General features: G+C 67.7%; 114 protein-coding genes and 3 tRNA genes (1 of these 117 running past the window's edge). 45 read left to right on the forward strand and 72 right to left on the reverse strand.

Annotated elements, in window-relative coordinates:
• Positions 1-163: 163 nt before the first annotated feature.
• A complete protein-coding gene (locus tag ABIC25_RS14695) occupies positions 164-1051 on the forward strand; it encodes a DUF559 domain-containing protein (protein ID WP_354562043.1) in 888 nt (295 codons plus the stop codon).
• 63 nt (positions 1052-1114) lie between these two features.
• Here the strand turns inward: ABIC25_RS14695 and ABIC25_RS14700 are convergent, their stop codons facing one another.
• A complete protein-coding gene (locus tag ABIC25_RS14700; protein ID WP_354562045.1) occupies positions 1115-1939 on the reverse strand; it encodes a maleylpyruvate isomerase family mycothiol-dependent enzyme in 825 nt (274 codons plus the stop codon).
• A gap of 107 nt (positions 1940-2046) precedes the next feature.
• Between ABIC25_RS14700 and ABIC25_RS14705 the strand changes: the two genes are divergently transcribed.
• From ABIC25_RS14705 to ABIC25_RS14725, 5 genes are all read left to right on the forward strand, one after another.
• Positions 2047-3651: a serine/threonine-protein kinase gene (locus tag ABIC25_RS14705; protein WP_354562047.1), complete on the forward strand. Its 1605-nt coding sequence runs from the start codon at positions 2047-2049 to the stop codon at positions 3649-3651.
• 74 nt (positions 3652-3725) lie between these two features.
• Positions 3726-4709, forward strand: coding sequence for a helix-turn-helix transcriptional regulator (locus tag ABIC25_RS14710; RefSeq protein ID WP_004022961.1), 984 nt, complete (start codon positions 3726-3728; stop codon positions 4707-4709).
• Between the two features lie 102 nt (positions 4710-4811).
• Complete coding sequence (locus tag ABIC25_RS14715; RefSeq protein WP_354562048.1) at positions 4812-5903, forward strand: NAD(P)H-binding protein; 1092 nt, start codon at positions 4812-4814, stop codon at positions 5901-5903.
• A 50-nt stretch (positions 5904-5953) separates the two neighbouring features.
• Complete coding sequence (locus ABIC25_RS14720; RefSeq protein WP_004022963.1) at positions 5954-6661, forward strand: CPBP family intramembrane glutamic endopeptidase; 708 nt, start codon at positions 5954-5956, stop codon at positions 6659-6661.
• Between the two features lie 354 nt (positions 6662-7015).
• Positions 7016-7090 (forward strand) — tRNA-Val (locus ABIC25_RS14725).
• A 53-nt stretch (positions 7091-7143) separates the two neighbouring features.
• Here ABIC25_RS14725 and ABIC25_RS14730 read toward each other — a convergent pair.
• Both ABIC25_RS14730 and ABIC25_RS14735 read right to left on the reverse strand, forming a co-directional pair.
• The gene (locus ABIC25_RS14730) at positions 7144-7620 is read right to left on the reverse strand and encodes a hypothetical protein (protein ID WP_354562050.1); all 477 of its coding nucleotides are present in this window, start codon (positions 7618-7620) and stop codon (positions 7144-7146) included.
• Positions 7613-8266, reverse strand: coding sequence for an RNA polymerase sigma factor (locus tag ABIC25_RS14735; protein ID WP_239401142.1), 654 nt, complete (start codon positions 8264-8266; stop codon positions 7613-7615). The genes ABIC25_RS14730 and ABIC25_RS14735 overlap by 8 nt, the downstream gene beginning before the upstream one ends.
• Positions 8267-8390: 124 nt before the next feature.
• Here ABIC25_RS14735 and ABIC25_RS14740 point away from each other — a divergent pair, with 124 nt between their 5' ends.
• The 7 genes from ABIC25_RS14740 to ABIC25_RS14770 all read left to right on the forward strand — a co-directional run bounded on the left by ABIC25_RS14740 (position 8391) and on the right by ABIC25_RS14770 (position 11359).
• Positions 8391-8888, forward strand: coding sequence for an Asp23/Gls24 family envelope stress response protein (locus tag ABIC25_RS14740; RefSeq protein ID WP_004022966.1), 498 nt, complete (start codon positions 8391-8393; stop codon positions 8886-8888).
• Positions 8888-9226, forward strand: coding sequence for a hypothetical protein (locus ABIC25_RS14745; RefSeq protein ID WP_354562052.1), 339 nt, complete (start codon positions 8888-8890; stop codon positions 9224-9226). The genes ABIC25_RS14740 and ABIC25_RS14745 overlap by 1 nt, the downstream gene beginning before the upstream one ends.
• Positions 9223-9402, forward strand: coding sequence for a hypothetical protein (locus ABIC25_RS14750; RefSeq protein WP_004022968.1), 180 nt, complete (start codon positions 9223-9225; stop codon positions 9400-9402). The genes ABIC25_RS14745 and ABIC25_RS14750 overlap by 4 nt, the downstream gene beginning before the upstream one ends.
• Entirely contained in the window at positions 9395-9949 is a 555-nt protein-coding gene (locus ABIC25_RS14755) for an Asp23/Gls24 family envelope stress response protein (RefSeq protein ID WP_354562053.1), read from the forward strand. Before ABIC25_RS14750 ends, ABIC25_RS14755 begins: the two co-directional genes overlap by 8 nt.
• Complete coding sequence (locus tag ABIC25_RS14760) at positions 9946-10545, forward strand: Asp23/Gls24 family envelope stress response protein (protein ID WP_354562054.1); 600 nt, start codon at positions 9946-9948, stop codon at positions 10543-10545. The genes ABIC25_RS14755 and ABIC25_RS14760 overlap by 4 nt, the downstream gene beginning before the upstream one ends.
• Positions 10542-11090 (forward strand): Asp23/Gls24 family envelope stress response protein, encoded by a 549-nt coding sequence (locus ABIC25_RS14765; RefSeq protein ID WP_354562056.1) that lies wholly within the window; start codon positions 10542-10544, stop codon positions 11088-11090. The genes ABIC25_RS14760 and ABIC25_RS14765 overlap by 4 nt, the downstream gene beginning before the upstream one ends.
• 71 nt (positions 11091-11161) lie before the next feature.
• Positions 11162-11359 (forward strand): CsbD family protein, encoded by a 198-nt coding sequence (locus ABIC25_RS14770; protein WP_058252045.1) that lies wholly within the window; start codon positions 11162-11164, stop codon positions 11357-11359.
• Between the two features lie 105 nt (positions 11360-11464).
• On the opposite strand, the gene ABIC25_RS14775 is transcribed toward ABIC25_RS14770, so the two are convergent.
• Positions 11465-12670, reverse strand: a complete 1206-nt coding sequence (locus ABIC25_RS14775; protein ID WP_354562058.1) for an RtcB family protein — start codon at positions 12668-12670, stop codon at positions 11465-11467.
• A 127-nt stretch (positions 12671-12797) separates the two neighbouring features.
• Here ABIC25_RS14775 and ABIC25_RS14780 point away from each other — a divergent pair, with 127 nt between their 5' ends.
• The gene (locus ABIC25_RS14780) at positions 12798-13661 is read left to right on the forward strand and encodes a serine/threonine-protein kinase (protein WP_354562060.1); all 864 of its coding nucleotides are present in this window, start codon (positions 12798-12800) and stop codon (positions 13659-13661) included.
• Here the strand turns inward: ABIC25_RS14780 and ABIC25_RS14785 are convergent.
• The 3 genes from ABIC25_RS14785 to ABIC25_RS14795 form a co-directional block, all read right to left on the reverse strand.
• Entirely contained in the window at positions 13651-14133 is a 483-nt protein-coding gene (locus ABIC25_RS14785; protein ID WP_248643003.1) for a peroxiredoxin, read from the reverse strand. The two genes, ABIC25_RS14780 and ABIC25_RS14785, sit on opposite strands and share 11 nt — an antisense overlap.
• Complete coding sequence (locus ABIC25_RS14790; RefSeq protein WP_004022979.1) at positions 14130-14552, reverse strand: DUF3052 domain-containing protein; 423 nt, start codon at positions 14550-14552, stop codon at positions 14130-14132. The genes ABIC25_RS14785 and ABIC25_RS14790 overlap by 4 nt, the downstream gene beginning before the upstream one ends.
• Positions 14553-14739: 187 nt before the next feature.
• On the reverse strand, positions 14740-15357 hold the full coding sequence (locus tag ABIC25_RS14795) for an Rv2240c family protein (protein WP_354562061.1): 618 nt from the start codon (positions 15355-15357) through the stop codon (positions 14740-14742).
• Between the two features lie 152 nt (positions 15358-15509).
• Here ABIC25_RS14795 and aceE point away from each other — a divergent pair, with 152 nt between their 5' ends.
• The 6 genes from aceE (at position 15510) to ABIC25_RS14825 (ending at position 24037) form a co-directional block, all read left to right on the forward strand.
• Positions 15510-18392, forward strand: coding sequence for a pyruvate dehydrogenase (acetyl-transferring), homodimeric type (gene aceE / locus ABIC25_RS14800; RefSeq protein WP_435529091.1), 2883 nt, complete (start codon positions 15510-15512; stop codon positions 18390-18392).
• Between the two features lie 77 nt (positions 18393-18469).
• Positions 18470-19741 (forward strand): PucR family transcriptional regulator, encoded by a 1272-nt coding sequence (locus ABIC25_RS14805; RefSeq protein WP_101819394.1) that lies wholly within the window; start codon positions 18470-18472, stop codon positions 19739-19741.
• Positions 19742-19936: 195 nt separating this feature from the next.
• A complete protein-coding gene (locus tag ABIC25_RS14810; protein ID WP_239401158.1) occupies positions 19937-20845 on the forward strand; it encodes an ACP S-malonyltransferase in 909 nt (302 codons plus the stop codon).
• A gap of 132 nt (positions 20846-20977) precedes the next feature.
• Entirely contained in the window at positions 20978-21280 is a 303-nt protein-coding gene (gene acpM, locus ABIC25_RS14815; RefSeq protein WP_004022984.1) for a meromycolate extension acyl carrier protein AcpM, read from the forward strand.
• On the forward strand, positions 21280-22548 hold the full coding sequence (locus ABIC25_RS14820) for a KasA/KasB family beta-ketoacyl-ACP synthase (RefSeq protein WP_004022985.1): 1269 nt from the start codon (positions 21280-21282) through the stop codon (positions 22546-22548). The genes acpM and ABIC25_RS14820 overlap by 1 nt, the downstream gene beginning before the upstream one ends.
• Before the next feature lie 37 nt (positions 22549-22585).
• Positions 22586-24037 (forward strand): acyl-CoA carboxylase subunit beta, encoded by a 1452-nt coding sequence (locus ABIC25_RS14825; RefSeq protein ID WP_101819391.1) that lies wholly within the window; start codon positions 22586-22588, stop codon positions 24035-24037.
• Between the two features lie 109 nt (positions 24038-24146).
• Here the strand turns inward: ABIC25_RS14825 and ABIC25_RS14830 are convergent, their stop codons facing one another.
• From ABIC25_RS14830 to ABIC25_RS14850, 5 genes are all read right to left on the reverse strand, one after another.
• Positions 24147-24665, reverse strand: coding sequence for a DUF3145 domain-containing protein (locus ABIC25_RS14830; RefSeq protein ID WP_004022987.1), 519 nt, complete (start codon positions 24663-24665; stop codon positions 24147-24149).
• A 128-nt stretch (positions 24666-24793) separates the two neighbouring features.
• Positions 24794-25612, reverse strand: a complete 819-nt coding sequence (locus ABIC25_RS14835; RefSeq protein WP_354562062.1) for a serine hydrolase domain-containing protein — start codon at positions 25610-25612, stop codon at positions 24794-24796.
• A gap of 23 nt (positions 25613-25635) precedes the next feature.
• Positions 25636-26766 carry an NDMA-dependent alcohol dehydrogenase gene (locus tag ABIC25_RS14840; protein WP_004022989.1) on the reverse strand — a complete coding sequence of 377 codons (1131 nt, stop codon included), beginning with the start codon at positions 26764-26766 and terminating at the stop codon, positions 25636-25638.
• Between the two features lie 231 nt (positions 26767-26997).
• Positions 26998-28602 (reverse strand): fatty-acid--CoA ligase FadD5, encoded by a 1605-nt coding sequence (gene fadD5, locus ABIC25_RS14845; protein ID WP_004022990.1) that lies wholly within the window; start codon positions 28600-28602, stop codon positions 26998-27000.
• 79 nt (positions 28603-28681) lie between these two features.
• A complete protein-coding gene (locus tag ABIC25_RS14850) occupies positions 28682-29488 on the reverse strand; it encodes an enoyl-CoA hydratase-related protein (protein WP_101819388.1) in 807 nt (268 codons plus the stop codon).
• A 200-nt stretch (positions 29489-29688) separates the two neighbouring features.
• On the opposite strand from ABIC25_RS14850, the gene ABIC25_RS14855 reads away from it, so the two are divergent.
• The gene (locus ABIC25_RS14855) at positions 29689-30876 is read left to right on the forward strand and encodes a TetR/AcrR family transcriptional regulator (RefSeq protein WP_354562063.1); all 1188 of its coding nucleotides are present in this window, start codon (positions 29689-29691) and stop codon (positions 30874-30876) included.
• Between the two features lie 6 nt (positions 30877-30882).
• On the opposite strand, the gene ABIC25_RS14860 is transcribed toward ABIC25_RS14855, so the two are convergent.
• The 5 genes from ABIC25_RS14860 to ABIC25_RS14880 form a co-directional block, all read right to left on the reverse strand.
• A complete protein-coding gene (locus tag ABIC25_RS14860) occupies positions 30883-31827 on the reverse strand; it encodes a hypothetical protein (protein ID WP_354562065.1) in 945 nt (314 codons plus the stop codon).
• A gap of 62 nt (positions 31828-31889) precedes the next feature.
• The gene (locus ABIC25_RS14865) at positions 31890-32315 is read right to left on the reverse strand and encodes a pyridoxamine 5'-phosphate oxidase family protein (RefSeq protein ID WP_064570603.1); all 426 of its coding nucleotides are present in this window, start codon (positions 32313-32315) and stop codon (positions 31890-31892) included.
• A 67-nt stretch (positions 32316-32382) separates the two neighbouring features.
• Positions 32383-33135: an isocitrate lyase/PEP mutase family protein gene (locus tag ABIC25_RS14870; protein WP_354562066.1), complete on the reverse strand. Its 753-nt coding sequence runs from the start codon at positions 33133-33135 to the stop codon at positions 32383-32385.
• A 119-nt stretch (positions 33136-33254) separates the two neighbouring features.
• Positions 33255-33902, reverse strand: coding sequence for a dihydrofolate reductase family protein (locus ABIC25_RS14875; protein WP_033203947.1), 648 nt, complete (start codon positions 33900-33902; stop codon positions 33255-33257).
• A 122-nt stretch (positions 33903-34024) separates the two neighbouring features.
• Entirely contained in the window at positions 34025-34885 is an 861-nt protein-coding gene (locus tag ABIC25_RS14880) for an SDR family oxidoreductase (RefSeq protein WP_354562068.1), read from the reverse strand.
• Positions 34886-34991: 106 nt separating this feature from the next.
• On the opposite strand from ABIC25_RS14880, the gene ABIC25_RS14885 reads away from it, so the two are divergent.
• Together ABIC25_RS14885 and ABIC25_RS14890 are read left to right on the forward strand one after the other, a co-directional pair.
• Positions 34992-35384, forward strand: a complete 393-nt coding sequence (locus ABIC25_RS14885; RefSeq protein WP_354562069.1) for a winged helix-turn-helix transcriptional regulator — start codon at positions 34992-34994, stop codon at positions 35382-35384.
• A 59-nt stretch (positions 35385-35443) separates the two neighbouring features.
• Positions 35444-35632 (forward strand): Rv3202a family protein, encoded by a 189-nt coding sequence (locus tag ABIC25_RS14890; protein ID WP_354562070.1) that lies wholly within the window; start codon positions 35444-35446, stop codon positions 35630-35632.
• Between the two features lie 69 nt (positions 35633-35701).
• On the opposite strand, the gene ABIC25_RS14895 is transcribed toward ABIC25_RS14890, so the two are convergent.
• Entirely contained in the window at positions 35702-36763 is a 1062-nt protein-coding gene (locus tag ABIC25_RS14895) for a hypothetical protein (protein WP_354562071.1), read from the reverse strand.
• Positions 36764-36859: 96 nt separating this feature from the next.
• Positions 36860-36932, reverse strand: a tRNA-Asn gene (locus ABIC25_RS14900).
• Positions 36933-37229: 297 nt separating this feature from the next.
• Here ABIC25_RS14900 and ABIC25_RS14905 point away from each other — a divergent pair.
• Positions 37230-37303: transfer RNA gene (locus tag ABIC25_RS14905), tRNA-Ile, on the forward strand.
• A 38-nt stretch (positions 37304-37341) separates the two neighbouring features.
• Here ABIC25_RS14905 and ABIC25_RS14910 read toward each other — a convergent pair.
• The 6 genes from ABIC25_RS14910 to ABIC25_RS14935 form a co-directional block, all read right to left on the reverse strand.
• On the reverse strand, positions 37342-37581 hold the full coding sequence (locus tag ABIC25_RS14910) for a three-helix bundle dimerization domain-containing protein (protein WP_086537459.1): 240 nt from the start codon (positions 37579-37581) through the stop codon (positions 37342-37344).
• Between the two features lie 79 nt (positions 37582-37660).
• Complete coding sequence (locus ABIC25_RS14915) at positions 37661-38218, reverse strand: dihydrofolate reductase family protein (RefSeq protein ID WP_239401176.1); 558 nt, start codon at positions 38216-38218, stop codon at positions 37661-37663.
• Between the two features lie 128 nt (positions 38219-38346).
• Entirely contained in the window at positions 38347-40269 is a 1923-nt protein-coding gene (gene dnaG, locus ABIC25_RS14920; protein ID WP_354562072.1) for a DNA primase, read from the reverse strand.
• A 65-nt stretch (positions 40270-40334) separates the two neighbouring features.
• A complete protein-coding gene (locus ABIC25_RS14925) occupies positions 40335-41651 on the reverse strand; it encodes a deoxyguanosinetriphosphate triphosphohydrolase (protein WP_004023002.1) in 1317 nt (438 codons plus the stop codon).
• Positions 41644-42111: a cold-shock protein gene (locus ABIC25_RS14930; protein WP_354562073.1), complete on the reverse strand. Its 468-nt coding sequence runs from the start codon at positions 42109-42111 to the stop codon at positions 41644-41646. The genes ABIC25_RS14925 and ABIC25_RS14930 overlap by 8 nt, the downstream gene beginning before the upstream one ends.
• A 136-nt stretch (positions 42112-42247) precedes the next feature.
• Positions 42248-43633 carry a glycine--tRNA ligase gene (locus ABIC25_RS14935; protein WP_004023004.1) on the reverse strand — a complete coding sequence of 462 codons (1386 nt, stop codon included), beginning with the start codon at positions 43631-43633 and terminating at the stop codon, positions 42248-42250.
• A 204-nt stretch (positions 43634-43837) separates the two neighbouring features.
• On the opposite strand from ABIC25_RS14935, the gene ABIC25_RS14940 reads away from it, so the two are divergent.
• From ABIC25_RS14940 to ABIC25_RS14950, 3 genes are all read left to right on the forward strand, one after another.
• On the forward strand, positions 43838-45376 hold the full coding sequence (locus ABIC25_RS14940; protein WP_354562075.1) for a M28 family metallopeptidase: 1539 nt from the start codon (positions 43838-43840) through the stop codon (positions 45374-45376).
• An 85-nt stretch (positions 45377-45461) separates the two neighbouring features.
• Complete coding sequence (locus ABIC25_RS14945) at positions 45462-45836, forward strand: ArsR/SmtB family transcription factor (protein WP_354562076.1); 375 nt, start codon at positions 45462-45464, stop codon at positions 45834-45836.
• The gene (locus ABIC25_RS14950; RefSeq protein WP_101819379.1) at positions 45833-46261 is read left to right on the forward strand and encodes a Fur family transcriptional regulator; all 429 of its coding nucleotides are present in this window, start codon (positions 45833-45835) and stop codon (positions 46259-46261) included. Before ABIC25_RS14945 ends, ABIC25_RS14950 begins: the two co-directional genes overlap by 4 nt.
• A 24-nt stretch (positions 46262-46285) precedes the next feature.
• Here ABIC25_RS14950 and ABIC25_RS14955 read toward each other — a convergent pair whose 3' ends face one another.
• From ABIC25_RS14955 to hrcA, 14 genes are all read right to left on the reverse strand, one after another.
• Positions 46286-46696, reverse strand: coding sequence for a hypothetical protein (locus ABIC25_RS14955; RefSeq protein WP_354562078.1), 411 nt, complete (start codon positions 46694-46696; stop codon positions 46286-46288).
• A complete protein-coding gene (locus tag ABIC25_RS14960; RefSeq protein WP_004023009.1) occupies positions 46693-47514 on the reverse strand; it encodes an isoprenyl transferase in 822 nt (273 codons plus the stop codon). Before ABIC25_RS14960 ends, ABIC25_RS14955 begins: the two co-directional genes overlap by 4 nt.
• Positions 47495-48298 carry a DNA repair protein RecO gene (gene recO, locus ABIC25_RS14965; RefSeq protein ID WP_004023010.1) on the reverse strand — a complete coding sequence of 268 codons (804 nt, stop codon included), beginning with the start codon at positions 48296-48298 and terminating at the stop codon, positions 47495-47497. The genes ABIC25_RS14960 and recO overlap by 20 nt, the downstream gene beginning before the upstream one ends.
• Before the next feature lie 54 nt (positions 48299-48352).
• Positions 48353-50236: a pyruvate kinase gene (locus tag ABIC25_RS14970; RefSeq protein ID WP_354562079.1), complete on the reverse strand. Its 1884-nt coding sequence runs from the start codon at positions 50234-50236 to the stop codon at positions 48353-48355.
• A gap of 51 nt (positions 50237-50287) precedes the next feature.
• A complete protein-coding gene (locus ABIC25_RS14975; protein ID WP_354562081.1) occupies positions 50288-51700 on the reverse strand; it encodes a YhgE/Pip domain-containing protein in 1413 nt (470 codons plus the stop codon).
• 56 nt (positions 51701-51756) lie between these two features.
• On the reverse strand, positions 51757-52668 hold the full coding sequence (gene era / locus ABIC25_RS14980) for a GTPase Era (RefSeq protein WP_004023015.1): 912 nt from the start codon (positions 52666-52668) through the stop codon (positions 51757-51759).
• Positions 52661-53005, reverse strand: a complete 345-nt coding sequence (locus ABIC25_RS14985) for a cytidine deaminase-like protein (protein ID WP_248643016.1) — start codon at positions 53003-53005, stop codon at positions 52661-52663. Before ABIC25_RS14985 ends, era begins: the two co-directional genes overlap by 8 nt.
• Positions 53002-54471: a hemolysin family protein gene (locus ABIC25_RS14990; protein WP_004023018.1), complete on the reverse strand. Its 1470-nt coding sequence runs from the start codon at positions 54469-54471 to the stop codon at positions 53002-53004. The genes ABIC25_RS14985 and ABIC25_RS14990 overlap by 4 nt, the downstream gene beginning before the upstream one ends.
• Entirely contained in the window at positions 54468-55055 is a 588-nt protein-coding gene (gene ybeY, locus ABIC25_RS14995; protein ID WP_004023019.1) for an rRNA maturation RNase YbeY, read from the reverse strand. The genes ABIC25_RS14990 and ybeY overlap by 4 nt, the downstream gene beginning before the upstream one ends.
• Complete coding sequence (locus ABIC25_RS15000; protein WP_004023020.1) at positions 55052-56134, reverse strand: PhoH family protein; 1083 nt, start codon at positions 56132-56134, stop codon at positions 55052-55054. Before ABIC25_RS15000 ends, ybeY begins: the two co-directional genes overlap by 4 nt.
• 135 nt (positions 56135-56269) lie before the next feature.
• Complete coding sequence (locus ABIC25_RS15005) at positions 56270-57049, reverse strand: alpha/beta hydrolase family protein (RefSeq protein ID WP_354562083.1); 780 nt, start codon at positions 57047-57049, stop codon at positions 56270-56272.
• Complete coding sequence (locus ABIC25_RS15010; RefSeq protein WP_354562085.1) at positions 57046-57795, reverse strand: 16S rRNA (uracil(1498)-N(3))-methyltransferase; 750 nt, start codon at positions 57793-57795, stop codon at positions 57046-57048. The genes ABIC25_RS15005 and ABIC25_RS15010 overlap by 4 nt, the downstream gene beginning before the upstream one ends.
• 63 nt (positions 57796-57858) lie before the next feature.
• Positions 57859-59025, reverse strand: a complete 1167-nt coding sequence (gene dnaJ / locus ABIC25_RS15015; RefSeq protein WP_101819376.1) for a molecular chaperone DnaJ — start codon at positions 59023-59025, stop codon at positions 57859-57861.
• A 172-nt stretch (positions 59026-59197) separates the two neighbouring features.
• Positions 59198-60232, reverse strand: coding sequence for a heat-inducible transcriptional repressor HrcA (gene hrcA / locus ABIC25_RS15020; protein ID WP_010841232.1), 1035 nt, complete (start codon positions 60230-60232; stop codon positions 59198-59200).
• Between the two features lie 162 nt (positions 60233-60394).
• Here hrcA and ABIC25_RS15025 point away from each other — a divergent pair, with 162 nt between their 5' ends.
• Entirely contained in the window at positions 60395-60853 is a 459-nt protein-coding gene (locus ABIC25_RS15025) for a type II toxin-antitoxin system VapB family antitoxin (RefSeq protein ID WP_004023027.1), read from the forward strand.
• Between the two features lie 18 nt (positions 60854-60871).
• Here ABIC25_RS15025 and hemW read toward each other — a convergent pair whose 3' ends face one another.
• Positions 60872-62038: a radical SAM family heme chaperone HemW gene (gene hemW, locus ABIC25_RS15030; protein ID WP_354562314.1), complete on the reverse strand. Its 1167-nt coding sequence runs from the start codon at positions 62036-62038 to the stop codon at positions 60872-60874.
• A gap of 400 nt (positions 62039-62438) precedes the next feature.
• Here hemW and ABIC25_RS15035 point away from each other — a divergent pair, with 400 nt between their 5' ends.
• The 5 genes from ABIC25_RS15035 to ABIC25_RS15055 are packed head-to-tail and all read left to right on the forward strand — an operon-like array spanning position 62439 to position 67942.
• On the forward strand, positions 62439-64214 hold the full coding sequence (locus ABIC25_RS15035; RefSeq protein ID WP_354562087.1) for a nitrite/sulfite reductase: 1776 nt from the start codon (positions 62439-62441) through the stop codon (positions 64212-64214).
• Positions 64211-64960: a phosphoadenylyl-sulfate reductase gene (locus ABIC25_RS15040; protein ID WP_004023031.1), complete on the forward strand. Its 750-nt coding sequence runs from the start codon at positions 64211-64213 to the stop codon at positions 64958-64960. The genes ABIC25_RS15035 and ABIC25_RS15040 overlap by 4 nt, the downstream gene beginning before the upstream one ends.
• The gene (gene cysD, locus ABIC25_RS15045) at positions 64942-65931 is read left to right on the forward strand and encodes a sulfate adenylyltransferase subunit CysD (RefSeq protein WP_435529090.1); all 990 of its coding nucleotides are present in this window, start codon (positions 64942-64944) and stop codon (positions 65929-65931) included. Before ABIC25_RS15040 ends, cysD begins: the two co-directional genes overlap by 19 nt.
• Positions 65931-67226, forward strand: coding sequence for a sulfate adenylyltransferase subunit 1 (locus ABIC25_RS15050; protein ID WP_239401195.1), 1296 nt, complete (start codon positions 65931-65933; stop codon positions 67224-67226). Before cysD ends, ABIC25_RS15050 begins: the two co-directional genes overlap by 1 nt.
• Complete coding sequence (locus tag ABIC25_RS15055) at positions 67223-67942, forward strand: sirohydrochlorin chelatase (protein WP_354562089.1); 720 nt, start codon at positions 67223-67225, stop codon at positions 67940-67942. Before ABIC25_RS15050 ends, ABIC25_RS15055 begins: the two co-directional genes overlap by 4 nt.
• 362 nt (positions 67943-68304) lie before the next feature.
• On the opposite strand, the gene ABIC25_RS15060 is transcribed toward ABIC25_RS15055, so the two are convergent.
• On the reverse strand, positions 68305-68505 hold the full coding sequence (locus ABIC25_RS15060) for a hypothetical protein (protein WP_004023035.1): 201 nt from the start codon (positions 68503-68505) through the stop codon (positions 68305-68307).
• A gap of 147 nt (positions 68506-68652) precedes the next feature.
• Between ABIC25_RS15060 and ABIC25_RS15065 the strand changes: the two genes are divergently transcribed.
• Positions 68653-70659 carry a glycoside hydrolase family 15 protein gene (locus ABIC25_RS15065; protein WP_239402482.1) on the forward strand — a complete coding sequence of 669 codons (2007 nt, stop codon included), beginning with the start codon at positions 68653-68655 and terminating at the stop codon, positions 70657-70659.
• Positions 70660-70728: 69 nt separating this feature from the next.
• Here the strand turns inward: ABIC25_RS15065 and ABIC25_RS15070 are convergent, their stop codons facing one another.
• From ABIC25_RS15070 to ABIC25_RS15095, 6 genes are all read right to left on the reverse strand, one after another.
• Positions 70729-71547: an SDR family NAD(P)-dependent oxidoreductase gene (locus ABIC25_RS15070; protein WP_354562090.1), complete on the reverse strand. Its 819-nt coding sequence runs from the start codon at positions 71545-71547 to the stop codon at positions 70729-70731.
• Positions 71548-71616: 69 nt separating this feature from the next.
• Positions 71617-72552, reverse strand: a complete 936-nt coding sequence (locus ABIC25_RS15075) for an alpha/beta hydrolase (RefSeq protein ID WP_354562092.1) — start codon at positions 72550-72552, stop codon at positions 71617-71619.
• Positions 72549-73073, reverse strand: a complete 525-nt coding sequence (locus ABIC25_RS15080; protein WP_004023040.1) for a flavin reductase family protein — start codon at positions 73071-73073, stop codon at positions 72549-72551. Before ABIC25_RS15080 ends, ABIC25_RS15075 begins: the two co-directional genes overlap by 4 nt.
• 28 nt (positions 73074-73101) lie before the next feature.
• Entirely contained in the window at positions 73102-73998 is an 897-nt protein-coding gene (locus ABIC25_RS15085) for an alpha/beta hydrolase (protein ID WP_354562093.1), read from the reverse strand.
• 71 nt (positions 73999-74069) lie between these two features.
• The gene (locus ABIC25_RS15090; RefSeq protein WP_354562094.1) at positions 74070-75935 is read right to left on the reverse strand and encodes an acyl-CoA dehydrogenase; all 1866 of its coding nucleotides are present in this window, start codon (positions 75933-75935) and stop codon (positions 74070-74072) included.
• 75 nt (positions 75936-76010) lie between these two features.
• Positions 76011-77213, reverse strand: coding sequence for an acyl-CoA dehydrogenase family protein (locus ABIC25_RS15095; protein WP_239402487.1), 1203 nt, complete (start codon positions 77211-77213; stop codon positions 76011-76013).
• A 299-nt stretch (positions 77214-77512) separates the two neighbouring features.
• Here ABIC25_RS15095 and ABIC25_RS15100 point away from each other — a divergent pair, with 299 nt between their 5' ends.
• Together ABIC25_RS15100 and ABIC25_RS15105 are read left to right on the forward strand one after the other, a co-directional pair.
• On the forward strand, positions 77513-78553 hold the full coding sequence (locus ABIC25_RS15100) for an LLM class F420-dependent oxidoreductase (RefSeq protein ID WP_354562096.1): 1041 nt from the start codon (positions 77513-77515) through the stop codon (positions 78551-78553).
• Between the two features lie 24 nt (positions 78554-78577).
• Positions 78578-80506 (forward strand): flavin-containing monooxygenase, encoded by a 1929-nt coding sequence (locus ABIC25_RS15105; protein WP_354562097.1) that lies wholly within the window; start codon positions 78578-78580, stop codon positions 80504-80506.
• A 140-nt stretch (positions 80507-80646) separates the two neighbouring features.
• Here ABIC25_RS15105 and ABIC25_RS15110 read toward each other — a convergent pair whose 3' ends face one another.
• The 7 genes from ABIC25_RS15110 to ABIC25_RS15140 form a co-directional block, all read right to left on the reverse strand.
• The gene (locus tag ABIC25_RS15110; protein ID WP_354562099.1) at positions 80647-81054 is read right to left on the reverse strand and encodes a hypothetical protein; all 408 of its coding nucleotides are present in this window, start codon (positions 81052-81054) and stop codon (positions 80647-80649) included.
• A gap of 3 nt (positions 81055-81057) precedes the next feature.
• Positions 81058-82104, reverse strand: coding sequence for a phosphotransferase family protein (locus ABIC25_RS15115; protein WP_354562101.1), 1047 nt, complete (start codon positions 82102-82104; stop codon positions 81058-81060).
• Positions 82104-82562, reverse strand: coding sequence for an SDR family NAD(P)-dependent oxidoreductase (locus tag ABIC25_RS15120; protein WP_354562102.1), 459 nt, complete (start codon positions 82560-82562; stop codon positions 82104-82106). The genes ABIC25_RS15115 and ABIC25_RS15120 overlap by 1 nt, the downstream gene beginning before the upstream one ends.
• A 115-nt stretch (positions 82563-82677) precedes the next feature.
• Positions 82678-84237 carry an AMP-binding protein gene (locus tag ABIC25_RS15125; RefSeq protein WP_354562104.1) on the reverse strand — a complete coding sequence of 520 codons (1560 nt, stop codon included), beginning with the start codon at positions 84235-84237 and terminating at the stop codon, positions 82678-82680.
• Positions 84238-84248: 11 nt separating this feature from the next.
• Complete coding sequence (locus ABIC25_RS15130) at positions 84249-85238, reverse strand: DUF7064 domain-containing protein (RefSeq protein WP_004023051.1); 990 nt, start codon at positions 85236-85238, stop codon at positions 84249-84251.
• 27 nt (positions 85239-85265) lie between these two features.
• Positions 85266-86105 carry an enoyl-CoA hydratase-related protein gene (locus ABIC25_RS15135; RefSeq protein WP_354562106.1) on the reverse strand — a complete coding sequence of 280 codons (840 nt, stop codon included), beginning with the start codon at positions 86103-86105 and terminating at the stop codon, positions 85266-85268.
• A 26-nt stretch (positions 86106-86131) separates the two neighbouring features.
• Positions 86132-86956, reverse strand: coding sequence for an SDR family NAD(P)-dependent oxidoreductase (locus ABIC25_RS15140; protein WP_004023053.1), 825 nt, complete (start codon positions 86954-86956; stop codon positions 86132-86134).
• A gap of 226 nt (positions 86957-87182) precedes the next feature.
• On the opposite strand from ABIC25_RS15140, the gene ABIC25_RS15145 reads away from it, so the two are divergent.
• Genes ABIC25_RS15145 through ABIC25_RS15165 form a run of 5 tightly spaced genes read left to right on the forward strand, consistent with a single transcriptional unit; the run spans position 87183 to position 91278 of the window.
• A complete protein-coding gene (locus ABIC25_RS15145) occupies positions 87183-88367 on the forward strand; it encodes a lipid-transfer protein (RefSeq protein ID WP_354562108.1) in 1185 nt (394 codons plus the stop codon).
• On the forward strand, positions 88367-88822 hold the full coding sequence (locus ABIC25_RS15150; RefSeq protein WP_248643028.1) for a MaoC family dehydratase N-terminal domain-containing protein: 456 nt from the start codon (positions 88367-88369) through the stop codon (positions 88820-88822). The genes ABIC25_RS15145 and ABIC25_RS15150 overlap by 1 nt, the downstream gene beginning before the upstream one ends.
• Entirely contained in the window at positions 88819-89259 is a 441-nt protein-coding gene (locus ABIC25_RS15155) for a MaoC/PaaZ C-terminal domain-containing protein (RefSeq protein WP_004023056.1), read from the forward strand. Before ABIC25_RS15150 ends, ABIC25_RS15155 begins: the two co-directional genes overlap by 4 nt.
• A complete protein-coding gene (locus tag ABIC25_RS15160; RefSeq protein WP_354562110.1) occupies positions 89256-90473 on the forward strand; it encodes a TetR/AcrR family transcriptional regulator in 1218 nt (405 codons plus the stop codon). Before ABIC25_RS15155 ends, ABIC25_RS15160 begins: the two co-directional genes overlap by 4 nt.
• A gap of 28 nt (positions 90474-90501) precedes the next feature.
• Positions 90502-91278 carry an SDR family NAD(P)-dependent oxidoreductase gene (locus ABIC25_RS15165; protein WP_354562111.1) on the forward strand — a complete coding sequence of 259 codons (777 nt, stop codon included), beginning with the start codon at positions 90502-90504 and terminating at the stop codon, positions 91276-91278.
• 17 nt (positions 91279-91295) lie between these two features.
• On the opposite strand, the gene ABIC25_RS15170 is transcribed toward ABIC25_RS15165, so the two are convergent.
• The 3 genes from ABIC25_RS15170 to lepA are packed head-to-tail and all read right to left on the reverse strand — an operon-like array spanning position 91296 to position 96201.
• The gene (locus tag ABIC25_RS15170) at positions 91296-92210 is read right to left on the reverse strand and encodes a cation diffusion facilitator family transporter (protein WP_354562113.1); all 915 of its coding nucleotides are present in this window, start codon (positions 92208-92210) and stop codon (positions 91296-91298) included.
• An 8-nt stretch (positions 92211-92218) separates the two neighbouring features.
• A complete protein-coding gene (locus ABIC25_RS15175) occupies positions 92219-94294 on the reverse strand; it encodes a M3 family metallopeptidase (RefSeq protein WP_354562115.1) in 2076 nt (691 codons plus the stop codon).
• Positions 94294-96201, reverse strand: coding sequence for a translation elongation factor 4 (lepA, locus tag ABIC25_RS15180; RefSeq protein ID WP_275425840.1), 1908 nt, complete (start codon positions 96199-96201; stop codon positions 94294-94296). The genes ABIC25_RS15175 and lepA overlap by 1 nt, the downstream gene beginning before the upstream one ends.
• A gap of 173 nt (positions 96202-96374) precedes the next feature.
• On the opposite strand from lepA, the gene ABIC25_RS15185 reads away from it, so the two are divergent.
• Together ABIC25_RS15185 and ABIC25_RS15190 are read left to right on the forward strand one after the other, a co-directional pair.
• Positions 96375-97064 carry an alpha/beta hydrolase family protein gene (locus tag ABIC25_RS15185; protein WP_239402500.1) on the forward strand — a complete coding sequence of 230 codons (690 nt, stop codon included), beginning with the start codon at positions 96375-96377 and terminating at the stop codon, positions 97062-97064.
• Positions 97061-97486, forward strand: coding sequence for a type II toxin-antitoxin system PemK/MazF family toxin (locus tag ABIC25_RS15190; protein ID WP_101819367.1), 426 nt, complete (start codon positions 97061-97063; stop codon positions 97484-97486). Before ABIC25_RS15185 ends, ABIC25_RS15190 begins: the two co-directional genes overlap by 4 nt.
• 15 nt (positions 97487-97501) lie before the next feature.
• Here ABIC25_RS15190 and ABIC25_RS15195 read toward each other — a convergent pair whose 3' ends face one another.
• The 4 genes from ABIC25_RS15195 to ABIC25_RS15210 all read right to left on the reverse strand — a co-directional run bounded on the left by ABIC25_RS15195 (position 97502) and on the right by ABIC25_RS15210 (position 102433).
• Complete coding sequence (locus ABIC25_RS15195; RefSeq protein WP_101819366.1) at positions 97502-98350, reverse strand: transglutaminase family protein; 849 nt, start codon at positions 98348-98350, stop codon at positions 97502-97504.
• On the reverse strand, positions 98347-99324 hold the full coding sequence (locus ABIC25_RS15200) for an alpha-E domain-containing protein (protein ID WP_004023068.1): 978 nt from the start codon (positions 99322-99324) through the stop codon (positions 98347-98349). Before ABIC25_RS15200 ends, ABIC25_RS15195 begins: the two co-directional genes overlap by 4 nt.
• Positions 99321-101183, reverse strand: coding sequence for a circularly permuted type 2 ATP-grasp protein (locus tag ABIC25_RS15205; protein ID WP_004023070.1), 1863 nt, complete (start codon positions 101181-101183; stop codon positions 99321-99323). The genes ABIC25_RS15200 and ABIC25_RS15205 overlap by 4 nt, the downstream gene beginning before the upstream one ends.
• Positions 101184-101275: 92 nt before the next feature.
• Positions 101276-102433 carry a sulfotransferase family protein gene (locus tag ABIC25_RS15210; protein WP_354562117.1) on the reverse strand — a complete coding sequence of 386 codons (1158 nt, stop codon included), beginning with the start codon at positions 102431-102433 and terminating at the stop codon, positions 101276-101278.
• 239 nt (positions 102434-102672) lie between these two features.
• Here ABIC25_RS15210 and rpsT point away from each other — a divergent pair, with 239 nt between their 5' ends.
• Positions 102673-102933, forward strand: a complete 261-nt coding sequence (rpsT, locus tag ABIC25_RS15215; protein WP_004023072.1) for a 30S ribosomal protein S20 — start codon at positions 102673-102675, stop codon at positions 102931-102933.
• Positions 102934-103302: 369 nt separating this feature from the next.
• Here the strand turns inward: rpsT and holA are convergent, their stop codons facing one another.
• Positions 103303-104271: a DNA polymerase III subunit delta gene (gene holA / locus ABIC25_RS15220; protein WP_354562119.1), complete on the reverse strand. Its 969-nt coding sequence runs from the start codon at positions 104269-104271 to the stop codon at positions 103303-103305.
• Positions 104272-104435: 164 nt separating this feature from the next.
• Between holA and ABIC25_RS15225 the strand changes: the two genes are divergently transcribed.
• The gene (locus ABIC25_RS15225) at positions 104436-105848 is read left to right on the forward strand and encodes an amino acid permease (protein ID WP_354562120.1); all 1413 of its coding nucleotides are present in this window, start codon (positions 104436-104438) and stop codon (positions 105846-105848) included.
• 12 nt (positions 105849-105860) lie between these two features.
• Here the strand turns inward: ABIC25_RS15225 and ABIC25_RS15230 are convergent, their stop codons facing one another.
• The 10 genes from ABIC25_RS15230 to ABIC25_RS15275 all read right to left on the reverse strand — a co-directional run.
• On the reverse strand, positions 105861-107258 hold the full coding sequence (locus tag ABIC25_RS15230) for a ComEC/Rec2 family competence protein (RefSeq protein WP_354562121.1): 1398 nt from the start codon (positions 107256-107258) through the stop codon (positions 105861-105863).
• A gap of 3 nt (positions 107259-107261) precedes the next feature.
• Positions 107262-108245, reverse strand: coding sequence for a ComEA family DNA-binding protein (locus ABIC25_RS15235; protein ID WP_354562123.1), 984 nt, complete (start codon positions 108243-108245; stop codon positions 107262-107264).
• Positions 108246-108363: 118 nt separating this feature from the next.
• Entirely contained in the window at positions 108364-109224 is an 861-nt protein-coding gene (locus ABIC25_RS15240) for a DegV family protein (protein WP_004023077.1), read from the reverse strand.
• A 31-nt stretch (positions 109225-109255) separates the two neighbouring features.
• The gene (gene octT / locus ABIC25_RS15245; protein WP_354562124.1) at positions 109256-110062 is read right to left on the reverse strand and encodes a diglucosylglycerate octanoyltransferase; all 807 of its coding nucleotides are present in this window, start codon (positions 110060-110062) and stop codon (positions 109256-109258) included.
• Between the two features lie 14 nt (positions 110063-110076).
• On the reverse strand, positions 110077-110790 hold the full coding sequence (locus ABIC25_RS15250; RefSeq protein ID WP_064570625.1) for a histidine phosphatase family protein: 714 nt from the start codon (positions 110788-110790) through the stop codon (positions 110077-110079).
• The gene (rsfS, locus tag ABIC25_RS15255) at positions 110787-111149 is read right to left on the reverse strand and encodes a ribosome silencing factor (protein WP_004023080.1); all 363 of its coding nucleotides are present in this window, start codon (positions 111147-111149) and stop codon (positions 110787-110789) included. The genes ABIC25_RS15250 and rsfS overlap by 4 nt, the downstream gene beginning before the upstream one ends.
• Positions 111150-111159: 10 nt before the next feature.
• Positions 111160-111939: a nicotinate-nucleotide adenylyltransferase gene (gene nadD / locus ABIC25_RS15260; protein WP_004023081.1), complete on the reverse strand. Its 780-nt coding sequence runs from the start codon at positions 111937-111939 to the stop codon at positions 111160-111162.
• 48 nt (positions 111940-111987) lie between these two features.
• Positions 111988-113385 carry a vWA domain-containing protein gene (locus tag ABIC25_RS15265; protein WP_354562125.1) on the reverse strand — a complete coding sequence of 466 codons (1398 nt, stop codon included), beginning with the start codon at positions 113383-113385 and terminating at the stop codon, positions 111988-111990.
• Positions 113385-114329, reverse strand: coding sequence for an AAA family ATPase (locus ABIC25_RS15270; RefSeq protein WP_051987154.1), 945 nt, complete (start codon positions 114327-114329; stop codon positions 113385-113387). Before ABIC25_RS15270 ends, ABIC25_RS15265 begins: the two co-directional genes overlap by 1 nt.
• Positions 114329-115343: the 3' portion of a glutamate-5-semialdehyde dehydrogenase gene (locus ABIC25_RS15275; protein ID WP_354562126.1), read on the reverse strand. Its footprint extends 299 nt past the window's final position; the window shows 1015 of its 1314 coding nt (coding positions 300-1314); the start codon falls outside the window, past its right edge; the stop codon is at positions 114329-114331. Before ABIC25_RS15275 ends, ABIC25_RS15270 begins: the two co-directional genes overlap by 1 nt.

Raw genomic sequence — 115343 nt, forward strand, 5'->3', positions numbered from 1 at the left:
CCGCCTAATATTAACGGGGTCACCCCGAGGGCCACCGTCCGCGAGTGGGGCGCCGAGCGCCCCCCGGAGCGGGTGGGGGTTGGCCCGGGCTCCGGGCAAAACCCGCAACCGGAACCTCAGGCTTGTTGGTTGCTACCCCGGCATGCAACCGGAACGGCCGCTGATGCGTCCAAAGCCCGTGGACGATCTTCATCAACTGATCAGCAGGCAGGACGGCGTGGTCTCGGCATCGCAGGCGATCGCAACCGGGTTGAGCCGATCCGCGATCGGCCGACGACGCGCCTCCGGTGAATGGGTGGCAGTCGCGCGAGCGGTGTACCTCGTGGCCGGCCATCACCGATCGGCGCGGGCTCAAGCGCGCATCGCGGTGCTCTCGGTGGGCGCCGATGCTGCACTCGGAGGGCTCGCCGCCGCGTGGTGGCTCGGTCTGCATCCCACCGAGCCACGAAAACACCTCGTCTTCACAGCTTCTCGCGGAGCCCATGGACGGTCGTCGGCGACCGCGGTGATCCGGCACCGACACCTCGACGAGGTCGACGTCACCACGCACGCCGACCTACGTGTCACTGCGACAGCGCTCACTGTCCTCGACGCCGCCGCCGAACTGGGAATCGCTGTTCTCGATTCGGCACTCCTGTCCGGCACCGTGAAGCTCGCCGACCTCGAGGCCGCACACTCCCGGTACCCCAGGCGGCACGGTTCCCCGACCATCACCCGCTACCTGCGGCTCCTCGGCGATGGCGCGCGGTCGGAGGCCGAGCGGATCGTGGCCACGCTGTTTCACGAGTCGGGCACGGTGGGCTGGACACCGAACATGACTGCCGAGGGGTATGTCATCGACGTGGCCTTCACCCGCGAGAAGCTGGCCGTGGAAATCGACGGTTTCGCCCATCATCGCGACGTCACGACATTTCAGCGAGATCGGACCAAACGCAATGCGTTGATCGCCGCGGGCTGGACAGTGCTGAATTTCACCTGGGCCGACATCGTCGAACGGGGCGATCAGGTGGTGACCACGGTGCGCGATGCCTTGAGCCGCTCGGTCGCCTGATCCGGTTGCGGTTCGTCCCGCCTTCCGGGACAAACCGCAACCGGAACGCGACCGCCCGGCCGATCAGATCACGTAGTTCATCCGCTTCAGGATCGCTTGTCCCAGAGCATGATCGCCATGCAACTCCACCGCGGACGGATCCGCGTCACGCCGCCCTCCGGCGAACCGCGCCAAGTTGGTGGCGTCCAGCCGGATGCGTACGTCGGCGGCATCGTCACCGCCGTCGAACTCGTCGACGATGCCCGCCCGGTCCCCGACCGCGATCCGCACAATTCGCGGGGACACCCCGGTGATGTCGAACAGCACGGTACTGCCCTTGGGCGCGTCGGCCCGCTTGCCGACGACGAACGGGAGCGACGCACCGATCTCATCGAGGGCCAGGGACGCCGGGCCGGGCTCCGCGACCGCGGAACGGTCGGTGCCGTCACGCAGGTCGATCTCGTGCACCCAGCAGTCGAAGATGCGGATCCGCATGAATCGGCCGTAGGTGTCGGGCCCGGCGGGCGTCATCGCCTCGGCGTCGAAGTCGGCCTGCGACATGGCTTTCAGCGCCGCGGTGCGGACGCCGATGATCTCGTCGAGGGCGGCGACCACCTCGGCACGCGGCTTCGGCCGATAGTGGTCGACCCACTTCTCGTTGAGTTCACCGATCGGATTGCGGACGTGATCGAGGGCGCTGACCGTGCGGGTGGCCTCGACGTCGCGACCGTCGAGCATGCTCTCGGTGCCGACGACATGGGCGACGATGTCGGCGTTGGTCCAGCCGGGGAGAACCGACGGAGCCGACCACGCGTCGTCGTCGAGCGTCCGGGCCAGCTCACCGATCACGCCCCACTGGGCGATCAGCGCCTCGGTCACCTCGTCGATCGGCAGGATCGTCGTCGCCATCGTCACTCCCTCGGGTCGGTGCCGGTGTCGGGGTCGCCGGCGGATCACTCGGATCAACCGTATCGAGGACCGTTCCGTGAATCCCGGGACCCGCCGAACGGGCGACAATGCGTGGTGTCGACATCCGCAGACGACTGTGGCCCCCTACTCTTGTCCGCGTGTCAGAATCCGTACGCCCCGGCGATCGACTCGGCCCCTACATCATCGAGGGGTTGATCGGCCGGGGCGGGATGGGCGAGGTCTACCGCGCCACCGACACCCGCAAGGATCGGGTCGTCGCCCTGAAGGTGCTCGGACCGCAGGTCGCCGACGATCCTGCGTTCCGTGACCGGTTCCACCGCGAGTCGCGCGTCGCCGCCCGCCTCAACGACCCGCACGTCATCCCGATCCACGACTGGGGCGAGATCGACGGTCGCCTGTTCATCGACATGCGTCTCGTCGATGGCCGTGACCTGCGTACCCTGCTCCTCGAAGACGGGCCCCTGCCGCCCGACCGCGCGCTGCGGATCATCGGCCAGATCGGCGACGCGCTCGATGCGGCGCATCGTTCCGGGCTCGTACACCGCGACGTCAAGCCCGACAACATCCTCGTCGACGATCGCGACTTCGCATACCTCGTGGATTTCGGTCTCGCGCAGGCGGACACGGATACGCGGTTCACGAGCACCGGCACCGCGGTCGGTTCCTTCGGTTACATGGCGCCCGAACGGTTCGGGGACGACGCCGTCGGACCGCCCGCAGACATCTACGCGCTGGCGTGTGTGTTCTTCGAATGTCTGGCCGGCACACATCCATTCGCTTCGGCGACGACAATCGAACGGCTGATCGCCGCTCACCTGACCGCCCCGCCGCCGCGCCTGGGTGCCGCCGTCGATCACGTCATCGCCCGCGGGATGGCGAAAGATCCGGCGCAGCGTCAGCATTCGTCCGCCGAATTGGTCGCCGACGCCGGGGCGGCCCTGCGCTCGGAGCCTCTCGGTGGCACCCCGACGATCATTCCGGCCGGCCCGCCGACCGTCGTGCCCGCGACTCGATACGCGTCCGGTCCGAACGGCACCCCTGGTCCGGTCGGACCATGGGACGCCACCCGGGCCGCGGCCTGGACTTCGCCGACGCGCCGCCGTTCGCCTCTGGTCCCGATCATCGTCGCCACGGTCGTCGTGCTGCTCCTCTGCGCCGGGATCGTCGCCTGGGCCATCGTCACCACCCAGCGGGACAGCCCCGCGACGGCGGGGGACCTCTCGGCGCCACCGACCACCGTGACCACGCCTTCACCGACTTCGGCGCCGACGGTGCCCGGACCGACATCACAACCGGGCCCGACGTCCCGACCCGGTCCATCGCCACAGCCACCGACGAGTTCACCGCGCGCAATCGTCCCGGGCGACCTCGGTCTCACCGTGCCGATGACCCGACCGGCGTGCGACGGCACGGGAATCGTCGTGGTCGCCAACGCGATCGCGCCCGGCGATTACCCCGGAGAAGTGCAGTCATACCTGAACCAGTTCCCGGGAGCGAGCTACCTGCGCACCGATCAGTCGTGTCCGTCGCTGAAACAGGTGAGCCGGGTGGGCACTCCGATCTACGCGGTCTACTACGTTGCCGGCCGAACTCTGGGTGACATCTGCTCGATGCGCAACCAGATCGGCGGCCCGTCGTACGGCCGATGGCTCGACTACACCACCGACCCGGAATCGCAGATCACCTGCTGACCCCCGCCGACAGAATGTGACGTCGCGCCGAACAAGGACCGAACCTGTCCGCATCTTCGGGCACGATGAGACGCATGTTGGAAACCTCGGCTCGGTTGCTGGCGCTGTTGTCGCTGTTGCAGACACGACGCGAGTGGTCGGGTCGAGAGCTCGCCGAACGCCTCGACATCACCACCCGCACCGTGCGTCGCGATGTCGACAAGCTGCGCGAGTTGGGTTATCCGGTGGATGCCAACGTCGGCTCGCGCGGTGGCTACCGGCTGGGCGCGGGCGCCGAGATGCCGCCGCTGCTGCTCGACGACCAGGAGGTCCTCGCGGTCGCCCTGGGACTCGACGCGGTGACCACCGGCGCGGTCGCCGACATGGCGGAGGCGTCGGCGGGCGCACTGGCGAAGCTGCGTCAGGTCATGCCCTCGAGACTGCGCCACCGGCTCGATGCACTGCGGATCGAGGCCGTCCCCCGGACGGCGCCGGCGAGCGCCGTGTCGGCCGACCGGCTCACCGAGATCGCAACCGCATGCCACCGGAACGAGCGCCTGCGATTCGACTACCGGCGCAACGACGGCGAGGAGAGTCGGCGCGAGATCGAGCCCTATCGGCTCGTACGCAACGGAAATCGTTGGTATCTGGTCGGTTTCGACATCCAGCGGATGGACTGGCGGTCGTTTCGCGTCGACCGGATGGAACCGAAAGTGCCGACCGGGCCGCGGTTCACCCCGCGCGAGCCACCCGAGGGCGGCGCGGCGGCGTTCGTGCTGCGCGGCCTCGGTTCGGTCTATCGGCGTGCGACCGCACGAGTACGCATCCACGCCTCGCTCGATGAGGTCTCGGCGATGGTTCACGAATCCTGGGGGGCGCTCGAGTCCGGCGACGAGCACAGTTGCGAGGTCACCCTGTACAGCACGTCGCTGGCATCGATAGCGCGCTGGATGTACGCGTTCGGAGCGGACTTCACCATCATCGAACCAGCCGAACTCCGCGCCGAGATGGCGGCGGCGGCGGAGTACCACGACCAGGTCGCGGAGCGGTACCGCAGAGCGGTCGACGCCCAACCGTGATCGCCGTCACGGCTGTTATCTCGCCGTGACATCGGCACCGTGTCCGTCACACCCCGGCCGCTAGCCCGACCGAAGCCGTCGGATTTCTCTACCGTCGGTGTCATGCGACTTCTCATCACTGGCGCCACGGGGTACGTCGGGTCCCGATTGGTGTGCGCACTGCTCAAACAGGGACACGACGTGGTCGTCACGTCGCGGGACACCCGAAAGCTCGCCAAATTCGGCTGGTCGTCGCAGGTCAGCATGGTGACCATGGACGCCGATGACCCGGCTTCGGTGACGAAGGCGATGTCGGACGCGGGTCAGATCGACGCGATCTACTACCTCGTCCATGCGATCGGCCAGGCCGACTTCGCCAACGGCGACCGCGATGCGGCGCGCAACGTCGCCGAGGCCGCCCGCGACACCGGAGTCGATCGCATCATCTACCTCGGCGGTTTCGTGCCGTCGGACGACAAGCTGTCCACCCACCTGCAGAGCCGCGCCGACGTGGCCGAGGGTCTGGCGATCGACGGCGGGCCAGAACTCGTGTGGCTACGCGCAGCAGTGGTCATCGGCGCCGGTTCGACGTCGTTCGAGATCATCCGGTACATGGCCGATCGGCTGCCGGTGATCCCCGAGCCCGACTGGATCACCAACGAGATGGATCCCATCTCCATCCGCGACGCGGTTCACTACCTGGCTGCGGCGTGCGACTCGTCGGTCCTGCCCGCAGGGCACTACGACATCTCCGGCCCCGACAGCGCTCGCTACATCTCGATCCTGCACGAATACGTGTCGGCGATCCGGATGCCGAGACTGCGGCTGCCGGTCTTCGGGATCTCGACCCGGCTCGCGGGGCGGGTCGGCGGCATGCTCGTGCCGGTCCCGGCGTCTCTCACCGAAGAACTCGTCACCTCGCTCGACCACCCGATGACGGCGTCCGAGCACCGCATCCGCGATCTCGTCCCGCCACCGGAAGGCGGTCTGACGCCGATGCGCGAGGCCGTCCATGCCTCGGTGCGGTCGCCGTACCCCCGCTCGGTGTGCGATCTCGACGACCTGCATCATCTCGCCGACACCGATCCGGCCTGGGCCGGCGGTGACTGGCTCCGTGTGAAGCGGAGTGTCGTCGAGACGATCGGCACGTCCATCGGGGTCGCGTCGAAGGTCGTCGGAGTTCTCCGTCCCACACGCACCGATGTAGCGTCGTGACCGTAACCGTTGATCGACCGATTCTCTGACCGATCGAACGAGGTGGTGATGTGCTGGTGACCTCACTGGCGCGCGACCTGTACGACTCCGTCGCCGCGGACCGTGACCCCGACCCCGGCGCCCACTACATCCGACGACGCTGGCTGGTCGGCGTCTTCCTCGTCATCGGCGCAGTGGTTCTCGGCGTCTCCCTGCGGGTGGAGCCGGGAGATGCGGCCTTCTATCCGCTGACCATCGGTCTGGCTGCGGTGTGGATCGTCGGCGCATTCGTCTCCGGACCGCTGCGGCTCGGTGCCTTCAGCCCCACCCCGTCACGCCCACCCGACCGCATCGGCGCCATCGGACTCGGCGTCGTCGTCGGCCTGGCGGTGGGCGGCGCGTTCGTGGTCGGCGGCCTGGTCGCACGGATGATCCCGGGCGTCAGCGACCTCGCCAACCAGGTGTTGGCGTTCGCCGACTTCGGCAGCCTCGCCGTGGTCACCGCGATCACCATGGTCAACGGCCTCGCCGAAGAGTTGTTCTTCCGCGGCTCGGTCTATTCGGCGGCGCGCCCGCACAACCCGATCCTCGTGTCGACGGTGATCTATGTGCTGGTCACCATGGCCAGCGGCAATGTGATGCTCGGCTTCGCCGGCGCCGTCCTCGGCACCGTCTGCGCGATCCTCCGTCGCAGCACCGCCGGTGTCCTCGCACCCGCGATCACCCACGTGATCTGGGGCGCTGTCATGGTCCTGGCGCTACCGCCCGTCTTCGCCTGACAGCCAGACCTCGACTCGACTGCCAGACTTCGATCGAAGTCTGTCGGTCGAGTTGACGTCTGCCGGTCCCGCTCCCCACTCTCCGGAGCATCGACACCCGTCCGCCCCTGCGCTGAGAGGAGCGCAAGCACCCCTCTGACCCCCGAGGTGCGAGGAGCGCAAGCACCCCTCTGACCCCCGAGGTGCGAGGAGCGCAAGCACCCCTCTGATCCCTGAGGTGCGAGGAGCGATAGCGACGAGCCTCGAAGGGCCGGCGACCCGACCACTCAGCCCCCCCGGTCAGACCCGGTTTGGGCGACCGGCATCGGAGCGACTAAATTCGTGTGCGCAGCGCCACGTATGTGGCTGCGGCGCGCGCGTATAGCTCAGCGGTAGAGCTCTGGTCTTACACACCAGCGGTCAGGGGTTCGAATCCCTTTGCGCGCACCACCCCGATCCCACAGCCCCCAACCCTTGCCGCGCGGCTTCGGGCTGTCACATCGCTAGCGAGTCAGCCACTCTCGCGTGTACACATCCTGCCAGCGCACCGAGATGTTGCGGCGGGCGACGGCACTGCTGTCGGCGCCGAGGGTCTCGACCAGAACCTCGTCGACGATGTCGCGCACGTCGTCGGAGAGTGCGGGAAGGTCGTCGGCGTAGCGGGCGATGAGACCGACGCGTACGCCGTCGACGGTCTCGCCGTCGCCGTCGACCGACACGAAAACGGTCAGACGGCCGAGTTCGCGTCGGGTCCGGATCGCGATCAATTGTTTGACGACGCGGTCGCTGGTGTAGATGCGCAGGCCGTCGGTCGCCAGCGTTCGCGCGGGACGCCGGATCCGCTGCAGGCTCCCCGAGATCGAGGAGATCAACCGGTCGACGTCGCTCGCGGGTTCGTCGGCGATCTGCCGCGTGGCCTCGACCAGCCAGGCGTCGGCGACGTCGGTGGCGTCGGAGTCGCGCGCGTGGTTGTCAGGCACCGACCTCGCCTCCCTCCGCGTCGTCGACGCTCGTCGTGGCCGTCGGTGTGGTTCTCGGTTTACCAGGGTTCCAGGGCTCCAAACGGGTCAACAGGAACTTCCGGCTGCGCTGGAGATGACCGCGCACCGACCCGGTTGTGATACGTAACACCTGTCCGATTTCCTCGAGCGTAAGCCCCTCGACCTCCTTGAGCCACCACGCGGCGCGCGAATTGGCGGGGAGATTGTCCAGTTCGGCGCGCAGCGCATCGATGAGCAGACTCCGCTCGGCCATGTCGGCCGGCAGCGGTCCGACCGCTTCGAGTTCGGCGAACCGCTCGTCGTCGAACGGTACATCGCGTCGGCGACGATGGTAATCGACCGCCTTCCGGTGCGCGATGGTGAACATCCAGGTGCGGAAGCTGCTCCGGAACGCGAAGTCGGGCAACCCTTTCCATGCATCCAGCAAGGTCTCCTGGGTGAGGTCCTCGGCGGTCTGCCTGCCGTCGACCATCCGCGACATGTACCGCAGCAGACCGGGTGTCACGCGTCGGACGAGCACGTCGAAGGCCTCGGTGTCGCCGACCGACGCGGCGCCCGCGAGCTCGTCGTCGCCGAGCTCGGACAGGTCGAGCGATTGCCTGTGAGCCGAATCACTGGGTTTCATCCGTGCAACTCCCCCCGTCCGTCCCGACTGACCTTACAGACGGATCGTGAACAGCCTTTGCGATAACGCATCATCCGAACGCGGTCCGTCTACGAAGAAGACACGACGACCGAAGGAGTTCGACATGTCCGCAAGCGCCACCACCACCAAGGACGCCACACACGAGGACGCCGCTGTCGACGCGTCGCGTACCGACGCTGCTGCAGGGCGTGCACTCGCCCGCCGTGAGTCGACCGGCGACCGCGGACGCACCTCCATCGCCGACATCGTCGTCGCGAAGGTCGCCGGGATCGCAGCTCGGGAGATCGACGGGGTCCACGACCTGGGCGGCACCACCGAGCGCGTGGTGGGCCGGGTCCGCGACGTCCTGCCGGGCACGACGGTGAGCACAACCCAGGGAATCGAGGTCGAGGTCGGTGAGCGTCAGGCCGCCGTCGACGTCTCGATCGTGGCCGAGTACGGCGTGGCGATCCATCAGCTCGCAGCAGCCATCCGACGCAACGTGATCAGCGCGATCGAGCAGATGACCGGCCTCGAGGTGACCGAGGTCAACGTGACCGTCCACGACATCGCGTTCGGCGACGACGAGCAGGAGTCGAACACCACCCCGCGGGTCCAGTGATGACGTCGGACCTCCCGGACGCGCGGACGGAGGAGGGCGGCGCACTGGCAGATCGCCTCGCTGCCGCCGTACTCGCGGTCCCGGGTGTGCACTACCTACACAGTGGACTGTTCGGCGAGATCGCCACTTATCTTCCCGGACATCGGGTCCCGGGTGTGTCCCTGGCCGAGGACAGCGGTGAGGTCCACATCGTCGTCGATGCGGCGCACGACCTCCAGAGCGTGGCCGCGAAGGTGCGCGACACCGCCGAGACGGTTGCTGCGAGACCGGTCTCGGTGACCGTGGCGGACATCAGCGTGAGCTCGAAGCCGAGTCCGAATGAAGGGGAAGCGGAATGAACAACGCAGTCGTGGGCCTGTTCGTGGGGCTCCTCCTGGCTCTGGCCGCCGTCGCCGGTGGGTTGGCGGGCTTCCTGTTGGCCGTCGTGCTCGGAGCCGCGGGACTGGTGCTGGGTCTCAACCGGGACGGCGCCATCGACCTGGGCGCGCTCCTGCGGAGCCGGGGTCGTGGCTGAGCAGCACACCGGCGGGCCCGCGCCGGGCGGCGGCCCGTCCGGGGGCGTCTCGCCACCCGGGACGCTCACCATCGCCGACCGCGTCCTCGAAAAGGTCGCGGCCCGTGCGGCTCTCGACATCCCGGGCGTCGTCCGCCATCGCGGCGGCGTCGGCTCGGTCCTTGGGCCGGTCGGCGAGCGGTCCACCCTGCCCACGGCGAGCATTCATTCCGGCGGCACCCGGATCACGCTCTCCCTCGCACTCGAGTGGCCGTGCGCAGTAGCCGAGGTGTCGCGCCGCACCCGCGATCACGTCGCCGCCGAGGTCGAGCGCCTCACCGGGGTCGTCCCACTGCGCGTCGACGTGACGGTGTCCAAGTTCGAGCCACGGCAGGCCATCCGACGCCGGCAACGGGGGTACGTCGACCTCCCGCCGGTCCGCGAGGACACGCAGCCCGATGTGCCGCAGGCGAACCCGCCGTCGGACGCACCGGACGCGGCAGATCCGCCGCACGACACCGCGGCCTTCACTCCGACCATCAGCACCGAGACGGGGGCACGACGATGACAACTCACGCCGAAGTCGCACCCGATCGCGCCACGCTCGACAGCGAGCGGACCGGCGAACCCGGGCACGTCTTTCCGCCCGCGGCCCTGCCCGGCGCCGCGATCGCCGGCGCCGCACTGGGGCTCGCGTTCATCGCACTGGGCGCGGTGGCCGTGCGAGACATCGCCGTCAACGCCAACTGGCTGGACGGTCGCGCATGGTCGGTCACCGCCGCCGAGTGGATCGCCGACCTGCAGTGGCAGAACTGGATGTGGCCCGCCGCCGTCGGGGCCATCCTCCTGGGCCTGATCCTGGTGTGGATCGCGATCAAGCCACGACGCCGGACACATCTCGAACTCGCCGGCGGAGACGGAATGTGGACGCGTCCCGGTGATGTCGCGAGACGGTGCAGCGCCGCTGTCTCCGACCTTCCCGGCGTACTCGACGCCGACACGGTGGTGACCCGTCGCAAGATGACCTGCACGGTCGGCGTGCGGACACAGGTCGCCGACCGCGCACTCATCGAGACCACCGTCGACTCGGTGGCCGCCGATCTGCAATCGCCGCCGCGAGTCGTCGTACGGCTGCGTGAGCGCGGAACGAGGAGCGTCCGATGAACCGTCTTCCCGCAACCGCACACCGACTGTCGGTCGGGCTCGTCGCCCTGCTGCTCATCGTCGTCGGCGCCGGGGCCGTGGCCTGGCGGGTCGACGCCGAGCCGGTGGCCGGGTGGGTCGACCGTCTCGACGAGCGCGCCGCTCTCGATGCAACCCAGGCGTCCTGGTGGATCTGGGTGCTGGTCGGGGTCACCGTGATCACCCTCGGCTGGGGTCTGCTGTTGCTGGCCACCAACATACGACCCCGAGCGGTCGGCGACGCCCTGCTCGACGGCTCCGACCAGAACGGAACCCTCACCGTCGCACCGAAGTTGATCGCCAACGCGGCCGCAGAGGAACTCGCAGGCAACCCGTTGTTCCAGAAGGTGACGGCAAAGGCGATCGACGACCGGTCACGCAGCATCATCAGACTCGAGGTCTCGGCGAAGCCCAACCGGGGCTTCGACGAGGTCACCGCACCCGTCGCCGACGCCGTCGCCGCGATCCGGAGGGCTCTCGGCGAGTCCGGCGTGCACGTCCAGGCTTTCGTCCATCTCGATCGGTGACCCTGGACCCGTGAACTCGACGGACGGCTCATCGGGGGCCGCCGTCTCAAATGAGAAGAAGGAGCATAGAAATGGGATTCAGCGACAAGGTCGGCAACAAGGCCGAAGATCTCTCGGGCAAGGCCAAGGAGGCCGCGGGGGACGTCACCGGTGACGACCAGCTCAAGAGCGAGGGCAAGGGCGATCAGCTCTCCGCTGCCGTCAAGGACGGGGTGGAGAACGTGAAGGACGCCGCGTCGAACATCAAGGACAAGCTGACCGGCAAGTGAGCAACACCGCCGGCCACCGAACCTCCTCGCCGGCGGTGTCAGGCGAATCCCGAAGGCGCTCGGCGCCTTCGGGATTCGTCCTGTTCGTGGTCCGGCGCCGGTAGGTCACGTCCCCTTGACGTTGAGGATCTGCCGCAGGGTGTGCTCGATGTCCACGAGATCGGCGGCGTCGGCCATCACCTGATCGATGTCCTTGTACGCATCGGGGATCTCGTCGACCCACTCGTCACCGTGCCGGTACTCGATCCCCGCCATCCGGGCGGCGAGATCGTCGGCAGTGAAACGCCGCCGCGCCTCACTCCGAGAGTACCGGCGGCCGGCACCGTGCGGCGCCGAGCACAACCCGGCCGGATTTCCCTTGCCCCGCACCACATACGACCGGGTTCCCATCGACCCCGGGATGACACCACGGACGCCCTCGTGGGCGTCGATCGCTCCCTTCCGGGTGAGCCACACATCCTTGCCCGCGTGCGTTTCCCGCACGGTGTAGTTGTGGTGGCAGTTGATCCGGTCCACCTCCAGCGACTCAGACCGGTCGTCGAGTCCACCGGAGACGTTGTCGCCGAACCACTCCGCGAACACCGCGACGAAACGATCCATCATCTCGGCCCGGTTCTCGAACGCGAACCGCTGGGCCCAGGACAGATCCCGCAGGTACGCCGTGAGTTCCGGGGCTCCCTGCGGCAGGTAGGCGAGGTCGGCGTTCGGCAGCTTGATCCACCACTGGCGGCACAACCGCTGAGCGATCTTGATGTGCTTCTGCGCGATCTTGTTGCCGACACCCCGGGAACCCGAATGCAGGAACAGCCACACCACGTCCCCCTCGTCGAGGCACAGTTCGATGAAGTGGTTGCCTCCGCCGAGCGAGCCCAGCTGCTCCCGCCACTTCGGCGAATGCGACAGGTCCACACCGTCGTTCGTCGCCTGCTCGTCGAGCGAGTCGATCCGTGCCCGGGTGAACGCGAAACGGTCGGTCCCACGGTTGTAGTTGCCGGGCGACAGCGGGATCGCGTCCTCGATCTTCGCCCGCAGTCGGCCGAGATCCATCCCGTCGATGTCCTCGGCGCGCAGTCGCGTCTGCACCGCGATCATTCCGCAGCCGATGTCGACGCCGACGGCGGCCGGGATCACCGCACCGGTCGTCGGGATGACCGTGCCCACCGCAGAACCCTTCCCGAAGTGTGCGTCGGGCATCAGGGCGATGTGCGGATGTACGAACGGCATCCGGGCGGTCTGGGCCGCCTGGGTCAGGGTGTTGTCGTCCACGTGCGATGCGTAATTGAGCACCTTGGGCGACGCCATGGTCGGCATGGGGTTTCCTTTCGTGAGCGCCCGGCTCGCGGGCTCTCACATCAAAGCGTCGAATGCTCCCGGCGGCAACCGGATTTGCACCCCCACGATGCCACTCGACATTCCCGGACGACACCCACAGACGTCGATGAAAGATCTCTCATGTGCTGCTCACGGAGACCTCATCGACGCCCATGAGAGTGAGAACCGTTCCGCTCGGGGCCACCGGCGGAACGGTCACGACTGGGACGCCTTCGACACCGGACGTCGCACACGGTGCATCCTCAAGGTCATCCGCAGGCATCGGCGTCACGACGAGGAGGTCGCGGAGTCCGTCCGCCGCGAGGGACACGTGCTCGCCGATCTCGCTCACCCGCATCAGGTGCGCGGCTACGGGATGCTGCCGCCGGACGAATCGGGCCTGGTGGGTTTCACGATGCAGACCATCCCCGGCGCCACCCTCGACGCAGCGATCGAGAACGGTCCGCTCAGCACCCACGATGTGCTGCAGCTGGGTGTGCAGTTGTCGGCGGCACTTCACCATCTGCACAGTCACAACTGGATCCACCTGGATGTGAAACCGTCGAACGTCATCATCCACGGCGGGCAGGCGATCCTGATCGACCTCGGGATCCTCGGCCGCCCCGGCGAGCGACGGGACGGCTCTGGAACGCGCGGGTATCTACCGCCCGAGCAGGCCGTCGGCGTCGCTCTGGGTCCCGCCGCGGACGTCTTCGCCCTTGGCGTCACGCTCTTCGAGGTGTTGACGTCGCGGCGACCGTACGGCGCGATCCCGCCGTGGTCGGAGCGGGGCATCGGGCGACTCCGCACTCGCGGTCGCCCGACGTCGATCAGACCGATGTCGCCCGGTGTCGGTGCGCGCGGCCATGTGCCCGACGAACTCGTCGAGTTGCTCGGTCACATGCTCGATCTCGATCCCGACAGACGACCGGAGATGGGGGCCGTCTGGCAACGGCTCGCGTGGATGACCGAGGGCCCGGTCAGGCGATGACGCCGAGAGCCTTGTCCCAGACGGCGTTCTCGCGCACCTCGCCCGGACCGACCATGTCGGCGAAGACGATCACGCCGTCTCGGTCGACGAGGAAGGTTCCACGATTGGCGTAACCACGATCCTCGTTGAAGACGCCGTAGGCACGCGCGGTGTCACCGTGCGGCCAGAAGTCCGACAGCAGCGGGAACAGGAATCCCTGCGCTGCGGACCACACCTTGTGGGTGGGCGAGGGACCGACCGATACCGTCACCGTCGTCACGTCGTCGTTCTCGAAGCGCGGTTGCTGGTCGCGGATGTAGCCCAACTCGCCCTGGCAGGTGCCGGTGAACGCGAGCGGGAAGAACACCACGAGCACATTGCGATCGGCTCGCAGTGCCGAGAGCGACACGAGCTGATTGTTCTGGTCGCGAAGGGCGAAGTCCGGTGCCCGGTCGCCGACGGTCAGGGGCGCAGAAGGCAGAGCACCGCTCATGCTTTCTTGCCCGCGCGGGCCTTGGGCTGGACCAACCGGGCCGCCGACCAGTCACCGAGACTGATGGCCGAGGTCTGCGTGAGCCCCGCCGTCGGGGCCGCTTCGGCGATCTCGCTCGGATCGACGTAGCCGGGTTGGCCCGTCTTCGGCGAGAGCACCCACACGAAACCGTCTTCGGCGAGCGGACCGATGGCGTCCATCAGGGCGTCGACGAGGTCACCATCACCGTCGCGCCACCAGAGGACCACGACGTCGACGACGTCGTCGGCATCCTCGTCGACCATCTCGGCGTCGATCGCGTCCTCGATGTCAGCGCGCAGTTCGTCGTCGGTGTCCTCGTCCCAGCCGAGTTCCTGCACGACCAAGCCTGCGGTCAAGCCCAGTTTCTGGGCGTTGCTACCGTCTGTGGCGGCTACCACCGCGCGTGACCTCCTGAAGATGTGTGGATCGTTGTGTGTGTCGTCTGTGCCGAATCCGCGTACGCTTCCGCACGCCGTTCGCCTGTCAGCATAGGCAACAGCCTAAAGCCTCACATTGCAAGCCGAACGCCGTCAGGGATTTCGGGCGTTTCGCGATCGGCCTGTGCCTACCCCGAGCGGGGCGACGCTAACCGCCCGGGCGAGCCGACCTCGTCGAGGGGGCGGACGAGCGCGGGGTGGCCGACGATGTTGCCGGCAGCGGCGTGTAGCCGCCGCACACGTCGAGCAGCCGCTGCTTGTCACGGGACCACTGCCCCGACACCGGATTCAGGCCGGCACTCAGTTCACGACGGATGGCATTCTCCAGCTTCGCGGTCGACTCGAGGAAGGTCCGTGCCGGCGTCGAGACGTCGACCGGGGCGGTCGCGGTGATCTTGGGTCGGATCTGATCGGCACCGGCGATCAGACTGGCCCGCGCCTTCTCGTCGAGATCGCCGACGCCGGGATACGACTGTGCGACGTTCAGCCGGGCGACGAAGGCGTTGAACCCGCGGACCATCACGACCATCGACGCCATCGACTCGCGGCACAGCTCGACACCCTCGGCCCGCACCTCGGCGGCCGCCGAGGCCGACAGCTCGGACCGGTAGACGGCGACCTCGCCCGGCGCAGGGGCGCCCTCACCGCCGACCGTGGTGGCGCATGCACCCGTCAGCGCGGCCCCGAGTGCGATCGTGGCTGCGATCGTCGACCGGACGACACGGCCGCGGTGGCTCGCGGCCGCCACCGCTCCTCGATCCGGCATTCACTCCCCCTACTGGTCAGTAACCGTTTCTGGACGCTACCGCATCCCGGCGATCGCGACACCCGACAAGGATCCACCCGGTGCCAAGCCACCCCACATGGGGCACGATGAAGGGAGGCACCGCACAACATCGGAGCGCGGTGCCCGACGCCATGCAGTCGGACCACCACCCCGAGTCCGGCCTGTCAGAGGGAGTAGGCATCACCGTGACCAACCAGATGGACCATGCGACACAGGACGTCTCGCCGAGCGAACAAGCCGGGAACACCGGCCCCCGCTCGAACGGACGCGCCGCCGGACAACGAGTCCGGGTCATCCGCGAAGGAGTCGCGTCCTATCTGCCCGACATCGATCCCGACGAGACCGACGAATGGCTCGACTCGTTCGACGCGCTCCTCGATGCCGCCGGCCCCGGTCGCGCCCGGTACCTGATGCTGCGACTCCTCGAACGGGCCGGCGAGAAGCGCGTGTCGATCCCCGCGCTCACCTCCACCGACTATGTCAACACCATCCCCACCGAGGCCGAGCCCTGGTTCCCCGGCGACGAGGACATCGAACGCCGCTTCCGCCAGATGATCCGCTGGAACGCCGCGATCATGGTGCATCGCGCCCAGCGGCCGGGCGTCGGTGTGGGCGGCCACATCTCCACGTATGCCTCGTCGGCGTCGCTGTACGAGGTCGGCTTCAACCACTTCTTCCGCGGCAAGGACCACTCCGGCGGCGGCGACCACATCTTCATCCAGGGCCACGCCTCCCCGGGCATCTACGCCCGCGCCTATCTCGAGGGCCGGATCGACGAGGCCCGCATGGACGGGTTCCGCCAGGAGCACAGCCACGCCGGTGAGGGCGGCGGCCTGCCGTCGTACCCGCACCCCCGGCTGATGCCCGACTTCTGGGAGTTCCCGACGGTGTCGATGGGCATCGGTCCCATGAACGCCATCTACCAGGCACGGTTCAACCACTACCTGCACGACCGCGGGATCAAGGACACGTCCGACCAGCACGTGTGGGCGTTTCTCGGCGACGGCGAGATGGACGAGCCGGAGTCGCGCGGCTTCGCCAGCTTCGCGGCGACCGAGGGCCTGGACAACCTGACGTTCGTCATCAACTGCAACCTGCAGCGCCTCGACGGACCGGTTCGTGGCAACGGCAAGATCATCCAGGAACTCGAGTCGTTCTTCCGTGGTGCGGGGTGGAACGTCATCAAGGTGATCTGGGGCCGCGAGTGGGACTCGCTGCTGCACGCCGACCGCGATGGTGCGCTGGTCAATCTGATGAACACCACCCCCGACGGCGATTTCCAGACCTACAAGGCCAACGACGGAGCCTTCGTCCGCGAGCACTTCTTCAACCGCGACCCGCGCACCAAGGAACTCGTCAAGGACCTCTCCGACGCCGACATCTGGAACCTCAAGCGCGGCGGTCACGACTACCGCAAGATCCACGCGGCCTACGCCTCGGCGATGACCCACAAGGGCCAACCGACGGTGATCCTGGCCCACACCATCAAGGGCTACACGCTGGGCAAGCACTTCGAGGGTCGCAACGCGACGCACCAGATGAAGAAACTGACTCTCGACGATCTGAAGGCCTTCCGCGACAGCACGCGAATCCCGATCACCGACGAGCAGCTCGAGAAGGATCCGTATCTGCCGCCGTACTACAACCCCGGCAAGGACTCGCCCGAGCTGCAGTACATGCTCGACCGGCGCAAGACCCTCGGCGGGTTCCTGCCGAGCCGCCGCACCACGGCGAAGGTCCTGAAGGCCGACATGAGTTCGGCACTGAAGGCCACCGCCAAGGGGTCCGGCAAGCAGCAGGTCGCGACCACCATGGCGCTCGTCCGCGTCTTCAAGGATCTGTTGCGCGACAAGGAAGTCGGCAAGCGGATCGTGCCGATCATCCCGGACGAGGCGCGCACGTTCGGGATGGACTCCTGGTTCCCGACCCTCAAGATCTACAACCGCAACGGACAGCTCTACACCTCGGTCGATGCCGAACTCATGCTCGCCTACAAGGAGAGCTCGGAGGGCCAGATCCTCCACGAGGGCATCAATGAGGCCGGCTCGGCGGCCAGCTTCGCCGCGGTCGGCACGTCGTACGCGACGCACGACGAGCCGATGATCCCGCTCTACATCTTCTACTCGATGTTCGGCTTCCAGCGCACCGGCGACAGCTTCTGGGCGGCGGCCGATCAGATGGCGCGCGGCTTCGTCATCGGCGCGACCGCGGGCCGAACCACGCTGACCGGCGAGGGACTCCAGCACGCCGACGGGCACTCCCCACTGCTGGCGGCCACCAATCCTGCCGTCGTCGCCTACGATCCGGCCTTCGCCTACGAGCTCGGCCACATCGTCGAGAACGGCATGGAGCGCATGTACGGGGACGATCCGGAGAACGTCTTCTACTACCTCACGGTCTACAACGAGCCGATCAGTCAGCCGGCCAAGCCCGAGGGACTCGACCCGGCCGGCATCGTCCGAGGCGCGTACCGGTTCCAGAAGGCGCCCGAGGGCACGGAACATCCGGCCAACATCCTGGTCTCCGGCGTCACCATGCCCGACGCCCTGCGCGCGGCCGACATGCTCGCAGCGGAATGGAACGTCGGCGCCGACGTCTACTCGGTCACCTCCTGGAGCGAACTCGCCCGGGACGGCATCCGCGCCGACCGCGAGGCGCTTCGCGATCCGGCGACCGAGCCGGCCCCCGCCTACCTGACCGGGCTGCTCGCCGACGCCGCCGGTCCGTTCGTCGGTGTCAGCGACTACATGCGCGGCGTGCAGGAGCAGATCCGGGCCTACCTCCCGGGCACCTACCTCACGCTGGGTACGGACGGCTTCGGGTTCTCCGACACCCGGCCCGCGGCACGGCGGTTCTTCAACGTCGACGCGGAGTCGATCGTGGTCGCGGTGCTCGTGGCGCTCGCACGGGACGGCAACATCGACATGTCGGTCGCCAAGCAGGCTGCCGACAAATACCGGATCGACGACGTCTCGGCCGCGCCCGAGCAGACCAGCGATCCGGGCGTCGCCTGAGCGTCGCGTCGACGGACGCGGCCTCGTCTCGCCCACGGCCGGGGACTCCTCCCGCCCCGAAGGTCTAGATTGAGGTCGTGTCCGATGCCCGCGTGAACAGGAAGTCACCACCCGCGGACGTGTTCGGTGAGCGGGGTGCCCACGTACCGGCCCCCGCCACCGTGCACGACGCGCTCCCCGACACGCTGCTGCGGCGGGTCAAGCAGTACAGCGGCCGCCTCGCCACCGAGGCGGTCCATTCCATGCAGGACCAGCTGCCGTACTTCTCCGATCTCGACGCCGCACAGCGCGCGAGCGTGCAGCTCGTCGTACAGACCGCGGTGGTGAACTTCGTCGAGTGGATTCAGGACCCCGAGGGCAACGTGAAGTTCACGGTTCAGGCCTTCCAGGTCGTTCCCCAGGACCTCGCCCGCCGGATCACCCTGCTGCAGACCGTCGAGATGGTCCGCGTGGCCATGGAGTTCTTCGAGAAATGGCTCCCTCTGCTGGCCCGCAACGATGCCCAGCTCCGCGCGCTGACCGAATCCGTGCTGCGATACGGACGCGAAATCGGTTTCGCCGCCGCCTCCATCTACGCCTCGGCCGCGGAATCGCGCGGCGCGTGGGACTCCCGACTCGAAGCACTGGTCGTCGACGCCGTGGTCCGCGGTGACACCGGCCCCCAATTGCTCTCGCGCGCAGCAGCACTGAACTGGGACTCGGACGCTCCTGCCACGGTGATAGTCGGGACGCCGCCACCGGAACAGAACGTGTCGGTCCCACTGGCGATCCACAACACGGCCAAGTCGTTCGACCGATCCGCCCTGTCGGTGGTGCAGGGTTCGGTGCTCGTGGCGATCGTCAGCGGCCCCGCCCGTCCGACCGAGCGGTTCGTCTCGGCGCTCCTCTCCCACTTCGCCGACGGCCCGGTGGTGATCGGGCCGACGATGCCGAATCTCGGCAGTGCGCACTCGAGCGCCACCGAGGCGATGGCCGGGATCGAGGCGGTGGCCGGCTGGCCCAGCGCCCCGCGGCCGGTGCACAGTCTCGAACTCCTGCCCGAGCGCGCACTCAACGGCGACGAGTCGGCGATGACCGCTCTGGTCGAGTCACTCGTCCACCCGCTCGCCGACGGCGGCACCACATTGACCACCACCCTCGACGCGTATCTGGACTCAGGCGGCTCGGTCGAGTCGTGCGCACGAGTTCTGTACATACATCCAAATACGGTTCGTTATCGACTGAAGAAAATTTCAGAAATCACAGGACGTGACCCAACTAACCCCCGCGACGCCTACGTTCTGAGGGTCGCGTCCACGGTGGGTCGTCTGACACACTTCCGGCACAAATCGCCAACACCTGCCCCATAGGTCACAGGCGTTTCATGTCCGATTCACCGTTTGTGCTGATAGGAGACCTGAGAACACGGTTGGGTAACAAATCTCAGACTGGTGACGAACCAGGTGACCCCAAGGTCACCTTTGTGGGAACCCCACAAAACGCGGCAACAAGGTTCATGCTTCTCCACACCCACATCCCGAGGGGAAAGGGTGTTCTCTGGTCACGTGCTTTCGATGCTTGCTCCCGGACAGGGCTCACAGACACCCGGCATGCTGACCCCGTGGCTCGAACTGCCCGGCGCGCGTGACCAGATCTCCACGTGGTCCAAACAGACCCGTCTGGACCTCGAACGCCTCGGCACCACCGCGACGGCGGAGGAGATCACGGACACCGCCGTGACCCAGCCGCTCGTCGTCGTCGCCGCACTGCTGGCCTACGACGAGGTGCGCAAGAACGGCGAACTGCCCGCCGACGCCGTCGTCGCCGGACATTCGGTCGGTGAGCTCGCCGCCGCGGCGATCACCGGCGTCATCTCCGCCGACGAGGCCGTCACGCTGGCCGCGATCCGCGGCGCCGAGATGGCCAAGGCCTGCGCCCTGCAGCCCACCATCATGGCGGCCGTGCTCGGTGGCGACGAGGCTGCCGTCCTCGCCCGCCTCGACGAGCTCGAGCTCGTCCCCGCCAACCGCAACGCTGCCGGGCAGATCGTCGCCGCAGGCGCGGTCGCGCAGATCGACGAACTCATCGCCGCGCCCCCGGAAAAGGCCCGCATCCGAAAGCTCGCGGTCGCCGGCGCCTTCCACACGCACTTCATGGCCCCGGCGCAAGAAGCCGTCGCCGCGGCTGCCGCCCAGATCACGCCCGCCGACCCCACCCGGACCCTCCTGTCCAACTCCGACGGCCGACCTGTAACGAACGGCGCCGATGCGCTGACAAAACTGGTGGGACAGGTGACCAAGCCGGTCCGCTGGGATCTCTGCTCGGCGTACCTGCGGGACCACTCGGCCGACGCCGTGGTGGAACTGCCCCCGGCGGGGACGTTGGTGGGTATCGCCAAGCGCGAACTCAAGGGCACTCCCGCGCTGGCGCTCAAGGAGCCCGGCGACATCGCGAAGATCACCGAACTTGGATAGCGGTCGCGGGTAGTCCGCGACCCCCGGAACGCCGGCTCTGATGTCGGCGTGTCCAAGCGCGCGGACCGCTCGGTCCGTGCTGCGCTCCGGAAATCTCACATCCACGTAGGAAAACGGAAAGGGAACCACACAGTGGCTGCCACCCAGGAACAACTCATTGCCGGCATCGCCGAGATCATCGAGGAAGTCACCGGCATCGAGCCGTCCGAGGTGACCCTCGAGAAGTCGTTCGTCGACGACCTCGACATCGACTCGCTGTCCATGGTCGAGATCGCGGTGCAGACCGAGGACAAGTACGGCGTGAAGATCCCCGATGAGGATCTGGCCGGCCTGCGCACCGTCGGCGACGCCGTCGCCTACATCCAGAAGCTTGAGAACGAGAACCCCGAGGCCGCAGCTGCCATCAAGGCGCAGGTCGAGGCAGACGAGGCCTGATGACCCCCTCTTCCCTCCGCGAGTACTCCACGCTGGGTGGGAACTTCCCGAGTGTGGTGGTCACCTCCATGGTGGCCACCACCTCGTTGGGCGGGGATCTCGACTCGACCTGGAAGAACCTGCTGGCCGGCGAATCGGGCATCCGTGAGCTGACCGACGACTTCATCACCAAGTACAACCTCCCGGTGCGCATCGGCGGTCGTCTGCTCCAGGATCCCGCCGAAGAGGTCACGCGCATCGAATCCCGGCGGATGGCCTATGTCGAGCGCATCTCCCACGTCATGAGCAAGCGCCTCTGGGCGCAGGCCGGCGAACCCGACGTCGACAAGGACCGCCTCGCGGTCGTCATCGGCACCGGCCAGGGCGGCGCCGACGCAATGGTCGACGCGGTCCAGGCCATGGAGGGCACCGGCAATTACCGCAAGGTCTCCCCCCTCGCCGTCTCGATGGCGATGCCGAACGGACCGGCGGCCGTCGCGGGACTCAACGTCGGCGCACGCGCCGGCGTGATCACCCCGGTCTCGGCCTGCTCGTCCGGTGCCGAGGCCATCGCGCACGCCTGGCGCCACATCGTCATGGGTGACGCCGACATGGTCGTCACCGGCGGCGTCGAGGGACACATCGACGCGGTGCCGATCGCCGCGTTCTCGATGATGCGTGCGATGAGCACGCGCAACGAGGACCCCGCGGCCGCCTCGCGACCGTTCGACAAGGATCGCGACGGCTTCGTCTTCGGTGAGGGTTCGGCGATGCTGATCCTCGAACGCGAAGAACACGCTCGCGCACGCGGTGCACACATCCACGCCCGCCTGCTGGGCACGGGCATCACCTCCGACGGTTTCCACCTGGTCGCTCCCGACCCGAGTGGACAGGGCAACGCGCGGGCCATGACCCGGGCGTTGCAGACAGCCGGTCTGCAGCGCTCCGACATCAGCCACATCAACGCACACGCGACGTCGACCCCCATCGGCGACACCGCCGAGGCAGCGGGCATCCTCGCCGCCATCGGCCAGCACGCCGCGGTGTACGCGCCCAAGTCCGCCCTCGGACACTCCATCGGCGCCGTCGGCGCGCTCGAATCGGTCCTGACCATCAAGAGCATCGAGGAAGGCGTCATCCCGCCGACCCTCAACCTCGAGAACCTGGACCCGGAATGCGACATCGACGTCGTGCACGGTGAACCCCGCTACGGGCAGATCGACTACGCGATCAACAACTCGTTCGGTTTCGGTGGGCACAACGTGGCGCTCGCCTTCGGTCGCTACTGAGCACTCCCGCCACACCCCCGACACCCAGGAGACATCGATGACGACCTTGGCTCCCGTTGCCGGCCGCGAAGAAGCTGCCGATCCCCGCGACCCCCTGTTGCGGCTCACCAACTTCTTCGACGAAGGCACGATGTCGCTGCTCCATCCGCGCGACAAGTCGGGCGTCCAGGCCGCCGTCGGTCTGGTCCACGGGGTCCGAACGGTCTCCTATTGCACCGACGGCACCGTCATGGGCGGCGCCATGGGTGTCGTGGGGTGTGCGCACATCGTCAACGCCATCGACACCGCCATCACCGAGCAGGCGCCGGTCATCGGCATCTGGCACTCGGGTGGCGCTCGCCTCGCCGAGGGTGTCGAGGCGTTGCACGCTGTCGGCCAGGTCTTCGAGGCCATGGTGCGCGCCTCCGGCTACATCCCGCAGATCTCGGTTGTCGTGGGTTTCGCCGCAGGCGGCGCCGCCTACGGACCGGCCCTGACCGATGTCGTGATCATGGCGCCGGCCGGCCGGGTCTTCGTGACCGGGCCCGACGTCGTCAAGAGCGTCACCGGCGAAGAGGTCGACATGGAGTCGCTGGGCGGGCCGAACACCCACGGCAAGAAGTCCGGCGTCTGTCACATCGTCGCCGACTCCGAGCCCGACGCCCTGTGGCGCGCACGGCGTCTCGTGTCGACGTTCACCCAGCAGGGACACTTCGACCGCGAACACGCCCGGGCCGGTGACACCGACCTCAAGGCCCTGCTGCCCGAGTCGAATCGGCGCGCCTACGACGTCCACCCCGTCGTCGAGCAGTTGCTCGACTCCGGCGTGGCTGCCGACGGCGAGACCGAGATCTCGAGTTTCGAAGAGCTGCAAGCCAAGTGGGCGCCGAACATCGTCGTCGGTTTCGGTCGCCTGTCCGGCCGCAGCGTAGGCGTCATCGCGAACAACCCGCTGCGCATGGGCGGTTGCCTCAACTCGGAGAGTGCCGAGAAGGCCTCCCGGTTCGTGCGCCTCTGCGACGCCTTCGGCATCCCGCTCATCGTCATCACCGACGTGCCGGGCTACCTGCCCGGTGTCGGCCAGGAGTGGAACGGCGTCGTCCGACGCGGCGCCAAGCTCCTCCACGCGTTCGCCGAGTGCTCGGTCCCCCGGGTCACCCTCGTGACACGAAAGATCTACGGCGGCGCCTACATCGCGATGAACTCGCGCGCGCTCGGCGCCACCGCTGTGTTCGCCTGGCCCGGTTCCGAGGTGGCCGTGATGGGCGCCAAGGCCGCGGTGGGCATCCTGCACAAGAAGGCGCTCGCGGCGGCACCCGACGACGAGCGTGAGGCTCTGCACGATCGCCTCGCCGCCGAGCACGAGGCGATCGCCGGCGGTGTCGGCCGGGCCCAGTCCATCGGCGTCGTCGACGAGATCATCGACCCGGCACAGACACGCAGCATCATCGCCGAAGCGCTCGCGGCCGCACCCGCACGTCGCGGACGCCACAAGAACATCCCCCTCTGACGCATCTTCGCAGACGACGAGAAGTGCCCCGGTCCACGAGGACCGGGGCACTTCTTTACTCCGCTCCCTGAGGAGCTTCCGGAGCCTGCGGAGGAAGCGTCTCGAAGGGTCACCCCACCCGCTGCTGCAGCCAGGTCACCTCGGCGCCCGCGCCGCCCATGCGGTACTGCTCCAGCGCGTTGTCCCATGCGGTTCCGAGTGCGCCTTCGAGCTCGCCGGCGAGACCGGCGCTGTCAGGCTGTGATTCGATCATCGAGCGCAACTGGTTCTCGCCGATGATGACGTCACCGTTGGCGCTCGTGGAGCCCCGCCAGAGGCCGAGACCCGGGACGTAGCAGAACCGTTCGCCGTCGACGCCCTCGCTCGCGTTCTCGGTCACCTCGAAGCGAAGCGCCGACCACTCACGCAGAGCCGTCACCAGACGTGCCGCGGTGCCGACCGGCCCTGCCCAGTCGACAGTGGCGCGCTGCATGCCCGGCTCGGCATCCTGTGCCGACCATTTCAGGTTGGCGCGCGCATTCAGGGTCGACGACAGAGCCCACTCCACATGCGGGCACAGCGCCACCGGCGCCGAGTGGATGTACACCACTCCTGTTGTCATGTCCGCAAACTGATTCAGATTGCGCACCTTGTTCACCTCCGTTGTCGACGAGGAACGTCTTCCCCAACACACCTCACGACAGCGGATATCACATTCGTAAGCTCGATTGTGCCCCATGATGCACGTGTTGCGCTAGTTTCTGGTGCGAGAAAAATTCAGTTCTGTGACGAGAGTTCATCAACGACACGATCGTTGAACTCGCTCCACAGCGGCTTGGCCCACGCCCCGAAGGCCCGATCGGTCAACACCACGCACGCCGCGTCGAGCGCCGGGTCCACCCAGAGAAACGTCCCGGCCTGTCCGAAGTGCCCGAACGTGCGCGGAGAATTTCTCGTCCCGGTCCAGTGCGGCGACTTCTCCGAGCGGATCTCGAAGCCGAGACCCCAGTCGTTGGGGCGATGCTTGCCGAACCCGGGGACGAACCCGTCGAGGCCGGGGAACCGGACCGACGTCAGCTGTCCGAACGTCTCCGGCGCCAGCAGGCGCGGAGACAACAACTCCTGCGCGAAGATCGCCAGATCCGCGACGCTCGACCGGGCCGCGTGCCCGGCGGGACCGTAGAGTGCGGTCGACGGCATCCCCAGTGGCGCGCAGACGGCTTCGGAGAGATAGCGGCCGAACTCGATACCGGTGGCATCCGCCACCGTCTCGGAGGCCACCTCGAAGCCCGAACTCGAGTAGATCCGCTGCTCCCCCGGCGGCGCCTCCACCTCGCGGGTGTCGTAGGACAATCCGGACGCGTGCGAGAGCAGGTGGGCGAGCGTCGACCCCGGCGGCCCGGCCGGGTCGTCGAGTTCGACGGCCCCCTCCTCGACGGCCACGAGAACCGCGTAGGCCACCAGCGGCTTGGTGACCGAGGCGAGTTCGAAGACACGAGCGGGGTCGCCGAACTGCTCGGCGACCCCGTCGCGGGTGATGATCGCCGCCGACACGTGGTCGACGGGCCATTCCGTCAGAGAATCAAGGACAGACACATCGGGTCACGTTACCCGGGTGCTCACCAGTCCTCTTCGGTGTAGCGGATGACACCGCGAATGTTCTTGCCGTCCAACATGTCCTGGTAACCCTCGTTGATCTGGTCCAGGCGGTACTGCCGGGTGATCATGTCGGCGATGTTGAGCTTCCCGATCTTGTACATCGACAGCAGCTGCGGGATGTCGAGCTTCGGGTTGGCACCACCGAAGATGGACCCCTGCAGGTTCTTCTGCAGCAGGGTCAGCATCGCGAGGTTGAGGTTCACGTCGCTCTCGAGCATGTTGCCCATACCCGTCAGCACACAGGTGCCACCCTTGGCGGTGATCCCCATCCACAGGTCGACATCCTTGCCGTGGACCTCGCCGACGGTGACGATCACCTTCTGGCACATGCCGCCGTGCGTGGTCTCCGCGATGGCCATGGCGGCCTCCTCGACCGACGCGAACGCCGCCGTGGCCCCGAACTTGAGCGCCTGCTCGCGCTTCCACTCGACCGGGTCGATCGCGAACAGGTTGCGTGCGCCGGAGATCACCGCGCCCTGGAGCGCCGCGGTACCGACGCCGCCGACACCGACGATGGCGACATCTTCACCCGGCCGGACGTCGCCGCTGCGGGTCGACGAGCCGTAACCGGTGGGGATGCCGCACCCACACAGTGCGGCGACCTCGAACGGGATGTCCTTGTCGATCTTCACCGCCGACGCCTCGTGCACCACCATGTAGGGCGAGAACGTACCGAGCAGCGTCATCGGGTAGACGTTCTCGCCGTCCGCGGTGTGGATGCGGAAGGTGTTGTCCGAGACGGCTTCGCCCTGAAGCAGCATGGCGCCGAAGTCGCACAGGTTGGCCATGCCCGACTGACACGACGGACACTTGCCGCACGACGGGATGAACGACAGCACGACGTGGTCGCCGACCTCGAAGTCGGTGACCCCCTCGCCGATTTCGGCGACGACGCCGGCACCCTCGTGGCCACCCAGGATCGGGAACCCGGCCATCGGGATGCCACCGGTCATCAGGTGATGATCGGAGTGGCACATGCCCGCGGCTTCCATCTTGATCTTGATCTCGTGGGCCTTGGGATCGCCGATCTCGATCTCTTCGATCGCCCACGGCTTGTTGTGCTCCCGCAGCAGCGCACCTTTTGTCTTCACTGAACTCCTCCGTTCGAACCCGGCGACGTCTCACACCGGGAGGACCTACTCACTCCGACGGTTGCCGCCATGACGTGACAGTAGTCACTCAACCACAAAATTGGAACGTGTTCTAGTGGGTGTTTCTTGCTTGTGTCGATGCCCGACGCATCGCGCGCCGACCAGCACACAACGACCTGGGCGCGAGTGCTCGCGCCCAGGTCGGAGGGTTGTTGCCGTCAGGAAGACGCGTCAGTCGGCCAGGCCGGCGTCCTTGCTGCCGTAGCTCTGGCGAAGAGTCGGCTTGACGACCTTGCCACCGGCGTTGCGCGGCAGTTCGTCGACGATGACGAGGTCCTTCGGGTGCTTGAAGCGCGCGAGGTTCTCGTTGAGGTACGGCTCGAGGTCGGCGAGGGTCAGATCCTCCACACCTTCGGCGAGAACGACGACCGCGACGGGCACCTCGCCCCACTTCTCGTGTGCGCGACCGATGATCGCCGCCTCGGTGATGCTCGGGTGACCGAAGAGCGCGTTCTCCACCTCGGCGCAGTAGATGTTCTCGCCACCGGAGATGATCATGTCCTTGGCGCGGTCGACGACATAGAGGAAGCCCTCCTCGTCCGCGCGGACCAGGTCGCCGGAGTGGAACCAGCCACCCGCGAACGCATCCGCCGTGCCCTGCTCGTTCTGCCAGTACCCCTTCATCATGTTCGGGCCCCGGTAGACGATCTCGCCGACCTCACCCTGCGCGACGTCGTTCCCCTCGGGATCGACGATGCGCGCGGTGACCGCGGGGACGACCTTGCCGATGGAGCCGATCTTGCGCAGGGCGTCCTTGCCCTCGAGCACACAGGTGATGGGCGACATCTCGCTCTGCCCGAAGACGGCGACGTTCAGGGCGTCGGGGAAGGTCTCGTTCATCGCATTCAGGACGGTGTCCGACGCCGGGGCGGCACCCCAGCTGATCACCCGGAGCTTGAGGTCACGCGGTTTGGCCTGCTGCGCGGCGCAGACGGCCTGCCACTGCGCGGGTACCAGGAAGATCGAGGTGGTGCCCTCTTTCTCGATGGTGTCGAGCATGTCGTTGGGGTCGAACGCACCGAGCGGATGGATCACCGAGAGCGCACCCATGTAGAACAGCGGCGCCATCGCGCCGAGGCCGGCGATGTGGAACATGGGCGCGACGCAGGAGCCGATGTCGTCGGACCGCGTCTGCAGAGCCTGCAGACAGGTGACGGCCTGCGCCTGCATGTTCGTGTGGGTGAGCATGGCGCCCTTGGGCTTTCCGGTCGTGCCCGAGGTGTACATGATCAGCGCGACGGTCTCCTCGGGAACGTCGATCTCCTCGAGATCCGAGGAGTCCTCGGCAACGAGCGACTCGTAATCGAGGTGGTTCTCCTTGTCCGACCCGCCGACCACGATGGTGTGCTCGATCGCGCCGGTGGAGGCGGCCGCGGCGTCGGCCAGCGGTGCCAGCAGGGTCTCGGTGACGATCACCTTGGCACCGCTGTCGTCGACGAGGAAGGCGACCTCGGCCGGGCTCATCCGGATGTTCACCGGCACCGGGATGGCGCCGATCAGGTTGGCGCCGAGGACCGCCTCGACGTACTCCGAGCGATTGAGCAGGACGATCAGGACGCGATCGCCGAACTGCACACCGCGTCGGCTCAGTGCGGCGGCGAAGGCCCGGCTGCGCTCGTCGAGCTCCTTCCAGGTGGTGACGTTGCCCAAGAACTTCAGGGCCGGCTTGTCCGGGGTCATGAAGGCGTGCCGGCGGATCTGGTTGTTCCAGTGGTTGCGGCGCGAGCGCAGTGGCTCGGTGGCCAGGTCGCTGAAGGTGTCGACGGTCGCGGTCATACGATCGGTCTCCTCGTTGTCTTTCTGATGGTGGGGTCGGGAACGGTTGTGGTGCAGTGCGTCCGGTGCGACGCAGCGCTCACTTGGAGGCGCCGGCGAACGCGGTGATCGCCGCCTGGAACTCCGGGGACTGGAGCAGTTCGGTCTGGCCGTCGAGTTCTCGCTCGATCGCGGCGTCGAACCCGGCCATCGTGTGGGCATCGAGCGCGGCTTTCGTGAGCCGTAGCGCGGCGGGGCTCTTGGTCGCAAGCTTGTGCGCCACCGTGCCGACCACCTCGTCGAGCGCGGCGCGGTCGTCGACGACCCCGTTGACGAGTCCGGCGTCGAGAGCCTCCGACGCTCGGAGCTTCTCGCCGAGCAGCGCCAACTCGTTGGCACGTACGCGGCCCACCGCCGTGGCGAACGACATCGACGCGGCGCCGTCGGGCATCAGACCGATGTTGACGAACGCGAGCAGGAAGTACGACCGTGCCGTCGTGTAGATGAGATCGGCACCGAGCGCGAGCGATGCGCCGATTCCGGCGGCTGCGCCGTCGACGGAGGCGATCACCGGGACCGGGACCGATCGCACGGCGCGCAGGAGATCGGAGCCCCCGGAGATGATCTGCCGGGCCTGGTCGCGGGTGAACCCGGACGCGCCGCCCTCCGTCGACCTCTCGGCGAAGCCCCGGACGTCGGCACCGGCGCTGAAACTGCCGCCCGCGCCGTCGATCACGACCACGCGGACGTCGTCCCGAGACGACCACTCCGCCAACGTGTCCTCGATCGCCTGATGCGCCCCGCCGTCGAGGGCGTTCATCCGTTCGGGTCGCGAGATCGTCAGCCGCCCGATCCCGGAATCGTCCACGGACGTCACCACTCCGCCGTGCGTGCTCTCGTCGCTCACTACCTCTCCCCACTCATGCCGGTTTCGATAGACACAGCTCCCCACATCTGTGCCATCGCTAAGATTACTATCACAGTGCGACGCAGATCACGAGAATTCTCGTTAACTTATCAGCTGCGATTGAGCGCTTCTACTGCTGTTTTGGTCCGAGCGGCCGAAATGTGTCACGAGAACGTGGTCTCCGGTTAGGCTGTGTCGTCATGACCGCCCGCCCGCAGACGTCGCGTCCCGAATCGGACGCCCGGCGTCGCCGTCCAGCCGATCGGCGACGCATGATCGTCGACTCCGCGGCGAAGGCGTTCAGCGACGGCGGATATCACGCGGTGCGTCTCGACGACATCGCCGAGGCCGTCGGCATCTCCACGCCTGCGCTGTACCGGCACTTTCCGAACAAGTACGCACTGTTCGCCGAGACCACCGCCGAACTCGCCACCGGTCTGCGCGACGTCCTCGACACCGTTCCCGAGGGGACGCCGGCGGAGTTGCACGCGCTCCTCGAGGCGATCACCGCCACCTCGTTCGACAACCGGCGCCGCGGGGGGCTGTATCGATGGGAATCGCGGTATCTCGAGCCGGCCGACGCCGCGATCGTCCGCGACGTCGTCGTCCACCAGCACCGACGCGTACGCGCGGCCGCCCGTCGGCTGCGGCCGTCTCTCGGCGAGGTCGACGCCAACCTCATGGCGGCCGCGATGATCAGCGTCGCGGCGAGTCCGACGACGCACCGCGCCGCGTTGGCGGCCCGCGACGCGACGGCACTGATGAGCTGCGCCGCGGCCGGCCTGCTCGACGTCGACCTCCCCGAGTCCACCGAACCGGAGCCGCCGACGGTCGCCGGCCTCGCGCCCGCAGCCAAGCGCGAGGTCATCCTCACCGAGGCGATCGAACTCTTCGCCGCTCGCGGCTTCCGCGACGTGACGATCGAGGACATCGCGCATGCGGCCGAGCTGCCCGCTTCGGGTGTGTATCGCTACTTCCCCAGCAAGGTCGCAATCCTCGAGGCATCGTTCTGGCGCGCCACCGACCGGGTCACGTCGGCGATCGCCGACGCCCTCGCCGCGTCGACGACGCCCCGGGAGGCGATCGTCGCAATCCTCGCCGCCTACATCCGGTTGAGTTCCAGCACAACAGATCTGATCGCGATCTACGAAACCGAGATCGGGCACACGACCCCGGAGGTACGCGCGGAACTCCGCAACCAGCAACGGATCACCGTCGACGAGTTCGCCACCTGGCTCACCCGCGACCGCGACGAACTGTCGCTCTCCCAGGCCCGGTTCCTCGTGCATGCGGCGCTCAACGTGGTCACCGACCTGTCCCGCCAGTCCCCACCGCCCTCACCCGAGCGGATCGAGGCGCTCGCGATGCGCATCCTGCTGCACGGCTGAACTCCCTCACAGCACGGCGAAGTCGTCCATCAGCCACCGGCCGTCCTGCTCGACGAGAGTGACCTTGACCCGCGACTGGTACGGGAATCCGTCGGGGAACTCCTGGGCGGTCTGCGGGGACTTCAGGGTCTGGTCGAGCGTCACCAGCACCACCGCCTTGCCGTCGTCCAATGACATGATGCCCGCGTTGTCGGCCTGCGCCGTCGAGACCGATTCCGCCGCAGTCGATCCGCGTCGGGCGTCCTGCGAGGACTCGATGTATGTCTGGGTGAAGGCGGGCGTCGAGATCTCTCGGATCCGCCGATCGAGGTCGGCATAGTCGGCGGAGTTGTAGGTGGAGATCTCGGCCGCGTACCGACGCGCGGTCTCGAGAAGCGATGTGGAGGCGCCGGCCGAAGCGCTGGTCCCGGCCCGCTCGTCGGCGTCGACATAGGCCACCGCGAGTACTGCGGTCGACGCTGCGAGGACGACGACAGCCACGATCAGCCCGATCACGGCCCAGGGCCGGGCACCGACCGCCGCTGTCCATCCGGTCCACCGCGAGCCACGGCGGCGGTCCGCGGCGGGATCGATCTTGCGTGGGGTCCGGTCCGCGACGGGCTCGGCGGACGGCGACGCCGCGTCCGGGCTCGGGACCTCCGAGTCCGTCAGACCCGTGCCGGTCGAGTCGGGTGCCGAGTCGCCGCCGCCGGAACCGGAACCTGTTGTGCCACTCCTACGCTCGGCCTTGCGCGCTGCTTTCGCCGCCTTGGCCTCGGCCTCCGCGCGGTACTTGTCGCGGTTGCTGCGGTTGGCCTCGAGGAACTCGTTGCCGTCGAGGGGGGTCACCGGTTCGCCGTCGCTCGCCGACGTCGCCCGCCGCGGTCCGGAGACGACGGGCTGATCGGACTCGGCGCCGGATTCGGTGGATGCGGGGTCGGGCTGATCGGACGTGGAACGCGACTTCGGCATGCGTTCAATGTAGCGAGACGGTCGCGGCCGGTTCGTCTCGCTGCCGGATCAGCGGCACTCGGTCACAGACTGCCGAGGTCCAGCGACACCCACTGCGTCGGCTCGAGGAACAGTTTCGTCTGCGGACCGTGGTCCTTCTCAGCCATCTCCACGTAGGGTTCGACCGCCTGGGGCGGAAGATAGCGCGACGCCATCTCCTGCAGGTCGGCGCGGGTGCCGGCGACCAGGTCGACCGCATCCCCCGACACCGCCACGTACATCAGCCGCGGCGACACCTCGTCGACCATGAGCGTGAACCGCCCGGCCGCCCGGATGAGCTGCAGTTTGCGCGACTCGGTTCCGGTGAGCAGCCAGGGCCGACCGCCCGGCTCGTAGTGGTACCAGATCGGGACGGTCAGGGGCGCCCGGCCGGGCTCGGCCTCCACCGACAGCGCCGCGACGTGGGGTTCGGACAGAAACGCTTCTCGTTCGGATCTCGTGAGTGCCATGTGCCGACGGTAGACCGAACCGCCGACATCCCGTCCGGGTTCGACGACCCCGGACGGGATGCCCTCGCTACTTCCAGGGCTCGAGGACCTCGGCGGCGCGTTCGGCGAGCACCATCTGGAAGATCGGCCCGAAACTGACGCGAGCGACGCCGAGTTCGGCGAATGCCGACTTCGAGTTCTTGGTCGGATGTCCGATCGCGTTGACCGGCAACGGCAGCTCCGCGGTGAGTCGCTTCTGTGTGGCGTCGTCGTGGAAACCGACCGGGTACAGCACGTCCGCACCGGCTCGGGCGGCCAGCTTCAGTCGCTCGATGGCGCGCTCGACGCGGTCGGAGTCGTCCCCGACCTGCTTCACGAAGAGGTCGGTGCGCGCGTTGATCACCACGTGCACGTCGGTGGCGTCGGACGCCGCCCGCAACGCGCCCACGAAGTCGGCGTGCTCCTGGGCCTCGCGAAGCCGTCCGCCCTCGCTGTGCACGGTGTCCTCGATGTTCAGACCGACGGCACCCGCCGCGATCAGTCCGTCGATGAGCGTCTTCGGGTCTTCCCCGTATCCGGATTCGATGTCGACGGAGATCGGGACGTCGACGGCGGCGGTGATCTGCCGGATGCGGGTGGTCAGTTCGTCGAACGTGATGCCCTCGTTGTCGGGCTTGCCGATGGAATCCGACACCGGATGACTGCCGACCGTCAGCGCCGTGAATCCCGCGGAGACCGCGAGGTTCGCCGACCAGGCATCCCACACGGTGGGCAGGATGACCGGGTTACCGGGCTGGTGGAGTTCGAGCAGAGTCGTGGCCTTGCTGGAGAGTTCCGTCATGGTCCCTACAACTACGCCGATCGGCGGGCGCATTCCACCGACGCCGCGATCCGGTTGTGGTTTGTCCCGGCTACCGGGACAAACCGCAACCGGATCGAGGTGCGGTCGACGGGCCGGCGCTACTTGCGCCAGAACAGGTGATGCGTGACCCCGCTGGAGCTGGGGACCGACTCATGATGGTACCGGTCGTCGAGTTCCTCGGGCGTCTCCCAGAGCTTCAGCCCGGTTCCGATCGTGACGGGCGCGACCGCGATGTGCAGGGTATCGATCAGACCGGCGTCGAGGAATTCCCGCACGGTGCTGACACCCCCGCCGACGCGAACATCGCGACCGTCGGCCGCGGCCTTCGCCTGCTCGGCGGCCTCGGCCGGTGTGGCGTCGAGAAAGTGGAATGTGGTGTCGCTCAGTGTGAACGACGGTCGCACATGGTGCGTCAGCACGAAGACGGGTGTGTGAAAAGGCGGTTCGTCGCCCCACCACCCCTGCCACTCATGGTCCGTCCACGGACCGCGTTGGTAGCCGAACTTGTTGCGGCCCATGATCTCCGCGCCGATGTTGTGGGCGAAGTCGCGAGTGAAGTAGTCGTCGAGGCCGCGGGTGCCACCCGGGTCGGTCCGGTTGGGCCAGCTCGCGGTGGCACCCGCCCACGACATCAGTTCCCACGGCTCGACCCGGTCACCGAAGGGGCGGTCGAACGTCTGGTTCTCCCCCGCCCCCACCCCGTCCTGCGAGATGGAGAAGTTCTGGACTCTCAGTAGCTGCGGCATGGTTTTCCGTTCCCGTCGTCTGTCGGCACGAGCAATCTATGCGGACAGACCCGATGGCGCCGGAAAACTCATCGTTGCGACTCGGACCGGACCACATCGGGCAACCATCGTGAGACGGAGGTTCAGCCGAGCACCTGCGCGATGACGTCCGCGACGGGAGTCGACGACCGGCCGGTGAGCGACTTGAGATCGCCGGAGTCGGTGTCCAGCTCTCCGCGGCTGATACCGGCGTCGGAGCTCGCCAGCATCGTGGCGACCGGTTCGGGCAGACCTGCGCTGACGAGAGTGGCCTGGTACTCGGCTTCGGAGAGGTCGCGGTACTCGACTGTCGCACCGGAGGCCGCACTGATCGCGCGGGCGAGCTCGCCGTAGGTCAGTCGCTCGTCACCGCCGAGCTCGTAGACCTTGCCTGCCTGATCGGAACCGGCGGTGAGTACGGCTGCGGCCGCGGCCGCGTAATCGGCGCGTGCCGCAGCCGCGAGGCGTCCGTCGCCGGCAGCACCGAAAAGCACCCCGGTCGACACCGCCTGCGGAATGGCCCCCAGGTAGTTCTCCCAGTACCAGCCGTTGCGCAGGATCACGGCGGGAACCGATGACTCGCGCAGCCTGGCTTCGGTGGCGACGTGCTCGGGAGCCAGACTCAGACCGCTCGTATCCGCGTGTAGCAGGCTGGTGTACGCGATGAGCGCGACGCCGTTGGCCTCGGCGGCCTCGATCACGTTGGTGTGCTGGGCGAGACGTCGCCCGACCTCCGACCCGGAGATCAGCAGCAACTTGTCGACTCCGGCGAGCGCGTTCCGCAGCGAGTCCGGATCGTCGTAGTCGGCGACCCGGACCGTGACGCCCTGTGACGCGAGTTTCGACGCCTTCGACTCATCGCGGACGATCGCGACGATGTCGCCGGCGACGACGCCGCGACCGAGCAACTCCTCGATCACCAGGCCGCCGAGATGTCCTGTCGCGCCGGTCACTGCTGTGGTCATTGTGTCCTCTTCTCTTCGGGGTTGGTGACCACAGTATGCACTAACTTTTCGTAAGTGCAATACTAACTGTTAGCAAGATCTCGACCCTTGGGCTACCGTTGAACCCGTGACCGAGATCAGCGACGAGTCCCTCGAGGCGGACGTCTTCGCCCGGGACTGCTCGTCGCGGACGACGCTGCAGACCGTCACCGGACGCTGGGGCAGCCTCGTGCTGCTCGCCTTGGGCGAGAGCAACTATCGGTTCAGCGCGCTCCGTCGGCGCGTCGACGGCGTCAGTGAGCGGATGCTGTCGCAGACCCTGCAGAACCTCGAGCGCGACGGCATGATCGTCCGCACCGTCCTCGAGGCCATCCCGCCGAAGGTCGAGTATCACCTCACCCCGCTGGGCCGGCAGGTGGCCGACCACCTGAGCGGACTCATCGAACTCGTGCAGGACAACATGCCCGTCGTCCGGGACGCCCAGGCCCGCTACGAGGAGCGACGCGGCGCCGGAGACTGAAATCCACCTCGTCGGGTACACGTAGATACGTAGGAGTTCGACGACGAGAGGAGCGACCGATGACGTCACCGGAAACCGACCTGCCGATCGAGGCCAGCGAGGCCGATGCGATCGAGCAAGCCCAGCCGACGGACCCCGAACCCGGCTCCGGACCGGCCCCGACGGTGCCATTCGACGCCGATCCCGCGGATGTGGCCGAGCAGGCCACCGAGGTCGAGACCGACCCCGAGGACTACCCGCGCGAATAGGGCGGTCGTCCACCCCGTACGCGAGGGGCACATCCTCTGCTCGGCAGGTGATGTGCCCCTCCGTTCGCGTTATCGGCTCTTGCTCTTTGCCGAACGCCGATCGTCATCGTCGTCCCGCTCGAAACGCTGGCGTTGCCGAGCCCCATAAGTCGCTGCCCGCACGGCGTCGTCATCCTCCATGCCTGAACCGAGCGCACCGCCCAACGTGGCCACCGATGCCACCAGCCAGGCCATCACCATCAGAGTCCAGAAGTCCACCGGATCCCCGATCTGGTCGGTGACCATGTCGGGCGGTATCGTCCACCACGCTGTGAGGAGCAGCAGGAAGAACACGACTATGTAGAAGACGATGACACCGATCGTCAGGGTGACGACGGTGGACATGTTGTACAGCACCGCCCGTTCGCGCTCTTCCGGCGACGGCGGCCGTTCCCACAGGTCGTGCTCGATGATCAGCCAGGCGATCAGCGCGGCAATCGACAGAGCAGTGGCCACACTCAGTCGCCACGGCCCCATCATGTCGGACAATTGCCACATGGTCCCGTATGCGAGACTCACTGCGCCGGTGGCGAAAGCAGCCATCATCACCTTCGACATACCGGCGACCACGCGCCACGGCCGATTGGCGTAGACCATGCCCGCGAGCAGCCGAAGACGCGACAGTCTGGACGGCGCGAGATAGTGCACGACGTCGTCGTCCTGCACCCGATGAATGCGTTCAGTTGCCGGCTGCTCATCCGTTTCGCTGGACACCTCGGCAACGACCATTCGCGCCAGATCCCTCGTGCGGCGTTCGACGGATGCAGCCCCCATCCCCGGAATCGAGATCACCCCCAGCCGTTTCGAGAGGTGGATCTCGGCGACGAGCGGGGTCGTCCCCGATCGGCGCACGAGGTCGGTGAGGTAGATGACGACGTCCTCGCTCGCGGAATCGGGATCCACCGTGCCGACCACGTCGGAGAAGTCGGTGTCTTCGTCGATCGGATACGCGTGACTTCGGGTCGAGACCTGCCGGCCGACGGCGCTTTCGCTGTCCGCCGACAAGGATTCGGACAGCCGCTTGCCGATCGCCTCCGTCGCGCCGGGATCGGCGATCACCAGAACAGATTGTGACGATGGGTCTGTGTGCATGCAGGGGCGCCTACCCCCGCCGCCGGGCCGCGAAACGAACGGTGGTCCGAAAGCAGAAAGCCCGTCGCCTGCTCTTGCAGGTGACGGGCTGTTCTGCTCCCCCAACTGGACTCGAACCAGTAACCGTTCGATTAACAGTCGAATGCTCTGCCAATTGAGCTATGGGGGATTGCCGCGGCTCTGTTCGGCACCCTCGGGGGCTTCACCAGAACCGAGGTCAGACTCTAGCGCATCGTCGCGCCGGAGAACAAAACGCGCGGTCAGCCGTCTAGGCGTGGCGGTGACCGACTGACCGTCGACCACGATGGGACGAACGCGCGACCCCTTCATCTGCGTGTTCGTCGCCGGCCGCTTGCGAGCCCCGTGGCCCGCCGCGCCAGATGGTCGACACTTGTGCACGCACGCGTCTCCGACCGTTCCCCGGGTGTGCGGTAGTGTCCTCTCCCGCAGGACGCAAGACCTGCGCGGGGAGTTAGCTCAGTCGGTTAGAGCCGCGGACTCATAATCCGTAGGTCGCGGGTTCGAGCCCCGCACTCCCCACTCATGAGGCACCGGACTGGTGTACGAGTTCCCCGACGTCAGCCACCCAGCGCCGGGGGCACCTCCGCAGAATCGGCCATCACCGAAGACCCACTCAGTGCGTTGTTGGCACGCCGCTCCACGAGCAGCGGCACGAAGTCGCGGACATCGATGCCGTCGAAGTGCCGATACGCGGCCTCGACGGCCTCGGCGACCTCTTCGGGCTTCTTGTCGGTGTACATCCCGATCAGGCGGTGCTGCACCTCGGTGACCTGCCTGCGCTCGTCATTGGCGTCCACGCTCCCACGGTAGGCAGCCGCCGGCGGACTCGCAGCCGGGAGCACGAACCGTCGTCGACTGTTCAACTCCGGTTCGGGTTCATCGCTCCACTAGACACCAGTACTCGCTCTCACCGGGGATCGGTGTGAGCCGGACCTCGCCACCGCCGGGCCGGTCGAACAACCGTACGCCCGCGCCGAGAAACACCGGGACGAAGAACACGAACACCTCGTCGAGCAACCCGTGATCGATCATCTGTCGCGCGACATCGGCACCGATCACGGTGATATAGGCGTCGCCCGCGATCGCGGTGGCGGTCTCGACCGCCTCGTGCAGATCGGACACGAAGGTGACGCCATCGACGGGGTCGGCGGGTGGGTTGTGCGTGAGAACAACAGCGGGCCCGTCATATTCGCCACCGAACGCACCTTCGCGGTCGGTGCCCTTGTTGGGATCATCGCCGCGGAACGAGCGATTGCCGACCAGCAGTGCGCCGGTGCCGCGCATCAACCGTGCGGCGGCATCGTCCGCTGCAGTGGACGCCGGCTGCCCGTCGGCGGGCACGTCGAAGAATCGGGTCAGCCACGACATGTCGCCACCGGGTCCGGCGATGAACCCGTCGAGTGATGCCGTCGCCGAGAAGATCGTTGTCGCCATGGATTCCTGCCTCCGTCGGTCGCGTGGGGGGTGCCGACGGGGTAGACCTCGGCGGGGGCGGGAACTCATCGCCGCGGGGGCTGCGCTCGTCGCCGGGTCGACCCGCGAGGACGGCTCCACCTGCGGGATCAGCCCGCGCCGACGATGGGGTCGACGGCCTGTTCCAGCAGGCTCCGACGATAGGCCTCGAGTGCGACGAGATCGCCGAAGACCGCGTTGTAGCCGTCGGGATCGTCGCTGGGCGCCATCCGGCGCAGTCGCGACTTGATGTCGGCGATCTGCGTGCCCACCCACACCTCCTGCAGGCGCGCCAGCACGCTGGAGATGTAGCGGGCGATGTTGTCCTCGTCGACCGGCATCGATTCGACGGCGAGCTCGGTCACGAGCGGGTCGATGATCGGATCGTCCACGGCATTGCGCACGGCGTCGACCCAGGCGGCGCCACCGAGACCGGCCGATGTCCCGCCGAGACCGGTCATCGCCTGGCGGATGACCGCGTACGCCGGCTCGTTGAAGCACTCGACGGGCAGCGAGTCGAACACCGTGCCGGCGATCGCCGGATACTGCAGCGCGGCCTTCAGCGCCTCCCGCTGCGGCCACAGGCGCGGATCGTTGGGTTGCGGCCGCGCGGAGGTCGGGGCCGACTCGGCCTCCGGTCGGTTGCGGGCACCGCGCGTGGCTCCCCGACCACCGGATGGGCTGACGCCCTGCGCTTTCCGGATTCTGGCGCCCTCCTCGCGCACGCGCCCGAGAACCTGGGAGACCTCTTCCCACCCGACCCAGCCCGCGAGCTGCCGGGCGTACTCGTCGCGCAGTGCGATGTCCTTGATCCGAGCGACCACCGGCACGGTGTCGCGCAGGGCGTGCACGCGACCTTCGGCGGTGTCGAGGTCATGTCCGGCGAGCAGCGCCTTGATCGCGAACTCGAACATCGGCACCCGGCGCGCGATCAGGTCGCGGACGGCCGCGTCCCCCTTCTCCTGGCGCAGTTCGCAGGGGTCCATGCCGTCGGGTGCGATCGCCACGAAGGTCTGTCCCGAGATCGACTGCTCCCCCTCGAATGCCTTGAGGGCAGCCGCTTTTCCGGCGTCGTCGCCGTCGAAGGTGTAGATGACCTCGCCGCGGAAGTACGAGTCGTCCATCATCAGACGCCGGATCAGAGCCAGGTGATCCTCACCGAACGCGGTGCCGCAGGACGCGACCGCGGTGGTCACACCGGCCAGATGCATCGCCATCACGTCGGTGTAACCCTCGACGACCACGACCTGATGGCCCTTGGCGATGCTCTTTTTCGCGTGATCGAGACCGAACAGCACCTGAGACTTCTTGTACAGCATGGTCTCCGGCGTGTTCATGTACTTGCCGAGGTTGTCGTCGTCGAAGAGCTTGCGGGCACCGAAGCCGATGATGTCGCCGGCGAGATTGCGGATCGGCCACAGCAGGCGGCGGTGGAACCGGTCGATCGGACCCTTGCGTCCCTGCTTCGACAGCCCGGCCGCCTCGAGCTCGCTGAACTCGAACCCCTGCGACAGCAGCGCCTTGGTCATCGTGTCCCAGCCGGCAGGCGCGTAGCCACAACCGAATTGGACGGCCGCCACCGCGTCGAAGTCGCGTTCCTTCAGATAGTCGCGCGCCGGTTGCGCCTCCGGTGACTGCAGCGCGGCGGCATAGAACTTCGCGGCAGCCGCGTTGGCCGCCACCAGACGGGCGCGTGTCCCGCGGTCGCGCTTGATGGCGGTGCCGCCGCCCTCGTAGTTGATCTGGTAACCGATCCGGTCGGCGAGTTGCTCGACCGCCTCCACGAAGCTGATGTGTTCCTGCTTCTGCAGGAAGCTGTAGACGTCCCCGCCCTCGCCGCAGCCGAAGCAGTGGAAGTGTCCGTGGTTGGGCCGTACGTGGAATGACGGCGATTTCTCGTCGTGGAACGGACACAGCCCCTTGAGGCTGTCGGCACCGGCCCGACGCAGCGCGACGTAATCGCCGACGATGTCCTCGATCCTCGTCTGCTCACGGATCGCCGTGATGTCGCGATCGGGAATTCGGCCTGCCACGCGACCAGTGTAGTGACGCCGGTGAAGCCGCCCGGCCGGGTGCGTCGACGACCCGCTCCCCGGCCCTAACCCAGGTGCGCTTGCGCCCCCGAATTGTGCTTGTCGGTGCGCTCGAGCCGGCCTTCGGTCATCGACGCGATCTGGTCGACGATGACGCGCATGCGGGCGGCGTCGTCGGACGCGGCGTTCCACCACGGCACGAAAATCGGGTCCAGACCGCCGGGCGCCGCCTCGACGAACCAGTTCGCCACGCGGTGGATGCGTTCCCGCTGACGACGTTGGGTCGCCTTGTGGCGCTCGTTGGAGAAGATGAACCGCAGTGCCAGGGTCTTGAGCATCGACACCTCGGCGGCGATGAGTTCCGGTACCTCGAGGTCGGCGTCGTAGCGCGACACCGGCCGACCCCCGACCACCTCGCGGGTCCCGGTGATCGCCGCCGACGCGAAGCGCCCGATGAATTCACTGGTCAACCGTTTGAGTGCGACATAGGAGTCGAGAGTTCCGTCGAAGACACCCACCGAACGCACGATGTCCATCCGGTGCAAGCGCGCCGCGGCGTCGACGAGCGCCTCGGGATCGAGGCCGGGGAACTCCTTGGCACCGATGTCGGCCAGCGCGCGCTGATCCTGCGGGTCCCCGAGCGTCCGCAGATCGATGCGGCCGCCGATCACGCCGTCCTCGAGGTCGTGCACGGAGTACGCGACGTCGTCGGACCAGTCCATGATCTGGGCTTCGACGCATTGCCGGGTCCCGGGCGCATCCCGACGGATCCAGGCGAGCATGCCGGCGTCGTCGTCGTAGGCCCCGAACTTCCCGCCCGGGGTACGCCGGGTCCACGGATACTTCAGGGTCGCGTCCAACGAGGCACGGGTGAGATTCAGGCCGGCACTGTGCCCGTCGGCATCGAGCAGCTTGGGTTCCAGCCTCGTCAGGATTCGGAGGTTCTGGGCGTTGCCCTCGAAACCACCGTGATCCGCGGCCACCTCGTCGAGCGCGCGTTCGCCGTTGTGTCCGTACGGCGGATGCCCGATGTCGTGGGCGAGTCCGGCGAGTTCGACGAGGTCGGGTTCGGCGCCGAGGCCGATGGCGATGCCCCGGCCGATCTGTCCGACCTCGAGCGAATGCGTGAGCCGGGTGCGGGGCGTGTCACCTTCTCGCGGACCGACGACCTGTGTCTTGTCGGCCAGCCGGCGAAGCGCCGCGGAGTGCAGGACCCGCGCCCGATCTCGGGCGAAGTCGCTCCGATGATCGGTCCGCGTGCCGGGCAGGCTCGCGACCTTGGCTCCCTCGGGAACGAATCGCTCGACGGCTTCGTCGCCGTACGCGGCCACCGCCGGGAGAACATGACCGACGGTCTCGGGCCCCTGGCGGGTGTCAGTCAAGCACCCAGCCCCGGGCGACGGCGAAGTCGGTGACGCGCTGCCGGATCGCCACGATCTGGCGTGCGGTGAGGGCGCCGTCGGCGTCGAGCAGCAGTTCGGTCAGCTCCTCGGTGAACGCGGCGGAGTCCAGCGAGCCGCCACCGCGCGGCCGACGGCTGCCGCGGTCGTCGTGGCGTCCGCGGTCGCCCCGATCTCGGCCGTGATGCTCGTCGCGGCGGTGCGCCCGGGCGCCCGCGGCGTCGTCGGCGGGTGCGGCCTCGGTCACTGCGACGTTGATCGCCTTGGAACCCCGATCGGTCTCCTCGACGTCGAAAGACACCTTCGCGCCGGGCTTCAACGAGTTCTCATCGATGTCGATGTCGTTGATGTGGAGGAACACATCGGCGCCGCCCGACTCCGGCGCCAAGAACCCGAATCCCCGATTCGCGTCGTAATGAACGACTTTCCCGCTGACAGACACGACTCCACTCACTCTCTCGTCACGCGCACGACGGACCCCATGCCCTACTCCACGCGACAACTCGCCATCAAGTGTGACAGACATCCGCAGGTCAGGCGGAATCGTGGGCGTACGTCCCGAGGCGCTGCGACAGTTCTCAGGCGCCGAGCAGCTTGCCACCGAGATACTCGGCGACCTTGTCGAGCGCGACCCGCTCCTGACTCATGGTGTCCCGTTCACGCACCGTGACGGCCTGGTCGTCGAGGGTGTCGAAGTCGACGGTCACGCAGAACGGGGTGCCGATCTCGTCCTGTCGGCGGTAGCGCTTGCCGATGCCCTGCGCGTCGTCGAACTCGACGTTCCAGTGCTTGCGGAGTTCGGCGGCGAGGTCGCGGGCCTTCGGCGAGAGCTTCTCGTTGCGCGAGAGCGGCAGCACGGCGACCTTGATCGGTGCCAGCCGCCGGTCGAGCCGCAGGACGGTGCGAGTGTCGGTGCCGCCCTTCGCGTTCGGGACCTCTTCCTCGGTGTAGGCATCGCACAGGAACGCCATCAGCGAGCGGGTCAGGCCGGCAGCCGGTTCGATGACGAACGGGGTGTAGCGCTCGCCCGACGCCTGATCGAAGAACGACAGGTCCTCGCCCGAGTGCTTGCTGTGCGTCGACAGGTCGTAGTCGGTGCGGTTGGCGACACCTTCGAGTTCGCCCCACGGGTTACCGGTGAAGCCGAACTTGTACTCGACGTCCACGGTCCGCTTGGAGTAGTGCGACAACTTCTCCTTGGGGTGATCGTAGAGCCGCAGGTTCTCCGGATCGATGCCCAGGTTCACGTACCAGTCGAACCGCTGGTCGATCCAGTACTGGTGCCATTCCTCGTCCTCGCCCGGCTTGACGAAGAACTCCATCTCCATCTGCTCGAACTCGCGGGTCCGGAAGATGAAGTTGCCGGGGGTGATCTCGTTGCGGAAGCTCTTGCCGATCTGGGCGATGCCGAACGGCGGCTTCTTGCGCGCAGTGGTCATCACGTTCTTGAAGTTCACGAAGATGCCCTGGGCGGTTTCGGGACGCAGGTAGTGCAGGCCCTCCTCGTCGTCGACGGGACCGAGGAACGTCTTCATCAGACCGCTGAAGGCCTTGGGCTCGGTCCAGTTGCCGGGCTGCCCGGTCTCCGGGTCGTTGATGTCGGCCAGGCCGTTGGCCGGCGGATGCCCGTGCTTGGCCTCGTAGGCCTCGATGAGGTGGTCGGCGCGGTAGCGCTTGTGGGTGTGCAGCGACTCGACGAGGGGGTCGGTGAACACCTCGACGTGGCCGGAGGCCTCCCAGACCTGGCGCGGCAGGATGACCGACGAATCGAGACCCACGACGTCCTCGCGGCTGATGACCATCGTGCGCCACCACTGCCGCTTGATGTTCTCCTTGAGTTCGACGCCGAGCGGGCCGTAATCCCAGGCCGACTTGGTACCGCCGTAGATCTCACCGCACTGGTAGACCAGGCCCCGACGCTTGGCGAGGTTGACGACGGATTCCACATTGGACTGGGCGGCCACGGTTAACTGCTCTCCACGGGTTGAGGTGTTCGGCTGGGACGGTCGTGCTGATGCTCGGTGCTCGGCGTGCATCCACGAGATGCAGGCGGCAACCCGTACAGACTACCGAGCAGGTGTCCTGTTTCCCGAAAGCACCGGCAACTCCGGTCGTCGCCGCGAACCGTTGGGCGCACGCCGGCGTTCCGGAACTGCGACAGTGGCAGGGTGATCGTTCGAGTACGACGACGCGTCGGCGTCCCTGTTCCGGCGCGGCATGGCCGGCCGACGTTCCTGGCAGCGTCACTGGCACTGGTACTGGCACTCGTCGCGGGGTGCGCGGACGAACAGCCCACAGAGGTCGATCGGCCCTCTTCGGCGCCGGTGTCGACCCCCTCGCCCGCACCCCCGGTCGCCGAGGTCACCCCGAACGCGCTGGGCGAGGCGGTCACCATCGAGAACGTGATGGCCCACGTTCGCGCCTTCCAGCAGATCGCCGACAACAACGGCGGCAACCGCGCAGCCGGCACATCCGGGTATGACGCATCGCTCGACTACGTCGCGGGGCTGCTCCGCACGGCGGGTTTCGACGTGACCACGACGCCGGTCGACTACGAGCGCTTCGACGCCGGGCCGGTGAGCCTGACGGCCGACGACCTGAAGGTCGCGACGCGCATCGTCGAGTACTCGGCAGGCACGGGTGACACCCCGGTCACCGCCGCGCCCGTGACCGTCGACGGGCTCGGATGCGCGAGCACCGACTTCCCGGGGGCGGTGCGCGGGTCGGTCGCCGTGATCTCGCGCGGCACCTGCACCTTCGCCGACAAGGCACGCAACGCGCAGTCCGCCGGTGCGGTCGGGGCGATCATGGTCAACAACGAACCCGGCCCGCTCACGGGCGCCACGCTCGGGCCGGATGACCGCCCCACGATCCCCGTCCTCGGCGTCTCCGCCGACGACGCCGAGCGGGTGCGGTCGGCTGGATCGGTGACGCTCTCGGTCGAGGCGGAGACCACCGGCATCCGCACGCGCAACCTGATCGCCGAGACCCGGACGGGCACCGCCGACGACGTCGTGCTGGCCGGCGCGCACCTCGACAGCGTCGTCGAAGGGCCCGGCATCAACGACAACGCGAGCGGCAGCGCGGCTGTCCTCGAGACCGCGCTGCGGCTCGGCTCGTCCCCGCGCGTTGCGCACCGGGTGCGGTTCGCGTTCTGGGGCGCCGAAGAGGACGGCCTGGTGGGTTCCTCGGAGTACGTCCGGGGACTCGACCCGGCCGGCCGCGCGGCGGTCGCCCTGTACTTGAACTTCGACATGCTCGCGTCGCCCAACGGCGGTTACTTCACCTACGACGGGGACGATTCCGAACGCGAGGGAGCCGGCCCCGGCCCGGACGGCTCCGGGGGCATCGAGCGGACCTTCGAGAAGTTCTACGCCGATCGGGGCATCCCCCTCGCACCCGACGACTTCGACGGCCGCTCCGACTACGGTCCGTTCATCGCGGTGGGCATCCCCTCCGGCGGGGCGTTCACCGGCGCGGAGACCGAGAAGAACGAGGCGCAGGCCGAGCTGTGGGGCGGCCGCGCGGGAGAGCCCTTCGACCCCGACTATCACACGGCGCGCGACACCCTCGACAACATCGACACCGACCTCCTGGCCGTCAACTCCTCCGCGGTCGCGTTCGCGGTGGCGACGTACGCGCTGTCGACCGCGGGCGCGGACGGGGTTCCCCCCGTCGCCGACCGCCGTCGCGCGAACGGCGGCTGACCAGCCACGCGACCCGGGCATGGATTGAAAACCATTTCCGTTAGAATGGTCGGATCAGTGGCGCGAGCCAGGCGAGAGGAGCGCGATGTCGACCCAACCGTTGGACGGGCCCGACCCCGTCGAGGCGGCCGATGCCGCGGCCCGGGAAGCCGCCGCCGACCTCCTGCGTGCCCTCGCCTCCCCCACTCGCGTCGCGATCGTGCTGTCCCTGCGCGAGCGGGTGCAGTGCGTCCATGAACTCGTCGGGCACCTGGGTCTGAGTCAGCCGCTGGTCAGTCAGCACCTGCGTGTCCTCAAGGACGCCGGCGTGGTCCGCGGCCAGCGCAACGGCCGCGAGATCACCTACGAACTGCTCGACGATCACGTCGCCCACATCGTCGGCGACGCCCTGATCCACGCGAACGAGACCCACGACGGCCGCGCGATGCCGACCGACGCCTCCCGGGCGGTGAACGAATGAGCGGGGTCGCCTCCGGACCGCAGCCGGTCACCGGCATCCGGTCGACGCGCCAGCGGGCCGCGATCGCCGACGCCCTGGCCGGCACCGAGGACTTCTGTTCCGCCCAGGAGTTGCACGAGATCCTCAAGGCCCGCGGTGAATCGATCGGCCTGACGACGGTCTACCGCAATCTCCAGGCGCTGAGCCAGGCCGGCCAGATCGATGTGCTGTGGGACGGCTCCGGTGAGACGCGCTACCGCCATTGTTCGTCGGGACACCACCATCACCTCGTGTGCCGCGACTGCGGAACCACCGTCGAGGTCCAGGCCGAGCCGGTCGAGCGATGGGCCGCGAAGATCGCCGCGCAGCACGGCTTCACCGACATCAACCACACCGTCGAGGTCTTCGGCCGCTGCGGTGATTGCCGGGTTGCCGAGAGCGACTGAGCAGGGAGCGGAGGGGCGGTCGCGTCAGGCGGAAGCCGGACCCATCAGCCGCTCGGCGGCGTCGACCCCGGCGGCGAGCACGATGTGCAACACCGTCAGCAGTGGTACGTCGTCGAGCTGGTTTGCCGGAAACGTGTAGTACTGCAACACATCCGTGGTGACCCCGGCACGATCGGAGCGTCGGAGGCTGCCGAAACTGAGCTGGGCTGCGCACGCCTCGACATCGTCGCGCAGGCTCGGCGTGTTGGGCAGGTCCATCGCGACCATCTGAGTCATGGCCAGCACGTCGAGGCCGTCGGCCAGCGTGAGTACGCGGATCGATGCGCGCGTCGGACCGACCTGTACCACCAGCGAATCGGCGTCGGGACGGTCGACGGGCCCGAGTTCGGCGACGATCTCGGCCGTCCGGTCGAGGAGCGTGGCGGCATCGGTCACGACGGCTTCACCCCGCCGAAACGCCGGTCGCGCGATGCATATTCGAGGCAGGCGGCCCACAGGTCACGGCGGTCGAAGTCCGGAAAGAGCTTCTCCTGGTAGACCATCTCCGCGTACGCCGACTGCCACAGCAGGAAATTCGAGATGCGCTGCTCCCCCGAGGGACGCAGGAAGAGGTCGACGTCGGGCATGTCCGGCTCGTCGAGGTATCGCGCGAACGTCGACTCCGAGATCCGCTCGGGATCGATCTCTCCCCGGGCCGCCCGGCGGGCGATCTCCCGTGCGGCGTCGGCGATCTCGGCGCGGCCGCCGTAGTTGACGCACATCGTCAGCGTCATCGCGGTGTTGTCCCTGGTCATCTCCTCGGCGATCTCGAGTTCACGGATCACGCTGCGCCACAAGCGCGGCCGGCGTCCGGCCCACCGCACGCGGACACCCATCTCGTGCATCTCGTCGCGCCGCCGACGGATGACGTCGCGATTGAAGCCCATGAGGAACCGCACCTCGTCGGGGCTGCGGGACCAGTTCTCGGTGGAGAAGGCGTAAGCCGACAACCAGCCCACACCCAATTCGATACAGCCGCACACGGTGTCCATCAGCACGGCCTCGCCGCGCTTGTGTCCTTCGGTGCGCGGGAGTCCGCGATCGGTGGCCCAGCGGCCGTTGCCGTCCATCACCAGTGCCACGTGCTTGGGTACGAACTCGGCGGGGATGGCCGGCGGGCGCGCGCCGCTCGGGTGCGGGTCGGGCGGCCGAACGTCGCCACGGGGGCTCGCGGACTTCCGCCCTCTCGCGGAACTACCCGGCCGCAACGCCATCGTCGACTCTCCTCACACCCACGTCCACACCTGTGTCCATCAGCCTATGAGGCGCGGTGCGCTCGATCAGAGGCAGGGTTCGGAGCTGCCGTTCGAGATGCCACTGCAGGTGCGCGGCGGTGAGCCCGCTGGCCTGACGGCGCAGCGACGGCGTCGAGTCGGTCACGTGATCCCACTGACCGCGGAACAACGCGTCCATGAGGTCGAGCACGCCGGGCGACGGTGTCGCCGAACCCGGCGGGCGACAGGGCAGGCACACTGCACCACCCGCGGCGACGTGGAAGGCGCGATGCGGCCCCGGCGTCGCGCATCGTGCGCACTCCTCCAGGGCCGGCATCCAGCCCGCGCTGTACATGGCGCGCAGCAGATAGGCATCGAGGATCAGTTCACGCGGTCGTCGGTCGTCGGCCAGCGCCTCCAGTGCCCCCACCGTCAGCCGGTGCAGCTGGCGGGTGGGAGCGCGCTCTTCGCCCGCCAGACGCTCCGCGGTCTCGAGGACCGCGCAGGCCGTCGTGTAGCGCCCGTAATCGGCGACGATGCGATCGGCGAAGGCGTGCAGGCTGTGCACCTGGGTGACCACGTCGAGGCTGCGCCCCGGATACAGATGTACATCGATGTGGGCGAAGGGTTCGAGCCGGGCGCCGAATTTCGAGCGGGTCCGCCGGACGCCCTTGGCGACCGCGCGCACGAGGCCGTGTTCGGCGGTGAGCAGCGTGATGATGCGGTCGGCTTCGCCCAGCTTGTGCTGGCGCAACACGACGGCCTCATCCCGGTAGAACCTCACCGGGGCATTCTCCCACCGGGCACCGACACGGGCGCCCCCGACATGCCCGCAGTCCTACCCCGGATCGATGTCGAAGGAGTTCAGCGGCCGGAGCAGCGACCGCTTCTTCTCCACGTGACCGCCCATCCGGTCCAGGATGGACGTCAGTGCCTCGATCGCCTCGACGATGTACGGCCCCTTGTTGAGCATCACGCCCTCCGCGCGGCGGCTCATCGCCGCATCGGTGACCTCCGCACGAGACGGAACGCCCGTCTTCGCCAGCCCGTCGAGCACCTGCGTCGCCCAGATGACCGGGACATGTGCGGCCTCGCACAGCCACAGGATCTCCTCCTGTACCTCGGCGAGCCGACCGAACCCGACCTCGACGGCCAGGTCGCCGCGGGCGATCATCACCCCGACCGCATCCCAGCGCATCGCCTCGAGCAGCATCTGCGGCAGCGACTCGAAGGCCGCCCGGGTCTCGATCTTCAGCACGATCCCCACGTCCGGTGCGCCCAGACGACCCAGCTCGTCGATCAGGTCGGCCACGTCCTCCGGCGACCGGACAAAGGAGCAGTTCACCATGTCCGCGCGCGCTGCCACGAACTCCAGGTCTCGCCGGTCGGCCGCCGTGAGCGCCGGGATGTGCAGCGTCGTGTCCGGTAGGTTGATCCCCTTCTCGGCCCGGAGTTTGGTTCCACCCGGACCGGCGCGCTCGACGTCGACCACGATCTCGTCGCCGAGCTTCTCGCGGACGCGCCCGGCGATCTTGCCGTCGTCGAACAGCACCCGATGGCCCGGCATCACATCGTCGAAGGCCTCCCCGAGTTCGCAACCGATCCGATGGGGCCCGGTGCGAGTCGCCGGGGCCGGGGTGAGGTCGCGCTGTAACCGGATCTCGTCGCCGGTGCGCACCAGCAGGTGCTGGCGCTTCTCCGGCAGTTCGTCGACGACGAGACTGCGCCGGGAGCGGGCCGCATCCCGACTGGCGTCCTCGGAACCCGCCACGCCGATCGGCATGCCCGTCTCGTAGTAGACGGTCCGATCGGTCTCTGCGTCGATACCCGCCTCGGAGACCGCGACCACCACGAGACGTCGCCGGCGACCGCGGGCGTCACGCAGGACCAGCTGGTCTTTCTGGACGGCGTCGACGAGTGCGCGCACCGGGATGACCGCGTCGATCCCGTCGGGCAATCGTGCCCCGGGGTCGAGCGGCGTCGTACCGAGCCGCACCCGTGACCGTCGTTCGACCGTGCCGTTGTCGGCGCGGACGGGTTTCACCTTGATCACCTTCGGCCCCGGTTCGAGCGGTCCGGTACGCAATTTCGGTCCGGCGAGGTCCATGGCCACCCGCACCCGGCCCGGCAGGGACCGGACGGACTCGATCATCCGTGACCACTCGGTCGGACCGTCGTGCGCGCAGTTCACCCGCGCGACGTCCATCCCGGCTGCACCCATGGCGCGGACCAGGTCCGGATCGTCGGCGGCCTGGGTCGGCATCGTGACCATCACGCGGGTGGCCCGCTCGCCGTGCTCGTCCCCGGGTCCGTCGGCGGTCGCGTCGTCACCACCACCGGGGTGTACGCGCCCGAGGAGCCGATCGCGATTGCGGGTCAGGGTTCGCACACCCCCGGCGAGATCACCCCAGATCGGATGCCGGGTACGGCCCTCGGCGAGCGCGTCCACGGTCTCGATGACCGTCTCGATCCACGAATAGACGATCGACTCCATCCGGCCGAGACTCGACAGACCGTGCGCGGACATCGATTCCTGCAGCGGACGAAGGTCGCGGCGTCGGACCGCGACGTAGTGCACGAGGTTGCGGGCGCTGTGCCGGTGCTGATCGGCCACGGCGGCGATGAGCGACTCGGCCTGCAGCTCCGCGCGGTCGAGGTCGTCCCGCAGCTCGTGCAGAGCCGTGGACAGTTCGGGGATCGACATGACGACGGGGATACCCATCCCGCCACGGTGTCAGACCCAGGTGAACGGTCGGGGCGGCGCGACCACGTCTCAGCCGGCGTTGACGATCTTGTCGAGCTTCGGCGGAAGAGTCATCCCACCCGGATACCGGTGCCAGCCCTTCCGGTCGTAGTACTTGGTGCCGAGCAGACCGAGAAGCACACCGACGAGCAGACCGATGAAACACTGGATGATCGACCGGCCGAGGCCTGCCGACAAGTCGGCGTCGAAATACAAGACCGCGCGCACACCGAGATAGATCACATGCATCGGCTCGATCGCGGCGACCCATTCGAAGAATCGCGGACTCGCCTCGAGTGGGAGGGTGCCGCCGGACGACGGCAATCCGAACACCACGAAGAACAGCAGGTTGAACAGCAGACCGGCGTTGCCGAACACCGCCATCATCGCGCTCGCACTCACCCCGACCGCGAAGATGCCGAGCACCGACAGCATCCAGAGCACGAATCCGTTCGGGATCGATGTCCCGACCATCGCGCCGACGGCGATGAACAATGTGGACAACACCACCGCGACGAGGAACATGATCGTCCACTTCGCCGCGAGGGTCGCCCACCGGCTGATCGCGAGCCGCTCGCGCAGCTGATAGAACGGCCCGTATTCCACGGGCGTCTGGCCGAGCATGCCGTCGACGACGATGCTGACCATCATCGCCCCGGTGAACCCCGCCAGGACGAGCAGCAGGGTCAGATAGAACGCCGACAGACCGTTGCCCGCGCCGTTGGGAAGCGGCGTCGGTTCGGAGACCTCGACGGCCACCGGGCTCGCGAGCGCGAGCTGTGCCGCACCGGTGAAGGTGATGTCGTTGCGGTCGAGCTGGGTGCGGACCTGCTCGGTCAGCTGTGCGCCGACCTGATCGTTGACGCGCGTCCGCACCTGGTCGGCGAGGGTGGTGGTGATCGACGACGCGAACGCGCCGGAACCCCGGTTGATGAAGATGTCGATGGTCGGTTTCGCCGGTTCGGCGGTGAGGACCGTGGACCGGCCCAGTGCGACAGCCCGATTCGTGAAGTTCGACCCGACGACGATGACGCCGTAGACCTTGCCGCTGTTCAGCTCGGAGAGGGCGGTCGACCGGTCGGTGCGGCGCACGACGATCCCGTTCTCCGCCGCCGAGGAGATGATGCCCTCGGCGACCTGCTCGCCGAAGTTCTGCTCCGTGGACTGTCCGTCGGCATCCTGCACCTCACCGCCGGCGTCCTCCTGCACCAGCGCGACCGGGAAGTCGTGGAGGTGGCGCTGCGGATCGACGACCGCCGCCATGTACAGCGCGGCCATCAGCGAGAACATCACCGCCACCAGCGCGAGCGGTGCGAGCCAGAATCGGGGCGACCCGAGCACTCCCGCGATCGTGCGTCCCGTCGGCTGGTCGGCATCCGGCGCTTCGTGCGCGCCCCTGCCGAGTGCGTCTCCCGGCTGCTCCGGCGACTCGTGCGTTCCCATCGGCGTACCTCCCCGCAGGCCGCCCCCGTCGGCGTCAGGCCGCCGGGAACACGCTGCTAGAAACCCAATCGACGCAGCTGTTTGGGGTCGCGTTGCCAGTCCTTGGCGACCTTCACATGCAGATCCAGGTACACCTTGGTCCCCAGCAGCCGCTCGATCTGTGCGCGGGCAACTGTACCCACCTCTTTCAGACGCGCGCCCTTGCGTCCGATGATGATGCCCTTCTGGCTGTCACGCTCGACGAACAGCACGGCGTGGACGTCGACCATCGGCGGCAGCTCGGGATCCCGGTCCTCCCGGTCGATGACCTCTTCGATGACGACGGCCAGCGAGTGCGGCAGCTCGTCGTGCACCCCCTCGAGTGCGGCTTCGCGGATGAACTCCGCCATCAGCACCTGCTCGGGTTCGTCGGTGAGTTCACCGTCCGGGTAGAAGGCGGGACCCTCCTCCATGAGGCCGACGAGCACGTCGGACAGCACGTCGAGCTGCTTGCCCGACTTCGCCGACACCGGGACCACCTCCGACTCCGGTCCGAGGACCTCGGAGAGCGCGAGAAGCTGTTTGGCCACCTGCTCCGGACCGACCCGGTCGATCTTGGTGACCACGCCGACGATCGTCGTGCGGGGTGCCATCTCACGGACCTGCGAGATGATCCAGCGGTCGCCCGGCCCGATCGCCTCGTCGGCGGGAATGCAGACACCGATCACGTCGACCTCGGAGTAGGTGTCGCGGACGAGGTCGTTCAGTCGCTGACCCAGCAGCGTGCGCGGTCGGTGCAGACCCGGGGTGTCGACGAGGATCAACTGGGCGTCCGGCCGGTTGACGATCCCGCGGATGGTGTGGCGGGTGGTCTGCGGACGATTCGAGGTGATCGCGATCTTCTCACCGACGAGGGCATTGGTGAGCGTGGACTTACCGGTGTTGGGCCGGCCCACGAAACAGACGAAGCCCGAACGGAACTCAGGCATTCGCGCGCCCGATGCGCCGTTGCGGTGCACCCGCGGTGTCGGTCAGGACCGCGTACGCCTCGGGGCTGAGCTCGTGCAGGGTCGCCAGGCCCGGGTCGTCGGACTCACCGTTCACGACGACCGCCGCCTCGAAGGAGCGGGCCCCACTCGAGATCGCGGACGCCACCGCAACCTGCAGCCCGGTGAGGGTCAGGGTGCGGGTGCGCACGTCGGCTCCGGCATAGGTGCGGCCGTCGCCGTCCCGGACCGCGGCGCCCGACGGCGCCTCGGCGCGCGCCAGCGCGCCCCTGGCGAGCACCACGAGCTTGCGATCCTCGTCGGTGAGGGTCTCGGTCACTGATTCATCCTTGCTCTCGGGTCGTCTGCACTGTCGCGATCGGCGGCGTCGCCCTCCGGGGCGTCGTCGCCGGTGTCTCTCGCCGCTCGCTCGGCCCGCCGCTCGTCCTCGTGGTCACGGCCCGCGGCCCGTTCAGAACGCCCCGCCGAGCGGCTCGAGTGGCCGCGGTGCTCGTCGCGCCGAGACTCCTCCTCCGCGCCGGGGACCCGGGTGACCAGCACCGTGATGATGCGTTGGCGGCCTTGGCGATTGGGCCCGCCCTCGGCCACCAGCTGCAGTCCGTGCGATTCGACACGGGCGCCCGGCAACGGCACACGGCCCAATTCCAGGCCGACGAGTCCGCCGACCGTCTCGACCTCTTCCTCGGCGATCTCGACGTCGAACAGCTCGCCGAGGTCTTCGACGGGCAGTCGTGCCGACACCCGGTAGGACCCGTCGCCGAGGTCGTCGACCGGGGCGAGCTCGTCGGTGTCGTACTCATCGGTGATCTCGCCGACGATCTCCTCGAGAACGTCCTCGATGGTCACGAGGCCGGCGATGCCGCCGTACTCGTCGACGAGCATCGCCATGTGGTTGCGCTCGCGCTGCATGTCGGCGAGGACCCGGTCGAGCGGTTTGGAATCGGGGATGAACTCGGCGTCACGCATCACGTCCACGACTCGGAGCGTCGAGGGGTCGATGCGCTGGGCGACCGTACGGGCCACCAGGTCCTTGAGGTACACGATGCCCAGGACGTCGTCGGTGTTCTCACCGATCACCGGGATCCGCGAATGTCCGGACCGCGTCGCGAGACTCGTGGCCTGCAGCGCGGTCTTGTCGGCCTCGATCCACACCATCTCCGGGCGCGGGACCATCACCTCGCGGGCGCTGGTGTCACCGAGGTCGAACACCGACTGGATCATGCGGCGCTCGTCGGCAGCGACCACACCCGACGCCTCGGCGAGGTCGACGACCTCACGCAACTCGACCTCGGTCGCGAACGGACCGTTGCGGAACCCGCGACCCGGGGTCAGGGCGTTGCCGATCAGGATCAGCAGACGGGTCAGCGGTTTGAGCAGCACTCCCAGCGCGAACAGCAGGTACGACGATGCCAGCGCGATCGTGTAGGCGTGTTGCCGGCCCAGGGTGCGGGGGCCGACGCCGACCGCGACATACGAGACGACGGTCATCGCGGCGATGGCGACCGCCAATCCTCCGCCGACGCCGATGAGTTGGGTCGCGGCGACCGCGACGAGCGCGACGGCCGCGGTCTCGCAGACCACGCGGAGCAGCACCACGAGGCCGAGATAGGTCGCGCGTGCGCCCAAGATGTCCGCCAGGCGGCGCGCACCCGCGCGCCCCTCGCGGACCATGTCGTCGACCCGGGCGTTCGACACGGTCGACACCGCGGTGTCCACCGCCGCGAAGATCCCACCGACCCCGATCAACACGACTGCGGCCACGATGAACCAGTAGTCAGAGGTCACCCTCGGTCCTCCTCGGACCGCGTCGGGGCACCGGGGGCCGGCGTTCCGCCCTCGACACCGGTGAATCCGATGTTCGACAGCAGCCGCGAATCACGGTCGGTCTGCCGTTGCTCCTGCGCACGGCGGTGACGTTCGGCGTAGAACGCGTCGAGGATGCGGTTCTGCAGCCCGAACATCTCGCGCTCCTCCTCCGGTTCGGCGTGGTCGTAGCCGAGCAGGTGGAGTACACCGTGGATGGTCAGCATCGCCAGCTCGTGCTCGAAGGACCGTTTCGCCTCGCGCGCCTGCTTCCGGGCGAAGTCGGGACACAGCACGATGTCACCCAGGATCGCCGGCCCCGGGTCGGTGGCGTCCGGCCGTCCGCCGGGCACGAGTTCGTCCATCGGGAAACTCATCACGTCGGTCGGACCGGGCAGGTCCATCCACTGCACGTGCATGTCCGCCATGGTGTCCTCGTCGACGCACAGCACCGACAGCAGCGCCGCGGGATTGACGTCCATCGCGTTCACCGCGAAGCGCGCGGCATCGATGATCAGCTCGGCGGGAACCTCCACCCCGGATTCGTTCGCGAGTTCGATGCTCATGAGCGACGTCCCTGAGACGCGGCCCGCCGCGCGGCGCGGTTGCCGCCGAGCGCGGTGTTGGGCAGACCTCGCTGCGCCTCCTCGGCCCGTCCGTAGGCGTCGACGATGTCGGCGACCAACCGGTGCCGGACCACGTCCTGGCTGGTGAGCCGCGCGAAGTGGATGTCGTCGATGCCCTCGAGGATCTCCGTCGCCGCCAGCAGCCCGCTCCGGGCACCGCCGGGCAGGTCCATCTGGGTGACGTCGCCGGTGACGACGACCTTGGAACCGAAGCCGAGCCGGGTCAGGAACATCTTCATCTGTTCGCTCGTCGTGTTCTGGGCCTCGTCGAGGATGATGAACGCGTCATTCAGGGTGCGGCCGCGCATGTAGGCCAACGGTGCCACCTCGATGACCCCGGCGGCCATCAGCTTCGGGATCGCGTCCGGGTCCATCATGTCGTGCAGCGCGTCGTACAGCGGACGCAGATACGGGTCGATCTTCTCGCTCAGCGTGCCGGGCAGGAAGCCGAGGCGCTCGCCCGCCTCGACCGCGGGCCGCGTCAAGATGATGCGGTTGACCGACTTGGACTGCAGCGCCTGGACGGCCTTGGCCATCGCGAGGTAGGTCTTGCCGGTACCGGCCGGGCCGACACCGAACACGATGGTGTGGTCGTCGATGGCATCGACGTAGTGCTTCTGGTTGAGCGTCTTCGGCCGGATCGTCTTACCGCGTCGCGACAGGATGTCGAGCGACAGCACGTCGGCAGGCGATTCCTCGGTGCCGTCGGACAACATGGACACGCTGTGCCGGACGAGATCGGGTGTCAGCGGGGTACCCCGGCCGACGAGGTCGACGAGTTCGGCGATGACGCGCTCGGACGCCGCGACCTCGGCGGGTTCACCGGTGAGCGTGACCTGATTGCCGCGGACGTGGATGTCGGCGGGCAGCAGCTGCTCGAGCGTACGCAGGTTGACGTCACTGGCGCCGAGCAGCCCGAACACGACTCCGGGAGAGACTTCGACAGTGGATGTGACCCCAGACCGGCGCGGCTGCGTACGGCTGGATTGCCCGCTCTGGTCGGGGTTGTCGTCACTCACGTATGAAATCACTCCTGGTGTTCTGTTCTGGATGCTGTTCTGTTCTGGCTCGACCCCGGCCCACCGCTCCCGCGGCCCGCAGAGGTGTGGTCAGTGTATCGCGGTGCAACAGCCGATCAGCAGGCAATATTTCCGTCAGATCCCCAGCACCCGGATCGTCTGCCGCGTGCACGCGCTCCGCGGGTCGACGAAGGCGTCGTGCCCTTCGCCGGGGACCGCGACGAACTCCGCGGACTGTCCGCGGGCGATCGCGGCGTCGACGTACCGGCGGCTGGACTCGATCGGGATGAGATCGTCGGTGTCGCCGTGTATCGCCACGACGTGGGCGTCGACGACCGGCGCCAGCAGGGGCGAAGCATCTGCGTACCGCCGCGGCGACTCACTGAACGGCCGACCCATGAACGCCCGCACCGACTCTCGGTCGGCGGCTTCGACGGTGTCGAGTACGGCCGCCTGCGCGACGACGGTGGTGATGGTGGCCGTGGCGGTACGTGCGCCGAGCTGTCCGACCGCCCAGACCGCGAGCTGGCCACCGGCCGAGTGGCCGACGACCGCCGTCGAGGAGAAGTCGACGCCGGCCGCCGGGAGCAGGTCACGGACGGACCCGTCGAGGGCGCCGAGTGCATCGATGACATCCCGGCCGGTGTTCGGCCATCCGCCGCCCTCTTCACCGACCCGGCGGTACTCGATGTTCCACACCGCCGCCCCGCGCTCGGCGAGCATGCGGGCGATCGCGGTCTGCGTCGTCGAGCCGAATTCGACCGACCAGGAACCGCCGTGCACCAAGACCACGAGCCGCGCGGGCGCCGCGGCGTCGAAACCGTCGGCGGGCACGTACAGGTGCCCGAACTGCGAGGGCGCCGAGCCGTATTCGACCTTCGTACGACGCACCGAGCGGCGTCCAACGACACTCATCGCGTCCACCGGCGGGTGAGCACCCCGATCGCGCCGAGCGCCACCGCGGCCGCCGTCGACGTGCGCAGGACCTCGGGACCGAGCACGACCGACTGCGCCCCGAGCGCGGTCAGATCGGCGACCTCACCGGCGTCGAGACCACCCTCCGGCCCGACCACGAGCAGGATCTCGGTGGCGTCGGCGAGGGGCAGCTGCGCGAGTGGCCGCGCGGCCTCCTCGTGCAAGACGGCGACGACCCCGCCCGCGGCCACGACGTCCGCGCAGCGGGCACGGACGTCGATGGTGGTCGCGAGGTCGGTGACCTCCGGGATCCACGGACGCCGGCTCTGCTTCGCGGCCGACGACGCCGCGGCCCGCCATTTGCCGACGCCCTTGTCCGCCTTGCCCGTCCATCGCGACACGCACCGCAGTGCCTGCCAGGGCACGATGACATCGACGCCTGCCTCGGTGGCGAGGTCGACCGCAAGCTCGGACCGTTCGGATTTCGGCAACGCCTGCACCAGGGTCACCTGCGGGGTGGGGCGCGCCTCGAACGAGAGGTCGTGGACGGTCGCCACCAGCGTGTCCTTGGCGGTGATCTCCCGGATCTCGCAACCGCCCACCGAACCGGCGCCGTCACCGACCAGGATCCGCTCGCCCACACCGAGCCGGGCGACGGTGACCGCGTGCCGGCCCTCGGGCCCACTCAGGGTCACCTCGGCCCCGGGTGCGGGCACGGAGTCCGCCCAGAACAGCGGTGGACTCACCGCGCACCCGCCGCCCGGGAGGGGCACCGCCGCCGAGGCCTCATCGCCACGGACACGCCGGGTCTACTTCCCGGCGAACGCGTTGCGCAGCCGCGAGAAGAGGCCACCCGGCGCCGCGGCAGCCGAGGTGTTGACCACCTCGATCTCGTCGGCGGCGACCTTGCGGTACTTCTTGAGCGCCTCGGTCTGCGCCGCGTCGAGTCGGGTCGGTACGACGACATCGAGGTGGACGTGCATGGTGCCGCGCACTCCGGAACTGACGTGCGGCATGCCCTGACCCCGCAGCTTCACGATCTGCCCGGGTTGGGTTCCGGGTGCGACCGTCACCGTGACCGGGTCCCCGAGAATGGTCTCCACCTCGAACTCGGCGCCGAGCGCCGCGTCGGCCATCGGGACCTTGACCGTGCAGTGCAGGTCGTCCTTGTCGCGCAGGAACACCTCGTGGGGACGCTCGGAGACCTCGACGTACAGGTCGCCCGCGGGACCACCGCCCAGACCGACCTCGCCCTGACCGGTGAGACGCACGCGCATGCCGTTCTCGATTCCGGCCGGGATGCGCACGGTCATCGTGCGGCGCGAACGGTATCGTCCGTCGCCGCCGCACTTGTGGCACGGGTCCGGGATGACCTCACCGACGCCGTGGCAGGTCGGGCACTCCCGGACGGTCATGACCTGACCGAGGAACGAGCGCTGCACCGACTGGATCTCGCCGGCGCCCTTACAGATGTCGCAGGTCACCGGCTTGCTGTCACCGTTGGTCCCCGAGCCGGTACACACATCGCACAGGATCGCCGTGTCGACGGTGATCTCCTTGGCGACGCCCTTCGCACATTCGGCGAGATCGAGGGTGAGGTTCACCAGAGCGGGCTCACCCGGCTGCACCCGCGACTTGGGTCCGCGACCCGAACCGAAGCCGCCGCCACCGCCGAAGGCGCCGCCGTTGCCGAAGAACGCCTCGAAGACGTCGCCGAATCCCCCGCCACCGCCGCCGAAACCGCCGAAGCCGCCGGCACCCGCGCCGGCCAGCGGGTCGCCGCCGGCGTCGACGATGCGTCGCTTCTCCGGATCGGTCAGCACCTCGTAGGCCGTGCTGACCTCTTTGAACTCGTCTTCCTTGCCCGGGTTGACGTCGGGGTGCAGCTCGCGGGCCTTCTTGCGGTAGGCGCGCTTGAGCTCCTGATCACTGGCGCCCTGCGCCACACCCAGGATTGCGTAATAGTCACGTGCCACGGTTGTAGTGATCCTTCGGTCTCAGTTGGTGCCTGGCGGCGTGTGCTCTCACGATCGCGCGGGACGTGTGCGGGGCACCGTCCCGACCGCCGATCATCGACGCTGCTTCGTGCGTGCGGGCGGCGGGCCGGGGACAGCGGTCTGCCGGTCAGCGATCACGGGACGTCTGCGGTCATCGTTCGGCGAGCACCTCACCGATGTATTTGGCAACGGCCGCCACCGAGGCGATGGTTCCCGGATAGTCCATTCGTGTGGGGCCGAGCACACCGACGCCGCCGAACACGGTTCCCGATGCACCGTACCCCGTCGACACCACCGAGGTACCACGCAGGTTCTCCGTCCGGGTCTCCTCGCCGATCTGCACCGTGACCTGGCCCATGTCCTGCGTCGTCGCGAGGATCTTGAGCACCACCACCTGCTCCTCCAGGGCCTCCAGGACGGTGTCCATGCCGCCGACGACCGGGGTGAAGTCGGCTGCCGAGCGCGCGAGATTCGACGTTCCGCCCAGCACCAGTCGGTCGTCACCGCGTTCGACGAGGGTCTCGACCAAGACGGTCGCGATGTTGAGGACCGCCCCGCGCAGATCCTCGGGCGCAGAGTTGGCTAGTTCGGCGACCGCCGCCGAGGCGGCTTCGAGCCGTTTGCCGTGGAGAGCGGCGGAGAACAGATCGCGCAACCGGGCGATCTCGTCCTCGTCGTGGTCCTCGTTCAGTGCCACCATGCGCTGTTCGACCCGGCCGTTGTCGACGATGACGACCAGCAGCAGACGCGACGGCGAGAGGGTGACGACCTCGAGGTGACGCACGGTCGCGGCCGAGAGCACCGGGTACTGGATGACCGCGACCTGCCGGGTCAGCTGGGCGAGGAGTCGGACCGACCGCCGCAGCACGTCGTCGAGGTCGACGCCGGAGTCGAGCACCGACAGGATGGCGCGACGCTCGGCGGCCGACAGCGGCTTGATCTCGCTGATCCGGTCGACGAACATCCGGTAACCCTTGTCGGTGGGCACCCGGCCGGAGCTGGTGTGCGGCTGGGTGATGTAGCCCTCCGCCTCCAACACCGCCATATCGTTGCGGACGGTGGCGCTCGACACTCCCAGCTGGTGGCGCTCGACGAGCGCCTTCGAGCCGATCGGTTCCTGCGTGTCGACGTAGTCGGTCACGATCGCACGCAAGATCTCGAAGCGACGATCATCGGTGGTAGACACGCGGTACACCTCCTGACTCGGATCCCTGCCATACAGTTGGGTGCGTTCCATAGTACGAAATGGGATCGCGATCACCGTGCCACGGCGTGGTGTCGTGCACTGACGGTCGACGCATCGTCGAAGGGCAGCAATCGTCGAGGCAGAGGCGTCGGAGGAGTTCGCATGATCTTCAAAGGGGTGCGGGAGGGCAAGCCCTACCCCGACCACGGGTTGTCGACGCGCGGCTGGGCCAAGATCCCGCCGCGACAGTTGCGGCTCGACCAGTTGACGCCGATCACCAAGGTCCTCGCCCTGGACAAACTTCTCAGCGAGGACTCCACGTTCTACGGCGACCTCTTCGCCCACGTCGTGCGGTGGGAGGGCGAGCTCTACCTGGAGGACGGACTGCATCGCGCCGTTCGCTCGGCGTTGCGCAACCGCCACATCATCCACGCCCGCACCCTCGACCTCGACGCCCTGGACCTGGCCGACACGGCCAAGCCGTTGGACGAGCAGCTCGAGGACACCGCCGAGATCCCCGCGCGCCGGCCCCCGAGCGCACCCGACGGGGCGGGCGCGCACCGTCGTGGTCCGCGATCGACGGGCTGGACGAGTCCGCCCCGCCCCGACCAGACCTGGTGACAATCGGCGTGATCCGGGTCAGCCCCAGAGCACGCGACGGATCACCCCGTCGGCCAGCAGCCTTCCCGCATCGGTGAGCACGTAGGCCCCGCTGGTGGCGGTCAACAGACCGTCCGCGCAGAGCTGTTCGGCGTTCGCGGTCTCGGCCTCGTCGAGGAGGTCGCGCGGCAGCCCGCTGCGGCACCTGGTGGTCAACATGACGGCCTCGAGGTGTCGGTCCGCGGGACTCAACTGCTCGGCCGATGCGATCGGCAACACCCCGTCCGCCAACGACTTCGAGTAGCGCGCAGGGTGTTTGGCATTCAGCCAGCGCACGCCGGCGGCGTGGGAATGCGCGCCCGGACCGATGCCCCACCAGTCGTGGCTGTGCCAGTAGGCGATGTTGTGGCGGCACACCGAATCGTCGCCGCGCGCCCAGTTGGACACCTCGTACCAGTCGAGGCCGTCGGCACGCAGGCGCTGGTCGAGGATCTGATACCGGTCGGCGAGGACGTCGTCGTCGGGCGCCGGCATCTCCCCGCGGCGGATTCGGCGCGCGAGCGCGGTGCCGTCCTCGACGATCAGCGCGTAGGCCGACACGTGGTCCACCCCGGCCTCCAGGACGGCGTCGACGGTGGCGTGCAGGTCCGCATCGGTCTCGCCGGGCGTGCCGTAGATCAGGTCGAGGTTGACGTGGTCGAATCCGGCGGCCCGTGCCTCCCGGGCGGCAGCAGCGGCCCGGCCCGGGGTGTGGGTGCGGTCGAGCAGCCTCAGCACGTGCTCGGCCGCCGACTGCATGCCGAGCGAGATCCGGGTGAATCCGGCTGACCGGAGGTCCGCGAAGAACCCGGGCGAGGTCGACTCCGGGTTCGACTCGGTGGTGATCTCCACATCGTCGGCCAGGTCGAAGTTCGTCCGCACGGAATCGAGGAGCCGCGTGAGACCGGCACCGCCGAGGAGCGACGGCGTGCCTCCGCCGACGAAGATCGTCGAGACCGGGCGGGCCGGCGTCAGCAATCGTGCCGCGACCTCCAGTTCTCGGGCGACCGCCTCCTGCCACGAGTCCGGCGAGGACGAGGAACCCAGTTCGCCCGCGGTGTACGTGTTGAAGTCGCAGTAGCCGCACCGGGTCGCGCAGAACGGGACGTGCAGGTAGAGGGCGAGGGGCACGTCGGGGTCGACGCCGCGGCATGCATCCGCGACCATCCCGGCCGCGGGCGTTGCTGTCTCGACGTTCACCCCTCCATCATGCCGATCGTGGCGGCAAGGGCGGAAATCGTCGACCCCGCCGGGAACAGCGTCGTCGTCGGCGGCGTTGTGCCGCGCAGGCGAGGACCTCCCCCGCCCGGTTTCCATCATCATGATGGAAAATAACCCCAAGTAGACGAGCCGATGCGGAGCGTGGCACTATGGACCGCGTGATTTTCCCCGGGGTGTGGCTCGCCGCTCGACGCCACATTGATCTCAAGCGCGTCAACAGCGCTTTCTGTCGCATCTAGCGACGTCTCGGCCCCGATTTGTCCCCATTTCTCGGGGGATGCCGGCACGTTTCAGCCCGTAATTCGTGCAACGAACGCCGGCCCTGTGTGCCGGCACAGGAGAGTTCATGACGTCCACCACCGACGCCCCCGCCGCTTCCGCCTCGGGTGCACCGAACGACGCTGCCGCCGAATCGGCCACCGCAGCACCGGCCGCCGAGAAGCCCGCGCGGCCGGCTCGCAAGGCCCGTCCGACCAAGCGCCGCGCCGAAGGACAGTGGAAGCTCGGTTACCGTGAGCCGCTGAACCCGAACGAGCAGGTCAAGAAGGACGACAACCCGCTCAACGTCCGCGCCCGCATCGAGAACATCTACTCCAAGCAGGGCTTCGACTCGATCGACAAGCAGGATCTGCGCGGCCGGATGCGCTGGTGGGGTCTCTACACCCAGCGCGCCGAGGGGTACGACGGCACCTGGACCGGCGACGAGAACATCGACATCCTCGAAGACAGCCACTTCATGATGCGCGTGCGCTGCGACGGTGGCGCGCTCAACGTCGAGCAGCTGCGCACCCTCGGTGAGATCTCCGCCGAGTTCGCCCGCGACACCGCGGACCTCTCCGACCGTGAGAACGTCCAGTACCACTGGATCCGCATCGAGGACGTCCCGACGATCTGGGAGCGCCTCGAAGGTGTCGGACTCAAGACCACCGAGGCCTGCGGCGACTGCCCGCGCGTCGTGCTCGGCTCGCCGCTCGCCGGCGAATCCCTCGACGAGGTCCTCGACCCCACCCCCGCCATCGACGAGATCGTCCGCCGCTACATCGGCGACCCGAAGTACTCGAACCTGCCGCGCAAGTTCAAGACCGCGATCTCGGGCCAGCAGGACGTGGTGCACGAGATCAACGACGTCGCCTTCGTCGGCGTCGTCCATCCCGAGCACGGCCCCGGCCTCGACCTCTGGGTCGGCGGCGGACTCTCCACAAACCCGATGCTCGCCCAGCGCGTGGGCGCCTGGGTCCCGCTCGACGAGGTGCCCGACGTGTGGGAGGCCGTGGTCTCGATCTTCCGCGACTACGGCTACCGACGGCTGCGCGCCAAGGCCCGGCTGAAGTTCCTCGTCAAGGACTGGGGCATCGAGAAGTTCCGTCAGGTACTCGAGGACGAGTACCTGGGCCGCAAGCTGATCGACGGCCCGGCCCCGGAGCAACCCGAGCGACCGATCGACCACATCGGTGTGCAGAAGCTGCGCAACGGACTCAACGCGATCGGCTTCTCCCCCATCGCCGGACGCGTCTCGGGCACGATCCTGACCAAGGCCGCGGCGGCCGTCGCCGCGGCGGGGTCCGACCGGGTCCGGTTCACCCCGTACCAGAAGCTCATCGTCCTCGACGTCCCCGACGACAAGGTCGACTGGCTGATCGACGAGCTCAAGCCGCTCGGCCTGCACGGCCGGCCCACGCGGTGGCGCCGGAATCTCCTGGCGTGCAGCGGTATCGAGTTCTGCAAGCTCTCGTTCACCGAGACCCGCAAGCGGTCGCAGGTCCTCGCGCCGGAGCTCGACGAGCGGCTCGCCGACATCAACTCGAAGCTCGACGTGCCGATCACGGTGAACATCAACGGGTGCCCCAACTCGTGCGGACGGTCCCAGATCGCCGACATCGGTTTCAAGGGACAGCTCGTCGAGGACGCCGACGGCAATCAGACCGACGGCTTCCAGGTCCACCTGGGCGGCAGCCTCGGACTGGATTCGGGTTTCGGTCGCAAGTTGCGCCAGCACAAGGTGCTGGGCACCGAATTGGGCGATTACATCGAGCGCGTGGTCCGCAACTTCGTCGACCAGCGCACCGAAGGTGAACGGTTCGCGCAGTGGGCCGTTCGTGCCGACGAGGAGGCACTGCGATGACCATCGAGACGACCCCCCGGACCGGGCGGCGCTTCAGCGAGGAGCAACTGCGCGACATCGCCGAGAAGGGCGCCGCGGACCTCGGTTCCGACGCCACTCCCGAAGAGCTGATCCGCTGGACCGCGCAGACCTTCGGCACCAATTTCGTCGTCGCGTCGAACATGCAGGACGCGGCGCTCGTCGATCTCTCGGTGAAGCACATCGATCGCGATCTCCTCGACGGCGACCCGGTCAAGGTGCTGTTCCTCGACACCGGATATCACTTCGCCGAGACCATCGGCACCCGTGACGCCGTCGAGCAGGTGTACGGCGTGGAGATGGTGAACCTGACGCCCGAGCACAGCGTCGCCGAGCAGGATGAGCTGTTGGGGCGCAATCTCTTCGCGCGCGACCCGGGCGAATGCTGCCGGCTGCGGAAGGTCGTGCCGCTCAAGGCCGGACTCGCCGGCTACGACGCGTGGATCACGGGCATCCGTCGCGTGGAGGCACCGACACGGGCGAACGCCCCGCTCATCTCCTTCGACGAGGGCTTCGGGCTGGTCAAGATCAATCCGATCGCGGCCTGGTCCGACGAGACGATGCAGGACTACATCGACACCAACGGCGTGCTGGTGAATCCGCTCGTCGACGAGGGCTACCCCTCCATCGGGTGCGCACCGTGCACCGCCAAACCCGAACCCGGATCCGATCCGCGCAGCGGCCGCTGGGCCGGACGCGCCAAGACAGAATGTGGGCTGCACGCATGACCGTGACCGAAACACCGTCCGTTCCGGAGACGCCCGGCGTCGCCGCGGCCCAGACGAGCGGCGCCGCCGCGGAGGCCGACGAGTTCACCACACTCGACGCCCTGGAGTCCGAGGCGATCCACATCTTCCGGGAGGTCGCGGGCGAGTTCGAACGTCCGGTGATCCTGTTCTCCGGCGGCAAGGACTCCACCGTCCTCCTGCACGTCGCACTGAAGGCGTTCTGGCCTGCGCCGCTGCCCTTCTCGCTGCTGCATGTCGACACCGGGCACAACCTGCCCGAGGTGCTCGAGTTCCGCGATCAGGTCGTCGAGCGGCACAACCTGCGGCTGCACGTCGCCAAGGTCGAGGACTACCTGGCCGACGGCCGCCTCACCGAGCGTCCCGATGGTGTGCGCAACCCCTTGCAGACCATTCCCCTCCTCGACGCCATCACCGAGAACCGTTTCGACGCGGTGTTCGGCGGCGGCCGCCGCGACGAGGAGCGATCGCGCGCCAAGGAGCGGATCTTCTCGCTGCGCAATGCCTTCGGCCAGTGGGACCCGAAGCGTCAGCGTCCCGAGCTGTGGAACCTCTACAACGGTCGCCACGCCCCGGGTGAACACGTGCGGGTGTTCCCGCTGTCGAACTGGACCGAACTCGACATCTGGCGCTACATCGCCCGCGAGCAGGTCCTCCTCCCGTCGATCTACTACGCCCACGAGCGCGAGGTCTACCAGCGTGACGGCATGTGGATGACCTCGGGAGTCTGGGGCGGTCCGCGCGAAGGTGAAGAGCTCCAACGCCTGTCGGTGCGCTACCGCACCGTCGGGGACGGCTCGTCGACCGGTGCGGTGCTCTCCGACGCCGCCGACAACGAGGCCGTACTCGCCGAGGTCGCCGCATCGCGGCTGACCGAGCGCGGCGCCACCCGTGGCGACGACCGGGTCTCCGAGGCCGCCATGGAAGACCGCAAGCGCGAAGGATATTTCTGATGAAACACGCCCCTGATCTCCTCCGCATCGCGACCGCGGGCAGCGTCGACGACGGCAAGTCGACGCTTGTCGGCCGACTGCTGTACGACACGAAATCCGTTCTGGCCGACCAGATCGACGCGGTCACCAAGGCCTCGGTGGACCGCGGACTCGACACCCCGGACCTGTCGCTGCTCGTCGACGGGTTGCGCGCCGAGCGCGAGCAGGGCATCACCATCGATGTCGCCTACCGCTACTTCGCCACGCCCGCGCGCTCGTTCGTGCTCGCCGACACCCCGGGCCATGTGCAGTACACCCGCAACACCGTGTCCGGGGCCTCCACCGCGCAGCTGGTGATCCTGCTCGTCGACGCCCGCACCGGCGTCGTCGCCCAGACCCGCCGCCACGCCGCGGTGATGGCTCTCCTCGGTGTCCCGCAGCTGGTGCTGGCCGTGAACAAGATCGATCTCGTCGCCGATCAGGCGTCGGTGTTCGCCGAGATCTCCGCCGAGTTCGCCGAACTCACCCGGTCGCTGGGCTGGTCGGACGAGCAGGTCACCGCGATCCCGGTGTCGGCGTTGCACGGCGACAACGTCGCGAACCGTTCCGATACCACCAGCTTCTACGACGGGCCGACCCTCATCGAGCACCTCGAGACCGTGCCCAACCTGGTGGAGCGCAACGAGGTGGGCCTGCGCTTCCCCGTGCAGTACGTCATCCGTCCGCGCACGCCGGAGCACCCCGACTATCGCGGCTACGCGGGCCAGATCGCCGCCGGTCGGGTCTCCGTCGGCGACGAGGTGGTCGTCCTGCCGTCGGGGCAGCGGACCACCGTCAGCCAGATCGACACCGCCGACGGCGAACTGCCCACCGCACACACCGGACGCAGCGTCACGATCCTGCTGGCAGACGACGTCGACATCTCCCGCGGCGATGTGATCGCAGCCGCCGCCGATGCCCCGGAACCGTTGCAGCAGTTCACCGCAACGGTGTGCTGGCTCGCCGAGAAGCCGTTGCGTCCGGGCGCGCGCCTGCTCCTCAAGCACGGCACCAAGACCACCCAGGCCATCGTCGGCGCACTCGACGCGCTGTTCGACGAGCAGAACCTGGCCCTGGTGGAGGCTCCGGAATCGGTGGAGCTGAACCAGATCGTGCGGATCTCGGTGCAGACCGCCGAGCCGATCCCGGCCGACGACTACCAGGTGAACCGCGAGTCGGGAAGCTTCCTGCTCATCGACCCGCAGGGCGGCAACACGCTGGCCGCCGGGCTCGTCGGCGACGCACTGGCTCCGTTGCATCTCAAAGAGCTGGTGTGACACCGAGTCTCGTCCTCGTCGCACACGGCAGTCGCGACCCGCGCTTCGGCGCGACCGCGCGCCGTGTGCGCGACGCCGTCGCCTCGAGCCTGCCCGGCGTCGACGTGGTGCTCTCCTACCTCGACCTCGACGAGCCACCGGTCGGGGATGTGCTCAGCCACATTGCCGCCGATCCGGTCGTCGTACCGATGCTGCTCGCGGCGGGATACCACCACAAGGTCGACCTCCCGTCGATCATCGCGTCGTGCCGCCCGACGGCGCGACAGACCGACGTCATGGGCACCCGCTCGTTGACGGGCGCGCTGACCGATCGTCTGCTCGAGGCCGGCCTGAGACCGCGCGACGGGGTCATCCTGTCCGCGGTCGGGTCGTCTGACCCCGACGCCGATCGGTCGGTGCGTCTGCGCGCGATCGAGCTCTCGACACGACTGCACCGGCCCGTCGAGGTGGTCTTCGCGACCAAACTGGGCGCGGGACAGCGTGCGGTGGCCACTGCTGTGCGACGGTTGCGCGCCGGCGGCGCCGACCGAATCGCCCTCAGTCCGTATTTCCTGTCGGCCGGACTGCTCACCGAGCGGGTCGAGTCGGCGCTCGACGCACTGGTCGACGACTCACTCGTCGCCGGCCCGCTCGGCACTCACCCAGAAGTCGTCGACGCGATCAGCTCGCTCTACCGCGCGGCCGTCGACCGACGCGCGGTGCCCGCCGGACACTGACTGTCCGCTCGCCGAAGAACGCAAGCGACGACCCTCTCGGCTCCCTGAGGGACGCGAGCGACGCCCCCCTCTGCTTGAAGGTGCAAGGAGCGCAAGCGACGCCCCCCTCTGCTTGAAGGTGCAAGGAGCGCAAGCGACGACCCTCTCTGCTCCCTGAGGTGCGAGGAGCGCAGCGACGCCCCCTCTGCTCCCTGAGGTGCGAGGAGCGCAGCGACGCCCCCCTCTGCTCCCTGAGGTGCGAGGAGCGCAAGCGACGAGCCACGAAGGGCCCGGCGAGAATCAGCCTGTGATCAGCCACGCGATCACGACGAGGATCAGCAACGCCAGCAGCGCGAAGGTGACCGGCGAACGCAGTATCTTCTTCACAATCCGGTCCCATCGTCGTCGGCGAAGCGGCGTCGGTCGACCAGCGTGGCAGCGGCGTCGACCAGCAGGCTGAGTACATAGGCGATGAGGATCGCCACCGGGATGACGACGGCGACCGTCACGAGCAACTGGGGCACGAAGGACAGGCCTGTGAGCCACTCCTCCACGCTGTCCCACCAGGCGAAGAACGCCGACACCTCATCACCCCGTCATCCGAGTTCTCGATCGCGAACAGCAATCCGCCTGCCCGCTGCGTTGCGGTTTCGCGGTCCGTGATCACTGCCACCGCCCGGCTGCCGTGAGCCGAGTGGCGTCGGCGATCGCCCGTCGCAATGATAGGACCCATGTCTGTCGCAGATGACTCCACCGTAACGTCCCTGCCGACCGCGTCGCCGCGGGCATCCGGCACTGCGGCCGACGCCCACGTCACGCCGGCGACTCCCCCGACGCCGTCGCACACGAGCGCGTTCCCACCCATCGGCGACTACGCGTTCCTCTCCGACACCGAGACGAACTGTCTCATCGCCCGCAACGGCTCGGTGGAGTGGATGTGCGTTCCCCGCCCCGATTCGCCCAGCGTCTTCGGTGCGATCCTCGACCGCAGCGCAGGTCACTTCCGCCTCGCGCCCTACGGGGTGAACGTCCCGGTGGATCGGCGCTATCTGCCCGGCAGCCTGATGGTCGAGACGACCTGGCAGACCGACACCGGTTGGATCATCATCCGTGACGCGTTGGTCATGGGTCCGTGGCACGACAACGAACGTCGCTCGAAGACGCACCGCCGGACGCCCACCGATTGGGACGCCGAGCACATCCTGTTGCGCACCGTGCGCTGCGTATCCGGCACCGTCGAACTGCACATGAGTTGCGAACCGGCCTTCGACTACCACCGTGGGACCACGAAGTGGGAGTACTCCGGCCCGGCCTACGGCGAGGCGATCGCGACCGCCAAGGACACCGATGCCGACACGCCCACCCTCAAACTCACCACGGACCTCCGCCTGGGTCTGGAGGGTCGCGAAGCGCGGGCACGCACCCGGCTCGTCGAGGGCGACAACCGCTTCGTCGCGCTCAGCTGGTCCCGGCAGCCGGCGCCGCAGAACTTCGAGGAAGCCGCCCAGAAGATGTGGGCGACAAGCGAGTCGTGGCGCCAATGGATCAACATCGGCAGCTTCCCCGATCACCCGTGGCGCTCCCATCTGCAGCGTTCGGCGCTCACGCTGAAGGGACTCACCTACTCCCCGACCGGCGCGCTGCTGGCCGCCGCGACCACGTCGCTGCCGGAAACGCCTCAGGGCGAACGCAACTGGGACTACCGCTACGCGTGGGTGCGCGACTCCACCTTCGCCTTGTGGGGCTTGTACACGCTCGGCCTCGATCGGGAGGCCGACGACTTCTTCTCGTTCATCGCCGACGTCTCGGGCATCACCAACGGCGAACGCCATCCGCTGCAGGTGATGTACGGCGTCGGCGGCGAGCGCACCCTCGAAGAGGAAGAGCTGACCCATCTCTCCGGATACGACGGCGCCCGGCCGGTCCGCATCGGCAACGGCGCGTACAACCAGGCGCAGCATGACATCTGGGGCACGATGCTCGACTCGGTGTACCTGAACATCAAGTCACACGAGGCGGTGCCGGAGACGCTGTGGCCGGTGTTGAAGGCACAGGTCGAGGAGGCCATCGAGCACTGGAAGGAACCCGACCGCGGAATCTGGGAGGTGCGCGGGGAGCCGCAGCACTTCACTTCGTCGAAGGTGATGTGCTGGGTCGCCCTCGATCGCGGGTCGCGTCTGGCGACCATGCACGGCGAGCAGGCCCACGCGAGTAAGTGGGCGGCAATCGCGGAGGAGATCCGTGCCGACATCCTCGAACACGGCGTCAACGAACGCGGGGTGTTCACCCAGCGCTACGGCGACGACGCGCTCGACGCCTCGTTGCTGCTCGTCCCGCTCCTGCGGTTCCTCCCGCCGGACGACCATCGGGTGCGCGCAACGGTTCTCGCGATCGCCGACGAACTGACCGAGAACGAACTGGTGTTGCGCTACCGGGTCGAGGAGACCGACGACGGTCTCAGCGGCGAGGAGGGCACGTTCACGATCTGTTCGTTTTGGCTGGTCTCGGCGCTCGTCGAGATCGGCGAACTCCCACGGGCGAAGACGCTGTGCGAGCGCCTGCTCTCCTACTCGAGTCCGCTGAAGTTGTACGCCGAGGAGATCGACGCAAAGACGGGACAACACCTGGGCAACTTCCCCCAGGCGTTCACCCACCTCGCACTGATCAATGCGGTGATGCACGTGATCCGCGCCGAGGAGGCGGCCCACCAGGCCACCTTCCAGCCGGCGAATCACTGAACGAGGCCACAGTTCCACCGTCCCTGTCGGCTCGAGCCGGCAGGGACGTCTGCGCTTCGGTTGCCCAAGTCAGACTGTCGTGGCTCCCAATGCGAGCATGTCGGCGACCATGGGCTGATGGGAGAGCAGGCCCGCGTCGACCCTGACCTCCTGGCCGTTGATGCCGGCGGCGTCATCGGAGGCGAGGAACGCGAATACCTTGGCCTGCTGTTCAGGGGTGGGCATCTCGGGGTTCAGGTTCTGACGACGGAAGATGTTCTTGATCTCCTCGGGAAGCTGCTGGGCAGGGGGTGAGGACGTGGTTCCCGGGCTGACTGCGTTGCAGCGCACGCCTTCTCGGCCGTACTGGGTGGCGAGGAACTTGGTGAGCGCGATGACGCCGGCCTTCGAGGCACCATATCCGCTGAGACTGGTGTCGCCTGCAGATCCATGCGTGGATGCCGTGTTGACGATCGCTCCACCGGCTTTGCGCAGGTACGGCAGGGTGTGCTTGCTCAACAGCATCACACTTCGCAGATTCACGGCGAGGACGTCGTCCCAGGCTTCCACCGTCATCGTGGCGACGTCGCCGTCCTCAGCCGGAAAGATGCCCGCGATGTTGATGACGATCGTGGGTTCGCCGAGCTGCTCGACAGTGGCATCCACCAACCGCTTGACCTGTGATTCGTGGCGCACATCGGTTTCGATCGCGATTGCCACCTGCCTCCCGTGGCGTTGATTGAGCTGGTCGGCCAGCGCCTGCGCCCCGGCGATGTTGATGTCGGCCAGCGCGACGAGTGCTCCCCCGGCGGCCAGTTCGGTGGCTGTCGCGCCACCGATGTTGAGGCCGCCGGGCTCGACAGTCGTCGCGCCGGTCACGATGGCCACTTTGTTCTCGAAGTCGGGCATCTCTGTGTCTTCCTTTTTCAGATCATCATCGGGTTGGTCGCAGTGTCGTCTTGTCAACGTGCCGTCGGCTCACGGCGGCCGCGATGTCGAAGGCGCCGCTTCCGCGCGCCGCAGCACGTCGCCGATGAACACCCCGATCTCGGCCACCCCTTCGCGAGCGCGCGGCAGGATGTCGGTGGAGAGCGTCCAGGCGTGGAAGGTCTCGGAGTACACCGAGAGCACGCTGGACCCGTTGCTCGCCTGTACATTTCGATGAAGGCGCACCGCATCGTCGAGCAGGATCTCGGATTCGCTGGCGAGGACGAGGATCGGTGGTAACCCCCGCAAGTCGGCGAATACCGGAGAGGCAAGCGGGTTCTCGGCGTCGGCGTCACGGAGGTACGCGGCCCTCAGGTCGCGCAGCGAACGCTCGGTGATGACCGGGTCGGTGTGTCTGTTGCTCGCGATGCTCTCGCCGGAGGCGGTGAAATCGGCGAGCGGGGACACGACCGCGGCTGCCGCCGGCAGCTCGGCACCGCGATCCCGCGCGTGGATCAGCACCGCCACCGTGAGTCCACCGCCCGCCGAATCGCCACCGATCACCGTCCGCTCGGCGCCGAACTCGGCGATCACCGCATCGACGACCGACGCCGCATCTTCGACCGCGGCGGGAAACGGGTGTTCGGGAGCGAGGCGGTAGTCAGGGACGATGACCGGCGCCCCGGTCGACCTCGACAGCGCCGCGGCGGCGTGCTGATACCCACGCGCACTGCCCATCACGTATCCGCCACCGTGGAACCACACGAGCACACGGTTGTCGGCCACCGCCCCGGCTCGCACCCGCACTGCCGGCACGCCGCCGACGATGACGTCGGTCACCGAGACATCGTCATCCACAACGGCGTCGAGCATCATCGTGTCGAGGTCGCGCCGCAGATCGTCGAGTCGAGCCCGCCGGTTTCCCAGCACCGCGGCCAGGCGATCGCGGGCTCGGAGGAGAAGGTCGTCGTCCCCTGCCCCGGTCATGCGCGCTTGACGCCGTTCGTCGTACCGGCCGGCGGCAAGGCCGCGTGGGTACCGAAACTGCGCGCGTGATAGGTCAGCGGTGCGATCGTCTCGCTGGCCACGTCGACGACCCGGCCGAACACGACGATGTGGTCGGCGACCTCCGCTGTGTGCATGACCTCGGCGGCAAGCCAATGCGGCACGTCGGCGATGCGCGGTACGCCCGCATCGACTCGCCACGACACCCCGTCGAACTTGTCCGCGCCCTTCCGGGCGAACTGTCCGGCGAGCCTCGACTGCGTGCTGCCCAGGACGTTCATCCCGAAGACCCCGGCGTCCAGCACCAGACCGAGCAGTTCAGACCCTCGATCGAGTGAGACCAGAAGCGACGGAGGCGTCATCGACAACGACGCGAAGGCACTCACTGTCGTGCCGTGTGGACGCTGTCCGTCCATGGCCGTCACCACCGCCACCGGCGTACACACCGTGGCCATGGCGTCGCGGAATCTGGCGGTCAGGTCATCGACCTGCTGAGCGATCATCCCTGGGTCCTTTCTCGTCGTGCAGCGGTCACACCGAGAGGTTCTTCCGAAGGAACGCGCCGGCTTCGTCAGCTGCCTGGATTCCTTCGGGCAGAATCGACGAGAAGAGGGGCCACACGTGAACCATGTCGTCGTACAGCGACACCGACGCCGATCCACCGGCTTCGACGATCTTTGCCGCCACTCGGCGCGAATCATCGCGCAGAACCTCACCTGATCCGACCATGAACAAGGCCGGGGGCAGGTCCTTCAGCTCCGCGAACAGCGGAGATGCCTGCGGGTCGGCGGGATCGTGACCCTGCAGATATGCCTCGCTCACATTGCCGATCGAACCCCGGGACACAGCGATGTCCTTGCCGTCGAATTCGTCGATACTGTCGCCGCTTGCTGTCAGGTCGAGCAGCGGCGAGATGAACACCGCAGCGGCGGGCAGGTTTTCACCCTTGTCACGGAGGGCGACCAGCGCGCCGAGCACCAGCCCGCCGCCGGCCGAATCGCCGCCGACCGCGACATTGTGCGCACCATGACGTTCGACGAGCGCGCTGATCACCGCAACCGTGTCGTCCGAGGCTGCCGGGAACGGATGCTCGGGCGCCCGCCGGAAGTCGGCGAGTATCGCCGTCACCCCCGAGGCCCGCGACAGGTTGTGTCCGAGCTCCTGGAAGCCGCGGGCGCTGCCCATGATGTTGCCGCCACCATGGAACCAGACGAGGACCTTGTCCTCCACCGCCCCCTCCGCCGCGACGCGCAGCACGGGAACTCCGCCGACCTCGTCCTCGGACGGTTCGACACCCTCGGGCAGTGCGAATTGCAGGAACAGTCGGTCGTAGGCCTCGCGTAGGTCGTCGACCGTCGCTGTCGCGGGGTCGGGGAAGCCCTCGAGGTACATCTTCTCAACGCGTTCGAGCGCAGGTGTCCTGGCCATGATTCCTCCGAATGAAATTGGTTCCGAATGAGATTGGGTCCGAATGAGATTGGTTGACATCGCGGCGGGGGTCACAAGGCGTCGACGGAGAGGTCCATCACCGAATCGTCGACGTCGCGGGCGATTGCGGATTCGGCGATCACCACGGGCAACACGTTGCGAGCGAAGAACTCGGCGGCGGCCACCTTGCCCTCGTAGAACGCGCGGTCTCGGCTGCCTCCCGCCTGCGCCGTCGCGAGTGCATCTCGCGCGACGTCGGCGCCGCGGAGAAGCAACCAGGCCACCACGAGGTCACCGAGCATGAACATGAGGGGCGTGGCATTCAATCCGACGCGATAGACGTTGGTCGCGCGGCCACCTTCGGATCGCGAATCAGAGGCCGTCAGGTCGGCGACCATTCCGATCACCACGTCGCGGACGGCCCGGGCAGCCTCCGCCAGCAAGGCGCTCTCCCCCGCCGGCCCCTGTTGTCCGTCCCGACCGGCGAAGCTGGTGATCTCGCCAAAAAGATGATCGACGGCGACACACTCGTTCCTCGCGATCTTGCGGAAGAACAGGTCTTGCGCCTGCATCGCCGTCGTGCCCTCGTACAGGGTGTCGATCTTCGCGTCGCGCACGTATTGCTCGATCGGGTGGTCCTGCAGGTAACCCGAACCTCCCAGGGTTTGCAGCGATTCGGTACCGAGGACTGTCCACGACCGTTCGGAGCCATAGCCCTTGACGATCGGGAGAAGGAGATCGTTCACCGCCTCGGCCAGTCGGGTGTCGGAGCCGTCGGCGGCACCGATCGCGATCTCGTCCTGCCACGAAGCCGCGTACAGAACCAATGACCTGAGACCCTCGGCATAGGCCTTCTGCGTGAGCAGAGAGCGTCGGATGTCCGGATGGGCGGTGATGGGAACCCGTGGGGCGCCGGGATTCGAACCCTGAGCGAGGTCTGCACCCTGCACCCTGTCCTTGGCGTACTCCAGGGCGTTGAGGTATCCCGTCGAGAGTGTCGCAATCGCTTTGCAGCCCACCATCATCCGTGTGTCCTCGAGTACGTCGAACATCTGGTTGATCCCGTCATGGACCTCACCGAGGAGCCACCCGCGAGCCGGCCCGTCCGCGCCGAGCGTCATCTCGCAGGTCGCCGACACCTTGACCCCCATCTTCTTCTCGATCCTGGTCGCATACACCCCATTGCGCTCACCCGTGAGTTCGCCGGTCGCGACGTCGAAGTGATACTTCGGCACCAAGAACAGGCTGAGGCCCTTGGTTCCGGGTCCACCCGCTCCCTCGACCCCGACCGGACGGGCGAGCACGAGGTGGAGGATGTTGTCGGCCAGATCGTGCTCGCCGGCGGTGATGAACCGCTTCACCCCGACGAGGCTCCACGTACCGTCGTCGTTGCGCGTTGCGGTTGTCTTCCCGGCGCCGACGTCCGAACCCGCATCCGGTTCGGTGAGCATCATGGTCACACCCCAGTGTCGCGAGGCGACGATCTCCGCGATCCGCTTGTCGCGCTCCGTTCCGCGTCGCCAGACCACCCGGCTCCCGGTCGGGAAGGCCAGGTAGGTCCAGAGGGTCGGATGAGCCCCGAGGACGAACTCCGCCAGCGCCCAGTTGAGCGAACTCGGTGCGGCGGTGCCGCCGAGCTCGGGAAGCACGCGAAACCGCCACCACTCGGCGTCGAGCCACGTCTTGTAGGTGGACGCGTAGGACGCCGGTACCGCAACTGTTCCCGCGGCGGGATCGAAAGTGGTCTCCGCGCGGTCGGACTCGGCAAAGGAGTCGGCGAGGCGCTCTCGTGCGAGCTGCTCCACTTCCCGCAGGGCCATCCGCGCGGTCTCACCGTCGACTTCCCGGAACGGTCCGACGCCGAAAACCTGGTCGCGACCGAACAACTCGAACAAATTGAACTCGACGTCGCGCAAGTTACTCCGGTAGTGCCCCACTGTCGATCACCTCTCCCTCCACCGACGCGCTCACCGGGATTCCCGTGTCAGCGGCGCCGACGCCCTCTGGTTCTGTCAGTCCTCGGCCCGTGCGTAGATCGGCAGGAGTACCGCCGCGGAGTCGACGAGCATCTTGGGATCGACCAGCAGGTGCTGTGTCGCGACGTGCATGTCCCGCACGTAGCGGCCGAGTGTGCTGGTGGAACCGATGCTCTTGCTCCCACCCCAGCGATGGGCGAACTCCACCGCGTCCAGGGCGACCTCGTGCACCCACGACAGCATCTGGGTGACGCGGGCGACGTGCTCGGGAGTGATCGGCTCACCCGCGGCCACAGTATTCTCTGCCGTCTTCGTGACGTCGTAGACGTAGAGTCGGGCAGCGCGGAGATTGGCTTCCTTCCGGGCGAAGTCGATTCGGAAGAAGTCGGCTTCGCCCACTGGGATCGTGTAGTTGGGACGCATCTTTCCCGTCGTCAGGTCGGCGACCAGTTCCAGTGCACGAGTGGCGATGCCGAGTGCGATCGAGGCGTGCGGCAGGCCACCGGCCAGTTCGTTGGTCAGTTGGTACATGACATCCGGCCGCGTCGGCGTGCCGCCGAAGGTCGGTGTCGTGTACTCGGCCGGTACGAACTGTTTGGTCACCCGGTAGTCATGGCTGCCGGTGCCCGCGAGACCCCAGACGTCCCAGTTCTTCGTGAACTCGACCTGGTCTTTGGGCATCAGAGCGATGCGTGCCTGTGGCTGACCGTTCTCACCCAGAATCGGAGCACCGTTCTCGTCGGCGACGATGAAGCCGGCTCCGATCCAGGTCGCATGGTCCGAACCGCTGGCGAAGGAATAGTCGCCGTCGATGATGTAGCCGCCGTCGACCTGGATGCCCATGTGCCGGGGCAGGAGCTGACCGGCCGCGATGAAGGGACGATCGGCGCTGAACACGGTCGCCGCGACCTCCGGTGCAAGGTAGCCCACGACGCCGGCAGTACCCCACTCGCTGGCCATCCAGGCCCAGCCCACCGAGGCGTCGGCCTTGGTCACCTCCTCGAAGACGCGCATACCCTCGCTGGGCAGCAGACCTCCACCCCCCAGGTCCTCGGGGATCAACATTCCGTGCAAACCCAACTCGACCAATGCATCGGCCACGGGCTTGGTGATGGTGCGCTCCCGTTCGATCGCCTCGGCCTCGTCGCGGATCAGCGACGCGATCGAGCGAGCACGCTCGAGGTAGTCCGCCTCCCTCGAGGACGCTTGGGTGGCTTCTGGGCTCAGAACTTCGGTCATGACGATGCCTTCCGTGCAGAGATGTCCGTCCGCCGTGGCCGCTTCGATCCAGCGGGTCACGACCGGCGTCGGGTGAACTCTCGGTGTTCGACGTTCCCCCGCGGAATCACCGGATGTGAGTAAACTAACATAGTAAGTACTAATGTCAATACCTGATTTTGCAGGTAGCAGGGTTGTTGACCATCCGCACCAGGCATAGTAATCATTAACCAACGTTCCCAGCCTCGCGGCGAACCGAGTTTCACGGCCGCACCGAATTCGCGGTCGGGCGAATACATCGAGGAAGCAGGATTCCCGCCATGCGCATCGGCACAGTTCTCGGCCACGGCCGAGATTTCGATCAGATCGCCTCCGAGACAGTGGATTACGAGTCAGTCGGGCTCGATTCGGCAACTCTCGGCGAGGCCTACACCTTCGACGCGGTGTCCCAGCTCGGATTCCTGGCCGCGCGGACCACGTCGATCGAGCTCGCCACGGGGATTCTCGCGCTCGACGCACGAACTCCCGCAACGCTGGCGATGACCGCGGCCGGGCTCGACTACGTGTCGAAGGGGCGGTTCCGGCTCGGGATCGGCGCCTCGGGACCCCAGGTCGTGGAAGGGTTCCACGGCGTCGCGTTCGAGCACGCCGTCGGGAAGACCCGTGAGACCATCGAGATCTGCCGCACGGTGTGGCGACGGGAACCGCTGCGCCACCAGGGCCGCCGATTCCAGATCCCCGTTCCGCCCGATCGTGGAACCGGTGTGGGCAAACCCCTCAAACTGATCAATCATCCGGTGCGGCCGGATATCCCCATCTCCGTGGCCGCACTTGGTGAGACCATGGTCGCGCTGACCGCCGAACTGGCACAGGGGTGGGAACCGATCTTCTTCTATCCCGGGAAGATGCAGGATGTCTGGGGCGATGCCCTGCGTCGCGGCAAGGCCAGACGCGATCCGGCCCTGGGAGATCTCGACATCATCGTCCGGTTGCCGTTCGCCATCGTCGACGATGATTCCGCGTGGCTGGATCGTGCCCGCCCCCAGCTGGCGCTCTACATCGGAGGAATGGGGTCGCGCGAGAAGAATTTCTACAACTCGTTGGCGCGACGGTACGGGTTCGACGCGGAAGCCGCCGCGATCCAAGACCTGTTCCTGTCGGGCCGTCACGCGGAAGCTGCGGCGGCGGTACCCGATGAACTGGTTCGCGCCACATCGCTGATCGGGTCGGCCTCCTACGTTGCCGAACGTGTAGCCATGCTCGCCGAACTCGGCGTCGGGTTGCTCAACGTCGTTCCGATGGCCGACACCCACACCGTACGCCTTGCCGCCGTCGAGTCGCTTCGAGCACTCGTCGACTGACCACACCCCCGGAAAGCAGGAGTTATGACCCCCACGCCGAAACCCAACCCGCACCTCGACCGCGAGACGGTGCACCGCGCAGTCTCCGCGGGCAACGTCGGCTGCCTGCTGCCGATTCTCTATCAGCTGACCGGCGAGGAGAAGTGGCTGTCGGCCCCGTACACCCCGAAGTCGCCCAGGGGTTTCGAGGAGCTGAACGACGGCGGTCTGCCGCCGGAGATCCTCGCCGAGATCCACGACGCGGTGACCGACGCGGTCCTGGACTGGTGCCACGGGAAGCCGCCGGCCGGCCCCGCCCCTGCCGGTGCTGAACTCGCCCGGCTGATGAGCGTCTCCATGGGTGAGCCGATCGGGGAGGATCACGCGCCGATGATCGCCGAGCAACTCGGCTTCGCCCCGTACCAGCCACCCGGCATCAGGGGCCGTATCCGGGACTCCCGCACCGACTTCGGTGTCGCGATCGTCGGCGCCGGGATCTCCGGTCTGCTGTGCGCGATCAATCTCGAGAAGGCCGGCGTCCCGTACACCGTCTTCGACCGCAATGCCCATCTCGGTGGCACTTGGTGGGCCAATCGGTACCCCGGCGCTCGTGTTGACATCCCGAGTGATCTCTACTCGTTCTCGTTCCACCCCAAGAACTGGTCGGAGTACTTCGCACGACGCGACGAGATCTTCGAGTACGTGTCGGACGTGGCGCGCACGCACGGGGTCATCGAGCGAATCTGCCTGCAGCACAGCGTCGACTCAGCGGTGTGGGACGACGCGGACCAGCGGTGGGTTCTCGCGGTCACCGGACCCGACGGCACCCAGCAGGAGATCAGCGCGACGGCGTTGGTGACCGCCGCGGGTCTCCACAGCACGCCGAACATCCCCGCGTATCCCGGAACCGAACAGTTCACCGGGCAGATCGTCCATTCCGCGGAATGGCCCGCCGATCTGGATCTGACCGGCAAACGGGTCGCCGTGGTCGGCAGTGGAGCGAGTGCGATGCAGCTCGTCGTGGCCATCTCCGAGCAGGTCGAGTCGATGGCGATCGTCCAGCGACAACCGCAGTGGATCACACCGAACGAGCATTACTTCGCACCGTCGGATCCGATCAAGCACTGGTTGTTCGACAACATCCCGTTCTACCGCGGCTGGTACCGATTCCGTCTCTACTGGCTCTACACCGAACGTACCTTCGCCGCGCTGCCCGTCGATCCGGACCGCGCCGCGAAGGGCAAGCTGGTCAGCTCGCTGAACGACGCGTTTCGCGCACACTTCACGGCCTACCTCGAGCGGCAACTCGACGGCGACGCCGATCTGATCCGCCGCACGACACCCGACTACCCACCGTTCGGCAAGCGTTTGCTCATCGACAACGGCTGGTTCGCCACCCTGCGCAAGGACCATGTCGAGCTGCTCACCGACCGCGTCGACCGGCTCACCCCGACCGGGATCGTGACCGCCGACGGCGAGGCACGGGAGATCGACGTGCTGATCCTGTGCACCGGGTTCCAACAACAGCGGTTCCTGTTCCCGATGGAGATCCGTGGCCGTGCGGAAACGTTGTTGCGCGACAGTTGGTCCGACGACGACGGCCGGGCCTACCTGGGTATCACGACGCCGGGCTTCCCGAATCTGTTCTTCCTGTACGGCCCCAACACCAATCCGCCCGGGGGCAGCTACATCACCATTGCCGAGGCCCAGGTCCGTTATGTCGTGGAGTCGATTTCGCGGTTGGTCACCGAAGACCTGGCCTCGATCGAATGCCGGCCGGAACCGTATGAGCGGTACAACCAGGAACTCGATGCGGCCAACGATGCGATGGTCTACGCCATGGACGGGGTCGACAGTTACTATCGCAACACCAGCGGCCGCGTGGTGACCAACTCGCCGTGGCCGGTCCACGAATACTGGTCCCGCACAGCATATCCGGACCCGATCGACTTCGTGACCACCGCGCGCACCTGATCCGGCAGATCGCCTGTCCACGCAATTCGCCACCTCACCCGCAGACGCGCCGGCCACTGCGCGCGTCTGCGGGGTGAGGTGGCGGGTTGGTGAAATACGACCGACTCCCCTGCTCGACCGTTCTGCGACGGTCGACGAGGTCAGTCCGGCAAACCGTTTCGCAAGGCGGTCGAGATCTGCTCGCGGACATCGACTTCGGTGAATCGGAGCACGGCGTCGACCGTCTTCGCCGATGCGCCGTCGTTCCGATAGGTCGACGCGAGCGCGGTCGAGATCGCACGACGCCGCTGCCCCAGGCCCTCGACCCCGGCTCCTGACACATCATGACCGAGTCCCAATTGCCGGGCCAGGTCGTCCGTCTCGGCGATGCACCGCGACAGCCGTTCGGTATCCCAATCGATGCGATCGGCCAGGTTGTCGAGGGCCTCGATGACCGCGGCCAGCTCGAGCCGTGCGGTCGTGTCGGTCAGGTGGCCGGCAACGCGGTGTACCAGAGTGTCCCGGATCGTGGCGAAGAGCTGCCCCGGCTCGGTGGAGTAGACGGTCATGGCTCAGTATCCCCATTCTCTGTCCCGCAGCATCTTCGACAGCCAGCCGATGCTGTAGTAGATGCTGTGCGCCATGTTCGAGTAGCGCAGTTCATCGCGCTCACCGCACGAGTAGATGTCGACCGCCTGCAGGCATCCGACGGCCGTCTTGGTCAGCGACTGCACGGCCCACCAGGTGAGCGCTTCGGGTTGTGGGCGCCAGCCTCCCGCCGTCTCGTACTCGTCGAGGAAGGGCTCGAGATCGATCAGCTTGCACAGCAACGGCGAGCGCCCCCTCGAAGTCCGCTGCGCGAACCAGGCGATGTCGGCGGTCGGATCGGAGAAGTGGGCGGTCTCCCAGTCGAGCACACCGGTGATGGCGCCGTCGGCGATCACCACATTGCCGACACGGAAGTCGTTGTGGACGAGCGAGACCCGTCCCGACACCGCGTCTCGGCGATGATCGAGCCAGGCGAAGGCGAGATCAAGAATCGGAATGGGGATGTCGACGACGTCGCGATAGACCTGCGCCCACTTGTCGTTCTCGTCTTTCCCGGTGTCTTCCGGCGCCGGGACCGGACCGAGCACCGTCAACCCCAGGGTCTGCGGATCGGCGGCATGGAGACGCGCCATCTCGCGGGCGACATCGCGACCGAGTTGTTCCCGCTCCGCCGGGTCCGGGACCATCCGAGAGATCGTGGGTGGCATCGGGATCTGCCCGTGCACCTTCTCCATCGCGAACCATCCGCGCGCCCCGGCGGTGGGGACAACGGAGGCGACCACCTTCGGGACGCGCATACCGATGGCGCCGGCGGCACCGAGCAGCGCGACCTCGCGGGACACGTCGTAGTCACCGGCGATGCCGCTGACTGGTTGCCGCTTCACGGCATAGGTGTCCCCCTCCGGACCTCTCGGACCATCCCATGCGACGGTCACGAGGTAGGTCTCCCACGAGTTGCCCTCCCCACGCTTGTCGACATCGGTGAGGCGCAGGGTCCCGGCCGCGTCGAGCGCGCGATCGAGTTCGGCGGTCAGCTCGCCGAGAAAGCTCTCGGCGGTGGTGGTGGCCATCAGAAGATCGCCGCCTTCGGCCCGCCACCGTCGACCACGAGACGTTGTCCTGTCATGTATTCCGAGTCGGCCGACACCAGGAAGGCCACGGCACCGGCGACGTCCTCCGGCCGACACACCCGCCCGAACGGCGACGAGGCGTCGAGGTCGTCGATGTCGGTGCCGCGGCTGGCCGAACCGGCGTTGCTGACCAGCAGATCGACGGCGCCGAGATCGCTCGCGATGGTGTCCACCATCGACTCGACGGCCCTCACGTTGTCGATCGACACCTGATAGGCCCGAGCTCTTCCGCCGAAGGCGCCGATCTCGTCGACGACCTCGGCGGCGGCTTGGGCCTCACGGCGGTAGGTGATCGCGACGGTTGCGCCGTCCCGGGCAAGTCTCGACGCGACCGATCGGCCGACTCCTCGCGATCCGCCGGTGACGAGAGCGACGCGACCGGTCAATGGCCCCGTCACGTTGTCCCCTCGACACGGCCGGCGGGATCGTTCATCACTTCGTTCGCTCCTTCGTAGGTCTGCGGGTCCGCCTCACGCCGGATGGAGTGGGCGACACATCGCGGATCGCCGCTGCTCACGCGTGCGCGCCCGCGCGAGTCGGCCAGTACGCGTCCCGTAGCGGCTTCTTGTAGAGCTTTCCGGTCGGCAGCCGTGGCATCTCGGCAATGAAATCGAACGACCTCGGGCACTTGAACTTCGCCAGTTCCGCACGGCAGAACTCGGCCAGACGGAGCGCGAGCAGACCTTGATCGGCGTCGGGGTCGACCGGTTGGATCACTGCCTTGACCGCCTCGCCGAAGTCCTCGTCGGGCACGCCGAAGACCGCGGCATCGAGCACCTCGGGATGGGTGACGAGGAGATTTTCCACCTCCTGCGGGTAGATGTTCACCCCGCCGGAGATGATGACAAACGCCTGACGGTCGGTGAGGTACAGGAATCCGTCCTCGTCCAGGTAGCCGATGTCCCCGATCTTCGACATCGTGCCGTCGGCGTCCCGAGCTTCGGCGGTCTTGCCCGGATCGTTGAAGTACTCGAACGTTGCACCGACGCCCCGGAACCAGATGGTTCCTGGTACTCGCGGCGGGCATGGGTTCCCGTCATCGTCGAGGATCACCGGCTCACCCATGAACGGACGGCCGACGGTTCCCTTGTGCGCCAGCCACTCCTCGGGTGTACAGCCGCAGATGCCGTTCGCCTCGGTGCCGCCGTAGTACTCGTAGATGACCGGGCCGAACCAGTCGATCATCGCCTCCTTCACCGCCACCGGGCACGGTGCGGCACCGTGCACCACCACCTCCAACGACGAGAGGTCCTGCTGCCGTTCTTCTTCCGGGAGTTTGAGCATGCGCGAGAACATGGTGGGAACAACCATGGAATGCGTGATCCGGTGTTCCTCGATGAGGTCGAGGTAGTCACGGGCATCGAACCGCTTCATCACGACGATCGTCGCGCCGAGACGGATGCCGATGGCCACCGACGACTGAGGCCCGGAGTGATACAGCGGAGCGGGCGAGAGAAAACGCATGCCCTCCCGGAGGTGGAAGACCTTCCGACCGAAGTCCTCGATGTCCAGGATCTGTCCCGGGTGCGCGTCGGGCAGATTGCGCTTGATGGCCTTGGGCCGGCCGGTGGTGCCCGACGAGTAGAACATCGGAGTTCCCAGTCGCTCGTTCTCGCCTGGGGCGTCGCCGAACCCGGCGACTGCCTCGGCGAACGACTCGAATGGTCCGGGCAAGGATGCGAGCTGGTCGGCGTCGACGAGGAGCCAACGACCCACCGCTGGGCACAACTGCGGTAAGTCTTGTGCAACACCGAATTTCGCCACTGTTGTGATGACCAGCTTCGACTGCGAGTCGTTGATGATGTACGCGGCCTCGCCGGCCGACAGAAACGAGTTGACCGGCGTGTAGAACAGTCCGCTGCGTTCGGCTGCGGACATCGCCACGATCATCTCGACGTGATTCTCCATGAACAGGGCGATGTGGTCGCCCGGCTCACATCCGTTCGCACGGAAGAGCGCGGCGAGTCTGTTGGCGCGCGAGTCGAGGTCCCGATAGGTGAGAATCGCATCGCTGCCCGCCATGATCACGGCCGGGCGGTCGGGGTGTTCGGCGGCGTGACGTCCGGGATACATGGGAACTCCTTCTACGGGCGGATCGGTCGCAGGAACTCGGCGACGGCCCAGCCGCCGACCCCTTCGGCGAGATCGACGGTCATCTGCCCCATCCGCACCGCGCGGTCCTCGGTGCGCTGGGTGACCGGGACGAAGTGGCGGATCGTCCCGTCGACCACGATCGTCGGCAACCCCTCTGCCTGGACGACGCCGACGTGGCGCCCCGAGTAGGTGGATTCGCCGGCGTAATCGGTGAGGACGCGGTAGTCGGTGATCGGGTGGGCGACTCCGTCGGTGGTCAGCACGGCCCCAGCCGACACCCTGATCCCTGACTTCTCGTATTCGCCGTAGGCACTGAATGCGGTCCCGTCGGCGAGCCAGCCGGCCACCCATTCCCCGGTGTAGGAATCCCATTCACGCGGACCCCACGAATGGTCCCGAAACGACGTCACCTTCTCGAGCACCCAGGTCCGCGTCCCGACCCGGATGGTCCCCGAGAGATGACCGAACTGCTCGTAATGGTCGCTGGCGAAGGTCGACTCGCCGGGCGTGCAGTCGCCGCCACCGTCACTGTTGATCACGAACATCGGACTCGATGCCTCGTAGGTGAGCGAGATCTCGCAGTCCTCGGCGGGCGCGTTCTTGAGAGCGATTCGTCCGTTCTCTGCCATCAGGGACGGATGCGTCACGCGCGCAACCGAGTTGCGGTAGGTGATCGTCGCCTTTCGAGTGGGCTCGGTGAACACGATCTCGAGGCCTTGACCGGCGAACCCGTCGTTGGTGTCCCGGGGTGTCCGACCCGCACGAAATGCGATCGCGCCGCCCGGCAGCGTCAGTTGCACCGAAGTCTCGCTGTAGCCGAGATTCGGACGGTTGCCGATGCGCACGAGACCGCCCAATTGCGAGACGGGGTCGACAAAGTTGAAGTAGACGCTTTCGTTGAAGTTGTGGACGTCGGCGGGGTCGTGCGTCCCTTCGGCGTCGGCGCCGTACTTGCACACGGTGAACGGCTGGTTGGTCATTGTGCTCCTCTGTCTGCGGCGATCAGCTCAGAAACGCTGCGCCGGCGAAGGATCGAGTGGGGGGAAGACAGCAGGTCGGCGCTCCAGAAAGGACATGACGCCCTCCCGAGCATCATCGGAGTCGACTCGACCGGCGTAGATTCGGGACTCCTGGGCCGCAGCCGGACCCGGGTGGGAGTGGAGCCACGCGCTCGAGAGCAACCTCTTGGACAATGCCACGGACGTAGGCGAGGTGTCCCGGGCGAACAATCGCGCGTACTCATGGGCGACCGACATCACCTGATCGGCTGGGACCACCTTCGTGAGGAAGCCCGCTTCGTAAGCCTCAGCTGCATCGAAGACTCGGCCCGTCAGCAACCAATCGGCAGCACGACCCAACCCGACCAGTCGCGGGAGGAACCAGGACGACGCACCTTCGGGGACGACACCCCGCTGAGTGAACACGAACCCGAACCGGGCGTTCTCACTCGCGATGCGGATGTCCATCGCTGCGGCGATCGTCGCCCCGCCGCCGATGGCATGCCCGTTCAACGCTGCGATGACCGGCTTGCACATCGAGAACAACCGCTCGCTGATCCGGCCCGCCGGCTCACGGTAACCCGTCGGGGTGTGACCGTCGACGTCCTCGACCAGCGCTCGCGACAGCGTCTCGGGCCCGTCGAGATCGGCTCCCACGGAGAAGGATTCGCCGGCTCCGGTGACGATCACCGCGCGGACATCAGGATCGCGGTCGGCACGATCCAAGGCATGGAGGGCATCCACGAGCATCTGGACCCGCATGCCGTTGCGGCGCTGCGGAGCATCGAGTGTGATGACGGCGACGCCATCCGCGATCTCGTAACCCACCTCGTCGTACGATCTGTTCACAGCGCGTTGTGCTGCAGACGAACCCGTCACAGCCCGCCACCGCAGACCAGGACCTGTCCGGTGATGTAACTCGACTCCGGGCTGCACAACAGATAGACGGCCCCGGCCGCCTCCTCGACCGTTCCGGCACGTCCGAGGGCGATCCCCTTCGTCGCCGCTTCCATCACCGCCGGATCCATCCCGACCCTGATGTCGCGGTCCTCGACCTTGATCGTCTTCGCCTCAGTGGTCACCGACGTCAGACGCGTGCTGATCACGCCGTAGGCCACCGCGTTGGAGGTCACGTTGTAGCGTCCCCACTCCTTGGCGATGGTCTTGGTGAGGCCGACCATTCCGGCTTTGGCCGACGAATAGTTCGCCTGGCCGGGGTTGCCGAGCAGACCCGAGGTCGAGGAGATGTTGACGACCTTGCGGCAGGGAACCGAACCCTGCTCGCGCTCCCGTTTGACCGCTGCGCTGATGACCGGTTGAGCGGCGCGCAGGATTCGGAACGGCGCGGTCAGATGCACATCGAGGATGTCGGCCCACTGCTTGTCGGTCATCTTCTGGATCACACTGTCCCAGGTGTAGCCGGCGTTGTTCACGATGATGTCGACACCGCCGAAGTTGTCCACCGCGGTCGTCACGAAACGGTCGGCGAATTCGGGGTCGGTGACGCTGCCGATGCAGGCGACCGCCTGCCCTCCTGCTGACTCGATCTCGGCCACAACCTCTTTCGCCGGCTCTGGATCGAGGTCGTTGACCACCACCCGAGCTCCCTCGGAAGCGAGCTTCACGGCAACCGCACGGCCGATTCCTCGGCCCGAACCCGATACCAGCGCGACTTTGTCCTGCAGTTTCTGCACGCTCACGTGCTGCCTCCCAAGGCGTTTCGGCGTTCGTGGGGTCCGCGCGATTGCCGCGCCGCCCCACCGGTGTGGAATCTTGTGATCGTAGTCACTGGGGTGAATGCTAACTTCGGCCTATATGAAGAGTCAATAGCCCACTGACTGGTGAAATGAGCGTGTTGTTAGTGACGACTTTATGTGGTTTGGTGATGTCACCAGCCTCGAGAACACACCGAACGAAAGATGGACCATGACGAATGTCTGCATCAGCGGTGTAGGGATGATGCCCTTCACCAAGCCGGGCAAGAGCCAGACCTATGACCAGATGGGCGCAACCGCCGCGCGCGCGGCGCTCGCCGACGCGGGACTGGACTACTCGGACGTGCAACAGGCCTATGTGGGCTATGTCTACGGCGATTCGACATCCGGGCAGAACGCGCTGTACGAGATCGGCATGAGCGGCATCCCGGTCGTCAACGTCAACAACAACTGCTCGACCGGTTCGAGCGCCCTGTGGTTGGCTCGCCAGGCCGTCGCCGCCGGCACCGCCGACTGCGTGCTCGCTCTGGGGTTCGAGCAGATGCAGCCCGGAGCGCTGGTCAACGCCTACGGCGATCGCCCCAGCCCCACCGAGCGTGGCGAGAAGATCGCGCAGTCGCGGCCCGACGGCGACGCGCCCGCACCCATGGCTGCCAAGATGTTCGGTGGCGCAGGCATCGAGTACATGGACCGTCACGGAGTCACGGCAGAGGTCTTCGGCCGTGTCTCGGTGAAGGCACGTGCGCACGCCGGCCGGAATCCGCTGGCGGTGTTCCGCGATCCGATCGACCTCGACACTGTGATGACGTCGAAGCAGATCTGGGGACCCTTGACCCTGCTGATGTGCTGCCCGCCGACCAACGGCGCAGCCGCAGCCATCGTCTGCAGCGAGGAGTTCGCCCGCGCCCGGGGCATCGACGCCAGCGTCCGCCTCCGCGCGCAATCGATGGTGACCGACGTCCCCGGGACCTTCGACACCACCGACATGATGCGTGTAGCCGGCTACGACATGACCGCCAAAGCCGCGGCCGAAGTCTACGAGCTGTCCGGCGTCGATCCGCTCGACATCCCCGTCGTCGAACTGCACGACTGCTTCTCCACCAATGAGGTCATCACCTACGAAGGGCTCGGACTCACCCCAGAGGGCACCGCGGAGAAGTTCGTCCTCGACGGCGACAACACCTACGGCGGTCGCGTCGTGACCAACCCGTCCGGCGGCCTGTTGTCCAAGGGGCATCCACTCGGAGCCACGGGCCTCGCCCAGTGCGCCGAGTTGGTGTGGCAGTTGCGCGGCCAGGCCGGCGATCGCCAGGTCGAGGGCGCTCGTATCGCCCTGCAGCACAATCTCGGACTGGGCGGTGCATGCGTCGTGGGTCTGTACGAGAAGGTGTCCTGATGCCTCTCGACCGAGCGATTCTCGACGTCGAGTCCCCAACCGTCGTCGCCGACATAGAACGCGGCCGTATCCGCCAGTTCGCCACCGCCATCGGCGAATACGATCCGATCCATCACGACCGTGACGCCGCGGTCGCCGCCGGCCATCCCGACGTCCTCGCGCCGCCGACCTTCCTCTTCGGTCTCGAGCTGGAGAACTCCGACGTGTTCGGCGACCTCGCGGCACACGGGGTCGACCTGGGTACGGTTCTCCACGGCGAACAGCGGTTCAGATACTTCGCCGACGTGCACGCAGGCGACACCGTCGGCTTCGCCACCCGTTACGTCGACGCCTACTCGAAAGCCGGGGGCGCCCTGGACTTCCTGGTGCGACGTACGACGGTGAGCCGCGGCGACGAGGTGGTCGCAGAACTCGAGAGCGTCAGCGTGATCAGAAATCCACAGGAACCGACATGAGCGCACCAGCCCCCGGCGACGTGGTCGCCGAATTGAGACCCGGCGCGGTGACCCGCACCACGCTCGCGCTCTTCGCCGGCGCATCAGGCGATCACAACCCCATCCACATCGACATCGATTCGGCCCGCGCCTCGGGCATGGACGACGTGTTCGCCCACGGGATGCTGTCCATGGCTTACCTGGGACGCCTGTTGACCCAGCGCTTTCCGCAGAGCAGTATCCGGGAGCTGTCGACGCGGTTCACCGCGATCACACCGGTCCTCGCCGAGCCGGTCCTCACCGCCACCGTGAAAGAGCTGGTGAGCGTCGACGACGAGCAGCGCGTCGTGCTCGATCTCGACGTCCGGCTGGCGGATGGCACCCGAACGCTTGCCGGCACCGCCGTCGTGGCTTGGTCCGGTCCTGATCGGGACGCGAATGCGACACTTGCTCCATGACCGACACCACCCACGTCGCGCCCACCTCCCTCACCCGGGGTGAACATCGAGCCGAACAGATCGTGCGAGCCGCGACCCTACTGTTCCAGGATCTGGGATATCAGAACGTCAGCATCGACCAGATCGGCTCGGCGGTCGGCCTCACCGGCCCGGCCATGTACCGGCATTTCAAAGGGAAGTACGCAATCCTGGTGCAGGCGTTGCGCAGCCAGGTCGCCCTGGTCGAAAACCTGACCGACCGGGCGGATCGAGAAGGCACGACCCCGCAGGAGCGTCTCGATCTGTTTCTCGACGGCCTTTCCGACATCACCGCCAACGGCGACGAAGCCACCCTGTGGCGTCGAGAACAGCGACACCTGCGCGACGCCGATCGGGCCGAGTTCGAGGAGGACTTCCGCAAGAACCGCGACCGCATCGCATCGAAGATCGCCGCAGTCAGACCCGAGACCCGCAAGCAGGACCGAGAATTGCTCGGGTTCGCGGTGTTGACCATGTACTCCAACACCCCCAGTGTTCGAGGCAATCTGACGCCCGAACGCCTGATCAGCGTCCAGCAGGCGATCGCTCGAGAAATCATCAACTGCCGACTCCCCGCTGTCGACACCGACGTCGTCACGGCCCCCACGCCGGCACTTCGCCGGCCCGCCGGTCGCCGGGAGCGAATCCTCACGGCCTCGACCGCCTTGTTCGACGAGCGAGGCTTCTACGACGTGCGTATCGACGACATCGCGAAGGCGTCGGAGATGTCGGTGGCGACTCTGTATCAGCATGTGACCGGCAAGACCCAGGTGCTGAGCGCGATCCTGGAGCGTGGTGCCGAAGGTCTGCTCTACGTCACCGCCGAAGCCCTCGCACACGCGACGACGCCGGCGGAAGTTCTCCGGGCGCTCATCGACACCTATGTTCGCCAGGCACTCGGCGTTCATGGACGCATCATGCACATTCTCGCCGCGGACCTTCTCTATCTCTCCGACGACGAACAGCTCCGCCTGCGCGAAACCCAGCGCGAATACATCGCCGAGTGGATGGAGGCGATCTCCGCGCTGTCCGACGAGGTGACCGGCGACGACGCGCGCGCACTCGCGCAGGCGGCGATCGCCGTCATCACCGACGTCTGCCAGAACCCCGAACTCAAGTCCCGTCCGGGCCTCGCCGAGCAACTGTCGGCGCTCGCACACGCAATGGTCATTCCCAGGGGTCTCGAACCCTCGTGATGTCCCACATTCCGAAGGAACGCACGCCATGTCCTCTTCCGAACCCCGCAGCGCCGTCGTCATAGGAGGTGCCTCCGGAATCGGAGCCGCGATCGCACGCGCGCTGGCCGCCGACGGAGCGGTGGTCACCGTCGCCGACCGCAATCTCGACCTCGCCGAATCCATTGCCGCCGAGCTGGGTTCGCCGCATGATGCCGCAGCGGTCGACGTCGTCGACGAAGACTCGATCCGCGAACTGTTCCACTCCGTTCGAGCGCACCGCGGGCACGTGGACGTCGTCGTGAACAGCGCCGGACTCAGCGTCGCCGGAGCGGTCACGGACTTGGCCATCGAGAAGTTCCGCCGCGTTGTCGATGTCTGTCTCACCGGAGCGTTCGCGGTCATCAAGCAGGCGGCGCGGGCAATGGACGACGGCGGGGTCATCATCTCGCTGTCGTCGCTGAACGCGCGGCAGCCGGGAACCGGGATGAGCGCCTACTGCTCGGCGAAGGCCGGCCTGGCCATGCTCACCCAGGTGGCCGCACTCGAGCTCGCCGAGCGGAAGATCCGCGTCAATGCGATCGCGCCCGGAATCGTGATGACTCCCCTCACGACACCGTCGATGTCGGTGCCGGGCCTCGAGGAGGACTACCTGGCCAACACCCCGCTGGGGCGGTCGGGAACTCCCGAGGAGGTCGCCGAAGCCGCCGTCTACATGACGCACGCGTCATGGCTCACCGGAGAGAGCCTCGACCTCAACGGCGGCGCACACCTGGCCCGCTACCCGGATCTGCTGGGCCACTTCCAGCGCGCCTCGGCAGGGTGACCGACGCCTGACGCCACTCAGTCGAGCCGCCAGTCCTCGTACGCGCGTGGGTCGTTGATCGGTTCGACGTGCATCGTCACGTTCAGTCCGTCGACCGCGCTGCGCAGTTCGTCCTCGACCCGCTCGGCGAGGTCGTGTGCGCGCTGCACCGACCAGTCGCCGGGCACCAGCATGTGCATCTGCACGAATCGCTCATGACCCGCCTCGCGCGTGCGGATGTCGTGGAAGTCGATTCGATCGGCGCGGTGCGCGGCGAGGACCCGGTCGATGGTGGCCCGCTCGTCGTCGGGCAGTGCCGCGTCCATCAGCCCCGCACCGGATCGCCACACCAGCCGGCCGCCCACGACCAGGATGTTGACCGCCACCGCGATGGCGATCAGGGGATCGAGCGGCAGCCAGCCCGTGGCGGCCACCAGGAAGACGCCGACGACCACCCCGATGGTCGTCCACACGTCGGTCATGAGGTGTTTGCCGTCGGCTTCGAGTGTCAGTGACCGATGGCGGCGCCCGGCTCGGATGAGCACCCAGCCGACGACCGCATTGACGGCGGTCGCACCGATCGAGATCGCCAGTCCGACACCGACTTCCTCGAGCCCCTGCGGATGGAACAGACGGTCGGCGGCCGTGACGATGATGACGACCGCCGCGACGACGATCATCACGCCCTCGAACACCGCCGAGAAGTACTCGGCCTTCGTGTGTCCGAAGTTGTGACTCCGGTCGGCCGGCTTCGCCGCCACCCGCAGAGCCACGAAGGCTCCCACCGCCGCAACGAGATTGACCACCGACTCCAGCGCGTCGGAGAGCAGACCGACCGAACCGGTGATCCGCCACGCGATCAGCTTGAGACCGATCACGACGATCGCGGTCGCGATGCTCAGTACCGCGAACGCCGACAGATCACGGCGTGGGGTGCGCGTCGTCACGGCCATGCCCCCGGTCAGGCCGCGAGCCCCCGGCGCCGCAGCAACGGGTCTATCCGCGGTCGGCGACCGATCAGGCCTTCGTGCGCGACAAGCGGATCGACGCTGTCGCCGCGGGACAGAGTGGCGTCGGCGAATCGCCGGCCGTTCTCGCGCTGCAGCCCGCCCTCGGCGAGGAACCACTGCTCGGTCTCGGCGTCGAGCACCTCCGACCAGATGTAGCTGTAGTACCCGGCGGAGTAGCCGCCGCCGAAGATGTGGTTGAAGTACGCACTCCGGTAGCGCGGCGGGATCAGCTCGGTGTGGAGTCCCGCGTCGGCGAGCGCCTGCGACTCGAAGGTCTCGACATCGGCGATCGCCTCGGCCTCCGACACGGACAGCCGATGCCAGGCGAGGTCCAGGGAGGACGCGGCGAGGTATTCGATGGTCCCGTGTGCAGATTCGGTTCCGGCCGATTCCCGTGCCGCCTCGGCCAGTTCGGCCGGGATGGGCTCGCCGGTCTCGTGGTGCCGGGCGTAGTTGGCCAGCACGTCGGGGTGCAGCGCCCACATCTCGTTCACCTGCGACGGAAACTCGACGAAGTCCCGCGGGACCGACGTACCGGACTGCGACGGGTACTCGACCGTCGACAACAGCCCGTGCAGCGCGTGTCCGAACTCGTGGAAGAGGGTGGTGAGCTGATCCATCGTGAGCAGACACGGCTGTCCGGCATCGGGCTTGGTCAGGTTCAGCACGTTCACGATGATCGGATGGGTCTGCAGCACCGACGACTGGTCGACGATGTTGTTCATCCATGCGCCACCGCGTTTCGACGGTCGGGCATAGAAGTCGCCGAGGAACAGGCCGATGCCGACGCCCGTGTCGTCGCGCACCTCCCACGCGCGTACGTCCGGGTGATACAGCGGCAGATCGGTCAGCTCGACGAAGCGCAGTCCGTACAACGTGTTCGCGGCGTGGAAGACGCCCCGGGTCAGCACCGTGTCGAGTTCGCAGTAGTCCGCGAACTCGTCGAGTGGCACCGACGCCTGCGACCGCTTCTCGCGGTCGAGCCAGTACGTGAGATCGGCGGGACCGATCGGCGCATCGCCCGCGAATTCGGTGAGACGGGTGAGTTCGCGGCCGCCGGCACGCATGGCCGACGCGTTGAGTTCCCGGAGCATGTCGTCGACCGCCGCCGGGTTCGGTGCGGTCTGCTCGGCGATGACGAACTCGGCATGGTCGCGGTAACCGAGCAATTCGGCGCGCCGCGCCCGCAAGCGGACGATCTCGAGGACCAGGTCGCGGGTGTCGTGCTCGTTGCCTCGAGCGCACCGGTTCACCGATGCTTCGAACACCCGTTGCCGCACATCGGCGTTCGCCAGTTCGGTCAGCACCGACTGGCTCGTCGGCAACTCGAGCGTGATGAGGTGCCCGTTCTCGTGTCCCGCCTCGATCGCGGCGCGTCGCGCGGCCGCGATCTGCCCGGCGGACAGGCCGTCGAGGTCGGTTGCGTCGCCGACGAGAACCGCCGATTCGTTGGTGTCGTCGAGGATCTTCTGGGAGAACGTCGTGGTGAGATAGGCCAGCCGAGAGGCGATCTCGCGCATCTCCTGCTGCGCGTCGGCCGGGAGTCCGGCGCCGGCGCGAACGGATTCCCGGTACCGCTTGTCGAGCAGCCGACGCTGCGGCTCGGTGAGGCCGAGATCGTCGGCGCGCGCGTGGAGGTCGGAGATGCGCTCGAACAGAACCGGATTCATCGCGATCGTGTTCGCGTGATCGGTGAGGAGCGTCGAGAGCTCCTGGGAGATCTCGTTCCGCTTCGGGTTCGTGTCCGGTCCGACGAGGTTGAAGAAGATCCCCGCCGCGCGCGCCAGGTCGCGGCCCGAGAGCTCGAGCGCCTCGATCGTGTTGACGAACGTGGGCGCTGCGACCTCGGCCGCGATCGCTTCCACCTCGGCGACATGTGACGCCATGGCCGAGGTGAACGCCGGCAGGAAGTCGTCGTCGGAGATCGACCTGAAGTCGGGGAGATCGTAGGGCAGACCGCTGTGAACCAGTACCGGATTCACGCTCGTGGAGCCCTGCCCTGCCGCCATCGTCTCCCCTTCGGTCATCACTTCCCCTTCGGCTTGTCACCCACCGCGTCGGTGGAGAGCGCGGCCACGAACGCCTCCTGCGGGACGTCGACCCGGCCGATGGTCTTCATCCGCTTCTTGCCCTCTTTCTGCTTCTCGAGCAGCTTGCGCTTACGGCTGATGTCGCCGCCGTAACACTTCGCGAGCACGTCTTTGCGGATGGCGCGGATGTTCTCGCGCGCGATGATCTTGGAGCCGACCGCAGCCTGCACGGGAACTTCGAACTGCTGACGCGGGATGAGCTCCTTGAGCTTGATCGCCATCCGGTTGCCGTACGCGTAGGCGGCGTCCTTGTGCACGATCGCACTGAACGCGTCCACGGCCTCGCCCTGCAGGAGGATGTCGACCTTCACCAGGTCGGCCTCCTGTTCGCCCGCCTCCTCGTAGTCGAGGCTGGCGTAGCCACGCGTGCGGGACTTCAGCGCGTCGAAGAAGTCGAAGATGATCTCCGCCATCGGCAGCGTGTACCGCAGTTCCACGCGCGTCTCCGACAAATAGTCCATGCCGCCGAGCTCGCCGCGGCGGGACTGACACAGCTCCATGATCGCGCCGATGAACTCGCTCGGCGCGATGACCGTCGTCTTGACGATCGGCTCGTAGATGTGCCGGGTCTTGCCCTCCGGCCAGTCCGACGGGTTGGTGACCACGTGCTCGGAACCGTCTTCCATCTCCACGCGGTAGACGACGTTGGGGGCGGTCGAGATCAGGTCGAGGTTGAACTCGCGCTCGAGTCGTTCGCGGGTGATCTCCATGTGCAGCAGGCCGAGGAAGCCGCAGCGGAACCCGAAGCCGAGCGCGACCGAGGTCTCCGGCTCGAAGGTCAGTGCGGCGTCGTTGAGTTGCAGCTTCTCGAGTGCCTCACGCAACACCGGGTAGTCGGAGCCGTCGAGCGGATACAGACCCGAGTAGACCATCGGCTGCGGCTCCCGGTACCCGGTGAGCGCCTGCTCGGCGCCGTGCCGGGCGGTGGTGACGGTGTCACCGACCTTCGACTGCCGCACGTCCTTCACACCGGTGATCAGGTAACCGACCTCGCCGACACCCAGACCCTTGGTCGGCTTCGGCTCCGGGGACACGATGCCCACCTCGAGCAACTCGTGCGTGGTCCCGGTCGACATCATCAGGATCTTCTCCCGCGGCACGACCTTGCCGTCGACGACACGGACGTAGGTGACCACGCCGCGGTAGGTGTCGTAGACCGAGTCGAAGATCATCGCCCGCGCCGGGGCATCGGGGTCGCCCACCGGGGCGGGCACCGAGCGGATGACCTCGTCGAGCAGTTCGGTCACGCCGACACCGGTCTTGCCCGACACCCGCAGCACGTCCTCGGGTTCGCATCCCACGATGTGCGCGAGCTCGGCGGCGTAGCGCTCGGGGTCGGCCGCGGGCAGATCGATCTTGTTCAGCACCGGGATGATGGTGAGGTCGTTCTCCATCGCCAGATACAGGTTGGCGAGCGTCTGCGCCTCGATGCCCTGCGCGGCGTCGACGAGGAGCACCGCGCCCTCACACGCCTCGAGCGCGCGCGAGACCTCATAGGTGAAGTCGACGTGCCCGGGGGTGTCGATGAGATGCAGGACGTAGTCCTCGTCGCCCGCCGCGGACTTCACCGTCCAGGGCAGACGCACGTTCTGCGCCTTGATGGTGATGCCGCGCTCGCGCTCGATGTCCATCCGGTCGAGATATTGCGCCCGCATCTGCCGCTCTTCGACGACGCCGGTGAGCTGCAGCATCCGGTCCGCCAGCGTCGACTTGCCGTGGTCGATGTGGGCGATGATGCAGAAGTTCCGGATACGTGCCGGATCGGTGAAGGTGGTGTCGGCGAAGTTGGGAATGGGAACTACTCCTCGAACGAGAACTGCGGTAGAGAACGGATGCGGATACAGGTTGTGGTCCAGTTTCTCATGACCGGCCGACGCACCGCGCCCGGCCACGTCTCCCTTCGAGACGGCCCTCCGCAAGCTCCGGGCCTCCTCAGGGATCGGAGGGGCCGGCCCTCCGCAAGCTCCGGGCCTCCTCAGGGATCGGGGAAGTCCGTGAACCGCGACGAGGCGCTACCGTGGCAGCCGTGTCCGCGTCCACCGTCACCACCATCGAGTCCGACGACGTCGCCGCCGAGGTCCACCGTCCGGGCACCCCGGGTCGGGCCACGTTCGTCCTCGCGCACGGCGCGGGCGGTAATCGCGACGCCGTGATCCTCCGCGCCCTGGCCGACGAGCTGTGCGACCGCGGGTTCGTCGTCGCCCGCATCGACCTGCCGTACCGGCGACGTCGCCCCAAGGGACCGCCCAGCCCGTCGACCTCACCCGCCGACCGGGACGGGATCCGTGCGGCGTGTGCCATGTTCCGCGGCGAGTCCGACGGGCCGCTGTTCGTCGGCGGACACTCCTATGGTGGCCGGCAGGCCTCGATGGCCGTCGCCGACGACGGGCGGGCGCTGGCCGACGGTCTGCTGCTGACGTCCTATCCGCTGCATCCCCCCGGCAAACCCGACCGGCTGCGCACCGAGCACCTGCCGTCGATCACCGTGCCCACGCTCGTGGTCCACGGCAGCACCGACCCGTTCGGCACCACCGACGAGATGAGCCGCGCCATCGCTCTCATCGATGCGCCGACGCACATCGTCGAACTGGAGAAGGTCGGACACGACCTCAATCCGAAGCGGAAGCCGACCGCGTCGCTCACCGCCGACGCGGTACGCGACTTCCTGTTGCCCCTGTTCCCGGATACCGAGGAGACACACCAGTGACCAGCCGCGACGTCCGGCCCGATCTGAGGCCGACCGGCGACCTCGCCCGCACCATCAGCTACTCCCCCGACCTCGACGGCGACGCCGATCCGGGCGAGATCGTGTGGACCTGGGTCGCCTACGAGGACGATCCGAGCCAGGGGAAGGACCGGCCGGTACTGGTCGTCGGCCGCGACGCCCGTGCCGAACAGGCCGACACCGTGCTCGGCCTCATGCTGTCGAGCAAGGACCACCGGTCCGACGGCAATTGGCTTCCTGTGGGATCGGGCCCATGGGACTCCCAGGGCCGGCCCAGCTTCGTCCGCCTCGACCGCGTGCTCGTCGTCGACGATGACGGAATCCGCCGGGAGGGAGCAATTCTCGGTCGTCCGACATTCGACACGGTCGCGCACGAACTCCGCGAGCACTACGGCTGGCGCTGACCGGCCACCGAGACCTCAGGCAAGCCTGGTGATCTCGACGATGACGTCGAGATCGGTGGCGCCTCCGCCGGTGTAGATGCCCTTCAGCGGCGACACATCGGCGTAGTCGCGGCCCACACCCACCGACACATGCTGTTCGGTGATCGGGGTGTCGTTGGTCGGGTCGTATCCCCACCATCCGCCCGTCCACGCCTCGATCCAGGCATGGCTCTGACCCTGCACCGTCTTGTCGATCTCGGCGTCGGGCTCGGGATGGAGGTAGCCGGACACGTAGCGCGCCGGGATACCGAGGCCGCGGAGCATCAGCAGGGTCAGATGCGCGTAGTCCTGACACACGCCCTTGCGGTCGGTCCACGCGTCGACAGCCGTGGTGTGCACACCCGTCGTACCGGGGACGTACTCCATCTCGGTGTGGATGAAGCGGCACACGGCCTCGACGGCCTCCTGGGGAGTCAGCCCCTTGGTGACCTTCTTCGCGGTCGAGAGCAGCGGCCGGTTGCGGGCCACATACGGTGTGTACGAGAGCATCTCGTCATACCGATCGATGACGTGATCGCTGTTGACGTCCTCCCACGACACCTGGTCCTCCTCGACGGGCCGGTGCCCGGCCTCGGTCTCGACGACCGACAGTCCCGAGACCTCGAGTTCGTGGTGCGGGGCATGCAGATCGAATGCGGTGACCGCCGTGCCCCAGTAATCCGTGTAGCGGTAGGACCTCGTCGCGGGGATGGTCTCGACGCGGTTCACGATGACGTTCTGCCTGGTGTCACTGCGGGGAGTGAGCCGGGCTTCGTTGTACGACGAGGTGACCGGGCTGTGGTAGGCGAAACCGGTGGAATGGACGACACGCAGGCGCCAGCTCACAGTTCACTCTCCTCGATGACGTGCGAGTCGCTGACCCGGGCGTCGGCCCACGAGACATAGGGCGACACATGGAAATACTGTTTCGTGACGGCTTCGTTCACGGCCTGGCAGGTGTCCTGCAGGTCGACGAGGCGGTCCTGCAGATCGTCGAGCAACTTCCCCGGCTCGAGGAACTCCAGCGAACTGCGCGCACGACCGAGGAGCAGTTGCGCCTCCGCCTGGGCGCCGACCCTGCTGGGCCCCTTCTCGAGCTGGCCCAGATTGTGCTCGGCGACGCTGAGCGCGTGGAAGATCGACCGCGGGAACAGTCGGTCGAGGAGCATGAACTCGACGATGTTCTCCGCGTCCAGGACACCGCGGTAGGTGCGCAGGTAGGTGTCGTGCCCGCCGGCGGACACGAGCACGTTGACCCATGCCGGCGACGACGTCCGATCACCGGCGCGGGACAACAACATCCGGATCGTCATGTCGACCCGCTCCACCGACCGGCCCAGCAGCAGGTACCGGTAACCGTCGTCGTGGCTGAGGGTCGCATCGGCGAGGCCGGCGAACATCGCCGCCCGGTTCTTCACATACGACAGGAACTCGTGCGGACCGAGACGACGTGACCGACGCTCGGCGGCGTCGAGCCCGTTGTAGGTGGTGTTCAAGCACTCCCACAACTCGCTCGAGGTGACCTCGCGCGCGCCGCGGGCATTCTCCCGCGCCGCGCGGATGAGGTCGACGATCGATCCCACCGCATCGGCGTCGTAGGCGACGCGCTCGGTCAGCGACCAGACATCGAGTTCGTCGTCGTCCTCCGGCGCCGTGAGACCGAGCACCTGGATGATCAGTCGCGCCTGCCGGTCGACGTCGACCGTGGTGTCCTCGAGGATCTGGTGGATCGCGACGTCGAGGATTCGCGCCATGTCATCGGCGCGCTCGACGTACCTGCCGATCCAGTACAGCGACTCCGCGTTCCGCGCCAGCATCATCGGACGTCACCGCCCTGCCGCTGCGACATCGTGCCGGACCGGGTTGCCCTGCCGGGAAGAGACATCGAATCCAGTTGCTGCGTCATGTCACCCAGCTGCTGGGTCATCGAACCCTGCTGTTGCTGCTGGGTCTGCGTGTGTACCGGATCGGGGGCACTCTCGGCGGGGCGGGCGGCGGCGACGCCGCTCGTCGTGACGACTTTCGCACCCGACAGCTCGCGATCCCCCTCCGAGGTGCGCGAGGCGAGCACCCAGGTGTCCTTGGAACCGCCGCCCTGGCTCGAGTTCACGACCAGCGATCCCTCGGGGAGCGCGACCCGGGTGAGGCCGCCGGGCAGGACCCACACGGACTCACCGTCGTTGACCGCGAACGGACGCAGGTCGACGTGGCGCGGACGGATGTCGTCGCCGATCTTGGTCGGCACCGTCGACAGCTGCACCACCGGCTGCGCGATCCACCCGCGCGGGTCGTTGCGGACCTTGCGTGCCAGGGCGTCCAGTTCGGCCCCGGTCGCGTCGGGTCCGAAGACGATGCCGTATCCACCCGACCCCTCAACGGGTTTGACGACGAGTTCGTCGATGCGGTCGAGCACCTCTTCGCACTCGTCGGGCAGCCAGCAGCGCAACGTGTCCACGTTCTGCAGGCTCGGCTTCTCGCCGAGGTAGTACTGGATGATCTCCGGGACGTAGGTGTAGATCAGCTTGTCGTCGCCGACGCCGTTGCCGACGGCGCTGGAGATCACGACGTTGCCCGCGCGGGCCGCGTTGAGCAGGCCGGCCACACCGAGCATCGAATCCGGGCGGAACTGCATGGGGTCGAGGTAGTCGTCGTCGATGCGTCGGTAGATGACGTCGACCCGCTGCTCGCCCTCGGTGGTGCGCATGTACACGACGTTGTCGCGGCAGAAGAGGTCTCGACCCTCCACCAGCTCGACGCCCATCAGCCGCGCCAGCAGCGAGTGCTCGAAGTAGGCGGAGTTGGCCACGCCGGGGGTGAGCACGACGATGTTCGGGTCGGCCTCGTTGAACGCTGCCGATGCACGCAGGGCACGGAGCAGGTGACTCGGATAGTCGGCGACCGCGCGGACCTTGTGCTTGGAGAACAGGTCCGGGAACACGCGCGCCATGGCCCGCCGGTTCTCGAGCACATAGGACACGCCCGACGGCGACCGCAGGTTGTCCTCGAGGACGCGGAAGTCACCGTTCTCGTCGCGGATGAGGTCGATACCCGCGACGTGGATGCGAACACCGTTGGGCGGGCGGATGTTTGCGGCCTGCCGGTGAAAGTGCTCGCAGGAGTGGACGAGCCGCTTGGGCAACACCCCGTCGCGCAGGATCTCCTGCTCGCCGTAGATGTCGTCGAGGAAGAGTTCGAGGGCCTGCACGCGCTGGGTGATGCCGGCCTCGAGCTTGTTCCATTCCGCCGCCGAGATCACCCGCGGCACAACATCCAACGGGAACGGACGCTCCTTGCCCGAGAGCGAGAACGTCACCCCCTGGTCGAGGTAGGCGCGCCCGAGTGCTTCCACCCGGGCCTCGACGAGGTCGGACTGATCCTCGTCGGCCATCGCCTTGTAGATGCCGCGGTAGGGCGTGCGCACCTCGCCGGCGGCGTCGAACATCTCGTCATAAGCCTTGCCGTACGGGCCTTTTGCGTACCCGCCGAAGTTGCCGGTGAAGTTGTCCCCGGACGCGTTGTCGCCCGCACCCTTCGACGATCGGCCGCCGGAACCAGAACCCTTGGTCGAGCCGGATCGTCCGGCGGCCGGCCGCCCGGACGAGGTGGACGACGCCGCTTTCGCGGCTGCGGACTTACGCGCCGCCTTCTTGGCTGGCGCACTTGTCGATGCGGGGGTCATAAACTGCCATGGTGCTACAGAATGTCGAAATCGGCAGGACGTCGACCGGCCGTGTCACCGTCGAAGCCGGACGGCCGTCCGGCGCGCGTCGATCACGATGATCGACGCGCGGCGATCACCCGCCGCTTGACCCTCCGCAACACATTCGCCGCTCGCGTCCGCGCACGCGGACCCACCTTGGGCAGCGGCGCCGCGAGCACCATCGCCGCGATGGTGTCGAGCGCGACGTCGAGCACCTCGCCGTCCGAGGGCGACGGTACGTCGCCGGCGTCGTGCTTTGGCGACACCACCAGATCGTCGAGATCGCCGGCGACGTCGTAACCGGCCGCACGGACCGCCGCGACCATCCGCCGCGACTCCCCCGCCGCCCATTCCCGACTCTTGTCCGAGAGCCCCTGCGGCGGACCGGAGGGCGCCTCGAACAGGATCTCCCCGATCAGCTGTCCCTTGATGATCCGCTCGTACCGGCGCCATTCGATGGTCTCGGGCTGCAGGCGGCGGTTGAGGCCGCGCAGGAACTCGGCCTGCGGTGCGGACAGCGAACTGTTCAGGCTGGGGACGGGAATGCGTAGCGGGGTGGGGTCGATGTCCATCACCCGCAGGAACCGATCCCACAACGTGTCACCCCGCGCGGCCCCACGCCCTGGCACGGTGACGACGTGTACGCGCTCGGGTCCGACGAATCGCGACCAGCGTTCCAGGATGCCGATGTAGTCCTGGAACTCCCAGAACGGTTCCTCGTCCAAGTCGGCGGCCGGGGATTCGAGCGCGACGGGCCCATCGTTGCGGCGCCCCTCGGATGCGAACGCCACCGAGTCGACGAACTCGTCGAACGACGCCCGGCGCTGGTTCTTGACGTTTTCCTGCCAGACCGACGGGAGCTGACGGCCCAGGTCCCGCACGGTCGCGATCACATGCACCTCGTCGGCGAAGGACAGATCGGCCATCAGCCGCTCGATCTGCTCGACGGTCGCGGTGCTGTAGAGCTCGTGCGAGAGCAGCGACGTCTGCGGCCAGGCCCGGATCTGACCGAGCAGCTTCGGCCAGGTGCCCGCGAACGCGGGATCGACCCAGTCGAGGTAGCGGTCCGGCTGCAGGTGCACCGCGGCATGGAAGTGATCGGAGATCACGTTGCCCGGATACAACAGCCCGGACGACTGCAATGCCAGGTCTCGGTTTCGCCAGAGGCGATCCTGGAGGTGGGTGGTCCCGGTCTTGGGAAGGCCGATGTGCACATAAACGACGGACATGATGAGTCCACCGTAGACTTGAACTCACGATGATTCTTATTGCCCGGCGTGGCGGCCGGGTGTGTCTGCGGCGCGGATTTTGGCGGGCCGAACCCGACTGGTAATGTTGTGCGCTGTTGCGGTGACGCCGCGGAGATCCTCCGCGCGCCGACGCCGCCAGGTGCGAGTTCGGCCCCCGCGGCCGACCGCCCGACCCGAACAGACAGACGTATCCACCAGCAACGACAGAGGTAACACGCGTGGCAAACATCAAGTCTCAGATCAAGCGCAATCGCACCAACGAAGCGAACCGCCAGCGCAACCAGTCGGTGAAGTCGGCCCTTCGTACCGCGATCCGCAGCTTCCGTGAGGCTGTCGAGTCCGGCGACAAGGCGAAGGCTGCCGAGCTCGGCCAGACCGCCAGCCGCAAGCTCGACAAGGCTGCCAGCAAGGGTGTCATCCACGCCAACCAGGCCGCCAACAAGAAGTCGGCCATCGCCCTCGCGGTCAACAAGCTCTGATCTGACACCGACCCCGGTCGGTCCGACGGTTCGTCCGTCGCCACATCTTCATACCCTCGCTCACCCCGGCAGCATCCACGCGGTTGCCGGGGTGAGCGGCGTTTCTCAGCCCTCCACCGGGTGAGCCAGCCCTTGCTGGTCGAGGCGCCCACGTCGCCCCACTGCTGGTTGAGCCGGCCCCGAGCGGAGCCGCCGGGCCGAGCAAGCGACGAAGGAGCGCGTCGAGGTCGAGGCGCCCACACTCCGCTGGTTGAGCCGGCCCCGAGCGGAGCCGCCGGGCCGAGCAAGCGACGAAGGAGCGCGTCGAGGTCGAGGCGCCGAGTCGAAGCCACTCCCCGCGCCCACCTCTCGGAGTCGACCGAACGACGGTCAGCTCCGTCGGCGCCCGTCGGGCCGGAGTTCCGCGACGGTCGCGACCGCGTGGGTGAGGCTGTAATCGGGGTCGGCCGCCTGCCCCTTCACGTCGGCGTTGAGCGCGGCGACCACGCCGACCGCCCGGGCGATCGACTCCGCATCCCACGCCTTGGCCTTCGCCTGGACGTTCTTGACCCGGTTGGGCGGCATGCCGAGCTCTCGGGCCGCATCGAAGTGGTTGATCGATCCCATCGGCCGGATGCGGGCGATCGCGTGCACGGCCTCGGCGAGTGCGTCGGCGAGCAGCACCCTCGGCACCCCGTGGTGCAGAGCCCAGGCCAGCGACTCCAGCGCACCCGCCCGATCGCCCGTCACCGCGCGGTCGGCCACCTCGAAACCGGTCACCTCGGGACGGCCCTGGTAGTACAGCCGCACGGTCTCGCGGTCCACCTTTCCGCCGGTGTCGGCGACGAGTTGCGCACACGCGGCCGCCAGTTCACGCAGTTCCGAGCCGACGCCTTCGACGACCTGCTCGACGACGTCCGCGCCGACCTTGACACCCAGCGAACGGAATTCGTTGCGCACGAACGTCATCCGCTCCGACGGCCACTTTGGGGCCGTGGTCTCGTGCTCGACGGCGCCGGCCTTCTTGAGCGCCGGGACCATCGACTTTGCCCGCCCGCCGCCGTGGTGCACGACCATCAGCGTGATGCCCTCGGGCAGTGACGACGCCGTGGCGGCGATCAGTGCGGCCGGCTCCTTGCCCGCCTCGGCGGCCGCCTCGACGACGACGATCCGCTCCTCGGCGAACAGCGACGGGCTGAGCAGTTCGGCGAGTTCGTGTTCGCTGACATCGCCGGCACGCACCCGCGTCACCGGGACAGGCGTTCCCGCCGCCTTCGACGCCGCGTCGGCCACCGCCGAGATCACCCGGCCGGTGAGGAAGTCGTCGTCTCCGAGCAACAGGTGCAGGCGTTCGGTCACGGCGACAATGGTGCCAGACGAACACGACACGGTCGCCGGACCGCCGCCCGGTCAATCGAATACGACAAAGTGGACAGGGCCTGTGGGCGAGTGAATCGGGTTGATCGCGGGTCGTTACGGTGAGCTTCTGCCAGAGGTCCACCGACAATCCAGGAGTCGCACGCGTGACTGTCGAGCACCCCGGCACCCACACGGGTGCCGACACCGACGAGGGATACCAACGCGGACTCACCGCCCGCACCGTGCAGATGATCGCCATCGGCGGAGCGATCGGCACCGGACTGTTCTACGGAGCGGGTGGTGCCATCGAGAAGGCGGGACCGGCACTCATCCTGGCGTACGCGCTCGCGGGACTCGCGATCTTCATCGTGATGCGCGCTCTCGGCGAACTCCTCATCTACCGGCCGATCTCCGGGGGCATCAGTGAGTACGCCGACGAGTTCCTCGGCCGCTTCGCCGGGTTCAGCCAGGGCTGGACCTACTGGGCCGTGTGGACGACGACGTGCATGGCCGAGATCACCGTGGCGGGCAAGTACATCAACTACTGGTGGCCCTCGGTTCCGGTGTGGGTCACCGCGCTCATCGCGCTCATCGTGCTGTTCGGCGCGAACCTGATCTCCGTCGGGGTGTTCGGTCGCGCGGAATTCTGGTTCTCCGCCATCAAGGTCACCGCCATCCTCGGCATGATCATCGTCGGCATCGGTGTGCTGCTCCCGATCGCGGGGCTCGGACCCGAGACCGGGCCGTCGGTGACGAATCTCTGGAACGACGGCGGGTTCTTCGCGACCGGCTTCAGCAACGCGCTGCTGAGCCTGCAGATCGTCATGTTCGCCTATGTCGGCGTCGAGCTCGTCGGCGTGACCGCGGGCGAGGCGCAGAACCCGCGCGTCACCCTGCGCAAGGCCATCAACACCGTGCCGTTCCGGATCGGCATCTTCTACGTCGGCTCGCTGCTGGTGATCCTCTCGGTCCGCAGCTGGAAGGACTTCCAGGCCGGCGAGAGCCCATTCGTCTCGGTGTTCTCCTACATCGGCATCCCGGGCGCGGCAGGCATCGTCAACTTCATCCTGCTCACCGCCGCCCTCTCGTCGTGCAACTCCGGCATCTACTCCACCGGACGCATGCTGCGCTCCCTCGCCCACACCGGCGACGCCCCGCGTCAGCTGACCCGGCTGTCCAACCGCAAGGTCCCCGCCGCGGGCATCACATTGAGCGCCGCGGTCATGGCGATCGGCGTCGTGGTGAACGTCATCGATCCCGTGCACGCCTTCGCCTACATCACCGCGGTGTCGACGGTCGGCATCATCGTGATCTGGTCGACGATCCTGATCTGCCAGATGGTCTACCGCCGCAAGGTCGCACGCGGCGAACTGCCTCGCTCGGACTACCGGGTCCCCGGCGCGCCGGTGACCACCTGGCTCGCACTCGCCTTCCTCGTGCTCGTGTTCGTCCTGCTGTTCTTCGACCGCGACGGTCGGATCGCGCTCATCGTCGGGGCGGTCTGGTTCAGCGCCGTCGGCATCGGCTACCTGTTGTGGAACCGCACCGCGGGCGAGCTCGCCGACCGCGAGGTCTGACGGCGACCCGGCTCACGCGAACGGGGACCACACGTCCACACTCGCCCAGCTCACCCCGCCGAGGGTGCGGGCACAGGAGACCATCCACCACAGCTCGGGCGCGAGGGCACGCACCAGCAGTTCACCCGTGAACGCGCCGGGTCCGTCGGGCGGTCCGATCGCCCCGATGAGTGCGGCGAGGGTTCCGACCACGCTGATCACCGCGACGACCGGCGCGACGAGAAGGTTCGCCACGATCCCCACCACCGAGAACGTGCCGGTCACCGCGACCACGATCGGAGCCGTGACCACCTGCGCGGTCACCGCCATCGCGACGACCTCGGCGACGCCGGTCGGGCACCGCCACTCGCGTAGCCGGTCACGGAGCCGCGGGGCCCACAGCACGATGGCGCCGGTGGCGGCCACCGACAGCGCGAACCCCGGCTGCAACGCCAGTTCGGGCCACCACAACAGGCCGCCGATGACCGCCGCACCCAACGCCGGGACGGCTTGTGCCCGACGAGAGGCGGCGAGCGCCAGTATCCCGACGGCACCCATCAGGGCGGCCCGCAGCACACTCGGCGACGGACGCACGAGCACCACGAACCCGAGAATCACCAACAGCCCGATGATCGCGGCCGCCCGTGGCGGCACGCCCACACTGCGAACCACGAGAAGCGCTGCGCCGCAGACGATCGCGAAATTGCTGCCACTCACCGCGGTGAGGTGACTGAGTCCCGCGGCGCGGAAGTCGTCACGCAGGCCGTCGTCGAGGGAACTCTCGTCGCCGAGCACGAGCCCGGGCAGGAGTCCGGCCGCATCCTCGTCGAGTCCCCGCGCAGCCAGCGTCTGCAGCCGCTCGCGGATCGCGCCGGCCACCTGCTGATACCCGGGCGGCAAGCCCACTGGACGCGGCCCCTGCGCCGTCAGCGTCGCGACGAGGAGGGAGTGTGCGGGCGGGGGACGTACCCGGACGATCGCGACGACCCGTTGGCCGGGCAGCAGTCCCGACCATTCGTCGACATCACCCATCAGGTCGGCGGCGGCCGCCCGAACGCGGGTGGATGCGATCTGCTCCACCTCCACCCGGACCCGGACCCGTCCGGCGGACGGTTGTCCGATGACCGTGGGGTCGCCGCGCACGGCGAGCACGACCGTCGCCTTGCCGGTCGTCGTCGCCAGCGGATGATCGGCGCGGGCCTCTTGACGGAGCGTCAGCGACGTCGCGCACACGGCCGCGAGTCCGGCGACCACGACGACGAGACCGATCACATTCCATCCGATCCGGCCGGTGAGACAGACCAGGGTGCCGACGAGAGCAACCGCGCCCGAACAGATCGCGAACCCGAGCGTGTACCCGGTCGGTACCACCAGTCCGAGCGCCGTCACCGTCCACACCGCCGCCGCCGGCACCAGCAGGCGGTAGTCCACCGGTCAGACCGTCACGAGGTCGCGCAGCCTGGCCAGCCGCGCCGGCCCGATCCCGTCGACCTCGGCGAGTTGGTCGACGGAGGTGAAGCGTCCGTTCCGTTCCCGCCACGCCAGGATGGCCTTCGCGGTCACCGGTCCGACCCCGGGCAGCTCGTCCAGATCGGCCTCGGTGGCGGTGTTGAGGTTCACCAGCCCACCCGAGGCCGGCGGATTTCCCGAACCACCGGCGGGCGGACCGGGCCCCGTCGGCGCTGCACCGGCGGGCGGCGACGGCGCACCGGCGGCTCCGACGACGGCACTGCGCAACGACATCTGCCCCTCCCCGCCCGCGTAGCCGACGAGGATCTGATCACCGTCCCGGAGCACCTGTGCGAGGTTCAGCGAGAGCAGATCGGCGTTCTTGCGCACCCCACCCGCACGGTCGATCGCCTCGGCGACCCGCGCCCCCGGGGCAAGACGGACCAGCCCCGGTTGGTGCACGAGCCCTACGACACTCACGACCATCTGCGTCGGCGTCGGCGCGGTCGGCGCGGCCGGCGGTGACGAATCCGGTGCCCGCGAGCTGCCCGCCACCGCACCGAAATCCACGACCGGTGCCGACTCGGCCCCGCGGAACAACCCGAAGGCCGCCACCGCGCAGGCGACGACACCGACCGCTATCAGCGCGAGAGCGGCCGGTGGTGCAACGGCGAAGCGGCGTCGAGGGAACGGATCGTCATCGTCCTCTTCGTCGTCGATGCCGACGACGTCATCGGGTTCCGTCCGCCGGCGCGGCGTCCGCACCGGCGGGGTGTCGAGCCAGGTCGGCATCCCGCCGATCCCCCACCCGGGATGATCGGGTTCCTCGGCCGGGCCGACCGGATCATCGGTCTCCGACGCGCGCGAGGGGGAATCCGGCACGATTCCTGCTGCGCCGCTTCGGCGGTCCGGCAGCTCGGCGACCGGCGCCAGCCGGTCCAGCGGGTTCGGCCGTCCTGATGCGCTCATGAGGCCACACGCTAGGTCCTGTCACCACCACTGCCACGCGTGTGGAGATTCCGGCACCGCGATCTGTGGACGGACACGCCGAGTTGTGGATGGCGCGACCACCACGGGCCGGCCGATCTCAGTGTTCCTCGAGGCCCTCGATCGGATCGAGATGCGCTGCGAGCACGACGCCCACCGCGCCGGGGCCGACGTGCGTGCCGAGGATGGGGCCGAGGTCGACGATCAGCTCGGAGGTGACCACCCTCAGCTTGGCGTGGACGGCGGCCCGGAGTTCCTCGGCGACATCGGGACTCTGACAGTGCTGGATGCCGACCGTGACGGCGCGGCCACCGGCGGAGTCGGCGGCGGCGTCGACCATCTTGTCGAGCGCCTTGGAGAACGTACGATGCCGCTCTTTGAGCGTCAGGGTGCCGTCCACCATGTGCAGGATCGGTTTGATCGACAGCGCCGACCCGAACAGCTTGCCCGCGGCGCTGATGCGGCCGCTGGCCCGCAGGTTGTCGAGTTGCTGCACACACAACAGCGAGTCGACCGTCGCGGCCTGCCGGATCGCGGACTCGTACACCCGGTCGCGGTCGGCGCCGTCCGCGGCCGCCTGGGCGGCCGCGATGGCAGTGAAACCGACTGCGAGACCGACAGATCGGGAGTCGACGACGCGCACCTGTCCGGAGAACTTCTCCGCGGCCAACCGAGCCGAACTCCAGGTCCCCGACAGTCGGCGGGACATGTGGACGGCGACGACCCCGGCGCCCTCACTCGCCTCGAGCGCGGCGTCGAAGTGCTCGGACAAGTCGTTGGGGTTCGCGCCGGAGGTGGTCACACCCGGCGTCGTCACGATGTCGGCGGGAATGTCGTCCACGCCCTCGCGGTAGTCCTTGTCGTCGACCGTGATGTGCAGCGGGACCTGCCGGATCCCGTAGTTCTCGGTCACCGACCGCGGCAGTCGGGACGAGGAGTCTGTGACGACGACGACAGGCACGCGTCTACGTTAACGGGTTCACGCACCGAGCTCACACGGGCGTCGGTGTCGACCCCCCGGCGTCACGGTCGGCGCGCTGCCGGACCGCCTCGACGACCGGGGCGACCAGGTCGGCGATCCCACGGTGGCACGCGAAACCCCAGTGGATTCCGTCCGGGTTCATCTCGACGGCCGGGTCGTCGAACGAATCCCGGGTGACCGGGTAGAAATCGACGCACGACAGACCGTGACTCGACGCCCACCGGGACATCGCCGCGGTCGTCGGGATCCGGCCGGCGTGGACGTTGCCGTAATACGGGCTCCGGTGGGTGGGTGGCAGGCACACCACGATCGGCAGATCCGGACGCAGCTGGGAGAGAGCCGCCCGGATCTTCTCGAGGTACTCGATCGTGACGCGCGGCGGCAACGCGAGCGGCCAGCCGAGGTGCGAGCCCCGCGGCTGGATCCAGCCGTAGGCCGCACGGATCCGCTGCCGCAGCCCATTCGGACGGATGTACCGGATCTGCTCCCGAAACGCCGTGGGCAGGGGCGACGGCAAGGTGTCCATCCCGCCGAATGCGAGGACCACGACCTCGGCGCGGGGCACGGTGGCCCAGATGTTCGGATCCTGGGTGAGCGCCCACCAGACGTCCCGACTCGTCCACCCGATCCGGCCGAACAGCCGGACCGGCGCACCGGTCGCCGCCCCCACGAGGGTCGGCCAGATACGGGGGTCGTCGGCCGGCAGGCCGCCCTGCGGACCGTAGTAGGCCAGCGAGTCGGACAGAACCAGCACGCACCGCTGACCCGTGTCGGCAGGGGCAGACGGAGCCGGACCACCGGCGGTCGTCCCGCCCATCGCAGGACCGGAGTTCACTGCACCGCCGGGTCGGAGTCCTCGGCGGACGCGTTCCACACATCCAGTCGCCACCGCGGCAGTTCACCCGGCATGCCGTGACCCGACAGCTGCACCCAACTGGTGTTCGCGAGACCCCCGAATGCGGGCCAGTTCTCGACCGGCAGACCGAGGAGTGCCGCCGTCATCGCGGCGATGACGCCGCCGTGGGCCACCAGCACCACCGGCGCTTCCGGATTGTCGCCGACACCCCACTCCGGCAGCTGCTCGATCAGCTCGTCGACCAGCGGGGTGGATCGTCGGGCGACGTCGACGCGACTCTCCCCGCCCGGCGGTGTCCAGGTCGCGTCGTCACGCCAGATCGCGCGGGCCCCCGGCATCACGGCATCGACGTCCAGATGGGTCAGACCCTGCCACTCGCCCAGATGTGTCTCGCGCAGCCGGACATCGGTGGTCACCGGCAACCCGGTCCGCTGTGCCAGCGCCTCGGCGGTGTCACGCGCCCGCCGCAGATCCGACGACCAGATCACCACGGGCTGCCGCTTGGCGAGCTCCACCGCCGCCGAATTGGCCTGCCGCACGCCGAGATCAGACAGATCGGTGTCGAGCTGACCCTGCATCCGACTGGCCGCGTTGTATTCGGTCTGCCCGTGCCGCAACAGGATCAGGCGTCGGACCACCGGGGTGAGACGTTCGACCGCGGTGTCGTGTGAATCCGGACCGCCACTCACGACAGCCCGTCCACCTCGACCACCGGACAGTCCTTCCAGAGGCTCTCGAGGGCATAGAAGCGCCGCTCGTCGGTGTGCTGGATGTGCACCACGATGTCGGCGTAGTCAAGAAGTGCCCAGCGACCCTCGCGCGTGCCCTCACGCCGCAGCGGCTTGTGACCGGCCTCCCGCAGTTTCTCCTCGACCTCGTCGACGATGGAATTCACCTGGCGCTCGTTGTCCGCGGACGCGATGACGAAGGCGTCGGTGATCACCAACTGCTCCGACACGTCGATCACGGTCACCTCGTGGGCGAGCTTCTCGGCCGCGGCCAGAGCGGCCACCTTGGCCATCTCCAACGCTTCAGCTGACGCAGTCACACTTGTCTCCTCATTCGCTCACGGCCTGTTCGCCCACGGCCCGGTCGGATTCATCGGCATCGTCCGTCGACTCTCCTGGCCGGGATGTGCCGGCCGGGACCTTCTCGGGGCGGTTGGCCCCCGGCAGGGCCGGGGCGGACACGCCGGGCGACGACGCCCGAGGCGCACGATACAGCTTTCGCTTGGCGATGTACTGGACGACGCCGTCGGGCACCAGGTACCAGACGGGCCGCCCCAGCGATGCGCGGGTCCGGCATTCGGTGGACGAGATGGCCAGAGCCGGGATCTCGAGCAGGTGGAGGGTGTCGGCGGGCATGGCCTCGAGATGGTGCGCCAGATGGGTGGCATCGAGTTCGTAGCCCGGTCGGCTCACTCCCACGAAGCGGGCCAGCCCGAACAGTTCCTCCCAGTCCTGCCACGACAGGATCGATTCGAGCGCATCGGCACCGGTGATGAAGAACAGCTCGGCGTCCGGGAGCAGGGCCCGCAGGTCTCGGAGGGTGTCCACGGTGTAGGTGTCCCCGTCGCGATCGATGTCGACGCGACTGACGCTGAACTGGGGATTCGACGCGGTGGCGATGACCGTCATGAGGTACCGGTCCTCCGGGGGACTCACCGTCTCCTGCTCGCCGATCTTCTGCCACGGACGGCCGGTCGGGACGAAGATGACCTCGTCCAGCGAGAACCGGTGGGCGACCTCACTGGCCGCGACCAGGTGCCCGTTGTGGATCGGGTCGAACGTGCCGCCCATCACGCCGATGCGGCGCGCACGTGGGCGGTCGGGTGACATGGACGGTCAGTCTACGCGTCGGGTGCTGATCGGAGACGGCGGCGCCGGTCAGATCGGCAGCAGATCGGCGATGACCGTGCCCAATTGCGTGGCGTTGCGGCATTCGAACATGTCGATGACATCGGCGTAGTCGGTCGCGGCCGAGTCCCCCGTGCCCCAGTGCTGCTTGGCCTCCGGATTCAGCCAATAGGCGTGTCTGGCACGGTCGACCAGCTCGGCCAGCGCATCGGCATGCGGGTCGTGATAATTGTTCCGGCCGTCCCCGAGGATGAGCAGCGCACCCCGGTGGGTCAGCGAATCGCCGTAGTCGGCGACGAATCCGGCCAGCATGTTGCCGTAATCGGAGTGCCCGTCGCGGGTGGAGATCCGCGCGGTGGAGATCATGTGGTGCATCGCCGCGCCGAAGTCCTCCTCGCCGTGGTCGAAATAGTCCGTCACCTCGTCGACGGTGTCGACGAACGCGAACACCCGGACCTTCGAGAACTGTTGGCGCAGTGCGTACACCAGCCGCAGCGTGAACTGACTGAATCCGGCGACCGATCCCGACACGTCGCAGATGATGATGAGTTCGGGGCGCCCGGGCCGCGGCTTGCGGTGACTGAGTTCGATGGGCACGCCGCCGGTGGACATCGACGCGCGCAACGTCTTCCGGACATCGACCGCACCCCGATGTGCCCGACGACGCCGGGTCTCGAGCTTCGCGGCCAGCAACCTGGCCAGCGGTTCGATGGTCTTGCGGATCTCGACCTGCTCCTTGGCGCCCGCCGAGAGGAAGTTGACGTTCTCCGGCAACGGCGGAACCGCGTAGGCGCCGACCTTCTCGCGGCCGTTGCGGTCGGCCATACGCCGCTGGGTCTCCCGCTCGATCGCCGCACGCAGGTCACTGGCCTTCTGGCGGGCCGCCTGCCGGTACAGCGGCTCGGTGCCGGCTCGCCCGCCGTCGTCGCCGCCCGAATCACCGGCCATCGCGGCGGCGATCTTGGCGATCAGCGTCTGCGGACTGACGGCCGTGATGGCCTGATAGGCCGAGAACGCCTCGCCCCGAGTCGATCCGTACCGACCCAGCTCGTCGACGATCATCGCGATGGCCTGGTCCAGCCGGCCGTCGTTGGCCGAGGCGTCGTCGGCGAGCATCTCCGCCAGCGCGTCCCGGACCGCGTCGACGTCGAGTTCGCCGTCGGGCGTACGCGGGAGATCCTCGGTGACGGTGCGCATTCCGGCACCGACCGGGAACCACAGGTCGAAGACCCGGTCGAACACCCCGCGATGAGCATGGTCGACGAGCAGTGTCGTCGCCAGACCCTCCCGCAGTCGAGGGCGTTCGAGGAGATCGAGGACCTCCATCGCACTCGCCGCGTCGATCAGCGCCGACGGCCCGACCACGATCCCGCGTCGGCGAAGCTCATCGACGAAATCGGTGAGGTGCGCGACGAGCGGAGCCGTCATCAGCCCAGCTTGAGTTCTTTGAGGGCCGTCTTGAGGTCCGGGCGGTGCTTGAGCACCACTCCCAGTGTTCGAGCGATGAGCCCGTCGTCGAATCCGCCGCCGCTCTTGGCCGTCGCCTTCTCGCCCGCCCCCAGAGCCAGCAGCGTGTTGGCCCAGTCGATGGTCTCGGCCACCGACGGCTTCTTGCGGATGTCCAGAGTGCGCAGGACGCCGACGATGCGCACCAGCTCGGCGCTGAGCGAGTCCGACAGGTTCGGCACGCGCGAGGCGAGGATCTCCTTCTCGCGCTCGGCATCCGGGAAGTCGATGTAGAGGTAGAGGCAGCGGCGCTTGAGCGCCTCGGACAGCTCGCGGGTCGCGTTGGACGTGAGCAACACGATCGGACGCCGTTGCGCAGCAACGGTTCCCATCTCCGGAATGGTGATGGCGAAGTCGCTGAGCACTTCCAGCAACAGGCCTTCCATGTCGACGTCGGCCTTGTCGACCTCGTCGATGAGGAGCACGGTTGCGCCCTCCCGCGAGATCGCCTTCAGCAGCGGCCGCGGCAGCAGGAACTCGTCGGAGAAGATGTCGGCCTTGGCCTCATCCCACGCACGGTCACCGGTCGCCTGGATGTGCAGGATCTGCTTGGCGTGGTTCCACTCGTACAGTGCTCGGGCCTCGTCGATGCCCTCGTAGCACTGCAACCGAATGAGTTCGGCATCCGTCGCCGCGGCGATGGACCGGGCCAATTCGGTCTTGCCGACACCCGCGGGGCCTTCGACCAGCAGCGGCTTGCCGAGCCGATCGGCCAGGAACGTCGACGTCGCGGTGGCGTCGTCGGCGAGATAGCCCGTGGCCCGCAGACGTCCGACGACGTCGTCGACCCCCTCGAACGACGGCACGACGGCCGGTCCCGAACCCGTGTACTGAGCGGTCCCCGTACCCGGGGTGTCGGCGCTCATCAGGCGGGCCGCACGTGGCCGTTGCCCCAGACCACCCATTTGGTCGAGGTCAGTTCCGGGAGACCCATCGGGCCCCGGGCGTGGAGTTTCTGAGTGGAGATGCCGATCTCGGCACCGAAGCCGAACTGCTCGCCGTCGGTGAAGGCCGTGGAGGCGTTCACCATCACCGCAGCGGCGTCCACGCGTCGCGTGAACTCGTCGGCGGCCGACAGGTCCGTGGTGATGATCGCCTCGGTGTGGCCGGTCCCGTAGGTGTCGATGTGGGCGACCGCGGCGTCCAGGTCGTCGACGACCTTCATCGCGATGTCCATCGACAGGTACTCCATGGACCAGTCGTCCTCGGTGGCCGGCTCCATACCCGGCTCGTCGCCGTGGATGACCACTCCCTGCGTCTGTAGCACCGAGGTGATGCGCGGAAGCGCCTCGGCGGCAACGGCCTTGTCGATGAGCACGGTCTCGGCGGTGTTGCAGACACTGGGCCTGCGGGTCTTGGAGTTGAGAATGACCCGCGCCGCGACGTCGAGGTCGGCGAGCGCATGGACGTAGACATGGCAGTTGCCGACGCCGGTCTCGATCGTCGGCACGGTCGCGTTGGACACCACGGCGTCGATGAGTCCGGCACCCCCGCGTGGAATGACCACGTCGACGAGTCCGCGCGCCCGGATGAGCGCGGTGACACTGGCGCGATCCTCGCTGGGCAGCAGCGACACCGCGTCCGCGCTGACCCCCTTGGACGACAGGGTCTCCCGCAGCACGCGAACGAGTTCGGCATTCGACGACGCCGCCGACGACGAGCCGCGCAGGAGTACCGCGTTACCGGATTTGAAGGAGATCCCGAAGGCGTCGACGGTGACATTGGGCCGCGCCTCGTAGACGATTCCCACGACGCCGAGGGAGACTCTGAGCTGGCGGAGCTGAAGACCGTTGGGCAGGGTCTTGCCCGCCACCACCTCGCCGATCGGGTCCGGGAGCACAGCGACCTGTCGCAGTCCGTCGGCGATGCCCGCCACGCGG

Source organism: Gordonia sp. PvP123 (assembly GCF_040547295.1).
GTDB classification, from domain to species: domain Bacteria; phylum Actinomycetota; class Actinomycetes; order Mycobacteriales; family Mycobacteriaceae; genus Gordonia; species Gordonia terrae.

Excerpts from the sequence above, each read along its gene's own strand:
- ABIC25_RS15095 (WP_239402487.1), bottom strand. The coding sequence starts at position 77,213 with ATGACCGAAGTTCTGAGCCCAGAAGCCACCCAAGCGTCCTCGAGGGAG.
- ABIC25_RS15075 (WP_354562092.1), bottom strand. The coding sequence starts at position 72,552 with ATGACCGGGGCAGGGGACGACGACCTTCTCCTCCGAGCCCGCGATCGC.
- ABIC25_RS15070 (WP_354562090.1), bottom strand. The coding sequence starts at position 71,547 with ATGCCCGACTTCGAGAACAAAGTGGCCATCGTGACCGGCGCGACGACT.
- ABIC25_RS14770 (WP_058252045.1), top strand. The coding sequence starts at position 11,162 with ATGGGATTCAGCGACAAGGTCGGCAACAAGGCCGAAGATCTCTCGGGC.
- ABIC25_RS14895 (WP_354562071.1), bottom strand. The coding sequence starts at position 36,763 with ATGCACACAGACCCATCGTCACAATCTGTTCTGGTGATCGCCGATCCC.
- ABIC25_RS14820 (WP_004022985.1), top strand. The coding sequence starts at position 21,280 with ATGACCCCCTCTTCCCTCCGCGAGTACTCCACGCTGGGTGGGAACTTC.
- ABIC25_RS15065 (WP_239402482.1), top strand. The coding sequence starts at position 68,653 with ATGTCTGTCGCAGATGACTCCACCGTAACGTCCCTGCCGACCGCGTCG.
- ABIC25_RS14795 (WP_354562061.1), bottom strand. The coding sequence starts at position 15,357 with ATGCCGGATCGAGGAGCGGTGGCGGCCGCGAGCCACCGCGGCCGTGTC.
- ABIC25_RS15040 (WP_004023031.1), top strand. The coding sequence starts at position 64,211 with ATGACCATCGAGACGACCCCCCGGACCGGGCGGCGCTTCAGCGAGGAG.
- ABIC25_RS15025 (WP_004023027.1), top strand. The coding sequence starts at position 60,395 with ATGATCTTCAAAGGGGTGCGGGAGGGCAAGCCCTACCCCGACCACGGG.
- ABIC25_RS14710 (WP_004022961.1), top strand. The coding sequence starts at position 3,726 with ATGTTGGAAACCTCGGCTCGGTTGCTGGCGCTGTTGTCGCTGTTGCAG.
- ABIC25_RS15170 (WP_354562113.1), bottom strand. The coding sequence starts at position 92,210 with ATGGCCGTGACGACGCGCACCCCACGCCGTGATCTGTCGGCGTTCGCG.
- ABIC25_RS14860 (WP_354562065.1), bottom strand. The coding sequence starts at position 31,827 with ATGCCGAAGTCGCGTTCCACGTCCGATCAGCCCGACCCCGCATCCACC.
- ABIC25_RS14775 (WP_354562058.1), bottom strand. The coding sequence starts at position 12,670 with ATGCCGACCATGGCGTCGCCCAAGGTGCTCAATTACGCATCGCACGTG.
- ABIC25_RS14870 (WP_354562066.1), bottom strand. The coding sequence starts at position 33,135 with ATGACGGAACTCTCCAGCAAGGCCACGACTCTGCTCGAACTCCACCAG.
- ABIC25_RS15005 (WP_354562083.1), bottom strand. The coding sequence starts at position 57,049 with ATGAGTGTCGTTGGACGCCGCTCGGTGCGTCGTACGAAGGTCGAATAC.
- ABIC25_RS15105 (WP_354562097.1), top strand. The coding sequence starts at position 78,578 with ATGACCCCCACGCCGAAACCCAACCCGCACCTCGACCGCGAGACGGTG.
- ABIC25_RS14880 (WP_354562068.1), bottom strand. The coding sequence starts at position 34,885 with ATGACCACAGCAGTGACCGGCGCGACAGGACATCTCGGCGGCCTGGTG.
- ABIC25_RS15080 (WP_004023040.1), bottom strand. The coding sequence starts at position 73,073 with ATGATCGCTCAGCAGGTCGATGACCTGACCGCCAGATTCCGCGACGCC.
- ABIC25_RS15265 (WP_354562125.1), bottom strand. The coding sequence starts at position 113,385 with ATGACGGCTCCGCTCGTCGCGCACCTCACCGATTTCGTCGATGAGCTT.
- ABIC25_RS15115 (WP_354562101.1), bottom strand. The coding sequence starts at position 82,104 with ATGGCCACCACCACCGCCGAGAGCTTTCTCGGCGAGCTGACCGCCGAA.
- ABIC25_RS15235 (WP_354562123.1), bottom strand. The coding sequence starts at position 108,245 with ATGAGCGCATCAGGACGGCCGAACCCGCTGGACCGGCTGGCGCCGGTC.
- ABIC25_RS15100 (WP_354562096.1), top strand. The coding sequence starts at position 77,513 with ATGCGCATCGGCACAGTTCTCGGCCACGGCCGAGATTTCGATCAGATC.
- ABIC25_RS15155 (WP_004023056.1), top strand. The coding sequence starts at position 88,819 with ATGAGCGCACCAGCCCCCGGCGACGTGGTCGCCGAATTGAGACCCGGC.
- ABIC25_RS15165 (WP_354562111.1), top strand. The coding sequence starts at position 90,502 with ATGTCCTCTTCCGAACCCCGCAGCGCCGTCGTCATAGGAGGTGCCTCC.
- ABIC25_RS15050 (WP_239401195.1), top strand. The coding sequence starts at position 65,931 with ATGAAACACGCCCCTGATCTCCTCCGCATCGCGACCGCGGGCAGCGTC.
- ABIC25_RS14780 (WP_354562060.1), top strand. The coding sequence starts at position 12,798 with ATGAAAGATCTCTCATGTGCTGCTCACGGAGACCTCATCGACGCCCAT.
- ABIC25_RS15130 (WP_004023051.1), bottom strand. The coding sequence starts at position 85,238 with ATGACCAACCAGCCGTTCACCGTGTGCAAGTACGGCGCCGACGCCGAA.
- ABIC25_RS14950 (WP_101819379.1), top strand. The coding sequence starts at position 45,833 with ATGAGCGGGGTCGCCTCCGGACCGCAGCCGGTCACCGGCATCCGGTCG.
- ABIC25_RS14695 (WP_354562043.1), top strand. The coding sequence starts at position 164 with ATGCGTCCAAAGCCCGTGGACGATCTTCATCAACTGATCAGCAGGCAG.
- ABIC25_RS15205 (WP_004023070.1), bottom strand. The coding sequence starts at position 101,183 with ATGACCCCCGCATCGACAAGTGCGCCAGCCAAGAAGGCGGCGCGTAAG.
- ABIC25_RS14825 (WP_101819391.1), top strand. The coding sequence starts at position 22,586 with ATGACGACCTTGGCTCCCGTTGCCGGCCGCGAAGAAGCTGCCGATCCC.
- ABIC25_RS14855 (WP_354562063.1), top strand. The coding sequence starts at position 29,689 with ATGACCGCCCGCCCGCAGACGTCGCGTCCCGAATCGGACGCCCGGCGT.
- ABIC25_RS15150 (WP_248643028.1), top strand. The coding sequence starts at position 88,367 with ATGCCTCTCGACCGAGCGATTCTCGACGTCGAGTCCCCAACCGTCGTC.
- ABIC25_RS14705 (WP_354562047.1), top strand. The coding sequence starts at position 2,047 with ATGCGTGGTGTCGACATCCGCAGACGACTGTGGCCCCCTACTCTTGTC.
- ABIC25_RS15270 (WP_051987154.1), bottom strand. The coding sequence starts at position 114,329 with ATGAGCGCCGACACCCCGGGTACGGGGACCGCTCAGTACACGGGTTCG.
- fadD5 (WP_004022990.1), bottom strand. The coding sequence starts at position 28,602 with ATGACCGCGACCGTCGACACCTTCAGCGACCTGGCCACCGAGCCACTG.
- octT (WP_354562124.1), bottom strand. The coding sequence starts at position 110,062 with ATGGGCGGGACGACCGCCGGTGGTCCGGCTCCGTCTGCCCCTGCCGAC.
- ABIC25_RS14715 (WP_354562048.1), top strand. The coding sequence starts at position 4,812 with ATGCGACTTCTCATCACTGGCGCCACGGGGTACGTCGGGTCCCGATTG.
- ABIC25_RS15035 (WP_354562087.1), top strand. The coding sequence starts at position 62,439 with ATGACGTCCACCACCGACGCCCCCGCCGCTTCCGCCTCGGGTGCACCG.
- era (WP_004023015.1), bottom strand. The coding sequence starts at position 52,668 with ATGCCTGAGTTCCGTTCGGGCTTCGTCTGTTTCGTGGGCCGGCCCAAC.
- ybeY (WP_004023019.1), bottom strand. The coding sequence starts at position 55,055 with ATGAGCATCGAACTCGCGAACGAATCCGGGGTGGAGGTTCCCGCCGAG.
- ABIC25_RS14875 (WP_033203947.1), bottom strand. The coding sequence starts at position 33,902 with ATGCCGCAGCTACTGAGAGTCCAGAACTTCTCCATCTCGCAGGACGGG.
- ABIC25_RS14915 (WP_239401176.1), bottom strand. The coding sequence starts at position 38,218 with ATGGCGACAACGATCTTCTCGGCGACGGCATCACTCGACGGGTTCATC.
- ABIC25_RS15085 (WP_354562093.1), bottom strand. The coding sequence starts at position 73,998 with ATGGCCAGGACACCTGCGCTCGAACGCGTTGAGAAGATGTACCTCGAG.
- ABIC25_RS15175 (WP_354562115.1), bottom strand. The coding sequence starts at position 94,294 with ATGACCGAAGGGGAGACGATGGCGGCAGGGCAGGGCTCCACGAGCGTG.
- nadD (WP_004023081.1), bottom strand. The coding sequence starts at position 111,939 with ATGTCACCCGACCGCCCACGTGCGCGCCGCATCGGCGTGATGGGCGGC.
- aceE (WP_435529091.1), top strand. The coding sequence starts at position 15,510 with ATGCAGTCGGACCACCACCCCGAGTCCGGCCTGTCAGAGGGAGTAGGC.
- ABIC25_RS14865 (WP_064570603.1), bottom strand. The coding sequence starts at position 32,315 with ATGGCACTCACGAGATCCGAACGAGAAGCGTTTCTGTCCGAACCCCAC.
- ABIC25_RS14700 (WP_354562045.1), bottom strand. The coding sequence starts at position 1,939 with ATGGCGACGACGATCCTGCCGATCGACGAGGTGACCGAGGCGCTGATC.
- ABIC25_RS15110 (WP_354562099.1), bottom strand. The coding sequence starts at position 81,054 with ATGACCGTCTACTCCACCGAGCCGGGGCAGCTCTTCGCCACGATCCGG.
- ABIC25_RS14740 (WP_004022966.1), top strand. The coding sequence starts at position 8,391 with ATGTCCGCAAGCGCCACCACCACCAAGGACGCCACACACGAGGACGCC.
- ABIC25_RS15145 (WP_354562108.1), top strand. The coding sequence starts at position 87,183 with ATGACGAATGTCTGCATCAGCGGTGTAGGGATGATGCCCTTCACCAAG.
- ABIC25_RS15125 (WP_354562104.1), bottom strand. The coding sequence starts at position 84,237 with ATGTATCCCGGACGTCACGCCGCCGAACACCCCGACCGCCCGGCCGTG.
- ABIC25_RS14765 (WP_354562056.1), top strand. The coding sequence starts at position 10,542 with ATGAACCGTCTTCCCGCAACCGCACACCGACTGTCGGTCGGGCTCGTC.
- cysD (WP_435529090.1), top strand. The coding sequence starts at position 64,942 with ATGTGGGCTGCACGCATGACCGTGACCGAAACACCGTCCGTTCCGGAG.
- ABIC25_RS14745 (WP_354562052.1), top strand. The coding sequence starts at position 8,888 with ATGACGTCGGACCTCCCGGACGCGCGGACGGAGGAGGGCGGCGCACTG.
- hemW (WP_354562314.1), bottom strand. The coding sequence starts at position 62,038 with ATGGTCGCGGATGCATGCCGCGGCGTCGACCCCGACGTGCCCCTCGCC.
- ABIC25_RS15200 (WP_004023068.1), bottom strand. The coding sequence starts at position 99,324 with ATGATGCTGGCGCGGAACGCGGAGTCGCTGTACTGGATCGGCAGGTAC.
- ABIC25_RS14975 (WP_354562081.1), bottom strand. The coding sequence starts at position 51,700 with ATGGGAACGCACGAGTCGCCGGAGCAGCCGGGAGACGCACTCGGCAGG.
- ABIC25_RS15160 (WP_354562110.1), top strand. The coding sequence starts at position 89,256 with ATGACCGACACCACCCACGTCGCGCCCACCTCCCTCACCCGGGGTGAA.
- ABIC25_RS14785 (WP_248643003.1), bottom strand. The coding sequence starts at position 14,133 with ATGAGCGGTGCTCTGCCTTCTGCGCCCCTGACCGTCGGCGACCGGGCA.
- ABIC25_RS14760 (WP_354562054.1), top strand. The coding sequence starts at position 9,946 with ATGACAACTCACGCCGAAGTCGCACCCGATCGCGCCACGCTCGACAGC.
- ABIC25_RS14945 (WP_354562076.1), top strand. The coding sequence starts at position 45,462 with ATGTCGACCCAACCGTTGGACGGGCCCGACCCCGTCGAGGCGGCCGAT.
- ABIC25_RS14960 (WP_004023009.1), bottom strand. The coding sequence starts at position 47,514 with ATGGCGTTGCGGCCGGGTAGTTCCGCGAGAGGGCGGAAGTCCGCGAGC.
- ABIC25_RS14735 (WP_239401142.1), bottom strand. The coding sequence starts at position 8,266 with ATGAAACCCAGTGATTCGGCTCACAGGCAATCGCTCGACCTGTCCGAG.
- ABIC25_RS15210 (WP_354562117.1), bottom strand. The coding sequence starts at position 102,433 with ATGTCCGTCGTTTATGTGCACATCGGCCTTCCCAAGACCGGGACCACC.
- ABIC25_RS14750 (WP_004022968.1), top strand. The coding sequence starts at position 9,223 with ATGAACAACGCAGTCGTGGGCCTGTTCGTGGGGCTCCTCCTGGCTCTG.
- ABIC25_RS14890 (WP_354562070.1), top strand. The coding sequence starts at position 35,444 with ATGACGTCACCGGAAACCGACCTGCCGATCGAGGCCAGCGAGGCCGAT.
- ABIC25_RS14970 (WP_354562079.1), bottom strand. The coding sequence starts at position 50,236 with ATGGGTATCCCCGTCGTCATGTCGATCCCCGAACTGTCCACGGCTCTG.